Source organism: Bacillus sp. CCNWLW194 (genome assembly GCF_037120585.1).
Classification (GTDB): Bacteria; Bacillota; Bacilli; order Bacillales; family Bacillaceae_G; genus Bacillus_A; species Bacillus_A basilensis.
This window is the reverse complement of record NZ_JBBBBL010000001.1, coordinates 115,344-229,218: the sequence shown is the minus strand read 5'-3', so window position 1 is coordinate 229,218 and position 113,875 is coordinate 115,344. Positions and strand designations below refer to the sequence as shown.

At 35.8% G+C, this 113,875-nt stretch carries 135 protein-coding genes, 2 pseudogenes, 1 riboswitch and 1 other annotated feature (2 of these 139 only partly in view); of the genes and pseudogenes, 34 read left to right on the top strand and 103 right to left on the bottom strand.

Features of this window, described 5'->3' with window-relative positions; genetic code table 11:
* Nucleotides 1-1,165: the 3' portion of a bifunctional metallophosphatase/5'-nucleotidase gene (locus V7S50_RS01320; protein ID WP_242252131.1), read on the top strand. 425 nt of this gene lie to the left of the window's left edge; 1,165 of the gene's 1,590 nt are visible here — the last part of the coding sequence; its start codon lies off the left edge, out of view; the stop codon is at nt 1,163-1,165.
* Nucleotides 1,166-1,292: 127 nt separating this feature from the next.
* Here the strand turns inward: V7S50_RS01320 and V7S50_RS01315 are convergent, their stop codons facing one another.
* Nucleotides 1,293-1,769, bottom strand: a complete 477-nt coding sequence (locus V7S50_RS01315; protein WP_242252132.1) for a ribbon-helix-helix domain-containing protein — start codon at nt 1,767-1,769, stop codon at nt 1,293-1,295.
* A 121-nt stretch (nt 1,770-1,890) separates the two neighbouring features.
* On the opposite strand from V7S50_RS01315, the gene V7S50_RS01310 reads away from it, so the two are divergent.
* Together V7S50_RS01310 and V7S50_RS01305 are read left to right on the top strand one after the other, a co-directional pair.
* Nucleotides 1,891-2,889: an alpha/beta fold hydrolase gene (locus tag V7S50_RS01310; RefSeq protein WP_242252133.1), complete on the top strand. Its 999-nt coding sequence runs from the start codon at nt 1,891-1,893 to the stop codon at nt 2,887-2,889.
* Nucleotides 2,890-3,021: 132 nt separating this feature from the next.
* Nucleotides 3,022-4,341, top strand: coding sequence for a Na+/H+ antiporter family protein (locus V7S50_RS01305; RefSeq protein WP_242252134.1), 1,320 nt, complete (start codon nt 3,022-3,024; stop codon nt 4,339-4,341).
* Between the two features lie 23 nt (nt 4,342-4,364).
* Here the strand turns inward: V7S50_RS01305 and V7S50_RS01300 are convergent, their stop codons facing one another.
* Both V7S50_RS01300 and V7S50_RS01295 read right to left on the bottom strand, forming a co-directional pair.
* Nucleotides 4,365-5,228 carry a LacI family DNA-binding transcriptional regulator gene (locus V7S50_RS01300; protein ID WP_242252135.1) on the bottom strand — a complete coding sequence of 288 codons (864 nt, stop codon included), beginning with the start codon at nt 5,226-5,228 and terminating at the stop codon, nt 4,365-4,367.
* 99 nt (nt 5,229-5,327) lie between these two features.
* Nucleotides 5,328-5,810 (bottom strand): GNAT family N-acetyltransferase, encoded by a 483-nt coding sequence (locus V7S50_RS01295; RefSeq protein ID WP_242252136.1) that lies wholly within the window; start codon nt 5,808-5,810, stop codon nt 5,328-5,330.
* An 81-nt stretch (nt 5,811-5,891) separates the two neighbouring features.
* Between V7S50_RS01295 and V7S50_RS01290 the strand changes: the two genes are divergently transcribed.
* Entirely contained in the window at nt 5,892-6,815 is a 924-nt protein-coding gene (locus V7S50_RS01290; RefSeq protein ID WP_063223056.1) for an alpha/beta hydrolase, read from the top strand.
* A gap of 10 nt (nt 6,816-6,825) precedes the next feature.
* Here the strand turns inward: V7S50_RS01290 and V7S50_RS01285 are convergent, their stop codons facing one another.
* Nucleotides 6,826-7,071, bottom strand: a complete 246-nt coding sequence (locus V7S50_RS01285) for a DUF2552 family protein (protein ID WP_060632177.1) — start codon at nt 7,069-7,071, stop codon at nt 6,826-6,828.
* Nucleotides 7,072-7,359: 288 nt separating this feature from the next.
* Here V7S50_RS01285 and V7S50_RS01280 point away from each other — a divergent pair, with 288 nt between their 5' ends.
* The 5 genes from V7S50_RS01280 (at nt 7,360) to ribH (ending at nt 11,631) form a co-directional block, all read left to right on the top strand.
* Nucleotides 7,360-7,566, top strand: coding sequence for a CDGSH iron-sulfur domain-containing protein (locus V7S50_RS01280; RefSeq protein ID WP_001151582.1), 207 nt, complete (start codon nt 7,360-7,362; stop codon nt 7,564-7,566).
* Nucleotides 7,567-7,756: 190 nt separating this feature from the next.
* A riboswitch (FMN riboswitch) is annotated at nt 7,757-7,900 on the top strand.
* 306 nt (nt 7,901-8,206) lie between these two features.
* A complete protein-coding gene (gene ribD, locus V7S50_RS01275) occupies nt 8,207-9,319 on the top strand; it encodes a bifunctional diaminohydroxyphosphoribosylaminopyrimidine deaminase/5-amino-6-(5-phosphoribosylamino)uracil reductase RibD (protein ID WP_242252137.1) in 1,113 nt (370 codons plus the stop codon).
* Nucleotides 9,301-9,945: a riboflavin synthase subunit alpha gene (gene ribE, locus V7S50_RS01270; RefSeq protein WP_242252138.1), complete on the top strand. Its 645-nt coding sequence runs from the start codon at nt 9,301-9,303 to the stop codon at nt 9,943-9,945. Before ribD ends, ribE begins: the two co-directional genes overlap by 19 nt.
* A 12-nt stretch (nt 9,946-9,957) precedes the next feature.
* The gene (gene ribBA / locus V7S50_RS01265) at nt 9,958-11,151 is read left to right on the top strand and encodes a bifunctional 3,4-dihydroxy-2-butanone 4-phosphate synthase/GTP cyclohydrolase II (protein ID WP_098556057.1); all 1,194 of its coding nucleotides are present in this window, start codon (nt 9,958-9,960) and stop codon (nt 11,149-11,151) included.
* Nucleotides 11,152-11,169: 18 nt separating this feature from the next.
* Nucleotides 11,170-11,631 (top strand): 6,7-dimethyl-8-ribityllumazine synthase, encoded by a 462-nt coding sequence (ribH, locus tag V7S50_RS01260; RefSeq protein WP_000230892.1) that lies wholly within the window; start codon nt 11,170-11,172, stop codon nt 11,629-11,631.
* A gap of 27 nt (nt 11,632-11,658) precedes the next feature.
* Here the strand turns inward: ribH and V7S50_RS01255 are convergent, their stop codons facing one another.
* The 8 genes from V7S50_RS01255 to V7S50_RS01220 form a co-directional block, all read right to left on the bottom strand.
* Nucleotides 11,659-11,979 (bottom strand): hypothetical protein, encoded by a 321-nt coding sequence (locus V7S50_RS01255; RefSeq protein ID WP_097950637.1) that lies wholly within the window; start codon nt 11,977-11,979, stop codon nt 11,659-11,661.
* A 182-nt stretch (nt 11,980-12,161) separates the two neighbouring features.
* Nucleotides 12,162-13,160: a biotin synthase gene (gene bioB, locus V7S50_RS01250; RefSeq protein WP_242252139.1), complete on the bottom strand. Its 999-nt coding sequence runs from the start codon at nt 13,158-13,160 to the stop codon at nt 12,162-12,164.
* Between the two features lies 1 nt (nt 13,161).
* Complete coding sequence (gene bioC, locus V7S50_RS01245; protein ID WP_242252141.1) at nt 13,162-13,971, bottom strand: malonyl-ACP O-methyltransferase BioC; 810 nt, start codon at nt 13,969-13,971, stop codon at nt 13,162-13,164.
* Nucleotides 13,961-14,677: an alpha/beta fold hydrolase gene (locus V7S50_RS01240; RefSeq protein WP_242252143.1), complete on the bottom strand. Its 717-nt coding sequence runs from the start codon at nt 14,675-14,677 to the stop codon at nt 13,961-13,963. The genes bioC and V7S50_RS01240 overlap by 11 nt, the downstream gene beginning before the upstream one ends.
* Nucleotides 14,674-15,861, bottom strand: coding sequence for an 8-amino-7-oxononanoate synthase (gene bioF / locus V7S50_RS01235; protein WP_242252145.1), 1,188 nt, complete (start codon nt 15,859-15,861; stop codon nt 14,674-14,676). Before bioF ends, V7S50_RS01240 begins: the two co-directional genes overlap by 4 nt.
* Nucleotides 15,827-16,555, bottom strand: a complete 729-nt coding sequence (gene bioD, locus V7S50_RS01230; RefSeq protein ID WP_242252147.1) for a dethiobiotin synthase — start codon at nt 16,553-16,555, stop codon at nt 15,827-15,829. Before bioD ends, bioF begins: the two co-directional genes overlap by 35 nt.
* Nucleotides 16,555-17,988: an adenosylmethionine--8-amino-7-oxononanoate transaminase gene (bioA, locus tag V7S50_RS01225; RefSeq protein ID WP_242252149.1), complete on the bottom strand. Its 1,434-nt coding sequence runs from the start codon at nt 17,986-17,988 to the stop codon at nt 16,555-16,557. Before bioA ends, bioD begins: the two co-directional genes overlap by 1 nt.
* 77 nt (nt 17,989-18,065) lie before the next feature.
* Nucleotides 18,066-18,422: a hypothetical protein gene (locus V7S50_RS01220; RefSeq protein WP_242252151.1), complete on the bottom strand. Its 357-nt coding sequence runs from the start codon at nt 18,420-18,422 to the stop codon at nt 18,066-18,068.
* 142 nt (nt 18,423-18,564) lie between these two features.
* Nucleotides 18,565-18,785: a binding site (T-box leader), on the top strand.
* Nucleotides 18,786-19,063: 278 nt separating this feature from the next.
* Here V7S50_RS01220 and nhaC point away from each other — a divergent pair.
* Entirely contained in the window at nt 19,064-20,437 is a 1,374-nt protein-coding gene (gene nhaC / locus V7S50_RS01215; RefSeq protein ID WP_063223045.1) for a Na+/H+ antiporter NhaC, read from the top strand.
* Nucleotides 20,438-20,486: 49 nt separating this feature from the next.
* Here nhaC and cpdB read toward each other — a convergent pair whose 3' ends face one another.
* Entirely contained in the window at nt 20,487-22,826 is a 2,340-nt protein-coding gene (gene cpdB / locus V7S50_RS01210) for a bifunctional 2',3'-cyclic-nucleotide 2'-phosphodiesterase/3'-nucleotidase (RefSeq protein ID WP_313897229.1), read from the bottom strand.
* A 365-nt stretch (nt 22,827-23,191) separates the two neighbouring features.
* On the opposite strand from cpdB, the gene V7S50_RS01205 reads away from it, so the two are divergent.
* Both V7S50_RS01205 and V7S50_RS01200 read left to right on the top strand, forming a co-directional pair.
* Complete coding sequence (locus V7S50_RS01205) at nt 23,192-23,971, top strand: GDSL-type esterase/lipase family protein (RefSeq protein ID WP_016086392.1); 780 nt, start codon at nt 23,192-23,194, stop codon at nt 23,969-23,971.
* A 72-nt stretch (nt 23,972-24,043) separates the two neighbouring features.
* Nucleotides 24,044-24,490: a MarR family winged helix-turn-helix transcriptional regulator gene (locus V7S50_RS01200; RefSeq protein ID WP_060632191.1), complete on the top strand. Its 447-nt coding sequence runs from the start codon at nt 24,044-24,046 to the stop codon at nt 24,488-24,490.
* 24 nt (nt 24,491-24,514) lie between these two features.
* Here V7S50_RS01200 and V7S50_RS01195 read toward each other — a convergent pair whose 3' ends face one another.
* The 17 genes and pseudogenes from V7S50_RS01195 to argC all read right to left on the bottom strand — a co-directional run bounded on the left by V7S50_RS01195 (nt 24,515) and on the right by argC (nt 36,241).
* Complete coding sequence (locus V7S50_RS01195; RefSeq protein WP_060632192.1) at nt 24,515-24,721, bottom strand: hypothetical protein; 207 nt, start codon at nt 24,719-24,721, stop codon at nt 24,515-24,517.
* Nucleotides 24,722-24,779: 58 nt separating this feature from the next.
* A complete protein-coding gene (locus tag V7S50_RS01190) occupies nt 24,780-25,340 on the bottom strand; it encodes a DUF2062 domain-containing protein (RefSeq protein ID WP_242252153.1) in 561 nt (186 codons plus the stop codon).
* A gap of 212 nt (nt 25,341-25,552) precedes the next feature.
* Nucleotides 25,553-25,672: an immunity protein Imm33 domain-containing protein gene (locus V7S50_RS01185; RefSeq protein ID WP_080775885.1), complete on the bottom strand. Its 120-nt coding sequence runs from the start codon at nt 25,670-25,672 to the stop codon at nt 25,553-25,555.
* Nucleotides 25,673-25,735: 63 nt separating this feature from the next.
* Nucleotides 25,736-26,266, bottom strand: coding sequence for an ankyrin repeat domain-containing protein (locus V7S50_RS01180; RefSeq protein ID WP_242252155.1), 531 nt, complete (start codon nt 26,264-26,266; stop codon nt 25,736-25,738).
* A 1-nt stretch (nt 26,267) separates the two neighbouring features.
* On the bottom strand, nt 26,268-26,795 hold the full coding sequence (locus V7S50_RS01175) for an ankyrin repeat domain-containing protein (RefSeq protein WP_242252156.1): 528 nt from the start codon (nt 26,793-26,795) through the stop codon (nt 26,268-26,270).
* A gap of 655 nt (nt 26,796-27,450) precedes the next feature.
* Nucleotides 27,451-27,912 carry an Imm30 family immunity protein gene (locus V7S50_RS01170; protein ID WP_242252157.1) on the bottom strand — a complete coding sequence of 154 codons (462 nt, stop codon included), beginning with the start codon at nt 27,910-27,912 and terminating at the stop codon, nt 27,451-27,453.
* Nucleotides 27,913-28,184: 272 nt separating this feature from the next.
* Nucleotides 28,185-28,655: a hypothetical protein gene (locus V7S50_RS01165; RefSeq protein WP_242252158.1), complete on the bottom strand. Its 471-nt coding sequence runs from the start codon at nt 28,653-28,655 to the stop codon at nt 28,185-28,187.
* A 176-nt stretch (nt 28,656-28,831) separates the two neighbouring features.
* Nucleotides 28,832-29,245 carry a hypothetical protein gene (locus tag V7S50_RS01160; RefSeq protein WP_242252159.1) on the bottom strand — a complete coding sequence of 138 codons (414 nt, stop codon included), beginning with the start codon at nt 29,243-29,245 and terminating at the stop codon, nt 28,832-28,834.
* A gap of 61 nt (nt 29,246-29,306) precedes the next feature.
* Nucleotides 29,307-29,591 carry an EndoU domain-containing protein gene (locus V7S50_RS01155; protein WP_242252160.1) on the bottom strand — a complete coding sequence of 95 codons (285 nt, stop codon included), beginning with the start codon at nt 29,589-29,591 and terminating at the stop codon, nt 29,307-29,309.
* A gap of 542 nt (nt 29,592-30,133) precedes the next feature.
* A complete protein-coding gene (locus V7S50_RS01150; RefSeq protein ID WP_242252161.1) occupies nt 30,134-30,469 on the bottom strand; it encodes a tRNA-Val4 in 336 nt (111 codons plus the stop codon).
* Nucleotides 30,470-30,490: 21 nt separating this feature from the next.
* A complete protein-coding gene (locus V7S50_RS01145; RefSeq protein ID WP_235613029.1) occupies nt 30,491-30,640 on the bottom strand; it encodes an EndoU domain-containing protein in 150 nt (49 codons plus the stop codon).
* A gap of 2 nt (nt 30,641-30,642) precedes the next feature.
* Nucleotides 30,643-30,738, bottom strand: a pseudogene (locus V7S50_RS01140) (WXG100 family type VII secretion target); the annotation flags it as partial.
* A 332-nt stretch (nt 30,739-31,070) separates the two neighbouring features.
* The gene (argF, locus tag V7S50_RS01135) at nt 31,071-32,021 is read right to left on the bottom strand and encodes an ornithine carbamoyltransferase (RefSeq protein ID WP_242252162.1); all 951 of its coding nucleotides are present in this window, start codon (nt 32,019-32,021) and stop codon (nt 31,071-31,073) included.
* Nucleotides 32,022-32,033: 12 nt separating this feature from the next.
* Nucleotides 32,034-33,194, bottom strand: coding sequence for an acetylornithine transaminase (gene argD / locus V7S50_RS01130; protein WP_242252163.1), 1,161 nt, complete (start codon nt 33,192-33,194; stop codon nt 32,034-32,036).
* The gene (gene argB, locus V7S50_RS01125; RefSeq protein ID WP_063223034.1) at nt 33,191-33,958 is read right to left on the bottom strand and encodes an acetylglutamate kinase; all 768 of its coding nucleotides are present in this window, start codon (nt 33,956-33,958) and stop codon (nt 33,191-33,193) included. The genes argD and argB overlap by 4 nt, the downstream gene beginning before the upstream one ends.
* 11 nt (nt 33,959-33,969) lie before the next feature.
* The gene (argJ, locus tag V7S50_RS01120; RefSeq protein WP_242252164.1) at nt 33,970-35,193 is read right to left on the bottom strand and encodes a bifunctional glutamate N-acetyltransferase/amino-acid acetyltransferase ArgJ; all 1,224 of its coding nucleotides are present in this window, start codon (nt 35,191-35,193) and stop codon (nt 33,970-33,972) included.
* 10 nt (nt 35,194-35,203) lie between these two features.
* A complete protein-coding gene (argC, locus tag V7S50_RS01115; protein ID WP_242252165.1) occupies nt 35,204-36,241 on the bottom strand; it encodes an N-acetyl-gamma-glutamyl-phosphate reductase in 1,038 nt (345 codons plus the stop codon).
* Nucleotides 36,242-36,464: 223 nt separating this feature from the next.
* On the opposite strand from argC, the gene V7S50_RS01110 reads away from it, so the two are divergent.
* Nucleotides 36,465-36,650: a YqzH family protein gene (locus V7S50_RS01110; protein WP_063223031.1), complete on the top strand. Its 186-nt coding sequence runs from the start codon at nt 36,465-36,467 to the stop codon at nt 36,648-36,650.
* Between the two features lie 31 nt (nt 36,651-36,681).
* Here V7S50_RS01110 and V7S50_RS01105 read toward each other — a convergent pair whose 3' ends face one another.
* Entirely contained in the window at nt 36,682-37,476 is a 795-nt protein-coding gene (locus V7S50_RS01105) for an SDR family oxidoreductase (RefSeq protein ID WP_098555497.1), read from the bottom strand.
* Between the two features lie 9 nt (nt 37,477-37,485).
* A complete protein-coding gene (locus V7S50_RS01100; protein ID WP_242252167.1) occupies nt 37,486-38,439 on the bottom strand; it encodes an MBL fold metallo-hydrolase in 954 nt (317 codons plus the stop codon).
* Nucleotides 38,440-38,603: 164 nt separating this feature from the next.
* On the opposite strand from V7S50_RS01100, the gene proI reads away from it, so the two are divergent.
* Nucleotides 38,604-39,443 (top strand): pyrroline-5-carboxylate reductase ProI, encoded by an 840-nt coding sequence (proI, locus tag V7S50_RS01095; protein ID WP_242252169.1) that lies wholly within the window; start codon nt 38,604-38,606, stop codon nt 39,441-39,443.
* Nucleotides 39,444-39,495: 52 nt separating this feature from the next.
* Here proI and sdaAA read toward each other — a convergent pair whose 3' ends face one another.
* The 4 genes from sdaAA to rnz all read right to left on the bottom strand — a co-directional run bounded on the left by sdaAA (nt 39,496) and on the right by rnz (nt 42,719).
* Nucleotides 39,496-40,374, bottom strand: a complete 879-nt coding sequence (gene sdaAA, locus V7S50_RS01090) for an L-serine ammonia-lyase, iron-sulfur-dependent, subunit alpha (protein WP_063223027.1) — start codon at nt 40,372-40,374, stop codon at nt 39,496-39,498.
* A gap of 18 nt (nt 40,375-40,392) precedes the next feature.
* Complete coding sequence (gene sdaAB, locus V7S50_RS01085; protein WP_060632200.1) at nt 40,393-41,052, bottom strand: L-serine ammonia-lyase, iron-sulfur-dependent subunit beta; 660 nt, start codon at nt 41,050-41,052, stop codon at nt 40,393-40,395.
* A gap of 45 nt (nt 41,053-41,097) precedes the next feature.
* Nucleotides 41,098-41,235, bottom strand: a complete 138-nt coding sequence (locus V7S50_RS01080) for a hypothetical protein (RefSeq protein ID WP_161940519.1) — start codon at nt 41,233-41,235, stop codon at nt 41,098-41,100.
* Between the two features lie 560 nt (nt 41,236-41,795).
* Nucleotides 41,796-42,719: a ribonuclease Z gene (rnz, locus tag V7S50_RS01075; RefSeq protein ID WP_242252171.1), complete on the bottom strand. Its 924-nt coding sequence runs from the start codon at nt 42,717-42,719 to the stop codon at nt 41,796-41,798.
* A gap of 189 nt (nt 42,720-42,908) precedes the next feature.
* Here rnz and V7S50_RS01070 point away from each other — a divergent pair, with 189 nt between their 5' ends.
* Nucleotides 42,909-43,160, top strand: a complete 252-nt coding sequence (locus V7S50_RS01070) for a DUF3932 family protein (protein ID WP_063223025.1) — start codon at nt 42,909-42,911, stop codon at nt 43,158-43,160.
* 235 nt (nt 43,161-43,395) lie between these two features.
* On the opposite strand, the gene V7S50_RS01065 is transcribed toward V7S50_RS01070, so the two are convergent.
* A complete protein-coding gene (locus V7S50_RS01065) occupies nt 43,396-44,634 on the bottom strand; it encodes a DNA polymerase IV (RefSeq protein ID WP_242252172.1) in 1,239 nt (412 codons plus the stop codon).
* Nucleotides 44,635-44,788: 154 nt separating this feature from the next.
* Between V7S50_RS01065 and V7S50_RS01060 the strand changes: the two genes are divergently transcribed.
* The gene (locus V7S50_RS01060) at nt 44,789-44,974 is read left to right on the top strand and encodes a hypothetical protein (RefSeq protein WP_313897230.1); all 186 of its coding nucleotides are present in this window, start codon (nt 44,789-44,791) and stop codon (nt 44,972-44,974) included.
* A gap of 44 nt (nt 44,975-45,018) precedes the next feature.
* On the opposite strand, the gene V7S50_RS01055 is transcribed toward V7S50_RS01060, so the two are convergent.
* Both V7S50_RS01055 and V7S50_RS01050 read right to left on the bottom strand, forming a co-directional pair.
* On the bottom strand, nt 45,019-46,137 hold the full coding sequence (locus V7S50_RS01055; protein WP_063223022.1) for a tripeptidase T: 1,119 nt from the start codon (nt 46,135-46,137) through the stop codon (nt 45,019-45,021).
* Between the two features lie 127 nt (nt 46,138-46,264).
* A complete protein-coding gene (locus V7S50_RS01050; RefSeq protein WP_063223021.1) occupies nt 46,265-46,810 on the bottom strand; it encodes a GNAT family N-acetyltransferase in 546 nt (181 codons plus the stop codon).
* Between the two features lie 188 nt (nt 46,811-46,998).
* Between V7S50_RS01050 and prli42 the strand changes: the two genes are divergently transcribed.
* Complete coding sequence (gene prli42 / locus V7S50_RS01045) at nt 46,999-47,091, top strand: stressosome-associated protein Prli42 (RefSeq protein ID WP_000549038.1); 93 nt, start codon at nt 46,999-47,001, stop codon at nt 47,089-47,091.
* Between the two features lie 72 nt (nt 47,092-47,163).
* On the opposite strand, the gene V7S50_RS01040 is transcribed toward prli42, so the two are convergent.
* The 18 genes from V7S50_RS01040 to V7S50_RS00955 all read right to left on the bottom strand — a co-directional run bounded on the left by V7S50_RS01040 (nt 47,164) and on the right by V7S50_RS00955 (nt 65,134).
* A complete protein-coding gene (locus tag V7S50_RS01040) occupies nt 47,164-47,403 on the bottom strand; it encodes a DUF3894 domain-containing protein (protein ID WP_029439874.1) in 240 nt (79 codons plus the stop codon).
* A 130-nt stretch (nt 47,404-47,533) separates the two neighbouring features.
* Entirely contained in the window at nt 47,534-48,094 is a 561-nt protein-coding gene (locus V7S50_RS01035; RefSeq protein WP_063223020.1) for a L,D-transpeptidase, read from the bottom strand.
* A gap of 16 nt (nt 48,095-48,110) precedes the next feature.
* Entirely contained in the window at nt 48,111-49,079 is a 969-nt protein-coding gene (locus V7S50_RS01030) for an aromatic acid exporter family protein (RefSeq protein ID WP_063223019.1), read from the bottom strand.
* 100 nt (nt 49,080-49,179) lie between these two features.
* Complete coding sequence (locus tag V7S50_RS01025; protein ID WP_000590218.1) at nt 49,180-49,902, bottom strand: amino acid ABC transporter ATP-binding protein; 723 nt, start codon at nt 49,900-49,902, stop codon at nt 49,180-49,182.
* Nucleotides 49,895-50,554, bottom strand: a complete 660-nt coding sequence (locus V7S50_RS01020; RefSeq protein WP_001046917.1) for an amino acid ABC transporter permease — start codon at nt 50,552-50,554, stop codon at nt 49,895-49,897. The genes V7S50_RS01025 and V7S50_RS01020 overlap by 8 nt, the downstream gene beginning before the upstream one ends.
* 36 nt (nt 50,555-50,590) lie before the next feature.
* Nucleotides 50,591-51,370 carry a transporter substrate-binding domain-containing protein gene (locus tag V7S50_RS01015; RefSeq protein ID WP_242252173.1) on the bottom strand — a complete coding sequence of 260 codons (780 nt, stop codon included), beginning with the start codon at nt 51,368-51,370 and terminating at the stop codon, nt 50,591-50,593.
* A 249-nt stretch (nt 51,371-51,619) separates the two neighbouring features.
* The gene (locus tag V7S50_RS01010) at nt 51,620-52,033 is read right to left on the bottom strand and encodes a BrxA/BrxB family bacilliredoxin (RefSeq protein ID WP_001979317.1); all 414 of its coding nucleotides are present in this window, start codon (nt 52,031-52,033) and stop codon (nt 51,620-51,622) included.
* A 142-nt stretch (nt 52,034-52,175) separates the two neighbouring features.
* The gene (locus tag V7S50_RS01005; protein ID WP_242252174.1) at nt 52,176-52,583 is read right to left on the bottom strand and encodes a YjdF family protein; all 408 of its coding nucleotides are present in this window, start codon (nt 52,581-52,583) and stop codon (nt 52,176-52,178) included.
* A gap of 123 nt (nt 52,584-52,706) precedes the next feature.
* Nucleotides 52,707-53,171 (bottom strand): NUDIX hydrolase, encoded by a 465-nt coding sequence (locus tag V7S50_RS01000; protein ID WP_063223016.1) that lies wholly within the window; start codon nt 53,169-53,171, stop codon nt 52,707-52,709.
* Between the two features lie 166 nt (nt 53,172-53,337).
* Nucleotides 53,338-54,516, bottom strand: coding sequence for an FtsW/RodA/SpoVE family cell cycle protein (locus V7S50_RS00995; protein ID WP_063223015.1), 1,179 nt, complete (start codon nt 54,514-54,516; stop codon nt 53,338-53,340).
* 340 nt (nt 54,517-54,856) lie between these two features.
* Nucleotides 54,857-56,173 (bottom strand): dihydrolipoamide acetyltransferase family protein, encoded by a 1,317-nt coding sequence (locus tag V7S50_RS00990; protein ID WP_336375967.1) that lies wholly within the window; start codon nt 56,171-56,173, stop codon nt 54,857-54,859.
* Between the two features lie 15 nt (nt 56,174-56,188).
* Complete coding sequence (bfmBAB, locus tag V7S50_RS00985; RefSeq protein ID WP_000290070.1) at nt 56,189-57,172, bottom strand: 3-methyl-2-oxobutanoate dehydrogenase subunit beta; 984 nt, start codon at nt 57,170-57,172, stop codon at nt 56,189-56,191.
* Between the two features lie 13 nt (nt 57,173-57,185).
* Nucleotides 57,186-58,187 (bottom strand): 3-methyl-2-oxobutanoate dehydrogenase subunit alpha, encoded by a 1,002-nt coding sequence (gene bfmBAA / locus V7S50_RS00980; RefSeq protein WP_063223014.1) that lies wholly within the window; start codon nt 58,185-58,187, stop codon nt 57,186-57,188.
* Nucleotides 58,188-58,214: 27 nt separating this feature from the next.
* On the bottom strand, nt 58,215-59,636 hold the full coding sequence (lpdA, locus tag V7S50_RS00975; RefSeq protein ID WP_063223013.1) for a dihydrolipoyl dehydrogenase: 1,422 nt from the start codon (nt 59,634-59,636) through the stop codon (nt 58,215-58,217).
* A gap of 4 nt (nt 59,637-59,640) precedes the next feature.
* The gene (buk, locus tag V7S50_RS00970; RefSeq protein WP_060632217.1) at nt 59,641-60,744 is read right to left on the bottom strand and encodes a butyrate kinase; all 1,104 of its coding nucleotides are present in this window, start codon (nt 60,742-60,744) and stop codon (nt 59,641-59,643) included.
* Nucleotides 60,745-60,831: 87 nt separating this feature from the next.
* On the bottom strand, nt 60,832-61,932 hold the full coding sequence (locus tag V7S50_RS00965; protein ID WP_242252175.1) for a Leu/Phe/Val dehydrogenase: 1,101 nt from the start codon (nt 61,930-61,932) through the stop codon (nt 60,832-60,834).
* A 34-nt stretch (nt 61,933-61,966) separates the two neighbouring features.
* Nucleotides 61,967-62,866, bottom strand: a complete 900-nt coding sequence (yqiS, locus tag V7S50_RS00960) for a phosphate butyryltransferase (protein WP_242252176.1) — start codon at nt 62,864-62,866, stop codon at nt 61,967-61,969.
* Nucleotides 62,867-63,061: 195 nt separating this feature from the next.
* The gene (locus tag V7S50_RS00955; protein WP_242252177.1) at nt 63,062-65,134 is read right to left on the bottom strand and encodes a sigma-54 interaction domain-containing protein; all 2,073 of its coding nucleotides are present in this window, start codon (nt 65,132-65,134) and stop codon (nt 63,062-63,064) included.
* Between the two features lie 136 nt (nt 65,135-65,270).
* Here V7S50_RS00955 and V7S50_RS00950 point away from each other — a divergent pair, with 136 nt between their 5' ends.
* Complete coding sequence (locus V7S50_RS00950) at nt 65,271-65,504, top strand: DUF2627 domain-containing protein (RefSeq protein WP_001190187.1); 234 nt, start codon at nt 65,271-65,273, stop codon at nt 65,502-65,504.
* Nucleotides 65,505-65,553: 49 nt separating this feature from the next.
* Here V7S50_RS00950 and V7S50_RS00945 read toward each other — a convergent pair whose 3' ends face one another.
* The gene (locus V7S50_RS00945; protein WP_242252178.1) at nt 65,554-66,282 is read right to left on the bottom strand and encodes a glycerophosphodiester phosphodiesterase; all 729 of its coding nucleotides are present in this window, start codon (nt 66,280-66,282) and stop codon (nt 65,554-65,556) included.
* A gap of 50 nt (nt 66,283-66,332) precedes the next feature.
* Between V7S50_RS00945 and V7S50_RS00940 the strand changes: the two genes are divergently transcribed.
* Complete coding sequence (locus V7S50_RS00940; RefSeq protein ID WP_001247671.1) at nt 66,333-66,479, top strand: YycC family protein; 147 nt, start codon at nt 66,333-66,335, stop codon at nt 66,477-66,479.
* 239 nt (nt 66,480-66,718) lie between these two features.
* Here V7S50_RS00940 and V7S50_RS00935 read toward each other — a convergent pair.
* The 15 genes and pseudogenes from V7S50_RS00935 to accB form a co-directional block, all read right to left on the bottom strand.
* Nucleotides 66,719-67,279, bottom strand: a pseudogene (locus tag V7S50_RS00935) (PRK06770 family protein).
* Nucleotides 67,280-67,634: 355 nt separating this feature from the next.
* Entirely contained in the window at nt 67,635-68,429 is a 795-nt protein-coding gene (gene spo0A, locus V7S50_RS00930) for a sporulation transcription factor Spo0A (protein WP_033686380.1), read from the bottom strand.
* Between the two features lie 287 nt (nt 68,430-68,716).
* Entirely contained in the window at nt 68,717-70,015 is a 1,299-nt protein-coding gene (gene spoIVB / locus V7S50_RS00925; protein WP_242252179.1) for a SpoIVB peptidase, read from the bottom strand.
* A gap of 118 nt (nt 70,016-70,133) precedes the next feature.
* A complete protein-coding gene (gene recN / locus V7S50_RS00920) occupies nt 70,134-71,873 on the bottom strand; it encodes a DNA repair protein RecN (protein WP_242252181.1) in 1,740 nt (579 codons plus the stop codon).
* A gap of 267 nt (nt 71,874-72,140) precedes the next feature.
* Nucleotides 72,141-72,590, bottom strand: coding sequence for an arginine repressor ArgR (argR, locus tag V7S50_RS00915; protein ID WP_001032581.1), 450 nt, complete (start codon nt 72,588-72,590; stop codon nt 72,141-72,143).
* A gap of 142 nt (nt 72,591-72,732) precedes the next feature.
* Nucleotides 72,733-73,572 carry a TlyA family RNA methyltransferase gene (locus tag V7S50_RS00910; RefSeq protein ID WP_336375968.1) on the bottom strand — a complete coding sequence of 280 codons (840 nt, stop codon included), beginning with the start codon at nt 73,570-73,572 and terminating at the stop codon, nt 72,733-72,735.
* Nucleotides 73,573-73,575: 3 nt separating this feature from the next.
* A complete protein-coding gene (gene dxs, locus V7S50_RS00905) occupies nt 73,576-75,468 on the bottom strand; it encodes a 1-deoxy-D-xylulose-5-phosphate synthase (protein ID WP_063223002.1) in 1,893 nt (630 codons plus the stop codon).
* Nucleotides 75,469-75,770: 302 nt separating this feature from the next.
* Nucleotides 75,771-76,661, bottom strand: a complete 891-nt coding sequence (ispA, locus tag V7S50_RS00900; RefSeq protein WP_242252183.1) for a (2E,6E)-farnesyl diphosphate synthase — start codon at nt 76,659-76,661, stop codon at nt 75,771-75,773.
* Nucleotides 76,661-76,891 carry an exodeoxyribonuclease VII small subunit gene (gene xseB / locus V7S50_RS00895; protein ID WP_242252187.1) on the bottom strand — a complete coding sequence of 77 codons (231 nt, stop codon included), beginning with the start codon at nt 76,889-76,891 and terminating at the stop codon, nt 76,661-76,663. Before xseB ends, ispA begins: the two co-directional genes overlap by 1 nt.
* Nucleotides 76,881-78,239, bottom strand: a complete 1,359-nt coding sequence (xseA, locus tag V7S50_RS00890; RefSeq protein WP_242252189.1) for an exodeoxyribonuclease VII large subunit — start codon at nt 78,237-78,239, stop codon at nt 76,881-76,883. The genes xseB and xseA overlap by 11 nt, the downstream gene beginning before the upstream one ends.
* Nucleotides 78,240-78,265: 26 nt before the next feature.
* Entirely contained in the window at nt 78,266-79,126 is an 861-nt protein-coding gene (folD, locus tag V7S50_RS00885; RefSeq protein ID WP_063222998.1) for a bifunctional methylenetetrahydrofolate dehydrogenase/methenyltetrahydrofolate cyclohydrolase FolD, read from the bottom strand.
* 23 nt (nt 79,127-79,149) lie between these two features.
* Nucleotides 79,150-79,542: a N utilization substance protein NusB gene (gene nusB / locus V7S50_RS00880; RefSeq protein WP_063222997.1), complete on the bottom strand. Its 393-nt coding sequence runs from the start codon at nt 79,540-79,542 to the stop codon at nt 79,150-79,152.
* A gap of 347 nt (nt 79,543-79,889) precedes the next feature.
* Entirely contained in the window at nt 79,890-80,282 is a 393-nt protein-coding gene (locus tag V7S50_RS00875) for an Asp23/Gls24 family envelope stress response protein (protein ID WP_000807630.1), read from the bottom strand.
* Nucleotides 80,283-80,305: 23 nt separating this feature from the next.
* Complete coding sequence (accC, locus tag V7S50_RS00870) at nt 80,306-81,658, bottom strand: acetyl-CoA carboxylase biotin carboxylase subunit (protein ID WP_063222996.1); 1,353 nt, start codon at nt 81,656-81,658, stop codon at nt 80,306-80,308.
* 16 nt (nt 81,659-81,674) lie between these two features.
* Nucleotides 81,675-82,163 (bottom strand): acetyl-CoA carboxylase biotin carboxyl carrier protein, encoded by a 489-nt coding sequence (accB, locus tag V7S50_RS00865; RefSeq protein WP_063222995.1) that lies wholly within the window; start codon nt 82,161-82,163, stop codon nt 81,675-81,677.
* A gap of 469 nt (nt 82,164-82,632) precedes the next feature.
* On the opposite strand from accB, the gene V7S50_RS00860 reads away from it, so the two are divergent.
* Complete coding sequence (locus V7S50_RS00860; RefSeq protein ID WP_080468491.1) at nt 82,633-82,827, top strand: DNA recombination protein RecO; 195 nt, start codon at nt 82,633-82,635, stop codon at nt 82,825-82,827.
* A 99-nt stretch (nt 82,828-82,926) separates the two neighbouring features.
* Here the strand turns inward: V7S50_RS00860 and V7S50_RS00855 are convergent, their stop codons facing one another.
* From V7S50_RS00855 to V7S50_RS00815, 9 genes are read right to left on the bottom strand one after another with little or no spacing between them, the layout of a single operon-like run.
* Nucleotides 82,927-83,583, bottom strand: coding sequence for a SpoIIIAH-like family protein (locus V7S50_RS00855; protein WP_063222994.1), 657 nt, complete (start codon nt 83,581-83,583; stop codon nt 82,927-82,929).
* Nucleotides 83,584-83,598: 15 nt separating this feature from the next.
* Nucleotides 83,599-84,261 carry a stage III sporulation protein AG gene (gene spoIIIAG, locus V7S50_RS00850; protein ID WP_242252191.1) on the bottom strand — a complete coding sequence of 221 codons (663 nt, stop codon included), beginning with the start codon at nt 84,259-84,261 and terminating at the stop codon, nt 83,599-83,601.
* A 4-nt stretch (nt 84,262-84,265) separates the two neighbouring features.
* Entirely contained in the window at nt 84,266-84,883 is a 618-nt protein-coding gene (gene spoIIIAF, locus V7S50_RS00845) for a stage III sporulation protein AF (RefSeq protein WP_242252192.1), read from the bottom strand.
* 12 nt (nt 84,884-84,895) lie between these two features.
* Nucleotides 84,896-86,068 carry a stage III sporulation protein AE gene (gene spoIIIAE / locus V7S50_RS00840; RefSeq protein ID WP_242252194.1) on the bottom strand — a complete coding sequence of 391 codons (1,173 nt, stop codon included), beginning with the start codon at nt 86,066-86,068 and terminating at the stop codon, nt 84,896-84,898.
* Nucleotides 86,069-86,078: 10 nt separating this feature from the next.
* The gene (spoIIIAD, locus tag V7S50_RS00835; protein ID WP_077317075.1) at nt 86,079-86,462 is read right to left on the bottom strand and encodes a stage III sporulation protein AD; all 384 of its coding nucleotides are present in this window, start codon (nt 86,460-86,462) and stop codon (nt 86,079-86,081) included.
* 23 nt (nt 86,463-86,485) lie between these two features.
* Nucleotides 86,486-86,689: a stage III sporulation protein AC gene (gene spoIIIAC, locus V7S50_RS00830; RefSeq protein ID WP_000020914.1), complete on the bottom strand. Its 204-nt coding sequence runs from the start codon at nt 86,687-86,689 to the stop codon at nt 86,486-86,488.
* A 14-nt stretch (nt 86,690-86,703) separates the two neighbouring features.
* The gene (gene spoIIIAB, locus V7S50_RS00825; protein ID WP_016086319.1) at nt 86,704-87,219 is read right to left on the bottom strand and encodes a stage III sporulation protein SpoIIIAB; all 516 of its coding nucleotides are present in this window, start codon (nt 87,217-87,219) and stop codon (nt 86,704-86,706) included.
* On the bottom strand, nt 87,213-88,139 hold the full coding sequence (spoIIIAA, locus tag V7S50_RS00820; RefSeq protein ID WP_242252197.1) for a stage III sporulation protein AA: 927 nt from the start codon (nt 88,137-88,139) through the stop codon (nt 87,213-87,215). Before spoIIIAA ends, spoIIIAB begins: the two co-directional genes overlap by 7 nt.
* A 27-nt stretch (nt 88,140-88,166) precedes the next feature.
* The gene (locus tag V7S50_RS00815; protein WP_000816054.1) at nt 88,167-88,448 is read right to left on the bottom strand and encodes a YqhV family protein; all 282 of its coding nucleotides are present in this window, start codon (nt 88,446-88,448) and stop codon (nt 88,167-88,169) included.
* Between the two features lie 190 nt (nt 88,449-88,638).
* Here V7S50_RS00815 and V7S50_RS00810 point away from each other — a divergent pair, with 190 nt between their 5' ends.
* On the top strand, nt 88,639-88,959 hold the full coding sequence (locus tag V7S50_RS00810) for a hypothetical protein (protein ID WP_063222990.1): 321 nt from the start codon (nt 88,639-88,641) through the stop codon (nt 88,957-88,959).
* A gap of 36 nt (nt 88,960-88,995) precedes the next feature.
* Here V7S50_RS00810 and efp read toward each other — a convergent pair whose 3' ends face one another.
* The 4 genes from efp to V7S50_RS00790 are packed head-to-tail and all read right to left on the bottom strand — an operon-like array spanning nt 88,996 to nt 91,622.
* A complete protein-coding gene (efp, locus tag V7S50_RS00805; RefSeq protein ID WP_063222989.1) occupies nt 88,996-89,553 on the bottom strand; it encodes an elongation factor P in 558 nt (185 codons plus the stop codon).
* Nucleotides 89,554-89,574: 21 nt separating this feature from the next.
* Nucleotides 89,575-90,636 carry a Xaa-Pro dipeptidase gene (gene pepQ / locus V7S50_RS00800; RefSeq protein WP_242252199.1) on the bottom strand — a complete coding sequence of 354 codons (1,062 nt, stop codon included), beginning with the start codon at nt 90,634-90,636 and terminating at the stop codon, nt 89,575-89,577.
* A 4-nt stretch (nt 90,637-90,640) separates the two neighbouring features.
* A complete protein-coding gene (gene aroQ / locus V7S50_RS00795) occupies nt 90,641-91,081 on the bottom strand; it encodes a type II 3-dehydroquinate dehydratase (RefSeq protein ID WP_063222987.1) in 441 nt (146 codons plus the stop codon).
* Between the two features lie 52 nt (nt 91,082-91,133).
* Entirely contained in the window at nt 91,134-91,622 is a 489-nt protein-coding gene (locus V7S50_RS00790) for a YqhR family membrane protein (RefSeq protein WP_242252200.1), read from the bottom strand.
* Nucleotides 91,623-91,866: 244 nt separating this feature from the next.
* Here V7S50_RS00790 and V7S50_RS00785 point away from each other — a divergent pair, with 244 nt between their 5' ends.
* The gene (locus tag V7S50_RS00785) at nt 91,867-92,787 is read left to right on the top strand and encodes a DUF1385 domain-containing protein (protein WP_242252201.1); all 921 of its coding nucleotides are present in this window, start codon (nt 91,867-91,869) and stop codon (nt 92,785-92,787) included.
* Between the two features lie 79 nt (nt 92,788-92,866).
* On the top strand, nt 92,867-93,268 hold the full coding sequence (locus V7S50_RS00780; RefSeq protein ID WP_063222984.1) for an SA1362 family protein: 402 nt from the start codon (nt 92,867-92,869) through the stop codon (nt 93,266-93,268).
* Here V7S50_RS00780 and V7S50_RS00775 read toward each other — a convergent pair.
* The 3 genes from V7S50_RS00775 to splB form a co-directional block, all read right to left on the bottom strand.
* Nucleotides 93,265-93,927: an HAD-IA family hydrolase gene (locus tag V7S50_RS00775; RefSeq protein WP_242252202.1), complete on the bottom strand. Its 663-nt coding sequence runs from the start codon at nt 93,925-93,927 to the stop codon at nt 93,265-93,267. The two genes, V7S50_RS00780 and V7S50_RS00775, sit on opposite strands and share 4 nt — an antisense overlap.
* A 53-nt stretch (nt 93,928-93,980) precedes the next feature.
* A complete protein-coding gene (gene mntR / locus V7S50_RS00770) occupies nt 93,981-94,409 on the bottom strand; it encodes a transcriptional regulator MntR (RefSeq protein ID WP_001143080.1) in 429 nt (142 codons plus the stop codon).
* A gap of 144 nt (nt 94,410-94,553) precedes the next feature.
* Complete coding sequence (gene splB, locus V7S50_RS00765) at nt 94,554-95,579, bottom strand: spore photoproduct lyase (protein WP_063222982.1); 1,026 nt, start codon at nt 95,577-95,579, stop codon at nt 94,554-94,556.
* A gap of 156 nt (nt 95,580-95,735) precedes the next feature.
* Here splB and V7S50_RS00760 point away from each other — a divergent pair, with 156 nt between their 5' ends.
* The 4 genes from V7S50_RS00760 to V7S50_RS00745 all read left to right on the top strand — a co-directional run bounded on the left by V7S50_RS00760 (nt 95,736) and on the right by V7S50_RS00745 (nt 98,431).
* Nucleotides 95,736-96,053, top strand: a complete 318-nt coding sequence (locus V7S50_RS00760; RefSeq protein ID WP_000556083.1) for a PadR family transcriptional regulator — start codon at nt 95,736-95,738, stop codon at nt 96,051-96,053.
* Nucleotides 96,054-96,058: 5 nt separating this feature from the next.
* Nucleotides 96,059-96,745, top strand: coding sequence for a DUF1129 family protein (locus V7S50_RS00755; RefSeq protein WP_063222981.1), 687 nt, complete (start codon nt 96,059-96,061; stop codon nt 96,743-96,745).
* 7 nt (nt 96,746-96,752) lie between these two features.
* On the top strand, nt 96,753-97,421 hold the full coding sequence (locus V7S50_RS00750) for a DUF1048 domain-containing protein (protein ID WP_242252203.1): 669 nt from the start codon (nt 96,753-96,755) through the stop codon (nt 97,419-97,421).
* Nucleotides 97,422-97,621: 200 nt separating this feature from the next.
* Nucleotides 97,622-98,431, top strand: coding sequence for a hypothetical protein (locus V7S50_RS00745; protein WP_242252204.1), 810 nt, complete (start codon nt 97,622-97,624; stop codon nt 98,429-98,431).
* Between the two features lie 28 nt (nt 98,432-98,459).
* Here the strand turns inward: V7S50_RS00745 and V7S50_RS00740 are convergent, their stop codons facing one another.
* On the bottom strand, nt 98,460-99,296 hold the full coding sequence (locus V7S50_RS00740; protein ID WP_242252205.1) for a lipoate--protein ligase family protein: 837 nt from the start codon (nt 99,294-99,296) through the stop codon (nt 98,460-98,462).
* Between the two features lie 171 nt (nt 99,297-99,467).
* Between V7S50_RS00740 and V7S50_RS00735 the strand changes: the two genes are divergently transcribed.
* Nucleotides 99,468-99,851, top strand: coding sequence for a rhodanese-like domain-containing protein (locus V7S50_RS00735; RefSeq protein WP_060632246.1), 384 nt, complete (start codon nt 99,468-99,470; stop codon nt 99,849-99,851).
* A gap of 39 nt (nt 99,852-99,890) precedes the next feature.
* On the opposite strand, the gene V7S50_RS00730 is transcribed toward V7S50_RS00735, so the two are convergent.
* Entirely contained in the window at nt 99,891-100,427 is a 537-nt protein-coding gene (locus V7S50_RS00730; protein ID WP_242252206.1) for a DNA polymerase III subunit delta, read from the bottom strand.
* A gap of 378 nt (nt 100,428-100,805) precedes the next feature.
* Between V7S50_RS00730 and V7S50_RS00725 the strand changes: the two genes are divergently transcribed.
* From V7S50_RS00725 to V7S50_RS00705, 5 genes are all read left to right on the top strand, one after another.
* Nucleotides 100,806-101,783, top strand: coding sequence for a LacI family DNA-binding transcriptional regulator (locus V7S50_RS00725; protein WP_242252207.1), 978 nt, complete (start codon nt 100,806-100,808; stop codon nt 101,781-101,783).
* A 96-nt stretch (nt 101,784-101,879) separates the two neighbouring features.
* Nucleotides 101,880-102,461, top strand: a complete 582-nt coding sequence (locus V7S50_RS00720; RefSeq protein ID WP_003267456.1) for a TetR/AcrR family transcriptional regulator — start codon at nt 101,880-101,882, stop codon at nt 102,459-102,461.
* A gap of 71 nt (nt 102,462-102,532) precedes the next feature.
* Nucleotides 102,533-102,865: a DMT family transporter gene (locus V7S50_RS00715; RefSeq protein WP_000312339.1), complete on the top strand. Its 333-nt coding sequence runs from the start codon at nt 102,533-102,535 to the stop codon at nt 102,863-102,865.
* Between the two features lies 1 nt (nt 102,866).
* Nucleotides 102,867-103,181: a DMT family transporter gene (locus V7S50_RS00710; RefSeq protein ID WP_242252208.1), complete on the top strand. Its 315-nt coding sequence runs from the start codon at nt 102,867-102,869 to the stop codon at nt 103,179-103,181.
* Between the two features lie 15 nt (nt 103,182-103,196).
* Nucleotides 103,197-103,454 carry a DUF3975 family protein gene (locus V7S50_RS00705; protein ID WP_242252209.1) on the top strand — a complete coding sequence of 86 codons (258 nt, stop codon included), beginning with the start codon at nt 103,197-103,199 and terminating at the stop codon, nt 103,452-103,454.
* Nucleotides 103,455-103,471: 17 nt separating this feature from the next.
* On the opposite strand, the gene V7S50_RS00700 is transcribed toward V7S50_RS00705, so the two are convergent.
* From V7S50_RS00700 to gcvT, 12 genes are all read right to left on the bottom strand, one after another.
* Complete coding sequence (locus V7S50_RS00700) at nt 103,472-103,657, bottom strand: hypothetical protein (protein WP_242252210.1); 186 nt, start codon at nt 103,655-103,657, stop codon at nt 103,472-103,474.
* Between the two features lie 251 nt (nt 103,658-103,908).
* On the bottom strand, nt 103,909-104,502 hold the full coding sequence (locus V7S50_RS00695; protein WP_242252211.1) for an ABC-2 transporter permease: 594 nt from the start codon (nt 104,500-104,502) through the stop codon (nt 103,909-103,911).
* A gap of 14 nt (nt 104,503-104,516) precedes the next feature.
* Nucleotides 104,517-105,140, bottom strand: a complete 624-nt coding sequence (locus V7S50_RS00690; RefSeq protein ID WP_242252213.1) for an ABC-2 transporter permease — start codon at nt 105,138-105,140, stop codon at nt 104,517-104,519.
* A gap of 32 nt (nt 105,141-105,172) precedes the next feature.
* A complete protein-coding gene (locus V7S50_RS00685; protein ID WP_242252215.1) occupies nt 105,173-105,805 on the bottom strand; it encodes an ABC-2 transporter permease in 633 nt (210 codons plus the stop codon).
* Nucleotides 105,806-105,819: 14 nt separating this feature from the next.
* Nucleotides 105,820-106,488 carry an ABC-2 transporter permease gene (locus V7S50_RS00680; RefSeq protein WP_242252219.1) on the bottom strand — a complete coding sequence of 223 codons (669 nt, stop codon included), beginning with the start codon at nt 106,486-106,488 and terminating at the stop codon, nt 105,820-105,822.
* Nucleotides 106,469-107,341 carry an ABC transporter ATP-binding protein gene (locus V7S50_RS00675; protein ID WP_242252221.1) on the bottom strand — a complete coding sequence of 291 codons (873 nt, stop codon included), beginning with the start codon at nt 107,339-107,341 and terminating at the stop codon, nt 106,469-106,471. Before V7S50_RS00675 ends, V7S50_RS00680 begins: the two co-directional genes overlap by 20 nt.
* A 3-nt stretch (nt 107,342-107,344) precedes the next feature.
* A complete protein-coding gene (locus V7S50_RS00670; protein WP_097950576.1) occupies nt 107,345-107,719 on the bottom strand; it encodes a GntR family transcriptional regulator in 375 nt (124 codons plus the stop codon).
* 118 nt (nt 107,720-107,837) lie between these two features.
* Nucleotides 107,838-108,029, bottom strand: a complete 192-nt coding sequence (locus V7S50_RS00665; RefSeq protein WP_000535935.1) for a hypothetical protein — start codon at nt 108,027-108,029, stop codon at nt 107,838-107,840.
* A 70-nt stretch (nt 108,030-108,099) separates the two neighbouring features.
* Nucleotides 108,100-108,303: a DUF3929 family protein gene (locus V7S50_RS00660; RefSeq protein ID WP_000639160.1), complete on the bottom strand. Its 204-nt coding sequence runs from the start codon at nt 108,301-108,303 to the stop codon at nt 108,100-108,102.
* A 368-nt stretch (nt 108,304-108,671) separates the two neighbouring features.
* A complete protein-coding gene (gcvPB, locus tag V7S50_RS00655; RefSeq protein WP_016086298.1) occupies nt 108,672-110,147 on the bottom strand; it encodes an aminomethyl-transferring glycine dehydrogenase subunit 2 in 1,476 nt (491 codons plus the stop codon).
* The gene (gcvPA, locus tag V7S50_RS00650) at nt 110,144-111,487 is read right to left on the bottom strand and encodes an aminomethyl-transferring glycine dehydrogenase subunit 1 (RefSeq protein WP_063222969.1); all 1,344 of its coding nucleotides are present in this window, start codon (nt 111,485-111,487) and stop codon (nt 110,144-110,146) included. Before gcvPA ends, gcvPB begins: the two co-directional genes overlap by 4 nt.
* Before the next feature lie 20 nt (nt 111,488-111,507).
* Complete coding sequence (gcvT, locus tag V7S50_RS00645; protein ID WP_063222968.1) at nt 111,508-112,608, bottom strand: glycine cleavage system aminomethyltransferase GcvT; 1,101 nt, start codon at nt 112,606-112,608, stop codon at nt 111,508-111,510.
* A 391-nt stretch (nt 112,609-112,999) separates the two neighbouring features.
* Here gcvT and V7S50_RS00640 point away from each other — a divergent pair, with 391 nt between their 5' ends.
* Nucleotides 113,000-113,875, top strand: partial view of a DEAD/DEAH box helicase gene (locus tag V7S50_RS00640; RefSeq protein ID WP_063222967.1) — the 5' portion only. 807 nt of this gene lie beyond the right edge of the window; 876 of the gene's 1,683 nt are visible here — the first part of the coding sequence; it begins with the start codon at nt 113,000-113,002; the stop codon falls past the right edge of the window.

Genomic DNA, 113,875 nt, shown 5'->3' with positions numbered 1-113,875 from the left:
AACAGGAAATTTCAAAGGCGCTAACTTCCCTTATGTCGCTGCAAACTTCTATAACAAATCAACTGGTCGACTATTTTTACCCCCATTTACTGTAAAAATGGTAAACGGTGTACCTGTAGGATTCATTGGCGTTGTTACAACTGATACACCAAATGTCGTTATGCCAACTATGCTTCAAAATGTAGAAATCACTGACGAAGTAGAAGCAATTAATAAATCAGCGCAACAATTAAAGCGTCTCGGTGTTAAATCTATTGTCGTCCTTGCTCATGTCGGTGGAACAACAGATGAATCTGGTATAACAAATGGAGACCTTACTCGAATTGCAAATGAAACAGACCCGGAAGTTGATATTATTTTCGGTGGACATAGTCATACGTATGTAAATGGTACAGTAAATAATAAACTAATTGTCCAAGCGAACTCTTACGGAATGGCTTTCTCTGATGTGGATGTAACGATTGATAGAAAAACAAAAGATATTGTGAAGAAAAAAGCTGAAGTTGTTACAACATACCATGAAGGTGTAGAACCTGATAAACAAGTAAAGAAAAAACTAGATCAATATAAAGAAAAAATCGCACCACTTGTAAATGAAGTTGTCGGAAAATCTACAGCACCTATCGACCGTAAACAAAATGCTGCCGGTGAGTCCACTCTTGGAAATTTAGTTGCCGATGCCCAGCGCCAAACGATGCAAACTCAAATCGCACTTATGAATCCGGGCGGCATTCGTAATGACTTAGATGCTGGCGATATTACATGGGGCGAATTATATGGTATTCAGCCTTTTGGAAACCAATTGATTAAAGTAGATTTAACAGGTCAAGACATTCGCGACATTTTAAATCAGCAATGGCAAAAAGGTACGACAAGAATGCTTCAAATTTCAGGTATTCAATATACGTGGGATGCAAACAAACCAAACGGTGAAAAAGTTACAAATATACGTTTAACAAACGGAGAAGAATTATCTCCATCTAAAACGTATAGCGTAGTAGCGAATGCTTTCTTAGCTTCTGGTGGTGATGGATTTGTATCATTTAAAAATGGGAAGAATTCAGAAACTGGTCCAAACGACTTTGAAGCACTAGTCGATTACGTAAAACAATTAAAAGAACCAATTCAGCCAGTTATTGATGGAAGAATTCAAAAAGTAAATTAAGTATTTTCCTAATAAACAATCCAATTTTTTCAATGCAAAGGATATGCACTTATCCTGTATATTATCCGTAATATACAGGAAACAAAGAAAAGGATACTCGTTCTTACAATGAACATAGTATCCTTTTTTAGTTATCAAAATGTGATGTTTTGTTAAAATCATATTGTTGTAAAAATTGTTGTAACGCCTCTTCTACAAGTTTAGATTTTTGAATTCCTTTCGATTCTGATATGGCGTCTAATTTTGCTAATATTTCTTTATTAATAGAAAAGGTACGCTTCTTTTTTTCTGTACTTATATTCATAATGGGTGCACTTACTTCTTCTCTCTTTCTTAGTAATTCATAAATACTTTGTAATTGCTCATAAATTAATAATTGATAATCCGTTTTCGCATATTGAAGGGCTGTCGCTTCTTGGAGTTGTAAGTGACGCGGTTCTTCTCCATCTCCTACAAAAATACGTTTCTTCTGTTCTCCATCATATTCGTATCCAATCAATCTTAATTTCTTTGATAATGTATACGGGCTCATTTCAAGACGTTTTGCTATAATAGCGATGGATTCACGTCTATTTAAACAATCTATAATTTCTCCAATCGTCACAATTTCCCACCTCCCGTGTTGAAATGACACTAGTATGGTATGTTACAATGATTTTCTAACAGTATATGCAAAACGAATAGCCTGTGCGATTCATACGATTTCAGAAAAGGAGGTTTTCAATATGCTTTTTCGTAGCTACACTCCGCAGTTCTATAATGAAAATAAACAACTCATTCCTAATAGTATCGCTACGATGGAAAGCGTTATGATTAACAATCGAAAACAAACCCTCCTTATGCGCGGGCAAAACATAGAGCAGCCTATTTTATTGTGCTGTCATGGTGGACCTGGCATGGCACAAATCGGATTTATTCGCCATTTTCAAAAAGAATTGGAGAAACACTTTATCGTTATTAATTGGGACCAACGCGGGGCAGGCAAATCCTTTTCAATGAAAGATTTCGGAGCAAATTTTACAATCAAACAATTCGTTTCCGATGCAAAAGAAGTGATTCAATATGTACTGAAAAAGTTTAACAAACAAAAACTCTTTCTCGCTGGTCATTCTTGGGGAAGCATTATTGGGCTTAACATAGCACATCAATATCCACAGTATATCGAGGCCTACATCGGTATTGGGCAAATTGTACATATGAAACAAAACGAAGAATTACTATATCAACATTTAATTCGTTCTGCCAAAAAGCATGATCATAAAAAAGCATTAGCTTCTCTTTTAAAATTAGGTAAACCACCATTTTTAGATACGAGACGTCTCATTATTCAAAGAAAGTGGCTTGGCACATTCGGAGGAGCAATCCAAAACGGATCTTCCTTTTCTTTCATACGAAAAGGTTTCTTTTCTCCTGAATATACGCTATTAGATTGGTTCAAGTTTCTCATAGGAAACTTAAAATCTGGTGTTTTATGGGAAGAAATGCTGACAATTGATTTCTTTTCGTCCATTTCAAGTTTATCTATTCCTGTTTACTTTTGTTCTGGCCGCTATGATTATCAAACTCCTTATGCACTCGTTCAGGAATATTGTGATGTTATGGAAGCACCTATAAAAAAGATGATTTGGTTTCCAAATTCAGCACATTCTCCTGATTTAGAAGAACCGGAATTATTTGCCAATTCTTTACAATCAATTAAAAAAGAGCTAACTTTTCAGCATTAGTAACAAAGGGCTCTTTTACATTTCATAAAAAACATTTTATAATAATATGTCGCAACTATGTATAAATCTAGCAAAGTGCTTCATATTTACTTGCCTTAACAGAATAAAAAATTTAGGGAGATTACATTTATTATGAATGCTGTACTCGTCGCAGTAGCAGTTATGCTATTGCTTAGTTTGTTACGTGTCCAGGTCATTGTCGCCATCATTGTTGGAGCTTTAACAGGCGGAATTATCGGCGGACTCGGTATTTCAGAAACTATTAACACTTTTACCACTGGTCTTGGAAACAGTGCTCCAATCGCTTTAAGTTATGCAATGCTTGGCGGTTTCGCTATTTCCCTTTCCAAAACAGGACTTCCAGATGCCATGATTCAAACGGCATTAAAATGGATTGGCAATGAACAAGACACAAAAAAACAAGTTTATTCAAAAATACTTATTTTATTTATCATTTTAACGATGGCTTGTTTCTCACAAAATGTTATTCCTGTTCATATCGCTTTCATCCCCATCTTAATTCCAGCACTTTTAAAAGTATTAAACGAGCTGAAAGTAGATAGAAGGCTTGTTACATGTATTATTACATTCGGATTAATTACTCCTTATATGTGGATTCCTGCAGGATTCGGAAAAATTTATCATGACGTATTGCAAACAAATGCCGCGCAAAGTGGTCTTACATTTGACGTTACACTTATTCCAAAAGCGATGACTATTCCAGCAATCGGTATGATTATCGGATTATGTGTCGCGGTATTTATTACGTACCGAAAACCTCGTACGTATGAAACTGAACAAGTTCATACTACCGAAAATGAAATCGTTCCCTATACAAAACGAAGCATTACTTTCGGGTTAGTATCTATCTTAGCTACATTGACTGTTCAATTAGCAACAGAATCAATGATTTTCGGTGCTCTAGCGGGGATTATCGTTTTATCAGTTAGTGGTAGTCTACCTCTTAAAGAAGCAGATGCAATTTTAACAAGCGGAATGCGTATGATGTCCTTTATCGGATTTGTTATGATTTCTGCCGCTGGGTTCGGTGCTGTCCTTCGAAAAACAGGACATGTTGAATCCCTTGTACAAACGAGTGCACATATGATTGGGAATAACAAACCACTCGCTGCATTTCTTATGCTCGTTATTGGACTTCTCGTTACGATGGGAATTGGTTCATCCTTTTCAACCATCCCTATTTTAACAACAATTTTTGTACCTCTTTGCATTCAACTTGGATTTAGTCCAATGGCTACAATTGCAATTATCGGTACAGCCGGAGCGCTAGGCGATGCAGGATCTCCAGCATCAGATAGTACACTTGGACCAACATCCGGTTTAAATGCTGATGGTCAACACCATCATATATGGGATACATGTGTACCAACTTTTCTGCATTATAATATACCGTTACTTATATTTGGCTTTATTGCCGCAATTACATTATAAAAGGTGCGTTTTATACGCACCTTTTACTTTTTTATTTTTCCTTTTAATTGTTGCAAAGCTATTTTCCCATTTTCCTCGACACAACTTTCAATTTTCATGAGTGATGGGCCTATCCATTCACTGTCTATGCTCCCGTTCAGTCCAATAATTTTCAATTTATTCGGTATACAGATATTTAAATTTTTCGCTGCTCGAATTAACTCAAAAGTAATCTTATCACTTGAAGTTACAATTCCATCTATATACGGATTGTTTTGCAATAATGTAATAAACTGTTTATTCGTATACCCTTGTACACATTCTTCTCGATAAGAGACTCCTTCTTCCCAAACAGCATCTAAAAATCCTGATATGTGCTCTTCCATTTCTTCACTATCTTCTCCCTCACCGAAATAAGCAAGGAAGTGACAGCCTTTCTCTTTTAATAAAGAAACCGCTCTTTGTCCACTTTCATAATAATTTGTATGTGATTTTTTTTTATCAACCACAACAAACGGAAGTGGAATTTCTCCTATACTTTTAAAAACGGCTCTTGTCAAAATAACACCTGCAACGTTATTTTCCTTCAACATATGTATGTACCTATCTTTATTCTCTATATTACAAACAATGATTTGATATCCTTCGTTATATGCTATTTCCTCAATACAATGTAGCAAAGTGATGTTTGATGGGTCATATAAATTATCTACAAGTAATGCAATTATCGTTGAATCTTGTTTAAACAATGGCTTCGCTGTAACATTTGGCCTATAACGTAATTCTTCAATTGCTTCCTTTACTTGTTTTACTGTGTCCTCATGAACGTATCCTTTTTCATTCATAACTCGTGAAACGGTTGCGACTGAAACACCTGCTAATTTTGCCACATCACGTATAGTTGCCACATCGTCACCCCTTAATATGGTAATAGATTACAATTTTACGGTAACCTATATTCTACTATTCGTCAAGGTTAATAACTTATATTTCTGAAAATTGTTACATCATTTCATTAAATGATACTCTAATTGAATTTCATGCAAAATTGAGATACCGTCATATCCAATACGTGGAATTTCTTTCTTTATCTTTCGTGCTTCTTCCACTGCGTTCACATATAAATGAGTCATCACAAAATTACGTTTTTGGTAAAAACGTAACGCATTCATATTATCATTTGTTGTAATAAGCCAAACCTGCCTGCACCGTTCTTCTTCTGCAACTTGTAATACACAATCTACAAGCTTCGTCCCTATTCCTTTTCTTTCTTCTAAGCTATCTAACGATACAATTTCACACATATTTCCGTTCACTTCATATGTTATAATTCCGATTATTCTGTCATCTGAGAGCGCAACAAATCCTGACAACTCTTCTAACCGATGCCCCTTACCACGCGAAACCATCAATGAACTTCCCCAGTTCGCACACATGAACATTCGGATTGTTTCTTTCATCGCTGGTGTAATTTTTTGTATATGCAGCATTTCCTATTTCTCCCCTTTTCTATCATTGTGATACAATATAAGTGTATCACATGTAACGGTATTTGGAGGATGAGGTAAAGTATGAAACGTTTTTTTGCAGCATTGTTTACTATACTAGGTGCGATAACTGCCCTTGGGATTTTCTTTACAAATAAAGTGATGTACTTAAAGAAAAAAACAGAGGAAGAAGTACTCGAAAGAGAAACGAAAAAACATTTTCGTATAGAGGATTTTGATGCTCTTCATAAAGAAGAAATTCATATCCCTTCGCAATTCGGATATGATCTTCACGGGTATTACATTCCTGCTGGTCATTCCAATAAGTTTATGGTTTTTTGTCACGGCGTAACTGTAAATAAAATGAACTCTGTAAAATATGCAAACTTATTTTTAAACAGAGGATATAATGTCGTTATTTATGATCATCGTCGTCATGGTAGAACTGGTGGAAAAACAACAAGCTATGGATATTATGAAAAACATGATTTAAAATCTGTAGTTGACTGGCTAAAAAGTCGTTTTGGCACAAATATAACCCTTGGTATTCATGGTGAATCGATGGGAGCTGCAACACTTCTTCAATACGCAGGGCTTGTAGAAGATGGGGCTGATTTTTATATTGCGGATTGTCCTTTCTCTGATTTTTACGGGCAATTGCAGCACCGTTTAAAAGTGGAATTCCATTTACCAAAATGGCCTTTATTACCTTTAGCAAACGCATTTTTAAAAGTTCGCGACGGTTATACAATTCGTGAAGTGTCACCAATCGACTGTATAAAAAACATTAACAATCCCGTTCTCTTTATTCATAGTAAAGATGACGATTATATTTTAGCTGATATGACAAAAGCGTTATATGAAGCAAAAGAGAATAAGAAACAACTTTATATTGCAGAACACGGTGCACATGCTTGCTCTTATAACGAAAATAAAGAAGAGTATGAAGCAGCCGTCGATCAATTTTTAAACACATATGTGAAAGAAACAAAAAACAGGCTTGCATAAGCCTGTTTTTTTATTGCGCTAAAACGTCTGTAACTTGTTCCATATTTTCAGAAATCCATTGCATTGCATCATCTAACGTTGGAAATTCTGTCGTTTGAAAGGTTACTTCATCTTGAAGTAACCAAACATCCTTCGATTCTTGTCCTACACCTGCAATGGACCAATGTAACAAACTATATGGATGATTATCATTCAAAAATGATGCCCACGTGCGCTCATCTGCAATATTTCGTAATGTACGTAATTGTTTATCCATCTTTCGTCACCTTACTCTAGTCAGTTATAAAAAACATTATAACACTCTCTTCTCTTTCGAACAAAGTGCTCTTTTTGCCCCGCTATTTGCGGGCAGTAAAAATCCTACCTCAAAATTCAGCTGAAACAAAGACGTTAGGTGTGAGATTAACTGCCCCTAAAAGCCCGATTGGTTCAACTAATAATCAGTGGGGGATGCCTCCCCCACTGATTAAAGTTTCACTTTATATTGTCAAGTACTTCTCTTGATTATATGATGGAATTAAGCGTTTGGGAAGGAGGGATAGTGTTGGCAAAAGTACAAATTAAAGTAAATGACAATGGCTCTTTTCGCGTTACAGGGGACGTGGAATTAGTCGACTCACAGGGGAATGTATTCCCAGCAAAACCGGCATTTTCTTTATGCCGTTGTGGTTTATCAAAAAATATGCCTTATTGCGATGCTTCGCATAAAGGTAAATTTGAGTCTGTTGTTAGAGCACCAGAGGCAGAATAATTTTACATGTGACATGCACATTTTTTTGTGCATGTTTTTTCTTTTTATCAACTCCGCTATATCCCTTCTCCTTACAACATTTCTAATACTTTTGTCTTCATTCCAGCCTACATATATTTTCACACAATTCTTCACATTCGAATACTTTTTACTAGCCTTTTATTTTTTTTGTGCTATAATTTGACCAAACAGCATCCTTCGGGGTCGGGTGAAATTCCCAACCGGCGGTGATGAAGCGAAAGCTTCTAAGTCCGTGACCCGTTTTCAACTCGAAAACGGTGGATCTAGTGAAACTCTAGGGCCGACAGTATAGTCTGGATGGGAGAAGGATATGTTTCTAGTTTTTTATATAGTGAATACACTTTTATTTCAGTATGCATATTTTTAAAGATTCATTTTGATTCTTTATATATGTTTAGTTTTCTATACTCATTTTTTATACTGAAATAAAAAGAGACAACTAGCGTTTAAAAAATCCGATATTTTGCTAGGTTTTTTCCTTATGCAGAAATATCGATTATCGTTAGGTTTCTTCCCTATGCTTTCGTATTCGAACTATATTTCTAGAAATCACGTCTCCCAAACCCCAAGGATATTAAATCCTTGGGGTTTTTTGATTTTTTTAGGAGAGGTGAAGAAAATGACAGATCAAGAATATATGAGGATTGCCCTGCAGTTAGCAGAAGGAACATCAGGACAAACAAGTCCAAATCCTATGGTTGGTGCTGTTGTTATAAAAGATGGAAACATCGTCGGTATGGGGGCTCATTTACGTGCTGGTAAAGAACACGCAGAAGTTCATGCCCTTCAAATGGCTGGTCAGAACGCCAAAGGCGCTACCGTTTATGTAACACTGGAACCGTGTAGCCATTTTGGAAAAACACCACCTTGCTGTGAATTGCTCATCGAAAAGGGAGTTAAGCGCGTTGTAATTGCTACCCTTGATTGTAACCCGCTCGTTTCTGGTAATGGAAAAAGGAGATTAGAAGAAGCTGGAATCGAAGTAACTACCGGTGTCCTTGAAGCAGAAGCAGTTTTATTAAATCGCTACTTTTTTCACTACATGAAAACGAAACGCCCATTTGTAACAATAAAAACAGCGATGAGCTTAGATGGAAAAACAGCAACTGTAACTGGTGACAGTAAATGGATTACAGGTGAAGAAGCACGAGCTGATGTTCATCAATATCGCCATACACACGATGCAATTCTTGTTGGAGTGAATACAGTTATAGCTGATAATCCGCATTTAACAACAAGAATTCCTAATGGGGGTAAAAATCCAATACGCGTTATTTTAGATACTCATTTAAAAACGCCACCATCTTCTCATGTCATAACAGATTGTTTAACACCGACATGGATTATGGTTGGTAAGGATGTAAATAAAGAGAAAATAGCTTCTTATGAATCTGAAAATATATTTATATTCCAAATGAAAACGAAACAAATTGAAATTCAAGATGTTTTAGACCTACTCGGTGAAAAACAAATCCTATCTCTTTTCGTTGAGGGTGGTCAAACGGTTCATGCAAGTTTCTTACAAACAAATAATTTCAATGAAATTGTAACTTATATAAGTCCAAAATTAATTGGCGGGAAAGATGCCCCTACTTTATTTGGCGGAAATGGTTTTTCAAAATTACAAGATGCGCTTTCCTTAAAAATTCAAGAGATGAAACAAATTGGCGATGATATAAAAATCGTTGCGAATGCCCGAAACGAGGTGACGAAATGTTTACAGGAATTGTAGAAGAATTAGGAACGATAACAAATATGCAACAAAGCGGGGAAGCAATGAAGTTAACGATACATGCAAATGAAATTTTATCAGATGTTCATTTAGGCGATAGTATAGCGGTTAACGGTATTTGCTTAACTGTAACGAGCTTTACACCTACTTCATTTACAGTTGATGCAATGCCCGAAACGATGAAATCAACATCACTTTGCCTACTCAAATCACACTCTAAAGTAAATTTAGAGCGAGCAATGGCTGCAAATGGACGATTCGGTGGACATTTCGTTTCAGGACATATTGATGGCATCGGGACGATATTAAACAAAAAACAACACTATAATGCCATCTATTACAAAATAGCTATTTCGGATGAACTGCTACGCTATTGTTTGCATAAAGGATCCATTGCTGTTGATGGAACGAGTTTGACAATATTTGATATAGACGAATCTTCCATTACAATCTCACTCATCCCGCACACAGTAAGCGAATCTGTTATCGGAGAAAAGAATGCCGGTGACATCGTAAACATTGAGTGTGACATGATTGGTAAATATATCGAACGCTTTATTACTAAGCCTGTAAGACGAAAAGGTTCAATGACCGAAAACTTTTTACAAGAAAACGGATTTCTATAAGGGGGAAGCATTATGTTTCATCGTATTGAAGAAGCTCTAGAAGATTTAAAACAAGGAAAAGTCGTTATCGTATGTGATGATGAAAACCGTGAAAACGAAGGCGATTTTATCGCTTTAGCAGAGTATATTACGCCAGAAACGATTAATTTTATGATTACACATGGACGCGGTCTCGTTTGTGTACCGATTACGGAAGGGTACGCAGAACGCCTACAACTAGAACCAATGGTATCTCATAATACAGATTCGCATCATACTGCATTTACAGTGAGCATTGACCATGTTTCTACCACAACAGGGATTAGCGCTCACGAACGTGCAACTACGATACAAGAATTGTTAAACCCTGCATCAAAAGGCGCTGATTTTAATCGACCTGGACATATCTTTCCATTAATCGCGAAAGAAGGCGGTGTCCTGCGTCGTGCTGGTCATACAGAAGCTGCTGTCGATTTAGCACAGCTTTGCGGAGCAGAACCAGCTGGAGTCATTTGCGAGATTATCAATGAGGACGGTACGATGGCACGCGTCCCTGATTTACTACAGTGTGCAAAACAATTTGATATAAAAATGATTACAATAGAAGATTTAATCGCTTATCGCCGCCATCATGAAACACTCGTGACGAGAGAAGTGGAAATTACATTACCTACAGATTTCGGTACTTTTCAAGCAATTGGCTATTCTAACTCATTAGATACGAAAGAACATATCGCACTCGTAAAAGGTGATATTTCAACAGGTGAGCCTGTACTTGTACGCGTTCATTCAGAGTGCTTAACAGGAGATGTATTTGGCTCGTGCCGCTGTGATTGCGGACCACAACTCCATGCTGCACTTGCTCAAATTGAGCGTGAAGGAAAAGGCGTTCTTCTTTATATGAGACAAGAAGGACGAGGCATTGGCCTTCTTAATAAGCTTCGCGCTTATAAGTTACAAGAAGAAGGCTTCGATACTGTAGAAGCAAACGAAAAACTTGGGTTCCCCGCTGACCTTCGTGATTACGGTATCGGCGCTCAAATATTAAAAGATTTAGGTTTACAACATTTACGATTATTAACGAATAATCCAAGAAAAATTGCTGGCTTACAAGGTTATGATTTAAAAGTTACGGAGCGCGTACCGTTGCAAATGCCAACAAAAGAAGAGAATAAAACGTATTTACAAACGAAAGTAAACAAATTAGGACATTTATTAAACTTATAATCAAAGGAGAGATTTATTATGGTATTCGAAGGTCATTTAGTTGGTACAGGATTAAAAGTTGGGGTTGTTGTTGGACGTTTTAATGAATTTATTACAAGTAAGTTACTAGGCGGAGCTTTAGATGGATTAAAGCGTCACGGTGTAGAAGAAAACGATATTGATGTTGCTTGGGTTCCTGGCGCATTCGAAATTCCTTTAATCGCTAAAAAGATGGCGAATAGCGGAAAATATGATGCTGTTATTACGTTAGGCACTGTAATTCGTGGTGCTACAACACATTACGATTATGTTTGTAATGAAGTAGCAAAAGGTGTTGCATCTTTATCACTTCAAACAGACATTCCAGTTATTTTCGGTGTATTAACGACAGAAACGATTGAGCAAGCGATTGAACGCGCGGGCACGAAAGCTGGTAATAAAGGCTATGAATCTGCAGTTGCTGCCATTGAAATGGCTCACTTATCAAAACAATGGGCATAAAAAATAAAAAGAGGCTGCGGCCTCTTTTTATTTTTTTACTTTTTTCCGTACATCTTTTATTAATTCATTCATTGTTTTTCCTTCTGTTTGTATATGAAGCGTTTGTGCTGTTCTCCATACATTCTCTCTTTTCTTCGCTTCTTCTATAATAGTAATTTCTTTTCGTACTTCCTTTAAATCTTTCCCTTCTGTTTTCAATCCAAAATGTTCAGCTTTCGTTCGAAAATGTTGTTCAATTCGTTGTTGCATCTCTTTTTGTTCAGGATTTTCAGCGGCCTTAACTGGATCAGCACTTATTGCTTTTAGTAAAATTAGACAAGTCATAATCGCTAATATATATTTGTGCATGTAAAATCCTCCAACCCAATATAAATTACATATTTACTATGTACAATTAGGGCTTGGAAAATTCGTCCGCAAAAATTATATTTCTCACTCAAAACCCATTCATATCAAGCGTTAACACCTTTTTATTACATTTTATTTACAAAAAAAGCAAACTCTTTTACAAGTTTGCTTTTTCCTCTATCTTATAACGCACATTCTTCAATCTCAAATCCTAAATCTTCAATCATACCCCAGTCTGCAGTCGGTTCTTGTCCAGCTGTCGTTAAGTAATCCCCAACAAAAATAGAGTTTGCTGCAAATAAACCAATTGGCTGCACAGCACGTAAATTGATTTCACGTCCCCCTGAAATACGAATTTCTTTCGTCGGGTTTACAAAACGCATCATCGCCAGCACTTTTAAACATTCTATTGGTGTTAACTCTTTTTGTCCTTCAAGCGGCGTACCCTTTACAGCAACAAGGAAATTACATGGGATTGAATCTGCATCTATACGTTGTAATTCAAATGCAATTTCAGCACGCTCTTCTATTGTCTCCCCCATCCCAAAAATCGCCCCAGAGCATGGTGAAATACCCGCTTGTTTCGCTTTTTGAACTGTATCAACACGGTCGTCATACGTATGCGTTGAACAAATACTTTCGTAATTATTTGCATGTGTATTTAAGTTGTGGTTATAACGATGTACGCCAGCTTCCGCTAAACGTCCCGCTTGATCTTCATTTAAGAAACCTAAACAACAACAAATCTTCAAATCTGTCGTTTCACGAATCTCCTTAACTGCTCCAATTACATGATTCACCTCTTTATCCGTCGGACGACGACCAGATGCTACAATACAATATGTACCCGCTTTACGGCGAATCGCTTCATGTGCTCCTTCTACAATCTTTTCCTGCGTTAACCATGCATATTTATCAATCGGTGCCTCTGAAATAATAGACTGAGAACAATATCCACAATCTTCAGGACATAATCCAGACTTCGTATTAATAATCATATTCAATTTTACTTTCTTACCAAAGTGATGATGGCGAATGATGTAAGCTGCATTCATAATCTCTAAAATCTCTGTATCGTCAGCCTCCAATATCGCTATTGCATCTTCTTTCGTAATCATCTTCTCTTCTACTACGTCGTATGCAAGTTTGTTCCAATCTCTTTTTGTTTGTACTTGTTTCATTTCATCTCTTCCCCTCTTTTGTTATATGCACAAATAAAGCATGATACGTTGCCATTATCCCTTCATTTCCCGTGAAGTCTCTTTCGTATATGCGAAGCATCGCACGAAAGAGTGAGGGACTTTGACAATATGATTCTTCATTACTATTGGTCGCTCCTACTTTTCGAATAGAATGCAGAAACTCCTTAACTTCTGTAAAACTCTCTATGTAACATGTTTCAGAAACATGCACATCCCCTGTTTCTATTTCACATATATGGCGCAACTGATTTTCCGAATAAAAACGTTGTCCAATCGATGTTTCGTTTTGTATATTTTTTTCTTCTTTCGCCCGCTGGAACGAAGCATGCAACTCTTGAAATGTTTCATGTCCAAACGTTGAAAAAAGTAATATCCCATCTATAGACAAATGATGAAATAAATTTCTTATCACTTGTTTTAAATCATTTAGCCATTGAAATGTTGCATTTGAAATAATGACATCATATGTTTCTTCTAGTCGTAACCTTTCTATATCCTCACAGTAAAACGTTACATTTTTCACATTTTGTCTAGTTTTCGCAACTGAAATCATACTTTCAGCAAAATCAATGGCTGTAATATGTGCTTCCGGAAATAACTCTGATAGTCTTTCTGTGACATAACCTGTCCCGCATCCAAGTTCTAAAATACGTATCGATGAATTTGTACTATATCGCCGATTCAATTTAGAAAGTAATGAATGTGCCATCTTTTTTTGTACACTTGCATATTGATCGTAGGATACAGCTGCCACGTTAAACCGTTTTTGTAGTAACGTTTTATTGATCATGTCGTATCCCCTCTATAAATTGAATTATCTCATTCGCGCAATATTCAAAATTCGTTACGCATAATGCGTGTCCAGCCTCACTTACTACCTTGAGCATGGCAGTCTCATTCTCAGCCATACTACGCGCTGCAGACAATGGACATATTACATCCTTCTCCCCATGAATAAGTAGTATAGGTACTTTCACTTCTTTCAGTTCTTTTCTCATATCTGTTTCTATTAAATAATCCAAACCTAATTGTAAAGACTGGATAGAATCACCTTTAAAATGTTTTACGATGTCTTCAAAACTTTTATTCTCTTTCAGCTCATCTTTCGTAAACATATTTTCATAAAACCGCTTGAGCGTATCTTCTTTCTTTCTAGTCAAATTCTTTTTCAGCCGTTCCACATGCAAAGCATTCCATCCACTCGTATAGTCGCTCGTATTTGTAAATTTGGCAGTACCACCAATTAGTACAATACCTTTTGCCTTAATCTTTTTATGAGCTTGAACTGCCGCTAACGCTCCTAGTGACCATCCAACTAAAATTATATTTTCATCCTTTGCTACATCTATTATTCGCCCCGCAAATTCACTTTGTTCTTTCACGTTACGCCAATCAATGCATTGAACAGGATATTCTTTAAAATGCGGAAGTACTAAATCCCAAATATTTTCTTCCATTCCCCATCCAGGGATAAAAATAATCTTCAGCTCTTTCATACGAAAAGTTCCTCTTCTTTCGCAATGTGAATAATTCGGTCAATAGCCCATTGCAAATCAGCTATTGTATGTTGCGATGTAACTGCAAAGCGAATTCGAGAACTATTGACTGGTACAGTTGGCGGACGAATTGCAATAGCTGCAATACCTGCCTCTTGTAACTTTTTACTAAACTGTAAAGCTGTTTCATTTGAACCGACCACAATCGGTACAATATGAGTTGAGCTATTCCCAATATCAAAACCAGCTTCTCGTAAATGGTTTCTGAAATAAGCTCCATTCTCTATAAGTCTCTCTCTTCTTTCATTATCTTCTTTCACAATTTCAATTGCTTTTTGTACCGCTCCTAAAGTCCCTGGTGGTAAAGCAGTAGTAAAAATAAAGCTTCTCATCATATTTTGTAAATACTCTATATAAATTGCATCACCTGTCAAATACGCACCATAACACCCTAAAGCCTTGCTAAACGTCCCCATATGTATATCAATTTTTTGAGCAAGATCTTTTTCTATATGAGACAATCCAGCTCCGCCGATTCCATATATTCCACTCGCATGCGCTTCATCAACTATAATGATTGCCCCGTATTTCTCTTTTAGCTGCACTAACTCCCTCAAATACGCAGTATCACCATCCATGCTAAAAACAGTATCAGTTACAATTAATTTCCGCTTTTCAGGAGATGCTGTTTTCAACAGCTTCTCTAAATGCTCCAAATCATTATGCCGATACCTTTTATGTTCTGCCCCGCTTAATATAATTCCATCAACAATGCTTGCGTGATTTAATTTATCACTAAATACAATATCGTGACGACAGGCTAAAGAAGATATTGCCCCTACATTTGCTGTATACCCACTATTTACGATTAATGCTCTTTCAGTACCTTTCCAGTTGCATACACTTCTCTCCACCTCTTCATACAATGGATAATTTCCTACAACGAGACGAGAGGCAGTCGAACCAGTTCCATATTTTTTTGTACACACAATAGCAGCCTCTTTTAACCTCGCATCTCCAGCTAACCCTAAATAATTATTTGACGCTAAATTTAGCATCTTTTTCTCATCTCGAATAAGCCATGTCTCTTCTGCTTGTTCTGTTACGTACAAATTACGATACTGCCCTTGCTCATGTAATTGTTGTAATTTAGATTGAAGATGTGCGTGCCACGTTTGATTCATTTTGAATGAACTCCTCTAATTTTGAAATCATTATATATTCTTTAGCAGATTCCAATACTTCTTCTTTTGTAAAGTTACCTGCAAAGAATGGTAATAAACCTAAAACTGGTACCCCGCTCAGCTCTTCAATCATTTCTTTATTTTCTTGCACTCTTTCCATTTCACATTCTTTGCAACCAGATAAAATGACACCTGCTACCGTTAAGCCATGTGCCTTTGCATAAGCAATCGTTAAAACTGTATGATTTACTGTCCCTAATGTAGGACGTGCTACTATAATAAGAGGAAGCTGTAATTCTTTTGCGAAATCAATTACTAAAGCGTCTTCTGTATATGGAACAGCTAGTCCACCTGCTCCTTCTACAAATAGGCTATTAAACTCTTTCAATCGTTCATTATAGTGATTAATAATGTCTTTTAAACGTACTACTCTTCCGGCTCTTTTCATGGCAAGTCTCGGAGCAAGCGGTTCTTCAATAGAATAAGGACAAATTTCATTTTCTTTTGTCGGTACACCCGATAATGCTTTTAACCTTGCTGCATCTCCCTCTGGATTTGATGCAACATGTCCACTTTGCAACGGTTTATATACCCCTACGTTATATCCTAATTCTCTAAATACACCTGTTAATGCACCTGCAACTACAGTTTTCCCCACTTCAGTATCCGTTGCTGTTATGAAAAAACCGCCCATTACTCTCCCTCCGTAACATCCGAGATTGCTTTATATAAAATACGTAACATCTCATCAATCTCATCAATTGTAGAAGCAAGAGGAGGCATAAATACAATCGTGTTTCCGAGCGGCCGCAAAATCATGCCCAGCTCTCTTGAGCGTTTACATACTTGAACACCGACTCTCTCTGTCCATTCAAACGCTTCTTTCGTTTCCTTATTCTTCACAAGTTCAATTCCAACCATTAATCCGCACTGACGAATATCCCCTACATGTTTATATGTAAAGAGTGCTTCTAATTGCGTCGCCACATATTCTGTTTTACGTGCTACTTCTTCTATTAAATTTGTTTTCTCGTATAGTTCTAGATTCGCAATTGCTACCGCACACCCTAACGGGTTCCCTGTATAACTATGACCATGGAAAAATGTTTTTTGTTCTTCATAGTCTCCTAAAAAGGCATTATAAATTTCATCTGTCGTTACGGTGATTGCAATTGGTAAATATCCACCTGTTAAACCTTTTCCGGCGGTTAAAATGTCCGGCGTTACATTTTCATGTTCACATGCAAACATTTTCCCGGTACGCCCAAATCCAGTCGCTACCTCATCTGTAATAAATAAAACATTATATTTTGTACATAAATTACGTAGTCCTCTTAAGTATCCTTTTGGCATTGTAATCATACCGCCAGCACCTTGCATTAAAGGTTCTACAATAATTGCTGCAATTTCTTCATGTTTGTCTTTCAGCAGCTCTTCCATTTCTTCTAAATGTTTTTTTACAATTTCCTCCTTATTATTTCCATAAGGAGAACGATATGTATATGGATAAGGCATTTTAATTGCCTCAAATAAAAGTGAACTATACACTTGGTGAAACAAGTCTATCGCTCCTACTGAAACAGCTCCAATTGTATCACCGTGATACGCTTCTTTTAATGTAACAAATCTTTGTTTCTTCGGTTTTCCTTTATGCTGCCAATATTGAAATGCCATCTTAATTGCAATTTCAACAGCGCTAGAACCAGAGTCTGAATAGAATACTTTCTTCAAACCTTCTGGTACAACTTCAATTATTTTTTCTGCTAATAAAATAGATGGAACGTTAGCAAGTCCTAGCATAGTAGAATGAGCAATTTTATTTAATTGCTCACGAATAGCTTCATCTAGTTCCGGTACTTGATGTCCATGAACATTTAACCAAATAGACGAAACACCGTCCCAATATTCATTTCCATTTACATCGTATAGCTTTCTCCCCTCTCCGCGTTCAATAATGACAGGATCTTCTTCTAAAAAATCCTTCATTTGTGTAAATGGGTGCCATACATAGGCTTTATTTTTTTCCGATAACTCTTCATATGTATAAGACGATTTTTCATTCGTATTACTATTAACAGTCACAATTGTCACCCCTAATGTTAACTTGTTTATAAATATAGTTAACATTAAATCTAAATTGCTGTCAATTATTTTTAAATCAAAAAGTTCTTAAAAAAGAACAACTTATCATACGATAAGTTGCTCTATCTTCCGTGCTGTATCTTTCCAATTTCTAAAATAATCTCTTCATCTTTTTTTCCTTCTGTATCAATTCCAAGTTGTTTTGCATGTTCAATTAATAGATCGTGACGTTTTTCAAATCTTGCAGTATTTACTTCTTTCTTAACCTCTTCTTTTGTTTTCCCTTCAGTAGAAACTCCTAGTTTTTCAGCTGCTTTTTCCATCGATTTCTTCTCTTCTAGTTCTTTTACTTTCTTCACTTCTGACTGCTTTGTTCGACTTTGTTTTGACTGCTCTGATTCAGCTGCAAAAGCTGTGTAAATTCCAGCACTTCCGCCAATGACTAGTAAGGTGGTAAAAAGAATTATTTTTTTCTTCACTCTTTCCTCCCCTTTCAAATTCATTATAACGCACATTTTCACAGTATTAAAATCTTTCTCCTTTATTTTCCCAAAAAAATTATTGAACATTTTTATTGACATGTAAGACGAATATATGATAAAAATTTAACTAACATCATATGAATCGGCGTTGATAGGATTTAGTAGTATTTCGATTTCTGATTTCAGAGAGCTGGTGGTCGGTGCGAACCAGTACAGAGCGAATTATGAATTACCCCCTGGAGCTTCTTTTGCGAAACGTAAGGAGTAGTGAAAGACGGTTATAGACCGTTATGTCTAAAGAGTGGTGAAACGAAACTGTTTCACAATTTAGGGTGGTACCGCGAATTTTTCGTCCCTGCATATATTGCAGGGGCGTTTTTTATTTTATTAACGCATATCATACGACCCTTTATTTTGTGATACATTCATTTTACAAGCTAGGGTGGTACCGCGATTTCTTCGTCCCTGCATAATTATATGCAGGGACGTTTTTTTATCCAATTATTTCCGCATCATATTGAGATATGGACAATTACCATTAATTTGTCACAAAATTCTAAATTTTAGAAGGAAATAAACAATATTGGCGAATTTTATATAAAAAAGAGCTATTTTAGATTACTTAGGAGGGAAAAACAATGGTTTCAAAAATTGAATCTGTTCTTTTAACAATTTTTATCTTTTTCTGCATTGGCTTTAGTGTTATCAAATTAGAAGTTTCACCACACATCCCGATTTTATTCGGTATCGTTCTTTTATTAGCATTTGGATTTATGAAAAAAATCTCTTGGTCTACTATGGAAAAAGGAATGATCAGTAGTATTTCAGCTGGTATTCCATCTATTTTTATTTTCTTACTTGTAGGCGTATTAATTAGTGTTTGGATCGCTGCTGGAACAATTCCAACTTTAATGGTATACGGCTTCCAGCTTGTATCTCCAAAAATTTTCATTCCAACTGTTTTTGTTGTTTGTGCAATTGTTGGAACAAGTATCGGTAGTGCCTTTACAACTGCCGCAACTGTAGGACTTGCCTTTATGGGCATGGGTAGTGCTCTCGGATACGATCCAGCTCTAATCGCTGGTGCAATTATTTCTGGTGCATTCTTTGGAGATAAAATGTCTCCTTTATCTGATACAACAAACTTAGCTCCTGCTGTAACGGGTGTAGATTTATTTGAGCATATTCGTAACATGCTTTGGACAACCGTCCCTGCTTTCATTATTGCCTTTATCGCATTTTTCATTTTAGGAAGCGGTACTGGTGGAAACGTTGACTTCACAAACTTTATTAGCACATTAGAGAAAAATGCAACGATTTCTATCGTTACACTTATTCCAATTTTATTACTGTTCCTATTCGCATTTAAAAAAGTTCCAGCAGTTCCAACATTACTCGCAGGAATTGTGGTAGGAATTATTATTCTCTTTATTTTTAAACCTAGCACCTCTTTAGCTGATTTAATGAAAATTATGCAAGACGGCTACGTTTCTAAAACTGGCATTAAAGACATTGATAGCTTACTATCTCGCGGTGGTCTACAAAGCATGATGATGTCGATTGCGCTTATTTTCCTAGCTCTTTGTATGGGAGGTTTATTACAAGGAATGGGTATTATAGCGCAGCTGATGAATATCATCTCTAGCTTCGTAAAAAATAGCACACGCTTAATTATTTCTACTGCTTCAACTGCAATTGGTGTAAACTTCTTACTTGGTGAGCAGTACTTATCTATCGTTTTAACAGGACAAGCATTTGCTAAGAAATACGATGAAGTCGGTTTAGAACGTCGTAATTTATCACGCGTATTAGAAGATGCAGGTACAGTTATTAACCCGCTTGTACCATGGGGAGTAAGTGGCGTATTCTTAACAAACGTCCTTAGCGTTCCAACATTTGATTACCTGCCATACGCTATCTTCTGTTTAGCTTGTCCAGTCTTAACGATTATCGTCGGCTTTACTGGATTTGGTCTTTCATGGAAGAAAGAAAAAGCAGTAACAATTTCATAATATAATAAAAAGGATTACCTTAATCGGTAATCCTTTTTATATTTCTCGACTATCTATTTGCTTTTTTTCTTCTAAATAACAGAAGTAATCCCGCTCCAACAAATGCCAAACCTGCTCCAATTGTAGAAACAACACTTGTACCTGTTTTCGGTAAATCACGTTCTTCTTTATTTTCACTCACAGTTGTTGTTTCTTTTGTGTTTTGATTGTCAGTTGTAGTTTGTCCAGATCCTGTATTTTTACCTTCATCTGTTGGTGGTGTCGTTGGATTTCCTCCATTATTTCCTTCACCTGTTGGCGGTGTCGTTGGATTTCCTCCATTATTTCCTTCACCTGTTGGCGGTGTTGTTGGATTCTCTCCATTGTTTCCTTCACCTGTTGGCGGTGTTGTTGGATTCTCTCCACCAGTTTCCTTATCATCATTCTTCTTCGTTATATCAATTGCATATTTAGCAAATTCATTTTCAGATGGTCCAACGTACGATATTTTCCCATCTTTCTTTATATACTTTTGTGCATTTGGTGAAGAATCAAATGTTGTATTTAATTTATCTGCAACAATTGGTTTAAACGCCCAATTTTTATCTGCTGCTGGATCAATAACTGGTGTTTCTTGCATATACTTCACAATGATTTGACGTGTTTCATCTTGTGATTGATATACAACTTCCCCTTTACTTACACCTGGGAACGTTTGGCTACTTCCACGATAGTTATTTGTAGCGACGATAAACTCTTGATTGTCAGCTACTGGTTTACCTTCATATGTCATATTTATAATACGATTCGTATTTGCATTTACAACTTTTCCATCCTTATCGTATTTCGCCGGTTGTGTTACATCAATTTCGTATTTTAAGCCATCTAAAATATCGAAGTTATATGTAGGATAGCCTATATTTACTAACGGCTGTTCTTCTGTTTTCTTTGGATCGATTTGATTAAACTGACCTGCAGACATTTCAAGCCATTCTTTCACTTGTGCCCCATTTACTTTTACAGCATATAACGTATTTGGATATACATATAAATCTGCAACGTTTTTAATTGCTAACGTCCCAGCTGGAATATCCGTATAATATGTAGCACCGTTTCGTCCACCTGCTTTAAATGGTGCACCTGCAGATAAAACTGGAATTCCTTTATATTTGCTATACTGTCCATTTTCAGCAAATAACTTTTCTACATACCATTTTTGTGCATTTGTCACAAGTTGTACAGAAGGATCATCTTGTACTAATGAGAAATAACTATTAATTGGCGCTGTCGTTTTTCCTACAGCTGTATTCACATAATCAATTGTCGCTTGATGATCATCTTTAATTTCATTAACTAATTTTTCATCGGATTTTACTAGTGGGTTTCCTTTACTATCAGCAATTGGACGAAGTTGTGGCTTCGATTGCTCTTTTTGTACTTCCCATTTTCCGTTTACCTTTTTCAATTGCATATCAATAATACCTAGGTTACTTCCAAAGACACCAGGCATTACAACTGGAACACCATTAAATACATCCTTCATTTCAGTATGTGAATGTCCCATTAATACTGCATCTACACCAGGAACTTCTGTTAAATAATACGACGCGTTTTCCATACCAACGTTGTATCCACTCTTATCAACACCGGAATGCGCTAGTGCAACGATAACATCTGCACCTTCTGCTTTCATTTTTGGCACCATTTTCTTCGCTGTTTCAACTATATCTTTCGCTTTAACTTTTCCTTCTAAATTTGCTTTATCCCAGTTCATAACTTGCGGTGGAACAAATCCCATTACACCAATTTTCACCTTTTGTTTTTGACCTGATTCATCTTCTACTTCTTTTTCAAAAACATGATATGGTTTAAAGTAATTTTGGTCGTTCTCTTCATTATTATCTTTATCATCTTTATAGACGTTCGAGTTAATAACCGGGAACTCTGTTTTACTAATTACTTTGTTTAAATAATCTAAACCGTAGTTAAATTCATGATTCCCAAGAGAGATGACGTCATACTTCATTAAATTCATTAAACGATATAATGGATGTGTATAACTAGGATCCACAGGATTTTTCGGATCGTTTATTTTATTCGCTACATAATCTCCAAGCGGTGTCCCTTGTAATGCATCCCCATCATCAAATAGGACAGAGTTCTTCGCTTCTTCACGTGCTTTATTAACAAGTGTTGCCGTTTGCACGAGACCTACTTTATTATCTGTTTTCGTTTGATAATAATCGTAATTCATTAAGTTAACGTGAATATCTGATGTTTCTAGAATTCGTAAGTTAACTGTACTCTCCCCAGCTTTCTCATCCGCATGAGCTGTTGTTGGCAATACTTGCGGCGCTATTACGCCAATAGCAAGAGTTGCTCCAGCTAGCATTTTTTTTGACTTTTTCACAAAAAATCCCCCTTATACAATTACCAAAGAATAATGAAATGAATTTCTATTAGTCTCTAACCACATACCTTTTTTCTTCTATTAGATACACGATTTTCATTTCATCCTGCGCTAACGAGTAGTCTCCTTAAACGATCAATTGATGGAGACTAGCAATTAACGGGAGATAAAGCTCCCACTATGTAGAATTTTACCTTATCTGACATTATCATATATAATGTCCTTTCATATCGTCAATATTTTTTGACATACTTCTACAAATTTTCTGTAAAGTTATTGTAAACTTTTCATAAACATATAATATGCCCTTACATTGCTAATACTGCTGAATATGATACAATTACCAATTACAAGGAGGATGAATTATGAAAAAAGTCATCTTAACAATTGTTTGTCTCCTCCTTCTAATCATTTCTTATTCTTATTTTGAAAAGAACGATGAGACAAAACAAAATGAACCCGAAGAAAAAACAGAAAAAACATCTACTCCAAGTTGGATTGATAAGCAAACAAACGATTCCTTTTATCATCTCGTACTAGGTGATTCGCTTGCCAAAGGATATGGATCGACACAAGGGGGATTTGCTGAATTAGCCTCTAGACAAATAGAAGCACAAATTCATAAACCAATTACTGTAGAAAACCTTGGGATAAACGGTCTTACAACAGATCGTCTCGCTAAAAAGGTTCAATCAGAAGATGTAAAGCAAAAAATTAGAGCAGCAAATATAATTACGATTAATATTGGGGGAAATAATTTATTTCGCTTAAATCGTGATGTCGGTGTTATAGATGGTATTAAAATGTTAAATAAAGAAAAAGCTCATTTTGAAGCTGATGTAAAAAATATTGTAAAGACAGTTCGAGATCAAAATCCGGATGCTTTACTCATTCTTTCCGAACTCTATAACCCGTTACAACTCGATGACTCCATCGCAAGTTATGCAGATATGTTTTTAGATGGCTGGAATGAATCCGTTTATTCCATTTCAAAAGCAAATCAACCATCTATCGTTTTACCAATTCGTAAATTAATATCGAATGATAAAAAAGAATTACTCTTTGACCAAGTACACCCAAATGATAAAGGCTATACGATTATTGCCGATTCATTTACAAAAAAAGTGTTAGCCTACAAATATTAAAGTTTCCATGAAACAATTCTATTTTTATAACATGTCTTTTTTGTTACAATGAGAGTGGAAGGGGGCCTTTATATGGAATCACGCGAGTGGGAACGTATTGTTGATCATCTTCTTTCGCTAGTGCCTCTTTTTTATCGCAAATTTATGCTTCCTGGAGAATTTTCTTCTCAAAGACATATGCCGCCATCACATACACAAGTATTACTGCTTCTGCATGAAAATGGCACATTAGCAGTTTCCGAAATCGGCAAGCGGCTAGCGATTTCAAGGCCTAACATGACACCTCTATTAAACAAACTGATTCAAGAAGAACTAATAGAGCGTCATTATAGCGAAAAAGATCGACGGGTCATTTTAATTTCCCTAACAAGTGAAGGGAAATTGTTAGTAAATCAGTATCAACAATTCATTTTAGACAAATTAAAAGAAAATTTCCAAACATTATCTGAGGAAGAGCGTGAGAAGCTCATCCATTCTCTTCAAACCATTCAAAATTTAATTTTGAAAACAAACGCATAAAGCTGCTTCTAAATAGAAGCAGCTTTATGATTCGTAATAATTACCATAGTATACATTTGAATACGGCCATGTCGTTAAATATGGTTTTTGATCTTGCGTAGGTTGTTGTGATGGTATTTGTGGTAATTGCTGTAATTGTTGTTGTCGATATAATTCGTATTGTCTATTCATATCATAAACCGGATGATAATTTACATATGGATATACTTGCGGTACGTAATAATAATACATTCATTCTCTCCCCCTTTTTCTTAAACATATTCAAAGGAGAAAATGAATGTGACACTCTTTATATTTGCATGAGTGGTTCTCTCACTCGTTTCTTTCTATTCTTCAGGCGTAACTTACGGTTCTTTTCATATAAATAATGCACAACGAAATATGAAACTACACCAAATACAACTCCTAAAATGGTCATTCCAATTAATACATACACTTCACTCTGTAATAACCCCTTCAATATCATAAAAATATGACTCGAAAACAAATCAGATATTGTAAATGGTTCATGATGTATTTTCTGTACATGAAATGGATAAATCATTTTCCCTAATGCATAAGCAAGTGGGAATAAAAACACTGGAAGAAACGAAATCTTCCCAAGAATATTGCCAATAACCGCAGCAGGAAAAGATCCTCTTGCTAATCGAACAATCGGATAAAATATTACATATACGAGCGATGCCGTATAAATGACTAACATTTCTAAACCAAATCCTATAGCAAAACCTAGCGATACTTTCTTTGCTCCTTCTGGCGATCGAAGTAACTTATAATATTGAAACTTTAATATTCTCCACATCCGCTGAAAAAACGAATATGTTTTCTTAGTTGTTTTCACTCTCATCATCTCTTTAACTATATTTTTATACCTAGTATGCCCTTACACACTCCGAAAAACAAATTTCAGTTTCTCTTTTATTATAGATGATATCAAAATGGTTAACTAAATATACATATGACATTTCAATATAAAAAAGTGCACCTCAAATTGTTATTTGTGTCTAACAATTTGAGGTGCACTTTAGTTGGGCGGCTTTTTTCTTATTCACTAATAGTTCCTCAATCACAAATTGACATATTTAATGCATCAGCAAAATATTCATCTGTATCTATTTCTGGCAAAAAGCTCCATCCATTATCAATAGCATTAACTGGTTGATCTTTAATACACCATTTCACATTCCCTTTATATATGTAAAATATTCTTAGATATAATACTACTACCTAAGCCACTACTCTTTTTCAACTCATCACCTCCAGAGCTTTTTTCATATCTTCTGTTCCACGTTCTTCAATTAAATACCTTAATGAATATCCAGATTTATTTTCATCATTAATATTCGGTTGTTTTCCCAAACATTTTACAATTAAATCATTTCCTTCCTTTGTTCTTTTTTTTAATACTTCTTGACATAAAGACCATATTGCAGAATTACCATTTTTTTTATCTTTTAAATTCAAATCTATCCCCATATCAACCAGCCTACAAGCTACTTCAACCGCACCTGGACAATTAATATTTGCTGCTAAATAGTGCAATTCATTACATTCATCAATAGAAATTATATTAACCTTTGCACCACTGTCCAATAGAAAGTTTGCTATATCAAACTTTCTACTAATTAATGATTTTTCAAGTAAACTAATACCATTTTTATCAATTGAATTTACACTCTCTTCAATACAGTTCCCCTCAATTTTTAGCTTCTCTAAAAATAATTCAAGATTCCCGAATTTTATAATAGTCCCGTAATCAGAATTATTTACTTTCATATTAACACTCCTCAATAATAGTTAATAAATCATTTCTCCAAGAGTACTCTTTAGCATAATCCACACATGATTTTCCAAATTGATCTTTCAAATTATAGTTTGAACCCTTTTTAATAAGTAGTTTATACATGTCTTTATTGTCTTCTGTAGGCAATTTATTTATTGTAATAGCATACTTCAAAGGAATAGCATTATATTTATCCAAAGCATTTATATTAATTTTATTATCAATAAGTAGTCTTGTTATCTCTAATTCATATTCTATTGTTGGGCGTAAAACACAAAAATAAAACATATGCAATGCATTCCTTTTATCTTTAGCTGTAGTGTAATTAATATCAATACCCTCTTCTAGTAAAAATTTTATAATTTTAAGTTTTTCACTAGAATTTTTATTATTAGTCATAGCCATGCACAATAAATTAATATCTAAATCACTATCAATTTGATTAATATCACCATCATAATTTTTTTTAAAGTCTTCAAAATCCCCTTCTCTAACTGCATCAAAAACATTTAATATTCTCATTCCATCATCTTCCTAAATATTCATATTTATGACTTCTATATACTTATGTTACTTCAAATCCCACAATATTTATCAGTCTTATCGTTTATTTTTGAAATATGTAGAGTGACCTTTTCCATTAGATACATTTAGGCTATTCTCCCCCTCAATTTACTATTTAAAGAAATTACACCATCATTATCAACTCAAATTAGCTCTTTACTATCGCTACCTTGAACATTTCCATAAATTACAGTCTATAAAATGTAACACTTCATACACTTATAAAATTATACGTGTATCAACTTATTTCTACACTAAAACCAAAAAAGCACTCGTTGCCTTTAGTCTACAACCCAGCGCTTTAAGTTCATCTATTTTTAAGTTTTGTAGTAACAGTTTGACAGCCTTTATATGTCGTGACAACTACTACGTTAAAACTTACGAGTTCGTAAATTTAATATACATTCCATGGTTTATATTCATCGCCACGTAAAATATCATTTCGCCTAAACCCGTACTTCTTTTTCTATTCTATCATTGCACATTGTACTCCATGATGGTACAACCATCATGAGGTATGTATTTTTTAGTAGCTTATTCTTTCCACTCCAATAATAAATTCTTTTCTGTTAGCTTGGCCTTATGTACTTATATGTCCTTTCAACTTTAAACATTAGATGCTCTTAATTACCTCATTAACAGATTCACTAAACATATCAGGGTCTTCATTTTTTATATCAATCAATAATTCTTTAATACTAATCGTAATTGATGGATCAAATCCCAAAAGAACTTTTCCATACGCTAATCTTACTTGAGGGTGATTAAGAATTCTATAATGTAAAATTTCTACCCATTCTTTAGCTGCGTTAATCATCTTCGGAAAAGCTTTAGCAATATATACAAGTCCTTCTTCTATATTATTTTTATACAAGCTCTCTATTCCATGAATCAAATCAAACATAACCTCAAATTGCTCAGTCTCATCATCCAGAACTAAACATAAATCTGTAATAATAGAGACGTCGTTATACGCTATTACTTCCATTAATGACTCATTAAAATCTCGTATCTCATTCTCACTTTCTAATAAACGATTATCGTATAACCTTTTTAAATGACTCTTTATATCCAAAGATAATCGTCCTTTCCATGTTTTATTTATCAAATAAATGTGGATACAGCTCTTTGTTTCTTTTTATAACTCCTTGTAAGCCTTCTCTTATCTCTCCAGTATATAAACCATCTTTTATATAAATTCTTTGAGCATCCAAACTATTATGGGCTAAAGTTTAAATACTCCTTTGATTTTCTCTTGATAGACCATATACATTTCACGATGTCTCCCACCAGTTTCTTCATTTTAAAATGTTTCTTTTAGCGTAGTTCATTTATTTTCTGCATAACTTAATCCTCTCGAACTAAATGGTTTTTATTCTTATCTTCCCAGTATCTATACTTATAGAGTACTTGTTCATCAAATCGCTGGAAATAACCTTCCCAGTTATTCGGAATATATTCTTCAAAAGATATTGATTCCGGATAATTGGAATAAAAAATTAAACGATCAAAATCTATGAAAAAACATGGATTATAATCATAATAGGCTTCTTCTCTATTAGTTCTTAGTTTCCTTAAAAATTCTAATCTAATATCTTCTGTAAACCTTTCATATTCTTCTATTCTTTCTAAAAAAACAGCTATTGTAGTCTCATTTAAAATACGAATGCCTTTTCTTTCTTCTGGATATTCACTAGGAGCGTACCCAGCTTGATCATAATCTAAATACCATAAATCCGGTTCAGTTATATACCAATTGAACTTATTTTTATATTTTACACCCACTATAATATTTTCTGCATATAAAGGCTTAATCATTTAATTCGTTATCCTCTCTTACTTAATAAGTTTGGAATTTTGGCCATACTCTACCAACCACCGACTAATGGAGGCAGTTGATTCTTACTAGTCAATCCTCTATTATTTGACGCCAATCGAATAATAGAGTTCCTTTATATTTATTTTAAACAATTCTGTTTCTAAAGATATACATACTAGGACTGTGTATTTTGTTGTAAAAATGCTTCTAAAATTCTCTTAACTGGCAGACTCGATCTTTTCAGTAGACTCTCTGCTTTATCCATTATTCGCTTGTTGGAAGCGATTATTTTTTTATATTCTTCATTGTTAAAAGAACGCAAAGAGTCTATTACATATTCAGCTATTTCATCATTCACATTTAGTAAATCTAGTAATAAATTGAATCCATTCATCCCAGTATCTTCATCTATACAATATACTAATCTAATTTTATATTTGTCATCTCTATCCTTTAAATTTTGAAGCAATTTATCCCAATCATTTTCAGTAAATTCACTTATCAATTTTTGTGCATACATAAATTCATCATCATAGAAGTAGTTATCTGAGCTATTTCCAGATAATACTGCATCTACTTTTTCATACATTTATGTCCCTCCTCTATTTGATAACTCCACCTGATAATAGTGCATTAATTTGACCTGTTGGCTATCCACTAACCACATTGTCACCTATTTTTATGACATCAATTTCTAGGCCGTCAATACTTTCCCTATGAAAAGTTGCTCCATCTCTTCCTCTAATACTTAACGGGGAAGAGTTACCTATATCAGTTATACTACCTAAAAACTTTGTATCACTCCAACTATCAGGAAATATTGTACTATTTTTTATTTTAGCCAATTTCCCATCAGGCAATTGAGTCGTATAGTTGATACCTTTCGTACCATTTAATGCTATTAACCGTGATAAAAGAACGAAAGAAAAGAGCATGTTTTGAAAAAAGATTAATCAAAACATGCTTTTATAGTATTTAATCGAATTATTCTTTTATAAAAAGATTGATTTCTTTGTAATCCTTTTTTAAATAAAAACCTATTTTTCTCGTATCTTTAACTATACTACTTTTCTAATTTTATTAGGTTTTTCTTCTGATTTGATAAACTTATTGTAAAACTATTTACTTTAATTACGATATTCCACCTGTTCTCAAACATAAATCTTCATAAAAAAACTACATACTTTCTACACATCTAGATAAAAAAAGAGCATTTTCCTTTTGGAATTGCCCCTCTCACCTAAGCCCGTACCTTGTTTTCTATTCTATCATTGCACACAGTACTTCATGATGGTACAACCATCATGGAGTATATATTTTCAAACAGCTTATTATTTTTTCTATCCACTTTACATATGCTTTTTAATTACCTGTGCATGTGCTTATTTGTGTATAAAATAAGTAATAGCCAAAACTGTAAGCATCTCAGTAACAACTAACTACTTAATAACGCATGTACAACTATGTTACTCCCTATTCAACCTTTGAATATTTCTGGAATCTTCTCCCTCCATATTAACAACAGCTCTATAAACTCCTCCGTTTCAATTTTATTTTCAGAAGGTTCATCAATCCGATAATGATGTTCAGCTATTGTCACATCCTTCTTGATTTTTACACTCGTAGTATTCAATGTAATTTCAAAGTCTTCATATCCCCCTTCTAAAACTTTCTTAATGTATCTTATGTACTCATCCACTTCTTCTTCTGTTGAAATATCTTGAATAAAATCCGAGAAAATACTTATTTCTTCTGGCAAAACTATCCCTAAATCACCAAATGGGTCTTCCTTAAATTCATATGAATATCTCATATACCTTAATCACCTTCTATATTATTTTTTATATAATGGATATGCCGTAGCTATTGAACCATCTGTATTCAAGTACATTTCTATTTTAATTCCTGATGATGTTACGCCTTTATACTTGTATGAACCTACCTGTATTTTATTTTGATAGGCTTCATCAATACCTTTTAACACATCAACGCGATTCGGGTATTACTTGCACGATTCGCAACTTCTTCTAGCATTTCAGGTGTTACTTTAATTTGAACCATTTTTTCCCTCCCTCTCCCAATTAAAATTATGAGATAAAAAGAAAAAATGTAAATACAGAATTTTTATAACATCTAAAAATCTTTATATAACATAAATCTACTTAACAGCAAATGAAGCCTATGTGTATGTGAAGTAAAGAGCCTGCCTGGTAAACTACGCACAAAAGGTTATACAAAAAATTTAGTAGCTGTTTCTCTAATAGATATCCCCCCTCTATCCATATAATTAAGTACATTCAGTATATGCTCAAAGTAATATCTTTTTATCCTATTTACTTTCTCTTCTAAAAAGAATTTAACCATAAAAAACACCCCAGTTGTTATTCGTATCTAACAACTGGGGTGTACATACTTTAGGAAAGCTCTTCTACATTTTTAAATAAACTTACTAATAATGCTTTCTGCGCATGCAATCGATTACCAGCTTGCTCAAAGACAATAGACTCTGGTCCATCTATAATCTCGCCTGTGACTTCTTCTTCACGATGGGCAGGTAAGCAGTGTAAGAAACGATATGTTTGCTTCGCATGCTTAACAAGTTTGTTATTGATTTGATATGGTTGAAATAAAGTATATTTCTCTTCTTCGCCCTCTTGCCCCATGCTCATCCAAACGTCAGTATAAATGAAATCTGCTTTATTCACCGCTAATTCAGGGTTATGCAAAATTTCAATTTCAGCTCCTGTTTCCTTGGCAATCGCTAACGCTTTTTTTACAATCTCTTCATTCGGTTCATACCCTACAGGCGTTGCAACAGTCATATGCATTCCGACTTTTGCACTCGCTAGCAACAATGAATGACATACATTATTTCCGTCACCTATGTAAGCCAATTTTATTCCTTTAAATGTATTTGTTTCTTCATATATTGTCATTAGGTCTGCCAATGCTTGACAAGGATGATGATCATCCGTTAAACCGTTAATTACAGGTATGCTCGATTCTTTTGCAAGCTCTTCTACATCCGCATGTGAGAATGTACGTATCATGATCCCGTCAATATAATGCGATAATACTTTCGCAGTATCTGAAACGGTTTCTCCTCTTCCCATTTGCATCTCTTTCCCACTTAAAAACATACCATGTCCCCCGAGCTGTACCATTCCCGCTTCAAAAGATACACGAGTACGAGTTGAATGTTTATCAAAGATAAGCCCTAATATTTTGCCTTGTAATAAAGGCTCCTGCTTATTCTTTTTTAAATATATAGCGAACTCAATTAAAGAAATAATTTCTTCTTGCGTTAATTCTTCTAGTGTTAAAAGATCTTTCGTATTTAATTTCGGTACTTGTACAGTTGACATGAAATTTCCCCCTTATATGATCGATACGTTTTTTGTACAAACTACTTTTTTTATCATATATACTGCCTGTTCTAACTCTTCATTCGTTACAATAAGTGGCGGTAATAGCCTTATAACATTAGGCCCTGCTTGTAATACGAGAAGTCCCTCTTTTTCTAGTTGTTCTATAAAACTTGCAACTTCATGCGTACATTCAATTCCAATCATAAGCCCCTTACCACGTATATTTTGAATACATTCGACATGTTGTAATTCCTCTTGCAACTTCTGTAATACATACTCGCCCTTTTCTTGTACTTCTTTTAAAAACGATGGTCTTTTGCTTACTTGCAATACTTCTTTCGCTGCAGCCATCGCAATATAATTTCCACCAAACGTTGAACCGTGTGAGCCTGCAGTAAACGATGTTCCAAGTTCTTTCCGGCCAATCATCGCTCCGACAGGAATCCCGTTTCCAAGTGCCTTTGCGACGGTAACGATATCAGGTTTTATTCCCATTTGTTCATAAGCAAATAATGTACCTGTTCTTCCGATCCCTGTTTGTACTTCATCTATAATAAATAAGGAACCGAACTTATTACATAATGCTTCAATCGCTTGCAAAAAAGATAGATCAGCAGGTATGACTCCTCCCTCTCCTTGAACAACTTCTACCATTACCGCCGCAATTTCTTCATTCATTACTTCCTCTAATGCTTTTATATCGTTAAAGGGGATATGTAAAAAAGACGGAAGGAGTGGACCAAATCCTTCTTTCACTTTATTTTGCCCCGTCGCACTCATCGTTCCGAATGTTCTACCGTGAAAAGATTGCAGACATGTTACGACGAGAGATTTTCCAGTATGCTTACGAGCTAGCTTCAAAGCTGCTTCATTCGCCTCTGCTCCGCTATTACAGAAAAACACATAATCTAATGCTATATTTTCTGTTAATAATGACGCGACTTCTTCTTGTAAACTGTTTGTAAATAGGTTAGATATATGCCATATATCATCAAGTTGTTCTTGTACAGCTTTCATAACTGTAGGGTGACTATGTCCCAAATTACATACGCCAATTCCTGACGTAAAATCTAAGTATTGTTTACTGTTATTATCAATAACTTTCGTTCCCTTTCCCTTTACAAACTCAACAGTTCTTCTCCCATATGTTTGAAAAAGATGAGTTGTCATACGATACTCACTCCTCTCGTTACCGTCGTTCCGATACATTCTCCTGTATCTTTAGTAAAATCTTTTGTACCATTTACGATACTTATCTTGTGCACTCCCATTTTTAATGAAGCTAGTGCCGCCTGTACTTTCGGAATCATTCCGCCTGTAATAACTCCTTTTTCTATAAGAGTTGCAATTTCAGACTCATCTGTTTTCTTTACCAATTTCCCTTCATGTAATATCCCATCTACATCCGTAATAAAAATGAGTTCTTTTGCGGATAGTGCGGCCGCAATCCCAGCTGCAGCGGTATCCGCATTTATGTTATAAATCTCATTATCATGGATCCCGATTGGAGCGATAACAGGAATATAATTCATATTTATTAATCCTTTTAGTAAGGCTGTTTCTACATAGCTTACTTCTCCCACATATCCTATCTCCTCGCTGACAGGTTGAACTTGAAGTAATTTGCCGTCACACCCTGAACAACCTACCGCAAGTAAATTATGCCTTTGCAAATTCATTACAAACTTTTTATTCGTACTCCCGCATAGCACCATTTGAACAATATCCATAACTTCTTTTGGTGTCACTCGTAATCCATCTCTTTTTTCTACTTTGATATTACAATTTTTTAAGTTGGTATCAATTTCTGGACCACCACCATGGACAATCACTACCTTATACTTCTGCTGTAATTTCTTTATACAATCAAAAAACACATCATTTAATTGCTCCAACATACTACCGCCGCATTTCACTACAATATAATCGCTCATCTTCCCTCTCCTTATGTACGATAACAAGCGTTTATTTTCACATATTCATAGCTTAAGTCACAGCCCCAAGCTGATCCTGCTTCTTCTCCTAAATGTAAATACACATCAATCATAATTTCATGTTCTTGTAATCTCTTTTTCATTTCCTCTTCAGAAAACATTTGAGGTTCACTATTTTTTAGCACAACGATAGATTGAAGAGTAATATCAATTGTATTTGGATTAATCACTACTTCACTTTGTCCAATGCCGCTAATAATTCGCCCCCAATTTGGATCTTCACCGTGTATTGCTGTTTTCACAAGACTTGAACCGACTATTTGCTTTGCAATTTTCTTTGCCTCTTCACTCGCTTTCGCTCCTAGCACATTTACTTCTATTAACTTCGTAGCACCTTCACCATCTTGTGCAATTTTTTTGGCTAAATCTTCACATACCTTCTGTAAAGCAAATACGAAAGTTTCCCAATCCGGATGTTCCATATGAATTGGTTTCGTTTCTGATAATCCACTTGCCATAACGATGACCATATCATTCGTAGAAGTATCTCCATCCACCGTAATTTGATTAAATGTATGATTCGTTATTTGCGATAATGCTGTTTGCAATACGTCATGCTCTATATGAGCGTCTGTCGTAATAAAGCTCAGCATCGTTGCCATATTCGGATGAATCATCCCTGAGCCCTTAGCAACACCAGCAATCGTCACTTTTTTCCCATCAATAATCATTTCATAGCAAGTTTCTTTCGTTATAAGATCCGTCGTTAAAATCGCTTCAGAAAAAGAACGCGCTTCACTTTCTTCCTTCGTCGGTATAAGAGTTGCAACTCCCTTTCGAATTATATCCATCGGTAAAGGAACACCAATTACACCTGTCGAAGCTACTGCAACATAATTTTCTTTCAATCCAAAATGTTCCGCTCCTAATACTCGCATCTCGTAAGCATCTTGTAATCCTTTCATTCCTGTACAAGCATTTGCATTTCCACTATTGACGATAATAGCTTGTAATTTCTCCTCAGCCGCTATACTATCTTTTGTTACTTGCAAGGGGGCTGCTTGTATTTGATTTGTTGTATAAACAGCAGCACATGATGCCGGTACATCACAAACGATTGCCCCTAAATCCTTTTTCTCCTTTTTCAGACCAATTGCAGTACCAATGGCCGAGAAACCTTTCGGAGTTACAATCGAACCATTTTCTACTTTTGTAATAGACGCTACTTTAATCATCATGTCCCCCTTATAGATAAAGCGGCATATATTGTAAACCTGTAGTTTCTTCTAGTCCCGCTACTATATTTGCATTTTGAATCGCTTGCCCAGCCGCACCTTTCATCATATTGTCTATAACAGAAACGACTGTCACTCTTCCTGTTCTTTCATCGTAAGCTATCCCCATTTCACAATAATTTGAGCCCCTCACTTCTTTCGGACTCGGAAACTCTCCTTGCGTGCGAATTCGAATAAAAGCCGATTGTTCATACGTTTCTTCATATAACTTTTGAAGTTGTTCTATTTCCATTTCTCGTTTTACTTTCGCATACAGTGTAACCATAATCCCTCGTGATATCGGTATTAAATGTGTACTAAACGTGATTGGCTTCGTTTCCCTATCCCACTCTGCAAGCATTTGCTCAATCTCAGGGACGTGTTGATGCTCATTTACTTTATAAATACGCAAGTTATCGTATAACTCAGGAAAGTGAGTCATCGTTGTTGGTGTTTTGCCTGCTCCAGATACCCCTGATTTTGCATCAATAATAATTGAATCTTCTTCAATCATGCCGCTACGTACTAACGGCAATATCGCTAATAATGTAGCTGTAGCAAAACATCCTGGGTTTGCAATTAAATTTGCATTTTGAATCTCGGACCTTTTCCATTCACTTAACCCATATACAGCTTCACTAAGAACTTCTTCTTTTGCAGCTGCCCTTTTATACCACTGTTCGTATATCAAAGGATCTTTCATACGAAAGTCTCCAGATAGGTCAATTACTTTTAAACCTACTGCTAATAATTTTGGAGTTAACTCTGCCGATACTCCTGCTGGGGTTGCTAAAAATACAATTTCTGCTTCCTTCTCTATTTCCTCCGCCTCAATTTCTTGTAACGTATGAACAAGAATATTTCGAAGATGCGGATATACATTTGTTATGCACTCGCCAACTTGTGAAAAAGAATGGAGAGATGCTATCGAAAAATATGGATGTTGCTCTAATAACCGAATTAATTCAATACCTCCATACCCAGTTGCTCCAATAATCGCGACTTTCATACGCTCCTCCTCATATCGATTCTTTAAATTAAGTATGATTATAATATTGTATATTTATAGAGTCAATTAAATATTTATAAATTTTTTAAACTTAAAAAACTTAATTTTACTAGAAAAATAATATACACACCCGAATTTTTATACACAAATAATGTATAGTAGTTTTTTCATTCCACTTCAAGTACAATAAAACAATACATACGTACATACAGGCGGGGAAAACATGAATGAAAAATTAATTGAGAAAATGATTATAAAAAGTTTTCAACAATACCAATGTAATCCTATGTCAAATGAGGATCAGGAGATGCTAATTAAACAGATTCAAACGATAATTCATTCAAATACTGAAATTGATGTATACGAAGCAGTTGAGGATATTGTTTACGATTATGTGACTGGAAAATAAAAAAAATAGGAGATTTCCATATGGAAATCTCCTATTTTTTGCTTAATGATTTGCCTGCAACACGCTCAAATAAACCTGGGAATAGAGCATAAAGTTTCGGCCCCATGCCCATCCACTTCGGTAAGTTTACTTCACGCTTTTTCGTTTTCATTGATTTTACAATTTGTTCTGCTACATAAGTTGGCTTTAACATGTATCGTCCCATATTTTTCACATATGTACCGGATTGATCAGCTATTTCAAAAAAGTTCGTATCTATCGGACCTGGATTAATCGCTGTTACAAAAACGTTCGTACTAGACAACTCCATGCGTAAACTATTCGTAAACCCTAATACGGCATGTTTCGTCGCTGCATATGCGCTTGATTTTGGAGTCGCAATTTTCCCAGCAAGTGAAGCAATATTAATAATATGTCCTTCGTTTCTGTTTACCATATAAGGTAGTACCGCTTTCGTACAAGCTACTAATCCAAATACATTTACTTGGAACATATCTTTCACTTCATCCATTGACGCATCTTCAAACGTTTTAAAAATACCAAATCCCGCATTGTTTACTAATATATCAATACGTCCCACTTCTTGTAATACCTTTGAAAAAACAGATTGTACCTCCGTCTCTTCACTTACATCTAATACATAATAATGGCAAGGCGTATTATAAGTTTCTTTAATTTTTTCTGCTAACACTTTTAATTTCTCTTCTGTTCTAGCCATTAATACTGGAGTCGCCCCTTGCTCTGCAACTTGCATTGCAACTTGCTCTCCAATTCCACTAGAAGCACCTGTAATGACGATTACTTTATTTTGTAAACGTCCCGTCATTGCTGTCACCTACTTTGCATAATAAATCAATTGTTGCGAAGATTCATCAATCATCACTTGTTGATTATATGCTAAAAAGTCTAATTGTCCAACCGTTTCTGAAATAGTAAGTGGTAATTGCTCTTTATATAATACCGGAAATAGTTTTACACATACTTCAAATGCTGTCATTGGTTTTTCCTTTAATAACTCAAGCACTTTAAACGCACGTGTTTCTTGCTTTTGTAATCTCGTTTCAATAAGTTGTTTCACATTTAGGACATCTTCTCCATGTCCTGATAAAATGCGTGAAATATTCATTTCACTTAAACGCTTTAACGTTTGATTATATTGTAATAACGGGCGTGCCCTTTCTGTTTGTCCTTCATATGGTGGTTCTAATATTGGATTCGAAGAAATATGACTAATGAGAGCATCACCGCCAATTAATATCCCATCAGATTCTCTATATAATGAAATATGAGTGGAAGCATGACCTGGTGTTTCGATTACTGTAAACCCAGGTAAGGAATCAATACGATTTCCCTCTCTCACAGTATGCGTTAACGATCTATTACAAGAATATTTAAGTGTTCTTGTCGTTAATAACGCCTCGTCTTTCAAAAATGCTGCTGGAACACCAAATTGCAAAGCTGTCTCTCTAAAAAACTCATGATACCGCTTTAAAAATTCTGGATTTTGCGTAATCCAAGGCTCATTCCAAGGGTGTCCAATAATGTTTGTTTTCTCAGAAAATATATTTAAAAGCCCACAATGATCCGCATGATGATGCGTAATGACTACTGTTTCAATATCTTCTATCGTATATCCTAATGCACCTAACTGACTTTCTAACGCATTTCTTGCCTCTTCTGTATTCGTCCCTGTATCAATTAATGTTAATGTCTCCCCCTCAACTAAAAACACATTCACAGTTTCAACTGCAAATGGCACAGGAATCTCCATTCGGTGAATTGCCGTCATGCTTAGCCCCCCTGTCTCTTTCCGGTTCAAAAATGAATACTTCTTCAGTTTACAACTTCTATATATATTTGTCATTATTTTCAGATAAAAAGAGGTGTTTCCTATTTAAAAACGAATGTATGTACATTTATAAGAATTTCTACCAAATTTAAAGGAGGAACATCATGTCTATTCAAAACATTTCCTTTCTCGGTGCAGGCTCTATTGCTGAAGCTATTATTGGTGGCTTGTTACATGCAAATGTTGTGAAAGCCGAACAAATTACCGTAAGTAATCGTTCTAACGAGACAAGGTTACAGGAGCTACATAAAAAATACGGTGTCAAAGGTACACATAATAAAAAAGAACTACTTACTGATACAAATATTCTTTTCCTAGCGATGAAACCAAAGGATGTTGCAGAAGCGCTTATCCCTTTTAAAGAATATATACATAATAACCTGCTTATTATTTCGTTATTAGCAGGTGTTTCTACTCACTCGATTAGAAACCTACTTCAAAAAGATGTTCCGATTATTCGCGCCATGCCAAATACATCTGCTGCTATTTTAAAATCAGCTACTGCTATCTCGCCTTCAAAACATGCAAAAGCGGAACATATTCAGACTGCAACAGCCTTATTTGAAACGATTGGTCTCGTCTCTGTTGTAGAGGAAGAAGATATGCATGCTGTCACTGCATTATCCGGAAGTGGCCCTGCTTATATTTATTACGTAGTAGAGGCGATGGAAGAAGCCGCAAAAAAAATCGGTTTAAAAGAAGATGTTGCAAAGTCACTTATTCTTCAGACGATGATTGGTGCTGCTGAAATGCTAAAAGCAAGTGAAAAACACCCTTCTATTTTGCGAAAGGAAATTACTTCTCCTGGTGGAACGACCGAAGCTGGCATTGAAGTATTACAAGAACATCAATTTCAACAAGCCCTTATTTCTTGTATTACACAGGCTACACAACGATCACATAATCTCGGGGAAACATTAGAACAACTAACAAAAGAAAAATAAGAAATGGAGCTCAATCTTACTTGAGCTCCATTTTTTTATAAACATATATTTTTTAGTTATTAGTCTTTCCAAAAATCTCTTCTTGCAGACGGCGACCAGTCGGTGTTGCTGCAAGTCCACCTTCAGCTGTTTCACGAAGTGCTACTGGCATCGTTTGTCCGATTCTAAACATTGCCTCAATTACTTCATCACATGGAATTGTACTCGTTACACCAGCTAATGCTAAATCAGCTGAAATCATCGCATTTGCAGCTCCTGCTGCATTACGTTTTACACAAGGTACTTCTACAAGTCCTGCAACAGGATCGCATACTAAACCAAGCATGTTCTTTAATGAAATTGCCATCGCTGTAGCTGCTTGATCTTGTGTTCCACCAGCCATCTCAACTGCAGCTGCAGCTGCCATTCCACTTGCTGAACCAACTTCAGCTTGGCATCCTCCTGCCGCACCAGAAATACAAGCGTTATTCGCAACAACCATACCAAAAGCTCCTGCTGTAAATAAAAATTCAATCATTTCTTCACGTGTAGGCTGCAATTTTTCTCTTAGTGCAAATAGTACACCTGGTACTGTCCCAGCAGACCCTGCCGTTGGTGTTGCACAAATAATTCCCATCGCTGCGTTTACTTCATTTGTTGCAACAGCTTTACTCACTGCATCCAAAATCGTATCTCCAGATAAGCCTTTTCCGCTCTCCATATACGCCTGAACTTTTACAGCATCTCCGCCAGTTAAACCAGTTGGTGATTTCACACCGCGAATACCACGTTCTACTGCTTGCTCCATCACGACTAAATTCTTTTCCATACCCGCAATTACTTCTTCACGTGAAATACTTCTTGTTTCCATTTCACATTGAATCATAATTTCTGCGATTTTTACATTTTGTTCTTTAGCTTGCGCCACTAGTTCCGCTGCGTTCCGAAACATGGTGTGTCCCCCCTGCAATTATTCCATAATAGTTACTTGACAAATATTTTGTTGCGCTTTTATTTCTTCAATCACTTCATTTGCTAATAATTCATCTGTTTCGATAACCATCAGCGCTCTTCTTCCTTTTTCTTTACGAGAAACACTCATTGTACTAATGTTGATCTCATGTTTCGCAAGGATTGAAGCTACTGCTGCAATAGCACCGAAGCGATCGTTATTTACAATAAGTAGTGCTGGACTCGTGCCTGATAATTGAAGATCGAATCCGTTTAATTCTACAACTTCAATTTTACCGCCACCAATTGAGCAAGCTACAACTTCAATTTCTTCTTCACCTTTATACAAACGAATTCTCGCTGTATTTGGGTGAGGTGCATTTGCATCCTCTTCAATGAATTCCACTTCAATTTCGCGCTCTTTTGCTATATCTAGCGCTTCTGGAATACGTAAGTCATCTGTTTCAAATCCTAATATTCCACCAATTAACGCTACATCCGTACCATGCCCTCGATACGTCTTTGCAAATGATCCATATAATGAAATGCTTACTCTTTCTGGTTCATGACGAAACAGCTGGCGAGCAACTTGCCCCATTCTTGCTGCCCCTGCTGTATGTGAACTTGATGGACCAATCATAACTGGACCAATAATATCAAATACTGAGCGATACTTCATCATAACTCCCCCTAAACCTCTATGAAAAAAATTTTCACTATTCTATTAAGCTACCAAATCGGTTGCTTTTCCAGTTGTATTACGAATTTGTTCCGCTGTACGAATTGGATTGTTTTTGAATAACAGTGAAGCAATATATCCTGAAATAATACCAGTTATAATATTAAATAAGAAACTTAGCATTACCTTCATTTAAAAATAATATAAGATAATCTACGGTAAAGTCTTGTAGCAATCCAAAGTTTAACACAGAACCCCTTACAAGCATAGCACAAACAAGTGAAACACCCATTGCTTTCATACCTTTTGATGCCTTAAAGCTAAAAAGTGAAAAAGACTTAATACAAATAATAGTAATATCCTTCCTATTATAATTTCCATGTTGCTCTCTCACGATTTATTCAACTTCACTTGTTATGATAAATGAATCAAACACATGTAGCCTACAGTAAATTATAATCTGTCCTCATTATAGCCTGTTTTTAATAAAACGCTTACTTTTATTGAATTTTAAAAGTTCTGAATAAAAATCCGTTTTTGCTATTTGTATCACTCGTATGTCGTCTGACTTATATAACAGTTTTTCTAAATAATCAATACTATGTAGTTTCATCCTATATCTTCACATCATTAAAACTTTCTGTTTCATCCAATATAAGCATAAAATGATAACAGCTTTATTTTAAATTTTTTTTAGAAATAAAAAAATGGCAACCTTTCGTCACCATTTTTTCATAACATTATTATCTCTCTACTGGAAATAATTTCAAATCTGTAGCTATTTCTGTATTAGAAAATAGCTCTCTTGCCTCTTTCAATAATTCCTTATATGTATCTCCTTGATAACGAGAACTAATATGAGTCAATATTAATCGTTTTGCATTTGCCTGAAGTGCAATACTTGCAGCCTGCTTAGATGTAGAATGAAAATAATCATACGCTTGTTGTTCATCTTCTGCCGCAAAAGTTGCTTCATGAACAAGTACGTCAGCGTCTTGTGCCAGCTCTCTACTCGCTTCACAATATCTCGTATCACCTAAAATGGTAATAATTCTTCCCTTTTGAGGCGGACCGATAAAGTCTTTTCCATTTAGCATCGTACCATTTTCTAATTCAACTACTTCCCCATCTTTTAAACGTTTAAAGAGTGGACCTGGTTTCACGCCCATCTCCAGCAATTTATCGACTAAAAGAGCACCTTGTATATCTTTCTCTATAATACGATACCCAAAACATTCAATACCATGTGACAACCTTTTCGTTTCCACGTGAAATTCATTATCTTCAAACACAGTACCTTCTTCTGTTATCTCAACAATTTCAAGTGGGTATTTTACATGTGTCGTACTTACTGATAATGCCACTTCAATAAATTGTTTAATTCCTTTTGGTCCATACACTGTTAAAGGTGTAGTCCCTCCTTGAAACGAACGGCTTCCTAATAAACCAGGCAATCCAAAAATATGATCACCATGTAAATGCGTAATAAATATTTTTTCAATGCGGCGTGGACGTACTGACGTATGTAGTATTTGATGTTGCGTCGCCTCGCCACAATCAAATAACCAAGTCTGTCCTCGTTCTTCTAACAATTGCAAAGCAATTGCTGAAACGTTCCTTCCTTTCGAAGGAACACCTGCACCAGTTCCTAAAAATACAAATTCCACTTTCTTTCCTCCAGCTCTTTATATAATCTACCTTCCATCTTACGGAATGTTATTTCAAATGGCAAATCGATTTTACATAACCAATCATCTAGACAACTATATATCACGAACGTTATACTCGAAAAACTTAGCAATCGTTCGTGTTTTATGCTAAAATGATTATACTACATTTTAAGGGAGCGTTTTATTATGAAAGAAGCATTTCGTTTACAAACTGATTTTTCATCTTCATTTGATCGCTGGGTAAGTTCTTTCGTGTCTGATCACCCAGCACAATTAGAATGGACGACTTTGAAAGAGTTAATCCATGAATATACAACAACACATACAAATGATTCGTTACCAACATATATTTCTTCAGCTTTCACATATTATGCACAACGTGTTTCAACAACAAACAGTTCAGAAATTGTTATTTTTGAAAATCATACAATCTCTTAATCTATCATAAAAAGCACTGGTTACAGTGCTTTTTTATTTATATTTATATTTATATAGCAAATCGGCATATTCCGTCCAAAATTTGTATACATACTTTGATGAAACTCATCTAAAATTATCTTTTCACTTGAGTTATTAAATAATTCTTTTGCTTGTAGTGCAAAAGAGACAATTGGTTTTCTATAAAAACTTTATAATAAAAAGGGTCATGATATATACTGCTTCATGACACCTTCTACATAAACTTATTTTCTAATTTTTGCTGAAAAGACTTTTCTTGCTTACGTAGTAGTTGACTACCTCGTTGTAAAATTGGCATTCCATACTTATCATTAATTTGATCAATGACAGCAAGTAATGGTTCTTCTTTCGCATCTTCTTCAAATGAAAACAAATCTAATTGTTTCACCGATTCTGTCTTCCACTCTATTTCAGTAGCTGTAACACCTAGCAAACGAACGGAATCACCATCCCAATGTTGCTTCCATAAACGAGAAGCTGCTTGAAAAATATCTCGTTCTTCCCAAATGGCATTTTTCAATTGCTTACTCCGCGTTACTGTTCGCCTATCATGATACTTAATCATAATTTGAATATTATAGCTGACAAGAGTTCGCTTTTGTAACCTTTTACTCACTGATTTTGATAGCCGTTCTAACATATCAAGTAATTCTTTCTCTTCATCCATATCCTTTGAAAAAGTCATCGAGTTACCAACGCTTTTATGTTGTCCCATTTGACTCGGATCAACTTCCCTATCATCCATACCTTTTGCCCGCTTTTGTAAATCAACACCGTGCTTTCCAATTTTAGCGCGAATGATATGTTCGTTTCCCTTTGCTAACTGCTCAATGGTTTGTATATGAATAGCATTTAATTTTTCAGCTGTTTTTTCTCCAATTCCATGCATCACTCCAACTGGAAGTGGCCAAATCATTTCTGGAATATCTCGTTTTCGAAGCACCGTAATACCGAGAGGCTTTTTCATATCAGAAGCTGTTTTTGCAAGGAAAAGGTTTGGAGCAATTCCGATGCTACACGGCAGCTGTAACTCTGTTAATAACGCTTGCTGAATCATCTTTGCTATTTCAAGAGGTGAACCAAGTGCGTAGCAATCTGTAATATCTAAATACCCTTCATCTATTGAGACTGGTTGTATTTTTTCTGTAAAACGGGAAAGAATTTGAAACATTTGAAATGAAGCTTCGCGATATAATGTAAAATTAGGACGTCTTATAACTAATTGTGGGCATAACCGTTTCGCTTCCCAAAGAGGCATCGTTGTACGTATTCCATATTCTCTCGCCTCATAACTACATGTTATGATAATTCCTTTTCTTTCTTTTTCATTTCCAGCAACCGCTAACGGCTTCCCTTGTAATGATGAGTCATGAGCAATTTCAACAGATGCGAAAAAACAATTCATATCTACATGTAAAATAACACGACCCTTTTTCGGATACATTTCTCGCATAGTACTCACTCCCTAATCAGAACGTTCGTTCTTTTATTATATCAAATTTTGCACAATAATTATAATAATTACTTGTTCTTTTCTATCATGTTTATTGCTATAATTTAAATAAAATGGATATATTTGTAATTAGGAGTGATTACTATGAAATCTACTGATAAACTCAACTATACTCGTAATTATACTAATCGTCGCAATCAATTATTTACTTCTTCCTATTTTTGATATGAACATAGCTGGTTTCCTTCCTCGCCTAATCCATGTAATAACAACTTACATACTGCCATGGATTTTCTTGTATTGGCTTATCCGCCTTGTAAAAGCAATCGAATCAAAATAAAAAGCGTGTAAATCACAATTGATTTACACGCTTTTTCTATTACATTACTTCGCTACTTCTTCAATAATTGCAACAACTAATTCTGCTGTTTTCGCTAATTCTTCAACAGGAATCTTTTCGTTTGTTGTATGAATTTCTTCATAACCAACCGCTAAGTTAACTGTTGGAATACCGTGTCCTGCAATTACATTTGCATCACTTCCGCCACCACTTTGGTGAAGAGAAGGTGTACGACCAATTGTTTCAGCTGCACGTTTTGCAACCTCTACAACGTGATCTCCATCAGCAAATTTAAATCCTGGATACATAACGTTTACTTCAACGTCTGCTTGACCGCCCATTTCTTTTGCAGTTGTTTCAAATGCTTCTTTCATTTTCGCAACTTGTACTTCCATTTTTTCATTGATTAAAGAACGCGCTTCTGCAAAGATTTGTACATGATCGCAAACGATATTCGTTTGTGTACCACCTTCAAAACGTCCAATATTTGCAGTTGTTTCAGAATCAATACGACCAAGTGGCATCTTCGCAATTGCTTTCGCTGCGATAGTAATTGCAGATACACCTTTTTCTGGTGCTACACCAGCGTGAGCTGTTTTTCCGCGAATAATTGCATTCACTTTCGCTTGTGTTGGAGCTGCAACAACGATTTCACCAACTTTTCCATCGCTATCTAATGCATAACCGTATTTCGCTGTAATGCGCTCACGATCTAATGCTTTTGCACCAACAAGACCAGATTCTTCTCCAACTGTAATAATAAATTCAATTGTACCATGAGGGATATTTTTTTCTTTTAAAACACGGATTGCTTCGAACATTGATGCTAATCCGGCTTTATCATCCGCACCTAAAATCGTAGTACCATCTGATACGATATATCCATCTTTAATAGAAGGCTTAATTCCATTACCAGGAACTACTGTATCCATATGAGAAGTAAAGTAAATTGTATCAACACCATCTTTTGTTGCTGGTAATGTACAAATTAAGTTACCTGCACCATGCCCAGTAACAGCCATTGTGTCATCTTCAAATACTTCTACACCTAAATCTGTAAATTTCTTTGTTAATACTTTGCAAATTTCTGCTTCAAATTTCGTTTCAGAATCTACTTGTACTAATTCCATGAATTCATTTACTAAACGTTCTTGATTAATCATAAGACTGCGCCTCCTGCACTACCATTATGTATGTAACACCATTAATTATAACAGAATTTCGCAAAAGTTTCGAAATACAAGACAAAAAACAGACGGTTTATATGTCTAGATAACCATCTGCTTTCTATTACTCATTTAACAATACCCAGCGCATATGATCTTCCCACACTCCATTAACCATTAACATCTTTCTAGACACGCCCTCATATTGAAAGCCTATCTTCGTCACTACTTGTATAGATGCTAAGTTTCGCGGCATAATAGGTGCTTCTATACGATGTAATTGAAATTCTTCAAAAGCAACTTGAATAGCTTTTCTAAGCGCTTCTGTCGTATAACCTTTGTTTAACTCTGCTTTATCTAATTTATAACTGAGTACACAAGATTGATAAATTCCACGAACAATTAAATTAAATGAAATACACCCAATTATTTTCGTATCATCACCCTTTTTAAAAATCCAAAGCCTAATGATTTTACCTTCTGCGAACTCTCTTCTATCCTTTTGTAACTTTTTCTTTTGATAATCTAACGTAAAAAAATCATCCGGTCTATACTCTTCCCAAGCTTTTAAAAATTCACGATTTCTGTCGTAATATTGAAGAACTTTTTCAGCATACGACTCATCAATTTCTCTTAAATGCAAACGATTTGTTTCGTATATTTTCATCATTGTATCTCCATTCTTCAGCTTGCATAACAAAAAACTTATACTCCATCATTTTATATATTCTCTACCTACATACAAATTTCCTGTTATACTTTACACGCACTTCTCGAATTTTGTCATTTCTCTCCCCTTGTCCACAATATCATTTCTCGTTACAATGATATTGTACTGATTTGCAAGGAGGTATAACGATGCATAAAAAAGCTCAAAAAGTTATGATTTATGTAATGCTAATTTCTATGCTTGTAACAACATTACTTGCTGGCGCAAGTATGTTTTGGTAAAAAGGACGATGTGTTCGTCCTTTTTTTACTTTTACACACAATAAAAATAAACCATCTCGAAATCGAGATGGTTTATTTTGTATAAAGCACAATCGCTACAATACTAAAGGAAAATGACATTACAAGCGCTATTACAAAACTTGTATATTGTTTCTGCTGAAATGCCCCAATAACAAAAGTAAGATTGAGTAATGCCATACATACAATCGCTACAAGATAAGAACATATATTAAAAGTTGCCAATATGAATGTAATAACAAATAGAAATCCCATAAAAAACTGCATATACGAAAGTTTTGGATTCAAGTACATATGAGCAACCCCTTTATCTAATTTTACTCCGATTGGTTTGGGCTAATAATGAGCGGGTAATAACCTCCCACTGATTAAAGTTTCACTTTACCTTTCTATACTCTCATTAACGCATGGTTATGTACACATGTCAAGACAACTTATTACAATAGAAAAAGCCAACCTTTTCGTTGGCTTTTTCATATGCAATGGCTCCTTTTTCTTTTGCCAATTGCTGAAATGATTTTTTCGATTTTACAATCCATACTTTCGTTCCAATTGGAATGCGATCAAATAAATATTCCACATCGTTTTTCTTCATTCTTATACACCCTTGTGAAATATACTTTCCAATTGAACTAGGTTGGTTTGTACCATGTATTCCATATTTACTCCCATCAGTTCCTCTGGCATTAAATCCCATCCACCTAGATCCAAGTGGATTTTTTGGTGATCCACCTGGAATATTTTTCGCAATATAATATGGGTCCTTCGCTTTCATTACAATATCAAAAGTTCCCTCTGGAGTTAATTCGTTTGTTTTCCCTGTCGCTACTGGAAAAACCTTCTGAATTTTCCCATCGTCAATATAAGCTAATTTATTCGTCGCTTTATTCACAATAATGAAAGGATCTCCGGCACGTGGATTATCACCAAGAGGCCAAATAGGCGATAAAGAAAGGCATAATATGAAAGAGAGAAGATACGGCATAAACAATTCCTACCTTCTATATAAGTTCTTTTATATTATCCTTTCCCTTAAAGCGGCTTTTAATGAGTAAATATTGCTCCATTTCATACACAAGTTGAACAAGTTTCGCACGTATCTCAAATTCTTCACGTGTAACTGGTAATGGCATGTCTCTAAATAACTCTCGCATTTCTTGAAGCTGTCTTAAGGAAATAACCCCAGTACTCTCCGGGCTAATGGCATTTCCAATGTTTTCAACCACATCCGCAATCATGTCAGCTTGTTCATATGTCCATGATAAAGAAGCAGCTAATGGTATCATTCGCTCTAAAATTTCGAATTGTTGCATACGCATATTAAAATAGCGGTAGTAATAACTATCTTCTCGCATAAATGCATTCTCAAGTTTCTTAAACGATAAATCCCTTGCTTCATTTAACATATTTTCAGTTTCAATAAGTTCTGCCCCGCTCCAGCTACTTTCCCTGTTTCGTAAATACACAACCATTTCAAACAAAATTGTTTTAAAATTACTTTCTATTTTATCCTGATACTCTTTTAGTTTATTTTCACTACTTGGCATATACATATTCACTAATAAAGCCACGCTAATCCCTATCGTTAATATCGCAATTTCGTTCCCAACAATAAGCCATGTAATTTGTTTCAATGAATACAGGTGCATAACAATAACTGAACTCGTGACAATACCTTCTTGAATTTTAAGCATAACTGCAGTCGGAATAAATGTAAGTAATAATACACTAATTGCAAGTGGTGTATAACCAATTGTTTCAAATATACAAAACGCGAATACCATTGATAGTACACAAGCTAAAAAACGATGTAACGACACTTGAAGTGATTTACGTTTCGTATTTTGTACACATAATATAACTAAAATACCCGCTGAACTATAAAATTCTAACCCTAATAACTGAGCAATAAAAACTGCTGCGCCTGTCCCTATTGCTGTTTTTACTGTACGGTATCCAATTTTGAACATAGCATTGCTCCTATATGTATAAACTTATTTACAGTTAGTATAAAAAAAGGATGACACAATGTCATCCTTTTCTACTTATTATTCACGTAACCTTTACATATTACAATATTTTTTGTAAAAATTGTTGCGCACGCTCGCTTTTCGGTGCTGCAAAGAATTCTGCTGGCGCACTATCTTCTACAAGTTTTCCACCATCTAAAAAGAGAACACGATCTGCTACTTCTTTTGCAAATCCCATTTCATGTGTAACAATCGCCATTGTCATTCCTGTCGTAACTAATGATTTCATAACTTCTAACACTTCTTTTACCATTTCTGGATCTAGTGCTGATGTCGGTTCATCAAATAACATTACTTCTGGTTCCATCGCTAACGCTCTCGCAATTGCTACACGTTGCTTTTGTCCTCCCGAAAGACGATTCGGATACGTATCTTTTTTATCTAATAAACCGACCTTTTCTAAAAGTTTTTCGGCTTTCTTTTCTGCTTCTTGTTTCGTTACTCCTTTTACATTGATAGGAGCATACGTAATATTTTCTAATACAGTCATATGAGGAAATAGGTGGAAATGTTGAAATACCATTCCGACATTTTCACGAACGTGCATAATATTCGTTTTCGGATTCGTTACTTCTTCCGTTCCAATCCAAATGTGACCATTTGTCGGTGCTTCTAACACATTCATACAACGTAAAAATGTTGATTTCCCTGATCCAGACGGTCCAATAATTGCTACAACTTCCCCTTTTTCAATCGTTGTTGTAATTCCTTTTAATACTTCGTTTTTTCCAAATGATTTATGAAGGTTTTCAATTTTAATCACTTTTCTTCATTCTCCCTTCAATTGCCTTCCCGACTAATGTAAGAATAATGACTAGCATATAATAAATGAGTCCAACAAAAAGTAATGGTTCCAGATATTTAAACGTCTCACCGCCTACAATGTAAGCACGGCGCATTAAATCCGTTGCTCCTATTACTGTTACTACAGCCGATTCTTTCGTAAGTGTCGCAAACTCGTTCACAAGCGCTGGTAATATATTTTTTAATGCTTGAGGAAAAATGATATTTCGCATCATTTTCCCGTAAGGAATCCCTAAAGCCATTGCTGCTTCTGTTTGTCCTTTATCAACTGCTTGAATGCCGGCACGGATTACTTCTGACATGTATGCACCTGAATTCAAACTAAATGCTAGTACAGCCGCTAAAAAGGCCGGTATTTCATAACCAATTATTTGCGGTACACCGAAATAAATAATCATTAATTGCAATACAAGTGGTGTACCACGGAAAATTGATGTATAAAGATCTGCCGCTATATTTAATGCTCGTATTCTAGCAATTTTACAAAGCGCTAATAACGTTCCTAAAATAAATCCTGCTAAAGCTGACACTGCTACAATTTTCAAAGTAACTTCTAGACCTTTTAATATATACGGTATCGAAGGCGTAATCGCCGAAAAATCTAAGTTCATTCTTTTCATTCCCCTCACAGAAAAGTGAAAAGCAGCTTATTTTTCGCTGCCAAACCATTTCTTCACTAATTTATCCATTTCTCCATTTTCTTGCATTTTTTTAATTACTTTATTAAATTCAGCTGTTTTATCACTATTTTTCGGAAGGGCAATTGCTGCTCCTACTTCTTCTGGCGCTTCTTTAATTTCAATTCCTTGTAAATCTTTCATTTTCTCTAAATAATTTTTAGCAACTGTGTCTTCTATAATTGCAGCATCAAAACGACCTGCTTTAATTTCTTGTACGATTTCTGGTATACGGTCACGTCCCTCAACTTTGAAATCTACTTGTTTTTTAAATTCTGCTGCTTTCTCTTCTTGAATAGATCCTGTTTGTACCCCTACTTTTTTCCCTTTTAAATCCTCTACAGATTTAATGTTAGAATCCTTTTTAGAAACGACCATGTTTTTTGCAACAAAATAAATATCTGTGAAATCAACATTATTTTTACGCTCTGCAGTTGGTGTCATTCCTGCCATTACGAAATCAACTTTTCCTGAGCTAAGAGATGCTAATAAACCACCAAAATCCATATCTTTCACTTTCACTTCATAACCAAGTTCTTTTCCGATATATTTAGCAACATCAACATCAAAGCCGATAATTTCATCACTTTTTGAAGCTTCCACGTATTCATATGGTTTATAATCTGCTGAAGTCCCCATAACCAGTACTTTTTTATTTTTTCCCGTAGCCTTTTCTTCCCCATTACTACAAGCACTGAACATACTTACAATTAAAATAAGTGCAAACGATATTGATACTAACTTCTTCATCTTTCTTCCCCCTAATAATGTATATTTAAAAGTTTAATAGAATATTTATTCGATGTTTGTATTGTATCAGCACTTTAATTTTTATGCAATATATAAAATAAAAATAAATAAAAAATCATTTAAACCAATGTTTATTATGCATAAAACAATGCATAAATTAACCAACTAATATATATCCTATCGTTTTGAATAATAAATAAAAAAGGCGCTACCCCCACTTAATTGTGAGCATAGCGCCTTTTCAATTATTTATAGTTCTTCGCAATTCTCTTCGAAATAAGATTGTAGTTTTGCAATGACTTGCATTGGTTCATGACCTTCAATTTCATGACGCTCTACCATCGTTACAATTTTTCCATCTTTTAATAACGCAAATGATGGAGAAGAAGGTGGATACCCTTCGAAATATTCACGAGCTCTTGCTGTTGCTTCTTTATCTTGACCTGCAAACACCGTTACAAGATGGTTAGGACGTTTATCATAATGTACGGAATGCGCAGCAGCAGGACGAGCGATGCCACCTGCACAACCACATACAGAGTTTACCATTACAAGTGTTGTTCCATTTCTTTTAAACGCTTCTTCTACTGCTTCCGGCGTCGTTAATTCTGTATATCCAGCAGAGACAATCTCTTCACGCGCTTGGCGGACAACATCATTCATAAAAAAGTTAAAATTAATCAATCTTTTCCCTCCTCTAAAACTATCTATTTGTATCTTACCAGTTAATGTTTATGAAATACAAGTAAGTTTACTTGTATTTAGGTATAGAAAAGGTGTCAGAGCAGGACTCTAACACCTTTTTTTAATGACCACGATGTTTTTGCTTTGCTTTTTGTACTTTGATTAAACGCATTCTTTGTTTTTCAGCTTCTCGCTCCTCTTTAGATTGCACTTTCTTTTCTTGTTTATGCAGTTCATAAGATAAGCTAATTGCCTCTTGCGCCTTAGTAAAACGGTTTACATTTACTTCTTTTGCTGCTTGTCGTATGATCCGCTTTATATTTTTGGGACGCTGTTTTTCTTTCACTTCCACACCACATTTTGCAAAGTGCTGAAAATACGCTAACATTGAACCGTTCACAAATATAAGCACTTCTTCGTCTGAAGGTTCCGTTCCAAAAATATACCTCGCTCCATACAATTTCCCTTTTTCTTTACATGTAATAATTCCTACAAAAAATTGTCCATCGTGATATACTGTCAAATCCATTGACAGCCCCTCCTTTAAAAAAATTAGAAATACGGGACATCCCGGAGGGGGAAGGTTACTGACATGAAATCATGCGTCTGGACTACCAACCAGAACTGTGTTTTTGTATTTCTTTCACTATTATTATATCTTTTTTTCCATAATCTTCATATATTCACCAATCATTTTTTTATGAGATCCTACAATATATTCAGGTAGTTCTGTTACTTGGAAAAATTTAAGCTGAACTGCTTCTTCTTTATTCATAACAAAATCCCCTTCGTATTCATCCGTATAATAAGCAGTCGTTACAGATTGAAATTCATCACCGTTTGCTAATTTTGTAAAATAGTTCGCTCCAGAAAATACATTGATTAATCGTAGGTTCTTTACTTCTATTCCTGTCTCTTCATATACTTCGCGGTAAGCTGTTTCTTCTGGTGATTCACCAAGCTCCATGAGCCCGCCAGGCAGCCCCCATTTTCCGTACGGCTCTGTCCGTTGCTGTAATAAAACATATCCACTTTCATTTATAACGAGTACAACAGCACCAACTAAAATTAAAGGGCGATGACCAACTATTTTTCGTAATTCTTCTACATATCCCATCGTATCGCCTCCTTGTTCGTTGTCCACACTATTGTATCATATGTATGAAACGACAAAATGCGTATATTTTTCATTTTTTTAACAAAATATTTATTTTATGTGCTTCATCTACTGTAGCTAACATATATGTAAAAAAGCTGGTTCGTTTTTACACGAACCAGCTTTTTTACTTAACAGAAAACATATACTTTTTATACGTTTTTCGTACCGATAATATAAGACCCATCATAATCATATTTGAGAATAAGGAACTTCCCCCGTATGATAAGAAAGGTAATGCAATCCCTTTTACAGGCATTAGTCCAACAATCATACCGATGTTTTGGAATATTTGAACTGTCAATATACCGATAGATCCAGCACATAATAATGTACCAAATAAATTATCAGCAGAATAACCGATAATAATTGTTCGATATAGTAGTAATAGGAACAAGAAGACAACTAGCGCTGCTACGATAAATCCACCTTCTTCGGCAATAGTAGCGAAAATAAAGTCCGTATGCTTCTCTGGGATATAGACGCTTCCTTCACCAAACCCTTTACCTTCCATTCCTCCACTACCTACAGCTAAAATCGATTGCTGTGTTTGATAACCTTGATCTGTATGTTCAAATGGATCTAACCAACCTAAAATACGTGATTGTTGGTGAGGTTTTAGTAAAGTAACTAAATTGTTAAAGAAGAAATCCTCATATCTTACGTAAATGAATATTAACGCAGATAATATGGTCACCGGAATAACTGTACATAACGCTATCAATTTTTTCTGAATACCTGACATAAATAAAATACATGCAATAGCAGCAGCATATAAGAACACCATACCTGTATCTGGTTGGCTATATACAACAGCCATAGGTGGAAGTGACACTAGCATAATTTTACCTACTAATTTCAAATCCGTTTGGAATGTCCTTGCCATATACTGTGCATTATGTTTCACTGCTATACTTGCTACTATGAGAAGCAATGAAATTTTGAAAAACTCAGACGGCTGAATTTGTCCAGCTACTGGAAAAACAAACCACCTTTTTGCACCTAATTTTTCAGGTGTGAAAGTGGAAACCGGTAATATTTTCAAAAGAATAAGTGAGCCAAATCCAGCAATATAAAGTGGCCAAGACAATTTTTGTAATTGATCTAAGTCTATGCTTGCAACAAGAAGTAACAATACAACCCCAATTATGTAGTTAACACCTTGTTTCATAGCAAAGTTTGCATCTCCATACTGTCCGGTTTGCTGACTGCTATATATAGCAGCTATACTCGTAACACATAGTGCAAACAAAATTAAAATTAATTTTACATCTAAACTTTTTAGAAACTCGGTACTTCTTTTCATGACATCCTCCTGAAACATTGTTACGGCAAAATAAAAAACCAGGAGTCAACATTCTTCATGTTTTGACGACTGATTACACATTATCTATAAAACACTTATATAGAATAACTCTCTTTTTCATACAATACAATATATTATACTACAGTTTCATCAGTAAGATTTGCCAAAAAAATTATTCTTTCCTTATTTTATATCTATATACCATATATCAGCAATGTATTTTCGTAAATTCCTAATACATTCTCGTTCATTGTAAGATTACCGGGAAAAGTGTTGTACATATAGTAGGATGCAAATGAAGAAATGAGATGATAAAAAGCTCGCATAAGCGAGCTTTTTATTAATATACAGATGTATTATTTTCTGACGTATTTTCTAAAATTTCTTTTACACGTCCTAAGAATTTACCACAAATTAAGCCATCTAATACACGGTGATCAAGTGATAAACATAAGTTAACCATATCGCGAGCACCGAACATACCATTATCCATAATTACTGGACGTTTTACAATTGATTCAACTTGTAAAATAGCCGCTTGTGGGTAATTAATAATACCCATAGATTGAACAGAACCGAATGATCCAGTGTTATTAATTGTAAATGTTCCGCCTTGCATTTCGTCTGCTTTTAACGATTTCGTACGTACTTTTCCTGCAAGTTCTGTAATTTCACGAGCGATACCTTTAATCGTCTTCTCGTCCGCGTGTTTAATTACTGGTACAAATAGTTCATCCTCTGTTGCAACAGCGATAGAAAGGTTAATATCTTTCTTCTGAACGATTTTATCGCCAGCCCACATTGAATTAATTTGAGGATATTCTTTTAACGCTTGTGCCACTGCTTTTACGAAGAAAGCAAAGAACGTTAAGTTAAAGCCTTCACGCTTCTTGAAATCACCTTTAATTGAATTACGGTATGACACAAGGTTTGTCACATCTACTTCAATCATCATCCAAGCATGTGGCGCTTCGTGTTTACTACGTAACATGTTCGCTGCAATTGCTTTACGCACACCTGTTACTGGAATTTCGATATCGCCAGGCATTGTCGGTACAGAAACTGGTTTTGCAGCTTCTACTTTTTGTGCTACCGGCGCTGCTTTTGGTGCTTCTGGACGCGCTTCTACTACTGCTGCTACCGCTTCCTCTTTCTTTGCACCTGCTTGCGGAATATTTCCAGATTCCACTAGCTTTAAAATATCTTTACGAGTGATACGGCCATTTGCTCCCGTACCTTCTACTAAATCTAAATCCACATTATGCTCACCCGCAAGTTTTAACACAGCTGGTGAAAAACGTGGTTTTCCATCAGTTGGTTGTTTTGCTTTCGGTGCTTTTTCAGACGTAGCTACTTCTGCCTTTGGTTCTTCTTTCGTTTTTTCCTCAACAGCTGTTGCTGCTACTTCATCTGCGCCTTCTACTTGAATCACACAAACTACTTCACCTACAGCTAACGTATCACCTTCACCAGCGATTAACTCTTTCACAATACCAGTGAAAGAAGATGGTACTTCAGCATTTACTTTATCAGTCATTACTTCTGCAAGCGGATCATACTTATTTACGTGATCGCCAACATTAACGAGCCATTTACTAATTGTACCCTCTGTAACGCTCTCCCCGAGCTGAGGCATTGTAATATTTTCTACAGCCATGTATAGTCCCCCCGATTAAAATTCCGCAAGTTCACGCATTGCTTTTTCAACTTTATCTGGATTTACCATAAAGAATTTTTCCATTGTTGGTGCATATGGCATTGCTGGAACGTCTGGACCTGCAAGACGTGCGATTGGCGCATCTAAATCAAACAGACAGTTTTCAGCAATAATTGCTGCCACTTCACTTATAATACTTCCTTCTTTATTGTCTTCTGTTACAAGAAGAACTTTACCTGTTTTAGAAGCAGCTTCAATGATTGCTTCTTTATCTAATGGATATACAGTACGTAAATCAAGAATGTGTGCAGAGATGCCGTCCTGTGCTAACTTTTCAGCTGCTTGAAGAGCAAAATGAACACATAATCCGTATGTGATAACAGTAATATCATCACCTTCGCGTTTTACATCTGCTTTTCCGATTGGTAATACGTAGTCATCTTCTGGTACTTCACCTTTAATTAAGCGATATGCACGTTTATGTTCAAAGAATAATACTGGATCTTCATCACGAATGGCAGCTTTTAGTAAGCCTTTTGCATCATATGGTGTAGAAGGGATAACAATTTTTAAACCTGGTTGGTTTGCAAACATCGCTTCTACAGATTGTGAATGATACAATGCACCGTGAACGCCTCCGCCAAATGGTGCACGAATTGTAACTGGACAAGTCCAATCGTTGTTAGAACGATAACGAATTTTTGCTGCCTCAGAAACAATTTGGTTTACTGCTGGCATGATAAAATCAGCAAACTGCATTTCAGCGATTGGACGCATACCATACATTGCAGCACCAATTGCTACTCCAGCGATTGCAGATTCTGCAAGCGGTGCATCAAGCGCACGATCTTCACCAAATTGATCATACAAACCGTGTGTCGCTTTAAACACGCCACCTTTTTTACCAACATCTTCTCCTAAAACGAATACTTTCTCATCGCGTTCCATTTCTTCGCGCATTGCTAATGTAATAGCATCAATATAAGACATTACAGCCATGAAACGTTCCCCCCTATTCTGCGTATACGTGCTTCAATGCATCTTCAGGTGCTGCATACGGAGCATTTTCTGCATATTCTGTTGCTTCATTTACGATATGCATAATTTCGTCTAACATTTGTTTTTCAGATTCCTCAGTTAACACACCAGCTTCTTTTAAATAAGCTGCAAATGTTATAATTGAATCTTTTTTCTTCGCTTCTTCTACTTCTTCTTTATCACGATAAACACGATCATCGTCGTCACTAGAATGTGCTGTTAAACGATATGATACTGTTTCAATTAAAGTCGGGCCTTCACCACGACGACCGCGATCTGCCGCTTCTTTTACAGCTTTATACACTGCAAGCGGATCGTTTCCGTCTATTGTATATCCAGGCATACCGTAACCAATTGCACGATCTGCTACGTTTTTACATGCTAATTGTTTTTCAACTGGAATAGAGATTGCATATTTATTATTTTCACACATGAAAATAACAGGAAGTTTGTGTACACCAGCAAAGTTTGCCCCTTCATGGAAGTCACCTTGGTTTGAAGAACCTTCTCCGAATGTAACAAACGTTACTAAATCTTTCTTCTCCATTTTTCCAGCTAGTGCAATACCAACTGCATGTGGTACTTGCGTTGTTACTGGAGATGAACCTGTAACAATACGATTTTTCTTTTGACCGAAGTGACCAGGCATTTGACGACCACCAGAGTTTGGATCTCCAGCTTTCGCGAAAGCAGACAACATAAGTTCTTTAGCTGTCATACCAAACGCTAGTACAACACCCATATCACGGTAGTATGGTAATGCATAATCTTTTTCTCTATCAAGAGCGAACGCTGCCCCAACTTGTGCAGCCTCTTGTCCTTGACAAGAAATTACGAATGGAATTTTACCAGCACGGTTTAATAACCACATACGTTCGTCAATTTTACGTGCAAGTAACATCGTACGGAACATTTCTAATACTTGCTCATCACTTAAGCCAAGCTCTTCATGGCGCTTTTCTTTTACTTCTGCCATTTTTCATAACCTCCTAAATCCACATTTTTATGCGTGTAACGCTTTTCCATCTACAGCTAATGCTGCTTCACCAATCGCCTCAGATAATGATGGATGCGGATGAATTGTATGTGCTACTTCCCAAGGTGTTGCATCAAGTACTCTTGCAAGACCAGCTTCAGAAATCATATCTGTTACATGTGGTCCAATCATATGAACACCAAGAATGTCATTTGTTTCTTCATCAACTACAAGTTTTACAAATCCATCAGATTCTCCGTATACAAGTGCTTTTCCGATTGCACGGAATGAGAACTTACCTACTTTTAACTTATAGCCTTTTTCTTTCGCTTCTTGTTCTGTTAAACCAACAGAAGCAACTTCTGGACTGCTATATACGCATTTTGATACCATAGAATAATCGATTGGTGTAACTTCTTTACCAGCAATATGTTCTACTGCAACAATTCCTTCATGAGAAGCAACGTGAGCAAGCTGTAAGCCACCGATTACATCTCCAATTGCGTAAATATGAGATTCTTTCGTTTGATAAAACTCATTTGTTTGAATGTATCCTTTTTCCACAACGATATCTGTATTCTCTAAACCAATGTTTTGCGTATTAGCTTGTCTTCCTACAGATACAAGCATTTTTTCTGCTTTAAATTCTTTATTCTCACCGTTATGTTCAGCTTGAATTGTTACTCCATTATCTTTTACCAATGTTTCTGGTAATACTTTTGCACCAGTTACCACTTTAATACCTTTTTTCTTGAATAGACGTTGCATTTCTTTTGAAACGTCCTGATCCTCTAGTGGTAATATCGTTTTCGCATACTCTAACACTGTAACTTCTACACCGAAGTCAGCAAGCATAGACGCCCACTCAATACCGATTACACCGCCACCAACGATAATAATCGAACTAGGAAGCGTTTCCATTTTTAGAGCGTGATCGGAAGACATTACGTACTCTCCGTCTAACTCTAAACCTGGTAATGAATTTGGACGAGAACCTGTTGCAACAAGTACATTTTTTGGAATTAACATTTCATTTTCTTCTCCACTTGCAAGTTCAACTGAAATTGTACCTGGCATTGGAGAGAAAATAGATGGGCCAAGAATACGGCCAATACCTTCAAACACATCAATTTTACCTTGTTTCATTAAATGCTGAACGCCTTTATGAAGCTGCGTTACAATCTTTTCTTTGCGCTCTTGTACTTTAGCAAAGTTTAGTTCTACATTACTTGCAATAACTCCGAACTCTTCTCCTTTTTTAGCAGTTGCGTATACTTCTGCACTACGTAAAAGAGCTTTACTAGGAATACATCCTTTGTGTAAACAAGTACCACCAAGATTTTCTTTTTCAACAAGTGCTGTTTTTAATCCTAGTTGTGATGCGCGAATAGCAGCAACATATCCACCTGTACCACCGCCAACGATGACTAAATCATATTCTCTTGCCATTATCTCAACCCCTAGCTACTGTTTGTTTTTCTCTTACAACATACTCTTTCGGCGCTTCTTCTTCACGTAATACACGAAGTGCCCCTTCTGCTAACGCTTCTAACTCATCTTCCCCTGGATGTACGATAACATCTGCAATCCAGTCCACTCGTTCTTTTATTTCATCAACAAGAATTTTACTGTACGCAAGTCCACCAGTTAATACGATTGCATCGATTTTCCCGTGAAGCACAGCACTTGCTCCGCCAATTTCTTTCGCAACTTGATATGCCATTGCTTTATAAATAAGAGTTGCTTCAGGATCACCTTTTTCAACCATTTGTTCTACTTTAATCGCATCATTTGTACCGATTAGACTTACAAGTCCACCTTGTCCGACAAGCTGTTTCACCATTTCGTCTCGGTAATACTCACCAGAGAAACACATTTCAACTAGCTGTCCTACTGGTACTGTACCAGCACGCTCTGGGCTAAATGGTCCTTCTCCGTTTAAGCCATTATTTACATCGATAACTTTTCCTTTTTTATGAGCACCAACCGTAATACCTCCGCCCATATGTGTAACTAATAAATTTAAATCCTCGTATTTGTGATTTAATTGATCAGCTACTTTACGAGCAACCGCTTTTTGATTTAATGCATGGAAGATACTTTTGCGTTCCATACCAGCAATACCGCTGATACGAGCAATTGGCTCCATCTCATCTACAACGACAGGGTCCACAATGAATGCAGGAATATTTAATCCAGAAGCAATTTCATAGGCTAAAATGCCTCCTAGGTTTGAAGCGTGATGACCACTAAACCCATTTTTTAAATCTTCTAACATCGCATCGTTTACTGTATACGTACCGCCTTCGATTGGACGAAGTAATCCACCACGCCCACAAACAGCGTTTAATTTTGAAATGTTAATACCATGAGAATGTAGAACTTCTAAAATCGTTTCTTTACGAAACTCATATTGGTCAATAATTCGCTTATATTTTCCAATCTGTTCTACGTCATGACGAATCGTTTCTTCTAGAACAGGTCTTTCATTATCAAAAACACCAATTTTTGTGGATGTACTACCTGGGTTAATAACAAGAATTCGATTTACAGACAATGTTGCTACCTCCACTAATAAATTTAAAAGGAAGTGGAAACCTCATAAGAGGTAACCACACCTTTTGTAAAAGTTATATATGAATGATTAGCGACGGCTAATAATGTCATGACCGTTGCGTAAGTATGTGCTACGAGAGTTTTTCAAGCTTGCAATGCGCTCTTCAGCTAGACGATCTGCTGCTACATAAGTTGGTATGCCATCACGTTTTGAAATTTCGATTACTTTTGCAATTGTGTCATAGATAGACTCAACACGTTTTAGTGCACGTTCTCTATTGTATCCATATAATTCATCTGCTACGTTAATTACGCCACCTGCATTAATTACATAGTCCGGTGCGTATACAATACCCATTTCATGAATGATGTCACCGTGACGATCTTCTTTTAATTGGTTATTTGCAGAACCTGCGATTACTTTTGCTTTAAGTTGTGGAATAGTTTCATCATTAACTGTTGCACCTAATGCACATGGTGCGTAAATATCACATTCAACACCGTAAATTTCATTTGGTTCAACTGCTGCCGCACCAAATTCTTCTACTGCACGTTGTACAGCTTCTTTATTAATATCTGTAACGATTAATTTTGCTCCTTCAGCGTGTAAATGTTTACATAGGTGGTATGCTACGTTACCAACACCTTGAACAGCAATTACTTTTCCTTCTAAATTATCAGTACCGAAAGCTTCTTTCGCAGCTGCTTTCATACCACGGTAAACACCGTATGCAGTTACTGGAGATGGGTTACCAGAAGAACCGAATGATGGTGAAATACCCGTTACAAAGTCAGTTTCTTCGTGGATAATATCCATATCATCTACTGTTGTACCAACATCTTCAGCTGTAATATAACGTCCGTTTAGCCCTTGAATATAGCGTCCTAATGCACGGAACATCGCTTCGCTCTTATCTTTACGTGGGTCACCGATAATTACTGTTTTCGCACCACCTAAGTTTAGACCAGCTGCTGCGTTTTTGTATGTCATCCCTTTTGCAAGACGCAATGCATCTTCAATCGCCGCTTCTTCAGAATCATATGTCCACATTCTTGTTCCACCAAGAGCTGGTCCAAGTGTTGTATCATGAATTGCAATAATTGCTTTTAAACCAGATTCTTTATCTTGACAAAATACTACTTGCTCATAATCATATTTTTCTAAGTATTCGAAGATTTCTAATGTCATTGTCGTTTCCCCCTAATGTTTTACCCTTTTTGGTTTATTTTGAAGCAGTCGCAACTGCCAATGCTAATGAATATACTTTTGTTTCTGCTGAATCAGCACGAGATGTTAAAACAATCGGTGCTTTTGCGCCAGCAATCATTGCTCCTACTTTTGCATCCGCAAAGTATACGAGTGATTTGTATAGCACATTTCCAGCTTCAATCGTTGGGACGAGTAAAATGTCTGCCTTACCTGCTACATCACTTACTATGCCTTTATGTTCTGCTGCAATTTGTGATACTGCATTATCTAAAGCAAGTGGTCCATCAACGACACAATTTTTAATTTGTCCGCGACGATTCATTTGAGTTAACATCGCTGCATCAATTGTTGCTTGCATCGCAGGATTCACAACCTCTACCGCTGCAATTGGCGCTACCTTTGGCAAATCCATTCCTATTACCCGGGCAACTTCTACAGTATTCTGTATAATAGCAGCTTTTTGTGTTACATCAGGTGCAATGTTCATCGCTGCATCTGTAACAAAAATCAGACGATTGTAATTTGGAACTTCAAATGCTGCAACGTGTGAAAGTACGCTACCTTTACGAAGTCCCCACTCTTTATTTAATACAGCTTTCAAAATATTTGCTGTTGGGATGTTCCCCTTCATAAGCACATCTGCTTCGCCATTTCTTACAGCTTTAACAGAAAGTTCTGCAGCCTCAGCACTTGATGCTGCTGCAATCACTTCAATATGTTCTGAAGTTTGTAAACCATGTTCTTGTAGCATCCCCATTATTTTTTCTTGATTTCCATATAGACGAAATTGAGCTAGCTGTAATGTAATTGCCTTCGCTACAGCTTCAATTACTTCATGATCTTCAGCTACTGCTACAGCCACCGTTTTTTTAGGCTGGCCTGCCGCTTGATCAATTAAGTGTTCTAACTTCATATTTTGTAATCAACCCTTTCCGTCGTCCCTCGTCTTTTTATAAAGCAAATACCGTGCCAACTTTTAAAAGTGGTCTTACCAATAATGAAAACGCATTCAAAATGCAGTAAAATCAATACTTTGGAAAATAACAAAAGATTCTGTCTTATTTTGTCACTTTTTGTATACCATGCAATAAATTGCACGGTACGCAATTTATTGCATGCTATTTTTTGCACACTCATACTTTTCCAGCTTGTAATATAAGTTTCGAACCGAAATTCCTAACGCTCTTGCAGTTTGCGTTTTATTTCCACCAAACCTCTCTAAATATTCATGAATGATATTCCCTTCAAATTCTGTTACTAAATGTTCTAGTGGCTTTTCTTCTAACTCAGGTAATAAATGTGTTTGCTTTGACTCCACCTGCTCTTCATTATGTAATGGCGGTAAATGGTGTACATCAATATAGGTCTCGTTATAATTCATAAAGATAATAGCTCTCCCCAAAATATTTTCAAGTTCCCTCACATTCCCTGGCCATTCATATGATTGTAAATATGAAATAGCCGAATCAGTGAGCCCCTCTATATTTCGGCCATAATCTTGGTTTATTTTTTGAATTAATCTTTCTGCGATTGCCGGTATATCTCCTTTACGCTGACGAAGAGATGGAATTTGAATTGGAATTTTATTTAACCGATAATATAAATCCTCTCTAAACTCTCCTTCTAAAATGGCCTTTTCTAAATTCACATGTGTCGCCGCAATTACCCTAACATTTATCGGGATTGCTTTCGTCCCACCAACTTTTACAATCTCTTTTTCTTGCAACACGCGAAGGAGTTTCGCTTGTGTGTTTGCAGACAATTCTCCTATTTCATCTAAAAAGATACTGCCGTTATTCGCTTCCTCAAAGAATCCACGCTTCCCGCCTCTTTTCGCTCCAGAAAATGCACCTTCCTCATAACCGAATAATTCACTTTCTAACAACGTCTCCGAAATAGCCGCACAGTTTACACGAACGAACTTATTATATTTTCGATTACTTCCATTATGGATGGCATGCGCAAATAATTCTTTACCTGTCCCTGACTCTCCGCGTAGTAATACTGTTGCTGGTGTATTCGCCCCAAGTTTCGCCTGTTCAATAGCAGCCGTTGTTTCATCTGAATTTCCGACAATATCCTCAAATGAATATTTCGCTTCTAACGTTCGAATAATTTGCCTTGCTCTATTCAATTCATTTGTTAACTTTTGAATTTCTGATACGTCACGAATTACACCGACGCTTCCTTTCAATATTCCATCAACAATAACTGGCGCTACGTTTACAATTACATCTCGCTTTTTCTGCCCAATCTTCATATGTATGCCGCGTACCGCCCTACGTGTTCGAAGTACTTTCATATGCATACTTTCACCTTCTACAATATCGGTTGTAGCTGGTTTCCCAATAATGTCTTCTTCTGTTAAACCTGTTAATTTCGTATACGCAGGATTAATTACTAACCCTCTTCCTTTTTCATCCACGACCGAAATTGCTTCCTCAGAGGAGTTGATAATCGCCTCAAGTAACGTTTGAATCTCTTTTAAATCCGTAACTTCTTCTGCAAGGTCTACCACTTCTGTTATATCTTTAAAAATCGCAAATGCCCCTTGCACCTCGCCTCCCTCTTTTAATATCGGAATGCGGGTTGTAATAATTTTCTTTTCATTTTCCAACGTCAGTTCATAATTCACTTCTATTTGTTTCGTACGTATAATACGAAGCAACTTACTAGTCGGAATAACTTCTAAAATATATTTCCCCACCGCATCTTCCTTTTTATACCCGATAATACGCTCTGCACTTTTATTAAATAGGCGAACTTGTCCCTCTCGGTCGATCACAATCATACCGTCATGCGTAGAATTTAAAATTAAATCCCCTTGCTGCGTCTGTTCTTCTAACTTTCCAATTAAATCTTCCTTCTCATGTGCTAATCTCGTAACAATTTTCGCAATATCACCTGGTATAAGAAGAGTATCTTTATGCTTTTTCTTTAATAACTCTTTATGTAATTCATCATCACCTGTCATATCAAACATTACATCAATGCGCATAGAAAGAAACGGCGTTACACTCTCTCCAATTGTAACCCCGTATTCCTTAGCCATTTGCAATCCTTTTGCTATCGGATTTATATCAATAATCCCTATAATTTGAAATATATTCGAACTTTGCAACAGATTCAGCAGTGTACTGCCACCTTCACCTGCACCAACAATTAAAACTTTTTGTTTCATATATTACACTTCCTCTCGAAGTATCTCTGCAAAATTTTTCACACCCTTATCTTACTCGTTCAGCCCCCTCTTGACAAACCCCCTTTTCATATAACATCATTAAAATAAACAAAATAATCTGAAAAGGAGCGTTTATATGCAGCGTTACCTTGCTCTATTATTAGCACTCATCCCTATTTCATTAGCTGTGTTTGGCATTAAGTTAATGAGAGATACTGTGTTCGGAATTCTATTTCCTCCACTCTCTATACTATGGTTACAATTTTTAATCGGCGCTCTCTGCTTCGCGCTCGGGTTTTATATTTTTGGTGGCTTCGTCTTACACCGAGATCGTAAACGAAATAAAGTACAAGCTCGCTTTAGAAGATAGGAAAGCCCTACTATTTACAAATAAAAAAATGAGACCGTTACACGCGGTCTCATTTTTTTATTTGCAATAACGTTCTTGCCGTTTCAGGATAATCCGTAATAATCGCCGATATATTTATCTCAAAATATTTCAGCATAAGTGTTTCTTCATTAATTGTATAGGGCCGAACCTCTACATCACTTTCCATCGTTAGTTCAGCAACGGCATCTTGAAGATAACGATAATTAGGGTGCACTGCTGTAGCCCCCATTTTTTTTGCATATGCCCACGGACTATGCAAACCTTCGCGATATAAAATCGCTGTTTGAATATCTGGTGCCATCATATGACACCTTTTCATACTGTAGTGATTAAATGAAGAAAATATAACACGATCTTCTAGATTAAATTTTCGTACAAGCGTTATGACTTCTTCCTCTAAACCTCTGTATGGAATTTTATTATTTTTAAGTTCAATATTAAGTAGTAACTGTGTTTTTTCAATCCATTCTAATACCTCTTCTAAAAGAGGTATTTTACAAAACCCTACTTTATCACCAAATTTATAACTCGCATCTAAGTTACATAAATCCTCATATAAATAATTTCGAACCGCACCTTTTCCATTTGTTGTCCGGTTCACCGTTTCATCATGAATGACGACAACTTTTCCGTCTTTCGTTAATTGAACATCAAGCTCAATTCCATCCGCTCTAAAAGACTCCGCCGCTTCAAATGAAATCATTGTATTTTCTGGGTATGTTCCTGCTGCACCACGATGTGCAAATATAAGAGTCATCCTCACTCCCCCAATCTTATGCTATACTATACGAAAAAGGAGGTACTTCTATGAGACCATTACAAATTTCTCCAGACACTGCAGTCCGCCTATCAAAAGCACTAGGTGTTCCACTTGAACAACTTATGCATATGCCGCAGCACATTTTAATTCAAAAGTTAGTTGAATTAGAAAAACAAAATAAAGACGAAGAATAATACAGTCCTGTTTTCCAGGACTTTTTATTATTTTCTATTATATCATGGATGACTTCCCTGCTAAAATCCTTTAACAGATGTGCTACGATTCGATTTAGCCGGTCCTGCATCATCTAATAATGAATTACATATTTCTTTTTTTGTTACAAATCATTGAGAAAGCAGAGTATTTATTTATAAGTCCCTATTCCCCCTAAAGTAAGATAATCAAAAAAACTAAAAGCACTTTATATTATTTTTTATTGAACATGCGGAGCATCCCCTGATTCGTATAATTCTTTCGCTTTTTCCTCCCCGAATGTAGTTAAAATATAATGTTGCTCTTCTACCGCATCCATCGCTCTAGCGGCTTTACAAACGTTATCTTCTTGAGCATCCGAGATAACATTGTGATCTTCTACAATTTTACTAAAGTCTTTTTTGCCCATCTATCAGCAATTACTAACAGCTCATTTTTCTTCGCAAAACTACTCTTATTTATGATTTTTTTATTTTTCAGCATTATTTTGAATCATTGGGATAGACCCCGATTTTCGTTCCACCACTACTTTTTGATGAGTCATGTGATGCATCGCTGTAATGACTTCGCTTTCAGTAGAATTTTCCGTAACATACACATCAACAAAGACTCCATCTACTTCTCTACCTATTATCGTTAGATCTTCTTTTTTATCTATTTGAGCACTCACTTCTTTATCTACTGGATTATCGGCAAGCTCTAACATTCCAAATGTAACCGCAACAACAAGAACTCCCATAGTTGCTACTATTCCTAGCCAAGTTGATATTTTATTTTTCATTCCTCTTCTCCCTATCTATACCTATTTAATTGTCTTATAAAAAACTCTCTTATATGTAATATTACTAAAAATAGGGTTTATTTTCCATGAAACTAAGTAACCTCTTTTCATTTACCCAAACAATTTTGATAAAGTGAAACTTTAATCAGGATTTTACGGGCAATTCGACTACAAATAGCGGGATAAAATCAATATTACTTCTCCTTCTTTTTCTCAACAAAATAAAAAAACCAACGAATTCTAAAATTCATTGGTCTTTAAATAAAAAGTTCTTTGGTTTTAAATTTGATATAGAGTATCAATTTCAAGAATTATTAAACTTTACTAAAACTTAAATCCTTTACTACTTTTACTCTCAGCTAGCCTTATGTTCAAGTCTCAACTTATCCGCAACCATTGCGATAAACTCAGAGTTCGTAGGTTTTGCTTTTGACATGGATACTGTATAACCGAATAAGGACGAAATAGAATCAATATTCCCACGACTCCATGCTACTTCAATTGCGTGACGGATTGCGCGCTCGACACGGCTTGCTGTTGTATTATATTTTTTCGCGATATCTGGATACAATACTTTCGTAATAGATCCAAGTAATTCTATATCGTTATACACCATAGAGATTGCTTCCCTTAAGTACATATATCCTTTAATATGAGCAGGCACACCAATTTCATGAATGATACTCGTAATGCTCGCATCTAAGTTTTTCGGCTTTCCATCTATTGTCGTTGCTGAACGGAAAGATGGAAGTGGACGTTTAATAGTAGCGTTTGCCTTACCGCTTACTTGACGAATATGACTCGTTAAATTCTCCATATCAAATGGTTTTAATATGAAATAGGAAGCACCTAAATCAACTGCTTTTTTCGTCACATCTTCTTGTCCAAATGCTGTCAACATAATTACGCTAGGCTGTCTTAACCTTTCGATATGTCGCATTTTCTCTAGTACAGCTAAACCATCTAAATGTGGCATAATAATATCTAAAACAAGTACATCCGGCTGCTTATCTTTTAATAAATTTAAACACTCTTGACCATTATAAGCAGTACCTATTACTTCCATATCATCTTGAGCAGCTACATAACTCTCTAACATTGATACTAATTCTTTATTATCATCCACAAGACATACTTTAATTTTCTCCACAGCTTTTCCTCCCTTACCGAATCGATTCTCCGACATGTGTATCCTTCTAGGCTACATGAATTGTTCGACAATTGTGTGAAAATTCCCTTTTAAAGTTTGTTACTTTCCGATAAAATCACAAAAAAATATGTTTATCGTTCATTTATTCCCTTTCGCAACACATTCCATCATAGAAATACAACGAAACGTTCAACCCTTTTCTTTTATTTTACAACAAAAAACACCTCTTGCGGAGCTTTTACAAAATTTCAACGAATTTTTCAATAGAAAAGCGAGCTAATTATTAATTAGCTCGCTTTTCTTTCTTGATCATAAATGTTAATTCCAGCCTCATGTAACATCCATTCAATATGAACACCATACCCGGATGTTGGATCATTTACAAATACATGTGTAACAGCACCAATTACTTTCCCGTTTTGTACAATTGGGCTTCCGCTCATCCCTTGTACGATACCACCCGTTTTTGCTAATAAACGTTTGTCTGTCACTTTTATTACCATGCCTTTTGTCGCCGGAAACTTTTGCGGCACTGTACTAACAACTTCAATATCAAACGCTTCCACTTTATCTTGAGCAATAACTGTTAATATTTTTGCAGGTCCCTCTTTTACTTGATGAGATAGTGCAATAGGCATTGCTTTATCCATTACGCCATTTGTCATATTTGTATTCAATTTGCCAAAAATACCAAATGGACTATTTATTGTAATATTACCAATCACTTCACGATCTGGTGAGAATCTCGCTAATTTCTCTCCTGGATTCCCATGACTACCTCTTTCAATTGATGTAACTGTCGAACGCATAATTTGTCCATTTTCGACTTGAATCGGCTTTTTCGTATCGTTATCAGAAATGACGTGACCAAGTGCCCCATACTTCATAGAATCTGGATGAACAAATGTCATTGTTCCGATTCCAGCTGCCGAATCACGAATATATAAACCAATACGATAAGACGATTCTCCACTGTCTTTTTGTGGTGTTAACTTAGTGCGGATATGTTTTCCATCTCTTAACAAAACAAGATTAAGTGGTTCACCTGTTTCACCACTATTATGAATAAATGGTGCTACATCACTCATTCTTTCAATTGTTTTACCATTAATTTCAGTAATCATATCTCCAATTTGTACACCAGCTGTTTCACCAGGAGATACTTTCCCTTTTTCAGTTTGAATTAAATGATGACCTACAACAAGTACCCCTTTTGTGTTTAACTTCACACCAATTGATTGTCCGCCTGGAATAACTTTGAAATCTTTTAATACTTTCACATTTACTTTTTTCACTGGAAAACCAGCAAGTTGAAACACCATATCTGCTTCACCATTTTGATGAGAATTTACCATAAGTCCTTGTTTTTGTTCATTTGAACTTACTGTAAACACATGACGATCTGTTGATGCAGCTTTAAATACTGGTAATGAAGCTATTTCTGATTGTTGTCCTTCAAAAACAACAAGTTGCTTTGGGGATGAAATAAACGTCCGAAGCGGTTTAAAACACCCTATAAAAACTAAAGAAACAAGGAGAAAAATACCTATTATTTTGCGAAATCTTTCTAATTTCAATTTGTTCACTCTCCTCGCTCCTACCCCACATTCAGCCTCTTGGCTTCACTTTTTAATCTCTCCTTGCAGTGCTTTATTTATAACCGGAAGAATTAAGAAATCATCATTTGAGAAAAAAAGCTATCCATTACTGGATAGCCTCTGCTGTCTGTTTAAAACGATGCGCTTGCGTAAGTAATTCTTTCGCATGTTCTGTCGTTAAATCTGTAATTTCCACACCCGAAATCATTCGAGCTATTTCTGTTACTTTATCCTCCATAGTTAAAACGGTAACTGACGTAATTGTTCGATCATTCGCTACTTGTTTTCGAATAAATAAATGCGAATCCGCCATTGAAGCTACTTGAGGTAAGTGCGTAATACAAAGTACTTGCGAGTTTACTGATACTCGATAAATTTTTTCTGCAATAGCCTGTGCGACCCGACCACTTACACCCGTATCCACTTCATCAAAAATAACAGATGCAACACCTTGATGCTTAGAAAAAATGCTTTTTAAAGCTAAAATAATACGAGATAGCTCTCCGCCAGAAGCGACTTTTGAAAGTGGTTTTAGCGGCTCACCTGGATTTGTTGAAATATAAAATTCCACATGATCGTAGCCATCCGCCGTAAGTCTTACCGGCGCTCCCTCCACAAGAGGCTCTTCAGCATTTCCTTCTCGCTTCATAATTCTCACTTCAAATTTTGTTTTTTCCATGTATAATTCTTTTAATTCCTGATGAATGGCATTTGTAAGATGCTCTGCAAGCTCATGACGCATATTACTTAACAACGTTGCTTCTTTCAGAATAACACTTTCTAATTCCTTTAACTGCTTCTTCGTCGTTTCAATATGAACGTCTTTATTTTCAATCGTAAAAATTTCTTGTTCAATTTTATCAGCATACGCTAAAATCTCTTCTACAGTATTTCCATATTTTCTCTTTAGCATACGAATTTCATTTAAACGCGTTTCAATTTCGTCTAAACGATTCGGATCATATTCCATCATATCGAGCTTTTCTCTCAGTTGATACGCAACTTCTTCTAATAAGTAATAGCTATTTGCAATGGAATCATGATTTTCTTGATACATTTCATCTAAATGTGTAATACTCTCCATTTGTCCCATTGCGCTTCGCACATTGTCTAATCCTTGTCCATCAGCGCTTAACGAACGATATGCATCGCCTAATGCTTTGTAAATTTTTTCGAAATTAGAAATTTGCAATCGTTCTTCAGTTAAGTCATTTTCTTCATCCATCTTTAAATCCGCCTTACGGATTTCTTCATGCTGAAATTGAATTAAATCTAAGCGATGTGCCATTTGTTGTTCATTTTCACTTAATGATTTTAACTGTTTTTTCAACTTCTCATAATCAGCGTATACGTTTCGATATATATCCAATTGTTTAACGATACGTTCTCCATCAAAATGATCGAGCATAAATAGATGACGCTCTTCATTCATTAAATCTTGCGTTTCATGCTGCCCATGAATATCAACAAGTGTTTTTCCAATTTCTTTTAATACACTAAGAGTAACCAGTTTCCCATTTACACGACATACACTCTTTCCGTTTGCAGCGATATCACGCTTCAAAATAATCATGCCGTCTTCAATTTCTATATCCAACTCTTCTGCCTTTTCAATACATGGATGCTTATCATCTTCTACATAAAATAGCCCCTCTATCTCAGCTTTTTCTGTTCCATATCGAACAAATTCCGCCGAACCACGGCCACCTACAAGTAAACTAATCGCATCGATAATAATCGATTTCCCGGCTCCTGTTTCACCACTTAAAACCGTTAATCCTTTTTGAAAAGAAATATTTAATGCCTCAATAATAGCAAAGTTTCTAATCGATAATTCCGATAACAATGCCCCATTCACCTCGTTATAAACTAATCCCCTATTAAGGGCTTTTCTCAGTTATTTATTCAAATAGTCATACTATATGTTTGTATGTATAAATTACTTTTCTAACCGCTCCATTGTACCAAACATTTGTTTTACGGGTCAATCCACCTATTTTCTAATTTTATTCAAAGAAAATATTATATTACAATTAAGAATTCACGTTTTTAACCCATAAAAATATCCTGTTCACTTTCCACTTTACAGAGGAAAGCAAACAAGATTTTTTTGTTACAGCATATTTAAGAAACGATCAGAGACAACACCTGTATCTTCAGGTGTACGGCAAATAATTAAGCAAGTATCATCACCACAGATGGTTCCGATGATCTCATCCCACTCTAAATGATCAATAAGTGCCCCAAGTGAATGAGCGTTACCAGGCAATGTTTTTAGCACAAGCATATGTCCTGCCGTGTCTAATTTTACAAATGAATCCACTAGATTGCGTTTTAATTTTTGTAACGGGTTAAATCGTTGATCTGCTGGCAAGCTATATTTATAGCGACCATCATGTAATGGCACTTTCACTAAGTGCAGTTCTTTAATATCGCGAGATACTGTTGCTTGCGTTACATTAAATCCCTCATTACGTAAAATATCAACTAATTCATCTTGTGTTTCAATTTCTTTGTTCGCAATAATTTCCCTGATTTTAATATGGCGCTGACCTTTATTCATACATTTGCACCTCACACTATCTCTTACCATAGTTTAAACATTGGTATACTTCACTTATTCATGTTAACTTATAATTCGTTACTTGTACACAATTGTTTTTACAATCATTATACAATTACAACAAAAAGAGGAACAACATATGTTATTCCCCTTTCCCTTTTTGTTTTAGGACATCATGCGCCTCTGTAACTACTTGCTCAACAGAAACTGGAGAATGATTTTCGCCATTCTCACGTTCACCATGCCATTTCAGATGGATTAAAAATTCAATATTACCATCCCCACCCGTAATTGGTGAGAATGTTAAACCTTCTACGTCGTATCCTTCTTTTAAAGCAAAGTCGACAATCATTTCCACGACAGCCTCATGTACTTTTCGATCCCGAACGATACCTTTTTTCCCAACTTGCTCTCTTCCAGCTTCAAACTGTGGTTTAATTAACGCTGCTACATCCCCATTCTGCATAAGCATTGTTTTTAAAACTGGCAATATAAGCTTTAACGATATAAATGAAACATCGATACTAGCAAATTGCGGTAAACCACGTTCTAAGTCTGCTGGTGTTACGTAACGGAAGTTTGTTCGTTCCATTACGACAACACGCTCATCTTGACGCAATTTCCACGCAAGTTGATTATATCCTACATCTAATGCATAAGATAATTTCGCTCCATTTTGAAGCGCACAATCTGTAAAGCCACCAGTTGATGAACCAATATCTATCATAACTTTATCTTGTAAATCCAGATGAAATGTCTCTAATGCCTTTTCAAGTTTATAACCACCACGGCTTACATACGGCATAACTTGTCCCTTCACCGTAATCTCTGTATCTTGTGGGATTTTCTCTCCTGGTTTATCCAGTCTCATCTCATTCGCATATACAAGTCCGGCCATAATAGCGCGTTTTGCTTTCTCACGTGTTTCTATAAGTCCTCGCTCTACTAATAGTACGTCTACTCTTTCTTTTTTTGCACTCATTTGTTACGCCCTTTTTTGTTTTGATGGAATCATTGTATGAATACGGTCTACAACAGCATCTGTCGTTAAACCAATTTCTTCTAATAATTTTGTTACACTACCGTGCTCTATGAAACGGTCTGGAATACCCATTCGTTCAATTAACGCCCTATGGTACCCGTTCTCAGACGCAAATTCAACTACTCCCGTTCCAAAACCACCGATTAAGCACGCTTCTTCAATCGTTAAAATCGGTATATTTTTTCCTAAGAGATCATGTAAATATGCTTCATCCATCGGTTTAATAAAGCGAGCATTCACTACTTTCACTGAAACTCCAGCCTTTTCAAGACGCTCAGCTGCTTCCATTGCCATTGGTATTGTCGTACCAAATGTTAAAATAGCCGCTTGTGTACCTTCTTTTAACGTTTCCCATGAACCGATTGGAATCGCCTTTAATTCTTCATCCATATGAACACCAAGTCCATTACCACGCGCATAACGTAATGCGATTGGCCCATCTTCATATTGCATCGCCGTATATACTAAATGTTGCCCTTCATTTTCATCTTTTGGCATCATAAGTACCATATTCGGCAAGTGGCGTAAGAATGAGATGTCAAATACGCCTTGATGCGTTTCACCATCTGCTCCTACTAAACCAGAACGATCGATTCCGATGAAAACATTTAAATTTTGGCGGCATATATCATGAACAACTTGGTCATATGCTCTTTGTAAAAATGTTGAATAAATCGCTAAGAATGGCTTCATACCTTGCGTTGCCATACCCGCTGCCATTGTTGTAGCATGCTGTTCTGCAATACCTACATCAATCATACGATCTGGGAATTCTTTTTGGAATTTCTCAAGTTTTGATCCAACAGGCATTGCAGGTGTAATCGCAACGATACGCTCGTCCGTTCTCGCTAGCTTAAGTACTGTTTCACTAACAACAGCACTCCATGCTGGTGCAACTTCTTTCGGTTTAACGAAGTCACCTGATTCAATTTTATAAGGTCCAGTTCCATGCCAAGTTCCAATAACATCACTCTCAGCTGGTTTATAACCTTTTCCTTTTTTCGTAATAACATGAACAAGCACTGGGCCTTTTGTTTTCTTTGCATATTGCAACGTTTCGAATAGCTTTTCATAATCGTGCCCATCGACTGGGCCTAAATATGTAAAGCCTAATTCTTCGAAAAAGACACCGGATACTAGTAAATATTTAAGACTGTCTTTTATTTTCTCTGCTGTCGCAGCAACTTTCCCACCGACTGCTGGGATTTTCTTCAATATATACTCTAGTTCGTCTTTTACCCAATGGTATTTTCCTGCGGTACGTAGACGTCCAAGCACATTGTGAAGCGCACCAACGTTTGGTGCAATTGACATTTCATTGTCATTCAAAATAACAGTCATGTCTGTTTTCTCATGTCCAATATGGTTCAATGCCTCTAAAGCCATTCCGCCCGTTAAAGCACCATCTCCAATAATTGGTATAACATATTCTTTCGTTTTCTTTAAATCACGTGCTAGAGCCATTCCCATTGCAGCAGATAATGATGTCGAGCTATGACCAGTTTCCCATACATCGTGCTCACTCTCGCAACGTTTTGGGAAACCACATAGACCTTGATATTGCCTTAATGTGCCGAATTCTTTTGCACGTCCTGTTAAAATTTTATGTACATAGGATTGATGTCCTACGTCCCATAAAAATTTATCTTTCGGACTATCAAATAATTTATGCAGAGCAATTGTGAGTTCTACTACACCTAAATTAGGTGCAATATGTCCACCTGTTTGAGAGAGCTCTTCAATTAAAAACTTACGAATATCCTCACTCAATCCCTCTAGTTCACTGATAGACATATCTTTCAAAAAACTAGGGTTTTGAATTTGCGTTAGATCCACATGGATCACTCACTTTCATTTCATAATCTGTCAACATGTCAAATATTATAAAAAACATTTACACAAAACAAGAAATTCTCTTTTTTTATGTTTCACCTTGTCCTGCTATTAACCAGTCTATTGCGCACTAATCCTATTATAAACCATATTTCTTGAGGCGATGAAAAAAATAGCCGCTAACACGAAGTGATAACGGCAATGTAATCTACATATATTTTTGCCAATAACAAGAAAAGAAAAACCTTTTCCTACATTTATATCATAAAATGATGAATGACTCAACAAATGGAAACGCTGTTATATTAGTTATTACGTTTTGCAATCAAATCGCAAATAGATAGTAAATATTCATCTTGTAATTGCAAGGAACCAATAGCATCTTTTGCTTTTGCAATTGTTTCTTCTAAAATGTCCTTTGCTCTATCTACAGTAAATAACGTCGTATATGTGCTCTTTTCGTTGGAAACATCACTACCAATCGGTTTTCCAATCTCTTCTTCGGTTCCTTCCACATCTAAAATATCATCTCGAATTTGGAAAGCTAGGCCGATATATTTTGCAAACGTAAGTAACTTTTCTTCCTGTTCTTCTGTGGCATCAGAAAGTATCGATCCTGCAAGTACAGCGAATTCAAGTAGTTTCCCGGTCTTATGTTTATGAATATACTCCAACTCATCAAGCGTAAGCTGTTTCCCTTCAGCTTCCATATCTGCCACTTGTCCGCCAACCATTCCTTCTGGCCCTGCGGCTTTTGCAAGCTCAAGTACAAGTCTTACTTTTTTCTCAGCAGAGATTTCCTTTTGTTCATATGCCATAATAACTTGAAACGCATACGTCAATAAACCATCACCTGCTAAAACTGCCATCGCTTCACCAAATACTTTATGATTTGTGGGCTTCCCTCTTCTTAAATCATCATCATCCATACAAGGTAAATCATCATGAACTAACGAGTATGTATGTATCATTTCAAGAGCACAAGCTGCACCTACTCCAAGATTTCTTTCTTTCCCAAACGCTTGTAATGTTGCAAATACAAGTAACGGGCGGAGACGCTTCCCACCCGCTTCCAAAGAATATGCCATCGCTTCACGAAGTACATTTGGACATTGTAATTCATTTGCATAGCTTACAAGCTTCTCTTCTACGAAAGTTTTACTTTCTTTCAAAAAAGTATCGAAAGCAATTGTCACTATGCTTCATCTCCTAAAGCAGTAAACGGTTCAAGCTGTCCATCTTCCCCAAGAATAACTGCCATTTGTTCTTGTACGTTCTTCAACTTCTCATCACAAAGCTTAGATAATTCCATACCCTCTTTAAAATAAGAAATTGCTTCTTCTAGAGGTACGTCACCTTGCTCTAGCTTAGAAACGAGATGCTCAAGTTGCGAAATTGCCTCTTCAAAGCTTAATTTATTTCCCATTATTCAATTCACGCTCCTCTATGCCTGATACGCTACAATCTAGTATTCCATCTTGTAATTGAACTGAAACAGCATCTCCAAGGCTGACATCTTTCACACTTTTTAACACTTGCTTCTCTTCATCATATACAAGCCCGTACCCTCTCATCATTACTTTAAGCGGACTTAACGCTTCAAGTTTTTGAGCAGCTCTTACAAAGGCAAATTCTTTCGTTTGAAGTAATGTCTGCATTTCACGTTGCAATTGCTTTTGCAACGTTTCAACCGCTACCTTCGTTTGCATAATTTTTTGAGATGGGTGGTGCTTCTCTAAATAAAATGAAAGCTGTTTTAACTGATTTACCTTTTTATCAATATAGCGCTCTTTCGCTAAAACAAGCTGTTCTAACGCTCTATCCAATTGCTCTTCTTTTTGCTCATATACTTGTCTTGGATAACGGAACGCATAAGATTTTTGCAATACTTGTAGTTTTTCTTCTTTTTTATGTACTAACTCTCTCATTGCTCTTTGCAATCTTAAAGTTCTTTGTAATACCTTTTCTTGTAACTCTATAATGTTAGGCGCTGCCAGCTCAGCGGCTGCAGTCGGTGTTGGCGCTCGTAAATCGGCAACAAAATCCGCAATTGTAAAGTCTGTTTCATGGCCTACTGCTGAAATAATAGGGATTTGACTCTTGAAAATGGCTCTTGCAACCGTTTCTTCATTAAACGCCCATAATTCCTCAATAGAGCCTCCACCGCGCCCGACGATTAGCACATCTATCTCTCCCATTTCATTCGCTGTACGAATCGCTTGTACAATTGAGGGAGCTGCTGACTCCCCCTGTACAAGTACTGGAAATACAATAACGTTTCCGATTGGATAACGGCGTTTAATCGTTGTTATAATGTCACGAATCGCTGCCCCTGTTGGTGACGTAATCACACCTATTGTTTTAGCATAAGGAGGAATTGTTTTTTTATAAACTTGAGAAAACAAACCTTCTTCCTCTAAACGAACCTTTAATTGTTCGTAAGCTAAATGCAAGTTTCCGATTCCGTCAGGCTGCATGTCTTGAATATAAATTTGATAAGAACCACTCGCCTCGTAAACAGAGATTTTCCCTTTCACGAGTACCTTCATCCCATTTTCAGGTCTGAATTTAATATTACGATTATGACCCGCAAACATAACCGCTGCGATTCTTGCATTTTCATCTTTCAATGTAAAATACATGTGACCACGGCTATGATTTTTAAAGTTGGAAATTTCACCTTTTAACCAAACAGACTGCAAATGCGGGTCATATTCTATTTTTGTTTTTATATAGCGCGTTAACGCTGTAACGGTTAAATATTGTTTCTCCATTTCTCTCTCCTCATAGCCGAATCAAATTATTTACAAACAACACCTGCACGTTTAGCAGATTCAACAGTATTATGAAGAAGCATTGTGATCGTCATTGGACCAACACCCTTTGGCACAGGTGTAATGTAACCTGCAACATCTAACACGTTGTCAAAGTCAACATCACCACAAAGTTTACCTGTTTCTAAACGGTTTACACCAACGTCGATTACAACCGCTCCTTCTTTAATATAATCAGCTGTTACCATTTTAGGTCGTCCTACTGCTACGATTAAAATATCAGCTAGCTTCGTTAACTCTTTCATATTTTGCGTCTTAGAATGACAGTATGTGACAGTTGCATTTTCATTTAAGAACAATTGTCCCACTGGCTTGCCGACAATATTACTTCTTCCAATTACTACAACATGTTTTCCCGAGATATCAAGATTAGTTTCTTTTACCAATTCTACAATACCGTGCGGTGTACATGGAAGGAATGTATCTTGTCCCGTCATCATACGTCCCACGCTAATTGGGTGAAATCCATCTACATCTTTTTCTGGTGAAATTCTTTCAATGATAGCTTTTTCTTCAATATGTTTTGGTAAAGGTAATTGCACTAATATGCCATTAATACGGTCATCGCCATTTAAGCGATCGATTTCAGCAAGTAAACGCTCCTCCGTAATTGTTTCAGGAAATTCAATTAGCTCTGAATAGATTCCTACTTGTTCACAGCCCTTTTCTTTTCCTTTTACATAAGAACGAGATGCTGGATCTTCTCCAACTAGAATAACTGCTAATCCTGGTACAATCCCTTGCTCTTTCAACTTCACAACTTCTTCTGTTAATTGTGTTCGTTTTTTCTCCGCAACTTCATTTCCTTTGATGATTACTGCTACCATTTTAAGATTCCCCCTTAAAGAAATTACAGTGTATCTTTTATATTAGATAAAACGCCGTTAATAAAACGACGAGATTCCTCATCCCCAAATGTTTTAGCAATTTCAATTGCCTCGTTAATTGTTACGTTGTGTGGAACTTCTTCCATGTATTTCATTTCATACACAGCTAGACGTAAAATACTGCGATCAACAATACTAATACGCTCAAGTTTCCATTTTTTTAAGTTTTGACGAATCGCTTCATCAATTACTTCTTTATTTTCTACAAAACCTACTACAAGTGATTCTAAAAACTCATTTGTTTCTTCACCTTCATCTAGCGTGTTTTCCACCGCTATTTTCGGTTCTAATTCACCTGTAATATCCATTTGATATAATGCTTGCATAGCTCTTTCTCTAGCCGTCCTACGTTTCATTGTAACTCTCCTTTATACTTCAAGTCTTTCCTTATGCTTTGTTATATTATTATAATTTATAAGCCGTCAATTCACTTACCCTTACAGTTTTCATTGATTTTCCAACCTTATAATACAATGATAATAACACAATTTATCGTTTCATACACGGGTTACAAGGCTGAAAAATAATAAAAAGATTAACTTCAAGTTCCATATCTTATCACAATGTACGTTTTTTGGAAAAATGAAACATTTTCTTTTAAATTTCTTTTTTTTTGAAATAGTATAATAATTAGAGGGTTTTAATTTGTGAAGAAATGAAACGATAAAAAAGATGCCTATGTTACTAGGCACCTTTTCCATTCTTACACTGGTTCAATTTCTGTTTTTTGTGTTTCGAATGTTACGCCAACGATGTGAACATTCACTTCTTTTGGCTCAAGCCCTGTCATTGTAAAGAGTGCTTGGCGAATGTTGTCTTGAATCTTTTGTGCAACAACTGGAATTGCTACGCCAAAATACATCACAACATAAAGGTCAACGATAATATCTTCGTTTGCTAATTCAACCTTTACACCTTTACCATGATTCTTCTTACCTAACTTCTCAACAACATCTGTAGCAAAATTACCACGCATTGCCGCTACACCTTCTACCTCAGCAGCTGCAATACCTGCGATTACTTCAATTACTTCTGGTGCAATTTCTACTTTACCAAGAGTTGTATCTTGACCCATATCTAACATATGTTCAGCCATGAAAAAAAACCTCCTTTAATGTATCACTGCGTCACAAGTTCATGCTCTTCCAAAAATTTCGTATTAAACTCACCTTTTACAAAATCAGGATGATCTAGCAATTGCAAATGGAACGGGATTGTTGTATGTACGCCTTCAATGACAAACTCACTGAGTGCACGCTTCATTTTTGCAATTGCCTCTTCACGTGTTTTCCCGTGAACAATTAATTTAGCAATCATCGAATCATAGAAAGGTGGGATTGAATATCCCGGATATACAGCTGAATCGACGCGAATACCAAATCCGCCTGGTGGCAAGTACATTTCTACTTTCCCCGGAGATGGCATAAATTTTTTGGCAGGGTTTTCCGCATTAATTCGGCATTCAATTGCCCAACCATTAAATTGTACTTCTTCTTGCTGTAACGATAACTTTTCTCCAGAAGCAACACGAATTTGTTCTTTAATTAAATCCATCCCTGTTACCATTTCAGTAACCGGATGCTCAACTTGAATTCTCGTATTCATCTCCATGAAATAAAAGGTTTTCGTTTTATATTCATAAATAAACTCAACCGTACCAGCACCTGTATAATCAACCGCTACCGCCGCTTTTACTGCCGCCTCACCCATCTGCTTGCGCACATTTTCATCAAGTGCAGGTGATGGACTTTCTTCTAGTAGTTTTTGCAAGCGGCGCTGAATTGTACAATCACGCTCTCCTAAATGAATGGCATTTCCGTGTGTATCTGCCATTATTTGAATCTCAACATGGCGGAAATCTTCAACGTACTTTTCTAAGTATACACCAGGGTTCCCAAAAGCGGTACTAGCTTCTTGCTGTGTAATTTGAATTCCTTTTACAAGCTCTTCTTCATGGCGTGCAACACGAATACCTTTTCCACCGCCACCTGCAGTCGCTTTAATAATAACTGGATATCCAATTTGATTAGCAAGTTCGATCGCTTCTTCGGTATTTTTAATAATCCCTTGTGAACCTGGTACAATCGGAACCCCTGCTTCTTTCATTGTATCACGAGCAACGTCTTTTGTGCCCATCTTTGAAATAGCTTCTGGACTTGGGCCGATAAAAATTAAGTTACATTCACGGCATAACTCTGCGAAATCTGCATTCTCTGCTAAAAATCCGTATCCCGGATGAATAGCATCGCAACCTGTTAACTTCGCAACACTAATAATGTTCGTTAAATTTAAATAGCTTTCTTTCGAAACGGTTGGCCCTACACAATACGCCTCATCTGCAATTTGTACGTGAAGTGACTCTTTATCTGCTTCTGAATAAATTGCGACTGTTTCAATATCCATTTCTTTACAAGCACGAATAATTCGTACAGCAATTTCCCCACGATTAGCTATTAATACTTTTTTTATCATCACAAAGACTCCCTTATTACGCTTTCACAAGAAATAGCGGTTGTCCATACTCAACAAGCTGTCCGTTATTAACAAGAATCTCAACAATTTCACCTTCTACATCAGCATCAATTTCGTTAAATAACTTCATAGCCTCAACAATACATACGATAGAATCTTTTGATACTCTATCTCCAACACTTATATATGGAGGTGTATCAGGCGAAGAAGAAGAATAGAATGTACCTACCATCGGCGATGTAATTTTATGTAGGTTTTCATTTTGAACAGCTTTTTTCTCTTCTTGTTTTGGCACTTCCACTTGCGCTGCCGCTACTGCTGTTTCAACTTCAACAGGTGCCACTGGTTGAACGGCTTGTTTTGCTACAGGTGCTTGCACCGCAACAACTTCATTACCACGCTTTTTCATTTTGATTGTCGTACCATCTTTTTTGTATTCAAATTCATCAATATTAGAGCTATCAATTAATTTAATTAATTCACGAACTTCTTGAATTTTAAACATGTAAAATCCACTCCCATACTCTTGTTTGTCCCGTTTTTACAGATTCTCGTCATTCAAACTAGATTGACTGTAAAAATACGATGTACTCTATTAGAAAATGCATTTCATTCACTAATAGAAATAGTTACTATTTCCATCTTACGATAAATTTTTTAAACATTCCAATTTATATTTCTTTATAATAAATCGAAACTCCTGTAAAAATATTATTCCAATAAAAATTTATTACCTAGTAATAATACCAAGTTTCACACAAAATTGGCAAGACCACTTACTAAAAAACATTCCTTACTTTTTCAAAATGCTACAGAGTAAACATATAATTACCGTTTCACTCTTCACCTCATACATAGTCAATAACATATTTTTACCAAATATTATTTTTTTGTTTACACGTCGTTCATCATTCCTTCATATAAGAATAGTATGTTCAAGGTATAGAAAATATATCGTATCGAGGTGTGGACATATGATATGGCTCATTCTCTTCTTACCTGCCGTAATAGTCTGGGCATTCGTTCTCTTCATCCACGTCAAATCCGGAAAAAGTAATCATCGCTACCATGAACCGCTAATCTTTTACTCACAACGCATTTCTCCGTTCCGAGTTGAGCATAGTAAAAACAACTACAAAGACGAAACAGAAAAAAGCTATCGAAAATGATAGCTTTTTTCTATTATTATTTTTATCTAACTATTTTCAAACAATCCGATTCGTAAAAACTAATAATCCGCGGAGGATTTCCCCGCGGATTATTAGTTTTTATTTTGTTGGTGGATCAAATTTCACACCTACATCTTTTGATCCGCCTTCACTTCTTACAAGTTGTATAATTTTATTGGCTTCTTTTTGTGAATGTTTTGCTGCTTTTACAGTTACTCTAATGTCAGTCCCATCAGCTCTTACAAGGGCATCTTTATATCCTCCTTGAGACTTAATTACTGTCTCAAGTAATTCTTGTTTCGTTTCCATTGTAGTGATTGCATCAAAATTATCTTTTGCTTTACTCTTTTCTGTTGCTGAAGATTTTGCTGAATTCATCACTTCTTGTAATTTTGCTTTTTGTTCACTTCGCTGATCTTCCATTTGCATACGTAATGCTGTGAAATTTTCATCACTTGATTGAACTGTTACGTTAGCATCTTTCTTACTTGTTTCTTTTGTAGCGCTCTCTTTTTTGTCTGTTTCTTTATTTGTTTCTTTATTTGATGTTTCCTTGCTTGTAGTTTCTTTTTTTGGCGTTTCTTTAGGTGCTTCGTTTGTTACTGCTTTATCAGTACCTTGTTTTTCTTGTCCAATCTTTTCACCTGTCGCCGGCGATGCTGTATTCATTTTGTCAGGAGTTGTTACGTAATACACAGATAGTACAACAACTAAACTTAACATCGTTAATAGCCAAACTGTTTGTTTTTTTAACACTTTATTTCCTCCCTATCAATTTTTCGGTGATACTGAAACGCGATGAGCTGGTACATCTAGCAGCCGTATTACAGCTTCTTTTACCATCGCTTTAACTTGTATATTATCCACTCCCTTTGCTACGACAAGAACACCTCGCACTTTCGGTTTTTCTGTTCGTAAAACAACGGGAGTTTCTTTATCCCCTTCACGTATAATGACTGTCTTTTCATCAAGAGACTCGTCTTCTACTTTCCTCTGACCGCCTGTTTTATCTGTTTCACCTGTTGTTTGTGAACGTTTCACTGTATTTTTTTCTAATATTTTTTCTTCTGATGAATCTAAATTCACTTTAATCGTTACATCTTTTACTCCTGCCATTTCTTCTAAGGCTGCTTTTAATTCTTGTTCATACGCTTTTTCATATTTTTCTACATTCGACATATTATTATTATTTTTTTGTCCAAAAGTTGGTACGTCTTTTTCTTGGTTTTGAGTTTTTTGTTCTTTAAATACAGGTACTTCTTCTTTTTTACCTGAAAAGAGACTACTAGAAAACATAAGCAAAATTCCAAGTATGAGTAGGACAAGTAAAAACTTAGGTGTTACCTTTTTCCCCTTCTCATTGCTTTCTTTTTCATCCCCATTCAATAAGTTTCGAAAAAATGAGAACTTAGAATTTTTATCTTTATTGTCCATTTACTCAACCTGTCCTCCCTTCCATTTGAACTTGGATTTGTTTATTCTCTAGTTGCCACCTGCTTGAAAAGAAATCTTTCATTTCTACATTCGTTTCTTCTACTTTTTTCGGAGGTTCTTTCGTATTAATTTCAACCGGCTTTACTGTTTCGATTGCATCATTTTTACTAGGTTCTTTTTCTTTCAACGTCACAACAACAGATTGAATATCTTTCGCTGACTTTACTTCCGCTGTACTTTCCGCTGCGACTATTTGTATTTCAGAGACTGTCATACCATACTTTTTCTCGAACTCTTTTCCTACTTCTTTTTTCATTTTGGTAGCCATCTCTTCTAAACTATATGCACGTGTTAGAGCTTGTATTTCTTTTTTCTTCGAATCTATTGAATTTTTTACAGATCCTTCTGCTACATACTTCTCTTCATTAAAATTCGCGATTACTTCATTTACATCTGTTTGCAATAGTTTAAAAAGAGGAGTTAAAATTAATACAACTAATAATAGACTTACAACAAATTTAACGTACTTTTGCAAATTAGAATTCGGAAGAATAAGATGAAGCATTGTCGCTAAGAGTAAAAATACGATAATATTTCTAATCCACTCTGTAACAAATTGCATACCCTCCACCTCCTACCGCATCATAAGTGTAATGTTCCCCGCAGCAATAATAATTGTGATACTTAAAAAGAACATAAACGATACGATAGCTAAGCAAGCAAATACATAAATGATGCTCCGTCCAATGATATCTAAACATTGAATAATTGCTCCGCCACCAACTGGCTGTAATACTGCTGCTGCGAACTTATAAATAAACGCGATACAAAAAATTTGAATCGCTGGAAAAGCAACAATTAAACATAAAATAACGAGCCCGATAATTCCGACTGTATTTTTTAATAATCCCGACGCACTAATAACAGTATCCGCCGCCTCTGTAAACATTCTTCCTACTACTGGAATAAAGTTCCCTGTTACAAATTTAGCAGTTTTCACAGCGATCCCATCAGCAACAGCTGTCGCTGTTCCTTGTACAGATAATACCCCTAAAAAAATTGTTAAAAAGATACCGATAATCCCAACGCTAACGTTTTGCAGAAGCTTGGACAATTTCGTAACTTTATATTGATCACTCATCGTACTTACAATACTTAATATCGTTGCAAGTAATAAAAGTGGTAGAACAATATAATTCATTAGAAGCCCACTTGTATTCATTAAGAAGATGATAATCGGATGAAAAAACGCTACAGATACAACACCGCCTCCAGTTGCTATGAGTGCAAGCAAGATTGGCAATAGCGCTAATATGAAATCTACCATTGTTTGTATCGTTTCTCTTGCATATGTCATGACGACATAAAAACTATTTAAAGCGAAAATAATAAGTACCATATATACAACCGCATCAGCAATTTTACTTACGCTACTCTTTGAAAATGCCGATTGCAGTGATTGCAACAATGCACTAAAAATTGTGAGCATAATGAGCGTTCCAAGTAGCTTCCCATTTGCAACAAGCTCGTGAAATAAATACTTTAATAAACCAAGCATCCACTCTTTTATAGAAATCTCTTTTTCTCCCTTTACAAACTCCATAAAGCTACCTTTTTGACTCTCTGGTAAGTAACCCCCATATTTTGTAACAAGCCCGTCCCAAAATTGCTTCACATCTTCAATTCCGAGCTTATCCAATTGTTGATCAACGACGCTTGTTTCTACAGGAGAAGCTTGTACAACAACCGGTAAAGAAAAGAAAAGGAAGCAAGCAAATAGCAGCTTAGCTCCAAAGCCCCTCAACATTCACTCCCCCTTATCCCGTCGGTAAAAATCCGAGAATAGTTTCAATTACAACCGTCAATATAGGAATCGCCATAACAAGAATTAAAATCTTTCCAGCTAATTCAATTTTCGAAGCGATTGCACCTTGACCAGCATCCTTTGTAATTTGCGCTCCAAACTCAGCGATATAAGCAATCCCAATAATTTTTAGCAACGTTTCTACATATACGTTGCTAACTTTTGCTTCACTCGCTACTCTTTCAATCATTTGTAAAATAGCGTGAATTTGATCGATCAAAAGAAGGAACATCACGCTACCTACGAACACAATGAATAATGACGTAATGCTAGATTTATGCTGATTCAATACAGCTGCTAAAAACGTAGCAACGAGGCCTAATCCGACAATTTGTATAATTTCGATTCGAACCGCCTCCTTTACTGGAAGAGAAAGACACTTTTAATCTTGTCGAATAACGTATTAATTAAAAATGCGACATGAAATAAAATAACGACAAAACCGACGAGGATAACCCAATTTGCAATATCCTCACGCTTTAATTCTTTTAGTACGGTATGAATAAAAGCTAAAACAATGCCGATTCCGGCGATTTGAAATATTAATCCAACATCAATGGACATCGCCTTTCTCCCTCCTATAGCAGTAAAATTACGATAAGTAGCCCCGCTAGTACCCCTAAGCTCTTAATCATCTTTTCATATTGCAGTTGTAATGCTTTCGCTTCTTCTTCTTCTCTCTCTAAATGTGTAATACATAAGCGAATATGTTTTTGTTGTGATTCACGATCATGTTGTCCAAGCGTTTCACCAAACTGTTGCAAAATCTCGTACTCAGTTTGTTGAAATGCCGTTAACTTCCAATTTTCTTTCAAACTATCTATCCAAGCTTCTCTAACTGTTTGTTCTCCGCTTTCTAGCCTTCTAGCGAAACTTTGAAATATCCAATTTAACGGCTTCGGCATTTGTTTCACTAATCGCTCGGCAGCTTCTGATAAAGGTGTATGCCCGTACATAATTTCTGCTTCTAGTGATTGAAGTGCCGCTTTTAATAATCTAAGTTGCCTCGGCCTCTCACTGTACCTTTTAGCGTATGAAAACCCGAAAAAGGTGCTGACCGCAACGATTAACACTGCACCAAATATTTTCACCATACACCTTGCACCTTTCTATGAGGCAATACCGATTTTCCATCTTTATCTTTCACTTGCATTACTGTTCCTGGCCCTCTTGCTTTTGACAATTCCACAAACCTATCAAATACACCAAGTTCCAGCACTGCCTTTAATGAAGGACGTTTCACAACATCATCATAAGAAAATCCATGTGCGCTTATAAAAAGCTGAACCCCTGCATGTACCGCCTCCATAATTGCTTCACTATCTTCTTTACGACCAATTTCATCCACAATTAATATATCTGGGCTCATAGAACGAATCATCATCATCATTCCTTCAGCTTTTGGACATGCGTCTAACACATCTACTCGTGTGCCAAAGTCATATTGCGGGATACCTTTCACGCAGCCAGCAATTTCTGAGCGCTCATCAACAATCCCCACTTTACAAGAAGGAATTTTCGAAGCACTTACACCTTGACTCATGCAGCGTGCTACATCTCTTAAAAGTGTTGTTTTCCCCGTTTGCGGCGGACCTATTACCATCGTGTTTAACCATCGTGTTTCATACAAATATGGCAAAAGTGGTTCAGCAATTCCTATTTTTTGACGAGCAATACGAATATTAAAGGAAGAGACATCTCGAATCATTTTCACTGCGCTTTTTTCTGTAATGACTTTTCCAGCTAAGCCGATTCTATGTCCTCCTCGAAGTGTCACATACCCACGTTTTAATTCCTCTTCCATCGTATAAATTGAGAAGTGACTTAATTTATTCAATAAGTAAATAGCATCCTCTGCTGTAACGATATAGTCATAAAAAAACACTTCACCATGAGCAATACACTCTAGCGGTCTTCCAATTCGAACACGGATTTCCTCTAGAGCATCGCACCACTTACAACTTTCCACTAACTGCTTCATCGTTTTCGGTAAAACTTCTAATACTTCTTTCATCAGCTTCTCCCCACTATACTCGACTTACTATTTCAACAACGCGATAAAAATGCAGCCAATTCCAAGCGCTAGAAAAAAGAGTTTCAAAAAGGAAATCTCACTTGCCACACTTGCTATACCTATTGTCATTGTTAAAATTAATACGGTCGGTCCAACAAACGCCAACATACCATTTATAAACAATGCTTTCTTCGCATCATTCACATAGAGCATAAGCAAAGCGGCGAATATTTCCGCGCTACCTGAAAACAACCGAAGTAACCCCATCACAAGCACGGATGTTTCCATTGCCGCTAGCCACTGTTTCATTCTCCCACCTTCTCCCATAACGGTTACTAGTGCTGCACTCCAAAAAAGAATTTATTTGTACAACCATATGCAGAGGTTGTCTATTTCAGAAGTAAAAACATATTTTTTCTCTACCATGTACAATTAATTTGAATATTCTTATTTTTATTGGTATTTTATGGTATATTTATTAAAAAGGCCGGGGGAAAATATGAAGGTATTAAAAATTAGTTTAACTATTGTAGTAGAATTAGCTCTTATTTATCTTTTTTCATTATTGGTCGGTTGGTCATTTATGGAGTCCTTTTTTCTTGGTAGTTTAGCGATATTTGCAATTACGTGGTTCATTATTATGAGTAATCATAGAAACAACATTACGGATCACGCAATAAATAAAACATTAACTGGCGTTGAGACTGGCGAGATAAAACCATTTCAAATTGTTTTGACTCCATATATTATGGGCACCCTTTCACTTGTCTTAGTTAGTTTTGTTATAACAGCGATTTATTATTTGCCCTATTTTCTATAAAAAAAAGCACGCGTGATAATCACGAGTGCTTTTCTACTATGCACGAGAAACGTATTTACCTTCACCAGTGTTGATGATAAGCATTTCGCCTTCGTTAATGAAGATTGGTACTTGTACAACAAGACCTGTTTCTAATGTAGCTGGTTTTGTTACGTTAGAAGCTGTATCTCCTTTAATACCTGGCTCTGTTTCTGTAACTTGTAATTCAACTGTGTTTGGAAGTTCAACACCAAGTACTTCGCCTTGGTAAGTCATGATAGATACTTCCATGTTTTCTTTTAGGAATTTAAGCTCGCGCTCGATTTGTTTTTCGCCAAGTTCGATTTGCTCATAAGTTCCATTATCCATAAATACGTGAGCCTCACCGCTCGCGTATAAGTATTGCATACGACGGTTTTCAATGTGTGCTTTTTCTACTTTCTCACCAGCACGGAATGTTTTCTCTTGAACAGAACCTGTGCGAAGGTTACGTAGTTTAGAACGAACGAATGCAGCACCTTTACCTGGCTTTACGTGTTGGAAATCAAGTACTTGCCAAAGGGCGTTGTCCACTGAAATTGTTAAACCTGTACGAAAATCGTTTACTGAAATCATGTAAAAAAATCCTCCTGTGTATTACAAAATAATAAGTTCTTTTGGTGATTTCGTAATTACTTCATTACCTTCACTTGTTACAATGATATCATCTTCAATACGTACGCCGCCAATACCTGGAATATAAATACCTGGTTCTACTGTTACAGCCATACCTGGTTCAAGTACTGTATCAGAACGGAACGCTAAACCTGGTGCTTCATGGATTTCAAGGCCGATTCCATGACCAGTAGAGTGTCCGAAGTATTCACCGTATCCTTTTTCCGTTATGTAATCACGTGTTAACGCATCCGCCTCGCGGCCAGTTAAACCAGCTTTAATACCGTTCACACCACGTAGTTGTGCTTCTAAAACGATATTATAAATTTCTTTCAATTTATCAGATGGTTCACCAACTGCAATCGTACGAGTAATATCAGAGCAATATCCTTTGTAATAAGCGCCGAAGTCTAATGTAACGAAATCTCCTGTTTCTATCACTTTTTCAGATGCCACGCCGTGCGGTAATGCCGAACGAAGACCTGAAGCAACGATAATATCAAACGAAGAAGATGTTGCTCCTTGTTTTCTCATGAAAAATTCAAGTTCATTTGACACTTCAATTTCAGATACTCCCGGGCGAATGAATGATAGAATATGTTCAAAGGCAGCATCTGCAATCTGTGCAGCTTCCTTTAATATCTTAATCTCTGAATCAGTCTTTATCAAGCGTAACTTTTCTACAAGCCCAGAAGTTGGGATAAATTCAGCATCGATCACTTCTTTATGAGCTGAATAAGAACTATATGTAAGAGTATCTTGCTCAAAGCCAAGCTTTTGAATTCCTAGTTCCTTCACTTGCTTTGCAACTTCATCGATAATTAATCCTGCATGCTGTACAATCTCATATCCAACAGCTTGTTTACTAGCCTGCTCTACGTAACGGAAATCTGTAATAAATTGAGCACGTTTTTTCGAAATCAGTACAACACCAGCTGTTCCTGTGAAGTTAGCCATATATCTACGACTATGTTCATTTGTTAACAATATACCGTCAATACCAGCCTCATCAAATGCACTTCTTAATCTTTCTATTTTCTCCATTACTTTATGCCTCCCTAAATTTCTCCATTAATGCAAATAACGCTAACTTATAGCCATAAAAACCAAATCCAACAATTTGTCCCGCACAAACAGCTGCCGTCACAGATTCGTGACGAAACGACTCACGCTGGTGAATGTTAGAAATATGTACTTCAATAACAGGAATCGAAATGCTCGCAATTGCATCTCGAATCGCATAGCTATAATGCGTAAATGCTCCAGGATTTAAAATGATTCCTTCATATATATCTTCCGCCTCATGAAGACGATCGATAATCGCACCTTCATGATTCGATTGGAAACATTCTAACTCCACTCCCATTGTTTCTGCTTCTTGCTTCATATCTGCTTCAAGTGTCGCTAGCGTGCCCTTTCCATATACATTTACCTCACGAACACCGAGGCGATTTAGGTTAGGACCGTTTACGAGGAGTACCTTTTTCATATGCTTAAAACTCCTTAATATTAAATATCTATACAACATTTTAACATAGGAGTTACTTATTTGAATAGTTTGTCTTCTCCTCCGCTTCTCGCTCAGCTTTATTCGTATTTACTGCATAGGAAACAGAATACGCTATAAACACACCATACAATATAAAAATGCATATCGTCGTCACAATTGTTTCTTTTGGTAAATGGAGTGCACTTTTAATAGTAGGCGCTAGTAACCCTATTCCTAAAAATAGTAACGCCCACCAAAATAGACCATAAATCATCCCTGGAAGAATCCCTTCAAACTTTGCCAAAAATGCTTTATACAAAAAAGCAATTAAAATCGAAATTAGCCCCATACAAACAATTCCTGACACATTACCCCATACCCCTTCTTTCCAGCTTCCAAAGGCAAATGGTAATAGGAAATAATTCGGTCCCGCTTCCGTAAATGAAAATATATGAAGGAAATACCATATTCCCCCCCAAAAGATTCCACCAAATAAACCAATTTGTACAAAATTCCTTGTTCCTAATTGTTCTTGACTCACATCGACACCTCCGCTCACTAGTATGCCCGAAACTATTTTGTACCATGTTTAAATACTGCGAAATTTGTCTATAAAAAGAATAGGAAATGTCCGACTCTCGTAATATTTTCCCTTGTCATCTACTTGTATTTGTCGATAAAATAAAAGAAACTCGGTGATTGTCTTATTTCAAAATGACAGAACCCAGTATGACAATTGCCTCTTTTTCTACATAAGAGAGAAACAAATACAGGTTGGTGTTAACATGGCAGAAGAGTCAAAACAAATATATGGCGGGCAAGCAGTCATAGAAGGAGTTATGTTTGGCGGTAGAGAATATACTGTTACAGCGGTTCGTCGTAAAGATAAATCGATTGAATTTTATCGATTACCACGCGTTCGTAATAAAGCATTATCTATCCTAAAAAAAATTCCATTTTTACGAGGGATTGCCGCTATTGTGGACGCAAGTGCAAACGGAGCAAAACATTTAAACTTTGCTTCAGAACGATTTGATGTCCACCCAGAAGACGACGAACAAATTGCAAATAAAAAAGAAGAACACTCGAAATTAACGATGGTATTAGGAGTTGCAGCAGTCGGCGTTTTATCTTTCATATTCGGTAAAGTCATTTTCACAGCAGTTCCTGCACTACTAGCTGAATTAACGAGACCGATTTTCCCATCTCATACAGGCCAAATCATTGTCGAAAGTGTCATTAAGCTCATGCTATTATTGAGCTATATATACTTTATTTCTTTAACCCCACTTATTAAGCGGGTATTTCAGTACCACGGTGCGGAGCATAAAGTAATCAATGCTTATGAGAATAATCTTTCACTGACTGTAGAAAATGTTCAAAAACAAACGCGCCTTCATTATCGCTGTGGCAGTAGCTTTATTATATTTACAGTCATTATTGGTATGTTTGTTTATTTTCTTGTCCCTACAGATCCACTTTGGGCCAGAGTGGTAAACCGAATTTTATTAATTCCAGTCGTTCTCGGCATTTCTTTTGAAGTGTTACAATTTACAAATCGATTACGCGATATTCCAGTATTACGCATACTTGGATATCCCGGATTATGGCTGCAACTATTAACAACGAAAGAACCAACAGATGATCAAGTGGAAGTAGCCATTGCATCGTTTGAAGAATTATTACGTTTAGAAAACAAACAATAATTATTTAAAAATGGTGTTCAACTCCTTTCCTCATCGTTAATATACTAATTTTAATATATGTTTTTAGGAGGTGTCCCTTATGAACGGTCGTTCGTTTACATTCGCTATATTTGTGCTTATTATCGGATTAGCAATATTCGGCCTTGTTTCATCTGTTATTACAGATCCAATGGGAGTGTTAAGAAATATTGGTATCATGTTGGCTGTCGTTGGTATCTTTTATTTACTCTACAAAATGTTTACAAACTCTAGTGGTTCTGCAAATTCGCAAAGCTCATATAAGCGTGCTGCAAAACAATCGAACCGCAAACACGGGAAACAAAATGTAGCACCCCTAAGCAATTCTTTCTTGAAACGAAACGCTTCTGATGACAAGGGAAAAAAGGGTAATTCTCCATCGTTGAAACGAAAAAGAAAACAATCTCATTTAACTGTCATTGAAGGCAAAAAAAACAAAAAGAAAGACCGTGCTTCCTTTTAGGAAATACGGTCTTTTTTTATACTTTGAAGCACTTCTTTCAAACTTTTATCTCTCATACTTTCAATTCGAAGGTGATGATTTTCGAACTGTAAATTCCTTGTCACATCATTAGGCACAACGACGCATGTTAACCCTGCTGCAATCGCGGCTTTCAATCCGTTTAACGAGTCTTCAAATACAACAGCTTCAGACGGATCAATCCCTAAATCGTCTATCGCTACCCGGTAAAGTGCTGGATCCGGTTTTACCTTCACAACATCTTCTCTCGTTTTAATGACTTCAAAATAATCTCGAATTTGTAGCTCTTCCAAAAAAGGAATAATCCATTCTCTAGATGAACTGGAAGCTAATGCAATTTTCAATCCCATCTCTTTCGCTTCCGCTAAATATTCTTTTACCCCGTCACGAGCTTCTGGTATTTTCATTTTCTCTTTATGTAAAGTTTTAACTTTCTCTTGTAATGCATGCTTGTTAAACTTCTCTTTTAATTGCTCATTCAAATATGTATACAGTACATCGTCTGTCGTTCCAATACATTTTGCAAATTCCTCTAAAGGTAACTCTCCGCCGTACTCACGAACAGCCTCTCTGAAAGAGTGAAACCATATTGTTTCTGTGTCCACAATTAATCCATCAAAATCAAAAATAATTGCTTTCATGATTCTCCCATCCTTTTCGATTGAAATAAAAAAGGAAACGCCATACGTTCCCCTTAATTACTTTTCTCTTCATTTGCTTTTTGAACACCGCGAAGTGTTTCCACTCTAACTTCATCTTGTTCAAAGTATTGCACTAAATCACCGATACGGTCAATTGATTCCCAACTTAAATGATGTTCAATTCCTTCTACATCATTATAAATTTTACTTTCATCCACACCAATAATGCGCATAAACTGCTCTAACAATTCATGACGATATACGAGACGTTCTCCGATTTTTTTACCTTTTGATGTTAATACAAGCCCTCTATATTTTTCATAAATTAGATATTCGTCTTTGTCTAATTTTTGTACCATTTTCGTTACAGAGGATGGATGTACACTAAGCGCTTCAGCAATATCAGATACACGGGCATAACCCTTTTCATCAATCAACAAATAAATTTGTTCAATATAATCTTCCATACTAGGGGTAGGCATCGGTTTCCTCCATCCAATTTCATTTTGCTCATTCCGTACGAAGCAATCAATAAAATGATACACCAGAAAGAATAACGTGACAAGGTAGAAACGAGCCTAAATCTGCAAAAGAGAAAAGAACTTGCTTTCAAATACAAGTTCCTTTTACGTAAAATATTGAATTTCTGCGTTCGGAAAAAAGTGCTGAATATATCCTCTAATCGTTTCTTCCAATACTTCTGCGTCATCTTTTTTATATACGTATTTTCCAATGCCATATCGTCCCCATTTATATTTTCGCTTCTCTTCATCCATTTCAAGCTTCGTATTCGGATAACGCTCTTGAATAACCTTTTTTGCTGGTTTTGTAAAGCGATGCTGAATTAATTCAAACGATAAATTTGGTATCGTCATATCCTTCAATGCATTGTACAATCTTTCAAATAACTCACGGTATCCGTCTTCCCATCCCTCATGCATATAAATTGGCGCTACTATAAACCCGAGCGGATAGTTAGCCCCCGCTACTTTACGAGCAGCCTCAATTCGATCTTCAAACGGTGATGTCCCTGGCTCAAAATTTTTAATCACATAACGAGAATTAATACTAAACCGGAAACGAGTTTTCCCATTATGTTTTGCATCTAATAAATGATCAACGTGCGAATATTTCGTAACGAAACGTAAACGCCCATGCTCACTTTCTCCAATGAATTCAATTGCCTGCTTTAATGCATGTGTTAAATGATCAATTCCAACGATATCTGATGTACAAGCCGCTTCAAACCTTGTTATTTCAGGTGCTCTTTCATCCATATATTGCTTTGCCTTCTCAAATATTTCATCAAGATTCACATACACGCGAACGTAAGGCTTACTCCCAAGTGTCGTTTGCAAATAGCAATAATGACAATGTCCCATACACCCTGTTGCGAGCGGAATGGCATATTCAGCTGACGGTTTTGACGTATCAAACTTTAATGTCTTCCTCACTCCAACAACAAGTGTCGCCTTTGCATTACGATACTTTTGCAGATCATTTTCACCTGGCAAATTTCTAATTTGATTATGGGATGTCGTTTCACGAATTTCTAATCCCATCTTCGTAAACTTCTCATACAGCTCTTTTCCAAGTGGATATTCGAGTGCCTTCGGTTCAAAGTAAACGAGTTTTGGCATAAATGGTTTCATAGGCTTCCCTCCTCTCGTTAGTATGGGAAACATTGAAAAATTAACACGCATTAAAGTTTTCCACTTCAGTAACTTGCGTTGCAAGTTACTGGATGTTATAATTTGGATAACAGCTAACTTGCAACGCAAGTTAGCTGAGTAAAAGGTGGTGAAATCATGCACAGCCAAATGTTAAAAGGTGTACTCGAAGGTTGCATCCTATACATCATTTCACAAGAAGAAGTGTACGGATATGAACTGAGCACAAAATTAAATAAGCACGGATTTACATTCGTAAGCGAAGGAAGCATATATCCGTTATTGTTACGTATGCAAAAAGAAAAATTGATTGAAGGAACATTAAAAGCATCCTCACTCGGTCCAAAGCGAAAATATTATCACGTAACCGATAAAGGATTAGAGCAGCTTGAAGAATTTAAACAAAGCTGGGGAATGGTTTCAACGACCGTGAACAATTTATTACAAGGGGAGTGATAGGAATGAAAGCGAAAGATTTAATCGAACTAAATAACCAAAAGCGTAAATTATTAACTACAGAAAATGAAACCGCCTATAGTGACATGTTAATATACATCCGCTTGGCTAAAGTGCCAGAATACCATGCGGAAGAACTGCTAATTGAAATTCTAGATCACCTTATTGAAGCGCAGCAAGAAGAAAAAACTGCTTATGATATTTTCGGCGATGACTTACAGGCATACTGTGACGAACTAATTGCTGCCCTACCGAAGCCAAGTTTATGGGAACAATTATCAATCCCTTTATTTATAACTAGTTATTTGTTAGCAATATACTTTGCTATTTCTTCCGTAACTGCATTGGTATTCCCCTTATTTTCAAATGAAACACGTTTTAAATTTGTACACATTGATTTCATTTATCTACTTGCATTTATACTGTCCATACATCTCATCATACGTTTTATTTTCGACTTTATTAACACTGATTTATTTAAAAATAAAACAACTATTTGGAGGCAACTAGGAAGTTTTTTAATACACCATAGCCTATGGATACTATTAATCGGTATTTCCTTTTTCTTTATTAAACAGCCCTATACTACATTACAAATCTCACCTTGGATCGGCACTTTACTGGCCATCTCTTGTTATGCACTATATAAACTCTTCTACAAAAAAGAATATTTAGACTTCAAAAAGGAGTAACGATATGATGACTGAAAAAGAAATGGTTAAGTTAAACAATGAAAAGAGAAAGTTATTAACAGCCGAAAACGAAGCTGCTTATGGTGATATGCTTATATATTTACGCCTTACTAACGTTCCACAAAAGCAAATGGAAGAATTACTTTTAGAAATATTGGATCATCTTTTAGAAGCACAAGAATACGGTAAAAATGCACATGATATTTTCGGAGAGGATTTAAAAGCTTACTGCGATGAATTAATTAACTCTTCAAAGCATCAAAATTCTTTCCAACAAGCTGCTGTTATTGGGTTTGCAGTTAGTTTATTATTAGCTATTCAGATTGGATTCGATACACTCACTACTCTTATACAAAAACTATTTTCAGATACAAACACTTCAAGAATTCCATTTAGTATTCCTGGAACAATAGTATCTGCTACCGTTTTAACAATTGGTGCTTTCATAACTTTTTCTTTATTTAGACGTTTCTCTTTTACAATCTTAGTTTCCTGGAAACAAAAAGCACTCCTCTTATTATCAGTATTTATACCTTTTGTCTTATCAGTTTTTGCAAACGTATTTTTCAAAACACGACCATACTTATTTTATAATTTGTCTATTTGGCAAGGTGCTCTTATTACAATTTCTTTTTATATTCTGTACAAATTTTTATATAAAACATCTAAATTTTAACAGCCCTTCAAAAGGCTGTTTTTCTTCTGTCTAATTTTACAAATTGAAAAATTTCATAAAGAAAATAAGAAAAATGCAAAATAATTAAAGTTAATTGTTGACGTGATGCTTTTATTATCGGTATCATAAATCTTCGTGAGCAATTATTTTTCGTTATACGATTTTTTTATTATTACTGAATTTTTGAGAGGAGAAATTAGATGTCAGTTAAGAAGAAAACGCAAGTACGCACCGGCAAAATGGTACGTGAACTAATGTTAGCAGACGAAGATGTAAATGCTTCGCTAATTATGGTATATAGTGAAAACGGTGTAAACGCAGAAATTAAAATCGAGGGCTTAACGCCGAAATGTAACGAAGAATTATTTTTGAGCGGAAACGTGGATTGGAACAAGAGTGTTATTTATAAAATTGTCGATTTCACTGGAAACGCTGAAGTTGGTAAAGTTACATTAACAGCGATGAACAAAAATAATGTTTCTCTAGAGATAGAACGCGTTATGTGGAGTAAAGAAAATAAAGAGGCTACTGAACAAGAAGAAACAGTTGTAGAAGCTACTCCGAAAAAAGAAGTAGTTGTAGAAGCTCCAAAAGCAGCTGCACCTGTTCTTACACCTAAGCCTACTCCGGTATCGACACCGAAGCCAGTAAGTGTAGAAGCAGCTGTGGAATTATCTACTCCAGCACCTGTAAAAAAAGCAGTACCAACTCCAGTTACAAAGCAAGAGACAGCACCGGTCGCTCCTGCAAAACCGAAGCAACCTGCTTTAACTGAAACAAATTCAAAACTACAAGAAAATTATGTGAAACTCGTGAAAAAGACAATTGAAGTTTGTCAAGATTACGAGCTTGGCATCGACATAGATGATTCTATTGAAGGATTAAAAAAAGAGCTACAAAGCCAAGGTATTAGCGTTACATTTGACAAAGAAATTATGGACGTTGTCAATCGCCTTCGTTCTTTACAAGATAAAGGAATCAAAGTAGAAAAAGTACTTAATTTACTATAAAAAAATAAAAGGTGGCAATTGCCACCTTTTATTTTTTATAATTCCATTCCTTACTTTCATACTTCTCTTTTGCTAATGTTTGCACTTCATGTAACTGTTCTTCTGTTAATTCATACGGAACAAGCTCTACACCTAATCCTTTTTCAAAACCAACCTCAAACGCTTTAATTAACTGCTCGATTGTAAACGTGCGGTCTGTTAATTCATTAATCGCTACTGCTTTAGAAGAAAACATACTCTTCATACGCTCTTTTACACGTTCATTCGGGAATAAAAACAAATCGTATAATTCATCTAAATCTATTTCTAATGGAATCGATCCGTGCTGTAAAATAACACCTTTTTGACGTGTTTGCGCACTACCTGCGATTTTTCTTCCTTCTACTACAATTTCATACCAAGACGGTGCATCAAAGCATACGCCTGAACGTGGATTTTTTAAATTTTCACGATCTGCTTCTGTTTTTGGAACTGCATAATACGCTTCTAACCCTAATGCTTTAAAACCATCTAGTAAACCTTGCGAAATAACACGATACGCTTCTGTAACTGTTTTTGGCATATTTGGATAATCTTCAGACACAATAACACTGTACGTTAATTCTTTATCATGTAATACACCCCTGCCGCCCGTTTGACGACGAACGAATCCATATTTTTTTTCGTTAACTACGTCCATATTAATATCTTTTTCAACACGCTGGAAATACCCGACTGTTAATGTTGGTACTTCCCATTCATAAAAGCGAATGGTTGGCGGCATTTTCTTTTCACTTTGCCAATTTAATAAACATTCATCTAACGCCATATTAAATGCCGGTGAACATTGACCAGAGTTAATATAACACCATTTTTCTTTTCCCATCCTGCACCTCATATAACCAATTATTTTTCACATTCTCTAGTCTACCAAATTCGACAAAATTTGTGAAAGAATACGAAATTTCTTCTTATTATGCAAATGAATCTGTTGCATAAATACATATGGGCATTATAATATTGAAAGTAGGATAAGAAAAAAGGGAGCGATAGAATCGTGTCAACAACTTGGATTATTTTATTAGCCGTAATCGTAGCGTTCATCGGCTACACTGTATGGATGTATTTCTATCAGAAAAAATTAATTAAAACTCTTACAGAAGAAGAATTTCGCGCTGGCTACCGTAAAGCTCAGCTTATCGATATTCGCGAAGCAGACGAATATAACGCAGGGCATATTTTAGGCGCACGTAACATTCCATTATCACAAATTCGCCTTCGCCATAAAGAACTTCGTCAAGATCAACCTGTTTACTTATACTGCCAAAGCGGATTCCGTACAGGTCGTGCAGCTCAATACTTAAAGAAACAAGGCTACAAAGATTTCTACCAATTACAAGGTGGATTCAAAACGTGGACTGGAAAAATTAAAAAGAAATAATAACATACAAAAACTAGCTGAATCATTCAGCTAGTTTTTTCATTTCATATTGTTGGCAATGTATAATAAATTTTGCTTAATGACATCCTCATCATTCTCTTGTACATTACGATACAACAGTTGATATTCAATCCCCTTTTCCTTCCAAATAAGCGTAGCAAATTCTTCTCCTCGCTCGAAGTCATCCTTATTTTTAAAATAAGCCAATGCTCCATTATTCAATTTCATTTGTTCTTGAAATCGCTTCTCTTCCACGATATTCGGAAAACTATAAGGAAAGTTCGCAACATTTAACTCAATATACTCATTTCTACCTGGCTCCTGCTGTTTATATTTAATCGTTAAGACAGCATTCTTTTTCCCAATCGTTCTTACTTCACCCTTTACATCACTCGTAATGTCATACGGTAAAAACGCCGGAACTTTAAACTTCACTGGAAAATATTTTGGAAGCTCCTTCAGCGGAATTGGATCCGTAACACGATCCATAACTCCCCCTGTTGTTCCCACAAAGTTTTTTTCTTCTTGCATCGTTTGCTGAAACGAACACGAACTTAGCACTAGACTAGAAAACACGAAACAAATGATTCTTTTTTTCAATTTGTTTCCGTCCTTTCTTCATACCGCTCTCTTTATGAACGAGGCGTTAATGCCCGATTGGTGGGGGCTAATAATCTGCGGGGATGCCCCACTGATTAAAGTTTCACTTTGTATGCTATTCATATTCGCTCCATTAACAAACTCCTCCTTTGAAAACTTTCCACGTTATTCTCACACATTCTGACAAAACTTTTTTGTAAATAAAAAAGGCCCTATCATTCTCACGCCCAAATAAAAAGGTTACGCGAATAAAAGGAAGCCTTATTTATAACATAGTTTGTGAAAAGCTTTTCAGGTCAAGATTTTTTCATTCTTATTATTTTCCCTTTATAATAAGGGTAAGAGGTGATACATATGGCCAATATAAAACAAATTGCAAAAACCGCTGGTGTATCCATATCAACTGTTTCCCGCGTCCTTAATAATCACCCTTACGTAAAAGAAGAAAAACGTAAGCGTGTTCTAGATGCTGTTGAAGAATTGAACTATGCAAAAAATATAAATGCTATTCATTTAATAAAGGGAAAAACATATACAATCGGTGTTATGCTCCCTTTCATTAACCTTCCATACTTCAGTACCATTATTGAAGGAATTGGAAACGAAGCATTAGCAGCTGGATATCACATTAATTTATGTCAAACAAATTACGATAGCATTGAAGAAATTCGCGTTCTTGAAATGATGAAAATGAAACAATTCGACGGAATGATTATTTGTTCTCGAACGAGTTCGTGGGAACAAATTGAAGCTTTCGCAAAATTTGCCCCCATTATTTCATGTGAAAAAATGAAGCATCCCCTCATTTCATCCGTCTACGTAGATCACTATGAAGGCTTCCGTCTCGGCACTACATATTTACTAAGTAAGGGCCATGAAAAAATCGGAATCTGTTTAGCAAGAAAAACGAGCGCAAATTCTATGGAGCGCGAAAAGGCATTTGCTGATACACTTCGTAACGAAGGGAAAACGTTACATCCCGAATGGATTTTTCATCAATGCTATACAATGCAGGACGGAGCACAAATACTTCATCGCATTTTAAATATGAAAAATCGTCCAACCGCTATTTTCACGGCAAATGATCAAGTTGCAGCTGGTTTATTAACTGAGGCAAAAAAACAAGGCATTCGAGTACCAGAAGACCTTGCTATCCTTGGATTTGATAATCATGAAATTTCAAAGGCGTTAGAAATTTCAACAATTGAACATCCTGGTCTCGCAATGGGCTCACATGCGTTTTCTTTATTCCATAAACAAACCCAAAGTGAGCAAATTATCGGGAACGCAAAAGAACTTTCATTCCATTTAATTGAGCGAGATACTGTCTAAAAAGAGCGTTACCTATAGCGCTCTTTTTCAGCTCTTCACCTATTGACTTTATATTTTTACTCGCATATAATTAACCTAACGAACGGTAGGTAGGGGATGAAAATGACAGCAAACCGCATTAAAGCTGTAGCACTTTCTCATTTCGCACGCTACGGCTACGAAGGAACTTCATTAGCAAATATTGCTCAAGAAGTTGGGATTAAAAAACCATCAATTTACGCACACTTTAAAGGAAAAGAAGAGCTATATTTTATATGCTTAGAATCCGCTCTTCAAAAAGATTTGCAAAGCTTCACGGGCGATATCGAAAAATTTTCAAATTCGTCTACTGAAGAATTGCTCTTACAATTACTAAAGGGCTATGCAAAACGATTTGGTGAAAGTGAAGAATCAATGTTTTGGTTACGAACTTCTTATTTTCCGCCCGATGCATTTCGCGAACAAATTATTAATAAAGCAAATGTCCACATTGAAAACGTCGGAAAACTATTATTCCCTGTATTTAAAAGAGCAAGCGAACAAGATGAGCTGCATAATATTGAAGTAAAAGACGCCTTGGAGGCTTTTCTATGCTTACTGGACGGTCTTATGGTTGAACTACTATACGCAGGTTTAAATCGTTTTGAGACTCGTTTAGACGCTTCTTGGAAAGTATTTTGGCGCGGACTTTCAAACTGACGGATTGCTCCTTTGCAATGCGTCGTTTTTAAGCCCTTTACCTAACGACTGGTAGGAAGGAGAAATGACATATGGCTTGGATTTATGTAATCATAGCTGGTATTATTGAAATCTTTTGGGTGATTGGACTAAAAAAAGCGGAGGCACCACTTGAATGGGCTGGTGTTGCGCTATTAATTACAATTAGTTTCGTCTTATTATTTAGAGCTTATAAAGATTTACCTGTCGGTACTGTATACGCAGTCTTTACAGGAATTGGAGCTGGTGGAATCGTTCTTACAGAGATTTTCATCTTCGGAGAACCTTTCTCTATTGTAAAAGTATTATTAATTGGTTTAATCTTCTTTGGCGTAATTGGTCTAAAACGAGTAACAGAAGAAAAAGAAGCGAAGGAGGCCGCATAAAATGGCTTGGGTATTTTTAATTCTAGCTGGTATTTGTGAAATTATTGGTGTACTCTTTATGAAAGTAGCCACTGAAAAGAAAGGCTGGGCACCAAAACTTATTTTAATCGCTAACTTCGGCGTAAGCTTCTTCTTCTTATCTCTTGCGATGAACACATTACCGATGGGAACTGCTTACGCGATTTGGACTGGAATCGGAACTGCCGGTAGTGCACTTCTAGGCATTCTAATTTTCCGCGAATCAGCGGATTGGCGTCGTCTTGCCTTCTTAAGCTGTATTCTATGCGGTGCTGTTGGCTTAAAACTATTAAGCTAACGTGAGGTGAATGTCATGTGGAAAGAAAAAGGAAAACAAATGTTAGCATGGATTACACTTGGTATCGTCATTCTATTACAAATAAGTTTTCATATAATAGAATGGTTGTTTCATAAAATAGTATTCATTCTCACATTCCTTCCTAACATGACAATTGAAATGATATCAATCGTTTGGTCCATTATTGCCTCCATTGCAATCGTCATTATATGGAGTATCGCCAAGCTTTGGAATAAGTTATTTAAAAAGGACAGTTCTTCTGAAAAAGAGTAACTGTCCTTTTTTTATATTCATTCAGACTTTCTGTAAAAATTTGATGAGATAAGACAAAGAAGACCAACGATGACAATACTTATACCAATTCCCTTATGCAAATTAGGAAATGGCGATGGTATATCTGAATAAAAATTTGCTAATATGAGACCGATTGAAAATAAAAGTACCCCTATACTATATAACCATTTTCTTTTATTCATCATTCTCCCCTCCTAAAATTTTTCATACACTCCTTTCTTTTGGACATACTACCTAAAAAAGGAGTGGATAATATGCAAAATTCTATACATAAGCAAATCCTATTTTTATTTTTCCTCTTTCTTATTCTCGTTATCGTTTTCAGCTTTATATTACATACTCCAAAAGATGTTGTACCGAATAGCCTCTCTGTTTATAAACTCTTACTTTCCTATTGTTGTTATTGAAGAAGGTGCCTTTTATAGGGCACCTTTTAAAATTCTCTTTTTTCATAAAGCTTTACCGAAGCAAGTACAGATAAAAGCAACATACAAATTGAACAAATTAACAATACTCCATTATGTAAATGAATTTGTTCTATGTTAATTTGGAAGAACATTTCTACAATAACAATCGGCGCCATTAGTATAAAAAGCGTAATAAAAATAGATTTTTTATCTCCTAGCCAAAACGATATCGGTAAGACAAGACTTAAATATATAAAAACAAAGGCAGTAATCGTAACTAAAGCTGTCGTAATAAATTCAAATCCCCCGCCTGCAAACCGAATAATCCCTAAAGGGCTAGACACTATCATACTTATAATAAAAATAATAAGTGCCATTATGTATTTAGCTACTACAATTTCTTTTTTTGCTAGCGGTAAACTATTTAACATTACTTCACCATCATATTTTTTATCATCATTAAATGTTTTTAAAATTGCCATAACTGGAATTATAGCAGACATAATTACGTAAAAGCTTTTAATATCTGTTAATGTCATATACAAGAAAAGAGGATATATTAAGTACCATATTAAATGCTTCCATTGCATAATAAAATCTTTTATTATGAGTTGTCTCACGATTACTCCTCCCCTCATAGATCACGCTCATTATATAAGCTAATTGAAAGCAACATGGACATAACATACAAAAGGATGAGTCCTGCTATAAAACAAATATTTACGACTAGACTCGTGCTCCAAGCATTTTCTACATCTAACCAGACGTTACTTACAATCAGTCCACTTAAATACCCCAACGCTAGTCCGGCGAACGGAGCAATTTGTTTTGCACTGCTATATCCTACTGAGAATTCAATCGGAAGTACAATTATGCTACAAACAAACCCACCTGTTATACCTCCGAGCATTTCTCCCCACAGCTTAAATCCAGTCATCTGTTCATTTTGTAACTGTATTAAACCAACTACTAGTGAGAAACATCCACCTAGAGCAACTAAAATACTTACAAATATGTATTTCCCTATTACAATATCTCTACGCTCAAACGGTAAACTATTTACTATCGTTTCACTTTTATTTTTCCCCTCATAACTCATTGACAGTACCGTTCCAAGAAAAGGTATAGATACGCTAATCGTCATAAGGAAGCTATCACTACGAAAATCAACAATAGCAAGGAAAACCAAACATATAAGATAAACAAACCCTAATTTTCTTTGCAAGATCATATCTTTTAAGACGAGTTGCTTGATCATGTATTACACCTCCTAATATGAAAATGTCCCTTCTATAACTCTACCTCCTGAAACATCTTCATTGAGAGAATCATTGATATGAATATGCTTACTAACACTCCGGTTCCAAGAACACCCATTGCTAGTGTAGCATCTTCAGATTGAAGTACTTTTAACATAATTGTTTTATCACCAAAAACATTGCACATAAGACCGATCATACTTGTTAAAGGCAAAACCATAATAACATTCAAAACAGAAGTAGCTTTATATCCTCCAATGTAATTAGCAGGTATCGTTACAATACAATAGATCAAAGTTGCTACTATTGCTGAAAATATTGCATATCCAGGCATGACTATATCCCTGCCCAATAAAATATTCCCTAATATTACGACTATAAAAGTTACACTCAAACCAACCATAATAAATAATGTGCTTGAAATATATTTAGCTATAACTATCTCTTTTCTCGTTATAGGCAAACTCACTAATACTTTTTCTGCTTTACTTTTCTCTTCATAATAAAAAGAAATATATATAATCGTACTACATGTTATAAATAATCCTATTGCAATCCCCATTGGTTCGACGGAATCCTTAAAAATAGATAAAATAGGGATTAAAAAATAGAAAGGAAACATCTTCTTCTGTAAAAAAAACTCCTTCAAAATCAACTGTTGCATATGAATTCTCCTCTCTATAAATCACGCGTTTCATAAATTTTAATTGTCAGTAGCATAGAAACGATATAGACACTAGCTAGTGTGATTAATCCAACTATAAATATGCCAAAATGTAATGGATTCATAATCCAATTTATAAATGGTGGTGTAGCTTGGTTCAGATCATCACTAATAAACATCCAAAGAAGTACACCAATCCCCATTGCTGCCGCTGATACTATACTTCTCATGCCCTTTGATTTTGTACCATAATAACTAGGAAAAAATGTCGCCACAAATACTAAAGAATAAATCACTCCACTTACCACTACATACCATGGAATTTCAATATAAAAATTAGGATGATATACACCAATATCATCAATAACAGCGATACCTCTTAAAAGGAATACAATTATCATAGTTGAAACCATGGCACCGACAATAAATATTGCACAGGAAATATATCTAGCAATAATGATATCCTTCCGACTTACTGGTAAACTATTTATAATAATGTCACTTTTATTTCTTTCATCCATAAAGGTTAACGTCATAACGGAGGAAAGGGTTATAAATAGACAACTCATTGGAAATAAAAATTCACCACTTGGCTCTAACATAAAAAACAAAAGGGGCATAACAAAATTCACTAACCACATGACCCGAAAAAAGAACAAATCTTTATATACGAGCTGACGCATAGGCACTTCTCCCTTTCGCGGTGTAAACGATAATATCATCTAATGTAGGCTTTTCTAGTACAACCTCATTCCCAAACCAATCTATAATTGCTTGTTTATCTTTCGCTAAACCTTCGAAACTAAATTTATTTTTTCGTAATCCAACAAATAGTTCTTTTCCTTCTCGGTCTAATAAATCATTACTTCCTTTTACGATTACGTAGTTCTCCATTAAGTCTTCTTTTTCACCAGTAAATATAATTTCTCCATCATTGATGAACGTAATATAATCTGCGATGCGCTCTAAGTCTGTTGTAATGTGCGTTGAGAATAATACAGATACTTCATCTTCCATTACAATTTCTTGCAACATATCAAGCAATTCGCTTCGAACAACTGGATCTAATCCTGCTGTCGGTTCATCCATAATGATAAACTCTGCGTGATGCGAAAGCGCGATGGCAATCGCAAATTTCATTTTCATCCCTTTTGATAGTTCTTTAATTTTTTTATACTTCGGAACTTGCAATCTATGCATATACGATTGATACTGCTCTTCGTCCCACTTTTTATATAACGGTGCAATAATACGCTTCATTTGTTCACACGTTAAATCTTCGTAATAATGATTTTCATCATAAACAAAGCCGATATTTTGTTTTATTTCCTTTTCGGCTTTCTTATTGTCCTTGCCAAAAATTTTTATATTGCCACTCTCTTTTCTAATTAAATTCATAATCATTTTGATTGTCGTACTTTTCCCGGCCCCATTCGGTCCGACAAATCCCATAATATATCCTCGTGGTAATGTAAAACTTATATTTTTCACTGCAAAATCTTGATAGCTTTTACAAACGTTTTTTAGCTCTAACATTCCTTATTCCCCCTCATATAAACACGCAATCATCTGCTGTAAATCTTCAAGTGACAGCTGCAACGCTTTACTTTCATTCACAATCTCTTCCACTTTACTTTCCAATAGACGTAGTCGCTGTTCTTTTAGTAGTTCATTATTTTTACGTGAAACATAAGTCCCCTTCCCAGCAACAGTTTCTATATATCCTTCTTTTTCAAGCTCCTCGTACGCACGCTTCGTTGTAATTACACTAATTTGTAATTCCTTCGCTAAGCTACGAATAGACGGTAATTGATCTCCACCCTTTAAACCACCATTTAAAATAAGCTGGCTTAATTGTTTTCTTATTTGCACATAAATAGGGTCTTGGGAAGAATTCGAAATAATAATATTCATGTTTTCCTCCAGTGTGTGTATATACTGTGTATACCTTATATATACAGTATATACACAACATCCTATTTTTGGCAAGAAAAAAAGACCAACATTTTCCTGTTGGTCTTTCGTATATGTATCACTTTTCAAAGCGATCTAACATCTCATCTCTCATTCCGAAACTCACTACCGCAATTCCTACATACATAAATAGAAGGAACGCCGGATGAACTGTGTTGTACCAAGTGCTATCAACAATTAAATAAATCGTTAATGCCACAACAAGAACAAACGCTAAGATAAACATATAAAAGTGTCTTGTACTACCCATGATAAACTCCTCTCTTCTCACTTCACCATTCAACAGTATATTTTATCGAATAATTCGATATGACTCAAGGTTAACTTTCTGTTATGTAATCAAGTTCCACCTTTACAATGTCCTCACACGCTATTGAAATGATCGTTCCTTGCTTATCAATTGCCGTCACTTCTCTATTATCCATTACACGATGCGCTACTCTTTCTAGCACTTTTCCTTGATCTCGGTAACAAAATTCTTTTACATCTTTAATCGTTTTTCCGTTTTCTAAATGGTATATCATTCTATAACACCGATATCCCACATTTTCACCCCCAGCTTGCTCGTTTTTTCACATATACATAAAAATGAGTAATTTTTCCTCATCACATCTTCTTAATTTCAATAAAATTCTAACAAAAATAAATACTTTTATCAAACCGACTTTTTCAACAAAATCACCTATAAAACCGCTTCTTTACAACATTATGAAACAAAAAATATAAAATTTTAACATTTTCTTCACTACTTCTGCATAAAGTGAAACTTTAATCAGTGGGGGTTTTTGTTCATCCCCACTGATTATTAGTTGAACCAATCGGACATTAACGGGCAGTTTCTCCATACAAAAAAAGAACTCGCACATAGCGAGTTCTTCCCTTGTTATTCTAATCAAACTTGTACAGGAGCTAGCTTTTCATAACGTAAAACTGGTTTACGAGCAGCCAATGTTTCATCCAAACGTTTAATTACCGTTGTATGCGGCGCTTCTTGTACAACTTCTGGATTTTCTTCTACTTCTTTAGCAATTTGAATCATCTTATCAATGAAACCATCTAATGTTTCTTTTGATTCTGTTTCTGTCGGCTCAATCATAATACATTCTTCCACATTTAATGGGAAGTAAATTGTTGGTGGATGGTAACCGAAATCAAGCAGGCGTTTTGCGATATCTAATGTACGTACACCAAGTTTCTTTTGACGACGACCTGATAATACAAACTCATGCTTACAATGTCTATCGAATGGAAGATCATAGAATGGCGCTAATCTTCTCATCATATAGTTCGCATTTAATACCGCATACTCCGTTACTGCACGTAGTCCATCTGGACCCATAGAACGAATGTATGTGTATGCACGAACGTTAATTCCGAAGTTACCATAGAATGGTTTTACGCGCCCAATTGCTTCTGGACGATCATAGTTAAAGTGATAGCCATTTTCCGTTTTCTCTAAAATTGGTTTTGGTAAGTACGGAATTAAATCAGCTTTCACACCTACTGGACCAGAACCTGGGCCACCGCCGCCGTGAGGACCTGTAAATGTTTTATGAAGGTTTAAATGCACAACGTCAAATCCCATATCTCCTGGGCGTGCTTGGCTTAATACTGCATTTAAGTTTGCACCATCATAGTATAATTTACCACCTGCGTTATGGACGATTTCTGCCATTTCTAAAATGTTTTCTTCGAATAAACCTAATGTATTAGGATTTGTTAACATAAGTGCTGCTGTTTCTTCGTTTACAACACGTTTTAAATCTTCTAAGTCAACAAGACCATTTTCATTTGATTTTACTGTAATTGTTTCAAAACCAGCTACAGTTGCAGATGCTGGATTCGTTCCGTGAGCAGAGTCAGGCACAATTACTTTCGTACGGTTAAAGTCACCATTTGCTTCATGGTATGCACGAATTAACATTAAGCCTGTCCATTCTCCGTGTGCACCAGCTGCTGGTTGTAAAGTAACAGTATCCATACCTGTAATTTCGATTAAATGCTCTTGTAAGTCATACATTAATTCCATTGCACCTTGTACTGTCTTTTCATCTTGAAGTGGATGAATATTTGCAAATCCTGCGAAACGAGCTACACTCTCATTGATTTTCGGATTATATTTCATCGTACAAGATCCAAGTGGATAGAATCCAGAATCAACGCCGTGATTACGGTTTGAAAGTGCTGTATAGTGGCGCATAATATCAAGTTCAGATACTTCCGGTAGCTCTGCATCTTCTACTCGAATATAATCGCTCTCAAATACATCTTCTAGTTTCACTTCTTCTACATCTAATTTGGGTAAGCTATATCCTACGCGTCCTTCTTTAGTCACTTCAAAAATAAGTGCTTGGTCTTGGTTCTTCATTGGATAGCCCCCATTTCATTTACAAGTGTGTCAATTTCCTCTTTTGTACGAAGCTCAGTTACTGCTACAAGCATATGGTTCTCTTGCTCTTTATAATCACGGCCTAGATCGTAACCGCCGATAATATTCTTTTGTAATAATACATCGTTTACTTCTTTCACTGGACGTTTGCAATCTACAACGAACTCATTGAAGAATGGTCCAGCAAATGTTACTGTGAAGCCTTTCGCCTCGAATTGACGTTTTGCGTATTGTGCTTTAGAAATGTTTTGACGTGCCATTTCTTTCACACCTTGTTTTCCAAGTGCTGTCATTGCAACAGAAGCTGCTAATGCATTTAACGCTTGGTTTGAACAAATATTAGATGTCGCTTTATCACGACGAATATGCTGTTCACGTGCTTGTAACGTTAATACAAACCCACGTTTACCATCTGAATCTACAGTTTGTCCAACAAGACGTCCTGGAATTTTACGCATAAATGCTTTCGTTGTTGCAAAGTAACCACAGTGTGGTCCACCGAACTGCGTTGGGATACCAAATGGTTGTGCATCACCGATTACAACATCAGCACCAAATTTTCCTGGTGGTGTTAATGCGCCTAATGATAATGGATTTGAAGAAACGATAAATAATGATTTTTGTTGATGAACGATTTTTTCAATATCAGCTAATTTTTCAACTTGTCCGAAGAAGTTTGGATATTGAACGATTACACAAGCAACTGTATCATCTACTTCACTTTGTAATACGTCTAAATCTGTTACACCATCTTTATGATTAATTTCAACAACTTCAAGATGTTGACCTTTTGCATACGTTTCAAGTACTGCTCTTGATTCCGGATGCACTGCACTAGATACAAGAATTTTCTTTTTGCGAGTATGGCCAGCCGCTAGCATTGCCGCTTCAGCTAAAGCTGTACCACCGTCGTACATAGAAGAGTTTGCTACATCCATTCCTGTTAACTCACAAATCATTGTTTGGAATTCAAAGATTGCTTGTAATTCCCCTTGTGAAATTTCTGGTTGGTATGGCGTGTAAGCTGTATAAAATTCTGAGCGAGAGATAACATGATCTACAATTACTGGAGCGTAATGATCGTATACGCCTGCTCCTAAGAAAGAAGCGTATTCTTTTAAGTTAGCATTTTTACTAGCCATTTGAGATAGCTCTTTTAAAAGCTCTGGCTCTGATTTTGCCTCTTTAATTTTTAAATCCCCTTTAAAACGAACACTCTCTGGAATATCAGAGAATAACTCATCAATCGTTTGAACGCCGATCGTTTGTAACATTTCTTTTTTGTCTTCTTCTGTCATTGGAAGATAACGATGCAACATGAAATCTACCCCTCTCCCCGTTACTTTGAACGTTTATAAAATGGTGTTGGAACAACTACTGCTTTGACGCGTTTATTACGAATTTCAATTTCTACTTCTGTATCAACTGCTGCGTATTTTACATCAATTAGTGCTAAACCAATGCTTTTCTTTAACGTTGGAGATTGTGTACCACTCGTTACTTCCCCGATTTTTTCTTCTCCAATAAATACAGGGTAATGTGTACGAGGAATTCCACGTTCAATTACTTCGATGCCGACTAACTTACGAGGCGCACCGTTTTCTTTTTGCTCTTTTAAAGTCGCTTTTCCAAAGAAGTCTGCTTCTTTATTTGGTTTTACCGCAAAGCCAATTCCAGCTTCAATAGGTGTAATATCTTTTGATAATTCTTGACCATAAAGTGGTAATGTTGCTTCGAAGCGAAGTGTATCACGAGCACCTAAACCACATGCTTTTAAACCTTCTTCGGCTCCAACTTCAAGAAGCTTCTCCCAAAGCTTTGCAGCATCTTCACTCTTACAGTAAATTTCGAATCCATCTTCACCTGTGTAACCTGTACGAGATACAAGTGCTGGAATTCCATCTACAAGAATATCATTTTTAAATTTAAAGAACTTAATTTCTTTCAAATCTTCTGACACAACTTTTTGTAAAATGCCTTCTGCTTTTGGTCCTTGAATTGCAAGCTGTGCAACTTCACTAGAAACATTGACTACTGTCGTATCGCCAATTACATGGCTAGCTAACCATTCGTAATCTTTCTCGATATTTGATGCGTTGATAACTAATAAATAGTCTTCTTCACCACGTTTGTAGATTAATAAATCATCTACTGTACCACCATTTTCGTAGCACATAGCTGTATATTGTGCGCCTCCTACCTTTAAGGTAGATACGTCATTTGTAACAACACGTTGTAAAAATGCTAAACTATCTACACCTTTTACCTCAACTTCTCCCATATGAGACACATCGAACAAACCTGCCGCTGTACGTACAGCTTCATGTTCTTCTTTAATGCTTGAAAATTGAACTGGTAACTCCCAACCACCGAAGTCGATTGTTTTCCCACCATACTTCGCGTATACATCAAATAACGGTGTACGTTGTAATGTAATCATGCTCTCTCCCCCTTATGCTCTGACAAATCAATAAAAGTTGTTTCCCTTATCTAAACATTTTCACTCTGAAAAGATAGGATATACGGAATCTCATTACATTTTTTTATGAAAGCGTAAATAAAAAATCACTTTCTTGGATAAAATACGAAAGATTCCATACATTTCACACCATTATCCTAACATTATTCGCTATATTTCATCAATATTCTAGCATAAAAAATAATTTAGAATTTTTCATTCTTAATCTTATTAAATACAACTTTCAAAATTTAGCCCTTTATCTTTGCCTATTCTTTAACTTTTAGTATGTGTAATAGCGCCTTGTTACAAGGCTTATATAATAAAGATTTTTTCATAATTACTTTAGTTTATAAAAGGTGGGAGAGTCATAATGAATGTCGATATTTCCGTAGATCGGACGTGGCAAAACAATTTTTTAAATAGAATTGACGAAGATGGCCCTTGGACAAACTGGGATTTATATCATTTAGCTTATGAAACAGAAAAATCGTTACTTGTTCCTACTTTCGATGGACTACAAGCACCGAAACATTTATCCCATTTCACACCGCTTCCTCATCAATTAGAAGTCGCTCAAAATGTCATTGAACAAATGAATGGCAAAGCGATTCTAGCAGATGAAGTAGGGCTTGGAAAAACGATTGAAGCTGGACTCATTTTAAAAGAATATATGGTCCGCGGCCTTGTGAAAAAAGTACTTATACTCGTCCCAGCCTCTCTTGTATCACAATGGGCATACGAACTAAATACAAAGTTTTTCATACCAGCTGTAGCCCAAAAGAAAAGCTACTCGTGGGAACAAGCCGATGTGATTGTATCATCAATTGATACTGCAAAACGTTCACCACATCGTGATATCGTTTTGAACTTAGAATATGATCTTATTATTATCGATGAAGCGCATAAACTTAAAAATAATAAAACAAAAAACTATGAATTTGCACAACGATTAAAAAAGAAATTTTGTTTATTATTAACCGCTACTCCTGTTCAAAATAAGATTGATGAAATTTTCAACCTCGTTTCTTTATTAAAACCAGGACATTTAGGCAATCAGTCCAACTTTGAAGAATATTACGCTTCAAAAAATCGTTCAGCCGAATCAGATGAAGATTTAAAAGCTCTTATTAATAAAGTGATGGTCCGAAATCGACGTCATAATACTGGAATTGATTGGCCAAAGAGACATGTACGTACAATTTTTATTGAGTTTAATGAAGAAGAGCAAGCTTTGTATAATGATATT

Excerpts from the sequence above, each read along its gene's own strand:
- V7S50_RS01310 (WP_242252133.1), top strand. The coding sequence starts at position 1,891 with ATGCTTTTTCGTAGCTACACTCCGCAGTTCTATAATGAAAATAAACAA.
- V7S50_RS01305 (WP_242252134.1), top strand. The coding sequence starts at position 3,022 with ATGAATGCTGTACTCGTCGCAGTAGCAGTTATGCTATTGCTTAGTTTG.
- V7S50_RS01295 (WP_242252136.1), bottom strand. The coding sequence starts at position 5,810 with ATGCTGCATATACAAAAAATTACACCAGCGATGAAAGAAACAATCCGA.
- V7S50_RS01290 (WP_063223056.1), top strand. The coding sequence starts at position 5,892 with ATGAAACGTTTTTTTGCAGCATTGTTTACTATACTAGGTGCGATAACT.
- V7S50_RS01285 (WP_060632177.1), bottom strand. The coding sequence starts at position 7,071 with ATGGATAAACAATTACGTACATTACGAAATATTGCAGATGAGCGCACG.
- ribD (WP_242252137.1), top strand. The coding sequence starts at position 8,207 with ATGACAGATCAAGAATATATGAGGATTGCCCTGCAGTTAGCAGAAGGA.
- ribE (WP_242252138.1), top strand. The coding sequence starts at position 9,301 with ATGTTTACAGGAATTGTAGAAGAATTAGGAACGATAACAAATATGCAA.
- ribBA (WP_098556057.1), top strand. The coding sequence starts at position 9,958 with ATGTTTCATCGTATTGAAGAAGCTCTAGAAGATTTAAAACAAGGAAAA.
- ribH (WP_000230892.1), top strand. The coding sequence starts at position 11,170 with ATGGTATTCGAAGGTCATTTAGTTGGTACAGGATTAAAAGTTGGGGTT.
- V7S50_RS01255 (WP_097950637.1), bottom strand. The coding sequence starts at position 11,979 with ATGCACAAATATATATTAGCGATTATGACTTGTCTAATTTTACTAAAA.
- bioB (WP_242252139.1), bottom strand. The coding sequence starts at position 13,160 with ATGAAACAAGTACAAACAAAAAGAGATTGGAACAAACTTGCATACGAC.
- bioC (WP_242252141.1), bottom strand. The coding sequence starts at position 13,971 with ATGATCAATAAAACGTTACTACAAAAACGGTTTAACGTGGCAGCTGTA.
- V7S50_RS01240 (WP_242252143.1), bottom strand. The coding sequence starts at position 14,677 with ATGAAAGAGCTGAAGATTATTTTTATCCCTGGATGGGGAATGGAAGAA.
- bioF (WP_242252145.1), bottom strand. The coding sequence starts at position 15,861 with ATGAATCAAACGTGGCACGCACATCTTCAATCTAAATTACAACAATTA.
- bioD (WP_242252147.1), bottom strand. The coding sequence starts at position 16,555 with ATGGGCGGTTTTTTCATAACAGCAACGGATACTGAAGTGGGGAAAACT.
- bioA (WP_242252149.1), bottom strand. The coding sequence starts at position 17,988 with ATGTTAACTATATTTATAAACAAGTTAACATTAGGGGTGACAATTGTG.
- nhaC (WP_063223045.1), top strand. The coding sequence starts at position 19,064 with ATGGTTTCAAAAATTGAATCTGTTCTTTTAACAATTTTTATCTTTTTC.
- V7S50_RS01205 (WP_016086392.1), top strand. The coding sequence starts at position 23,192 with ATGAAAAAAGTCATCTTAACAATTGTTTGTCTCCTCCTTCTAATCATT.
- V7S50_RS01200 (WP_060632191.1), top strand. The coding sequence starts at position 24,044 with ATGGAATCACGCGAGTGGGAACGTATTGTTGATCATCTTCTTTCGCTA.
- V7S50_RS01195 (WP_060632192.1), bottom strand. The coding sequence starts at position 24,721 with ATGTATTATTATTACGTACCGCAAGTATATCCATATGTAAATTATCAT.
- V7S50_RS01190 (WP_242252153.1), bottom strand. The coding sequence starts at position 25,340 with ATGATGAGAGTGAAAACAACTAAGAAAACATATTCGTTTTTTCAGCGG.
- V7S50_RS01180 (WP_242252155.1), bottom strand. The coding sequence starts at position 26,266 with ATGAAAGTAAATAATTCTGATTACGGGACTATTATAAAATTCGGGAAT.
- V7S50_RS01175 (WP_242252156.1), bottom strand. The coding sequence starts at position 26,795 with ATGAGAATATTAAATGTTTTTGATGCAGTTAGAGAAGGGGATTTTGAA.
- V7S50_RS01165 (WP_242252158.1), bottom strand. The coding sequence starts at position 28,655 with ATGATTAAGCCTTTATATGCAGAAAATATTATAGTGGGTGTAAAATAT.
- V7S50_RS01160 (WP_242252159.1), bottom strand. The coding sequence starts at position 29,245 with ATGTATGAAAAAGTAGATGCAGTATTATCTGGAAATAGCTCAGATAAC.
- V7S50_RS01155 (WP_242252160.1), bottom strand. The coding sequence starts at position 29,591 with ATGCTCTTTTCTTTCGTTCTTTTATCACGGTTAATAGCATTAAATGGT.
- V7S50_RS01150 (WP_242252161.1), bottom strand. The coding sequence starts at position 30,469 with ATGAGATATTCATATGAATTTAAGGAAGACCCATTTGGTGATTTAGGG.
- argF (WP_242252162.1), bottom strand. The coding sequence starts at position 32,021 with ATGTCAACTGTACAAGTACCGAAATTAAATACGAAAGATCTTTTAACA.
- argD (WP_242252163.1), bottom strand. The coding sequence starts at position 33,194 with ATGACAACTCATCTTTTTCAAACATATGGGAGAAGAACTGTTGAGTTT.
- argB (WP_063223034.1), bottom strand. The coding sequence starts at position 33,958 with ATGAGCGATTATATTGTAGTGAAATGCGGCGGTAGTATGTTGGAGCAA.
- argJ (WP_242252164.1), bottom strand. The coding sequence starts at position 35,193 with ATGATTAAAGTAGCGTCTATTACAAAAGTAGAAAATGGTTCGATTGTA.
- argC (WP_242252165.1), bottom strand. The coding sequence starts at position 36,241 with ATGAAAGTCGCGATTATTGGAGCAACTGGGTATGGAGGTATTGAATTA.
- V7S50_RS01110 (WP_063223031.1), top strand. The coding sequence starts at position 36,465 with ATGAATGAAAAATTAATTGAGAAAATGATTATAAAAAGTTTTCAACAA.
- V7S50_RS01105 (WP_098555497.1), bottom strand. The coding sequence starts at position 37,476 with ATGACGGGACGTTTACAAAATAAAGTAATCGTCATTACAGGTGCTTCT.
- V7S50_RS01100 (WP_242252167.1), bottom strand. The coding sequence starts at position 38,439 with ATGACGGCAATTCACCGAATGGAGATTCCTGTGCCATTTGCAGTTGAA.
- proI (WP_242252169.1), top strand. The coding sequence starts at position 38,604 with ATGTCTATTCAAAACATTTCCTTTCTCGGTGCAGGCTCTATTGCTGAA.
- sdaAA (WP_063223027.1), bottom strand. The coding sequence starts at position 40,374 with ATGTTTCGGAACGCAGCGGAACTAGTGGCGCAAGCTAAAGAACAAAAT.
- sdaAB (WP_060632200.1), bottom strand. The coding sequence starts at position 41,052 with ATGAAGTATCGCTCAGTATTTGATATTATTGGTCCAGTTATGATTGGT.
- V7S50_RS01080 (WP_161940519.1), bottom strand. The coding sequence starts at position 41,235 with ATGCTAAGTTTCTTATTTAATATTATAACTGGTATTATTTCAGGATAT.
- V7S50_RS01070 (WP_063223025.1), top strand. The coding sequence starts at position 42,909 with ATGAAAGAAGCATTTCGTTTACAAACTGATTTTTCATCTTCATTTGAT.
- V7S50_RS01065 (WP_242252172.1), bottom strand. The coding sequence starts at position 44,634 with ATGCGAGAAATGTATCCGAAAAAGGGTCGTGTTATTTTACATGTAGAT.
- V7S50_RS01055 (WP_063223022.1), bottom strand. The coding sequence starts at position 46,137 with ATGATTAATCAAGAACGTTTAGTAAATGAATTCATGGAATTAGTACAA.
- V7S50_RS01050 (WP_063223021.1), bottom strand. The coding sequence starts at position 46,810 with ATGATGAAAATATACGAAACAAATCGTTTGCATTTAAGAGAAATTGAT.
- prli42 (WP_000549038.1), top strand. The coding sequence starts at position 46,999 with ATGCATAAAAAAGCTCAAAAAGTTATGATTTATGTAATGCTAATTTCT.
- V7S50_RS01040 (WP_029439874.1), bottom strand. The coding sequence starts at position 47,403 with ATGTACTTGAATCCAAAACTTTCGTATATGCAGTTTTTTATGGGATTT.
- V7S50_RS01035 (WP_063223020.1), bottom strand. The coding sequence starts at position 48,094 with ATGCCGTATCTTCTCTCTTTCATATTATGCCTTTCTTTATCGCCTATT.
- V7S50_RS01030 (WP_063223019.1), bottom strand. The coding sequence starts at position 49,079 with ATGTTCAAAATTGGATACCGTACAGTAAAAACAGCAATAGGGACAGGC.
- V7S50_RS01020 (WP_001046917.1), bottom strand. The coding sequence starts at position 50,554 with ATGAACTTAGATTTTTCGGCGATTACGCCTTCGATACCGTATATATTA.
- V7S50_RS01015 (WP_242252173.1), bottom strand. The coding sequence starts at position 51,370 with ATGAAGAAGTTAGTATCAATATCGTTTGCACTTATTTTAATTGTAAGT.
- V7S50_RS01010 (WP_001979317.1), bottom strand. The coding sequence starts at position 52,033 with ATGAATGATGTTGTCCGCCAAGCGCGTGAAGAGATTGTCTCTGCTGGA.
- V7S50_RS01005 (WP_242252174.1), bottom strand. The coding sequence starts at position 52,583 with ATGGATTTGACAGTATATCACGATGGACAATTTTTTGTAGGAATTATT.
- V7S50_RS01000 (WP_063223016.1), bottom strand. The coding sequence starts at position 53,171 with ATGGGATATGTAGAAGAATTACGAAAAATAGTTGGTCATCGCCCTTTA.
- V7S50_RS00995 (WP_063223015.1), bottom strand. The coding sequence starts at position 54,516 with ATGAAAAGAAGTACCGAGTTTCTAAAAAGTTTAGATGTAAAATTAATT.
- V7S50_RS00990 (WP_336375967.1), bottom strand. The coding sequence starts at position 56,173 with ATGGCTGTAGAAAATATTACAATGCCTCAGCTCGGGGAGAGCGTTACA.
- bfmBAB (WP_000290070.1), bottom strand. The coding sequence starts at position 57,172 with ATGGCTGTAATGTCTTATATTGATGCTATTACATTAGCAATGCGCGAA.
- bfmBAA (WP_063223014.1), bottom strand. The coding sequence starts at position 58,187 with ATGGCAGAAGTAAAAGAAAAGCGCCATGAAGAGCTTGGCTTAAGTGAT.
- lpdA (WP_063223013.1), bottom strand. The coding sequence starts at position 59,636 with ATGGCAAGAGAATATGATTTAGTCATCGTTGGCGGTGGTACAGGTGGA.
- V7S50_RS00965 (WP_242252175.1), bottom strand. The coding sequence starts at position 61,932 with ATGACATTAGAAATCTTCGAATACTTAGAAAAATATGATTATGAGCAA.
- yqiS (WP_242252176.1), bottom strand. The coding sequence starts at position 62,866 with ATGAAGTTAGAACACTTAATTGATCAAGCGGCAGGCCAGCCTAAAAAA.
- V7S50_RS00955 (WP_242252177.1), bottom strand. The coding sequence starts at position 65,134 with ATGAAACAAAAAGTTTTAATTGTTGGTGCAGGTGAAGGTGGCAGTACA.
- V7S50_RS00950 (WP_001190187.1), top strand. The coding sequence starts at position 65,271 with ATGCAGCGTTACCTTGCTCTATTATTAGCACTCATCCCTATTTCATTA.
- V7S50_RS00945 (WP_242252178.1), bottom strand. The coding sequence starts at position 66,282 with ATGACTCTTATATTTGCACATCGTGGTGCAGCAGGAACATACCCAGAA.
- V7S50_RS00940 (WP_001247671.1), top strand. The coding sequence starts at position 66,333 with ATGAGACCATTACAAATTTCTCCAGACACTGCAGTCCGCCTATCAAAA.
- argR (WP_001032581.1), bottom strand. The coding sequence starts at position 72,590 with ATGAATAAAGGTCAGCGCCATATTAAAATCAGGGAAATTATTGCGAAC.
- V7S50_RS00910 (WP_336375968.1), bottom strand. The coding sequence starts at position 73,572 with ATGAGTGCAAAAAAAGAAAGAGTAGACGTACTATTAGTAGAGCGAGGA.
- xseB (WP_242252187.1), bottom strand. The coding sequence starts at position 76,891 with ATGGGAAATAAATTAAGCTTTGAAGAGGCAATTTCGCAACTTGAGCAT.
- xseA (WP_242252189.1), bottom strand. The coding sequence starts at position 78,239 with ATGGAGAAACAATATTTAACCGTTACAGCGTTAACGCGCTATATAAAA.
- folD (WP_063222998.1), bottom strand. The coding sequence starts at position 79,126 with ATGGTAGCAGTAATCATCAAAGGAAATGAAGTTGCGGAGAAAAAACGA.
- nusB (WP_063222997.1), bottom strand. The coding sequence starts at position 79,542 with ATGAAACGTAGGACGGCTAGAGAAAGAGCTATGCAAGCATTATATCAA.
- V7S50_RS00875 (WP_000807630.1), bottom strand. The coding sequence starts at position 80,282 with ATGGCTGAACATATGTTAGATATGGGTCAAGATACAACTCTTGGTAAA.
- accC (WP_063222996.1), bottom strand. The coding sequence starts at position 81,658 with ATGATAAAAAAAGTATTAATAGCTAATCGTGGGGAAATTGCTGTACGA.
- accB (WP_063222995.1), bottom strand. The coding sequence starts at position 82,163 with ATGTTTAAAATTCAAGAAGTTCGTGAATTAATTAAATTAATTGATAGC.
- V7S50_RS00860 (WP_080468491.1), top strand. The coding sequence starts at position 82,633 with ATGATATGGCTCATTCTCTTCTTACCTGCCGTAATAGTCTGGGCATTC.
- spoIIIAG (WP_242252191.1), bottom strand. The coding sequence starts at position 84,261 with ATGGACAATAAAGATAAAAATTCTAAGTTCTCATTTTTTCGAAACTTA.
- spoIIIAF (WP_242252192.1), bottom strand. The coding sequence starts at position 84,883 with ATGCAATTTGTTACAGAGTGGATTAGAAATATTATCGTATTTTTACTC.
- spoIIIAE (WP_242252194.1), bottom strand. The coding sequence starts at position 86,068 with ATGTTGAGGGGCTTTGGAGCTAAGCTGCTATTTGCTTGCTTCCTTTTC.
- spoIIIAC (WP_000020914.1), bottom strand. The coding sequence starts at position 86,689 with ATGTCCATTGATGTTGGATTAATATTTCAAATCGCCGGAATCGGCATT.
- spoIIIAB (WP_016086319.1), bottom strand. The coding sequence starts at position 87,219 with ATGGTGAAAATATTTGGTGCAGTGTTAATCGTTGCGGTCAGCACCTTT.
- spoIIIAA (WP_242252197.1), bottom strand. The coding sequence starts at position 88,139 with ATGAAAGAAGTATTAGAAGTTTTACCGAAAACGATGAAGCAGTTAGTG.
- V7S50_RS00815 (WP_000816054.1), bottom strand. The coding sequence starts at position 88,448 with ATGAAACAGTGGCTAGCGGCAATGGAAACATCCGTGCTTGTGATGGGG.
- V7S50_RS00810 (WP_063222990.1), top strand. The coding sequence starts at position 88,639 with ATGAAGGTATTAAAAATTAGTTTAACTATTGTAGTAGAATTAGCTCTT.
- efp (WP_063222989.1), bottom strand. The coding sequence starts at position 89,553 with ATGATTTCAGTAAACGATTTTCGTACAGGTTTAACAATTTCAGTGGAC.
- pepQ (WP_242252199.1), bottom strand. The coding sequence starts at position 90,636 with ATGGAGAAAATAGAAAGATTAAGAAGTGCATTTGATGAGGCTGGTATT.
- aroQ (WP_063222987.1), bottom strand. The coding sequence starts at position 91,081 with ATGAAAAAGGTACTCCTCGTAAACGGTCCTAACCTAAATCGCCTCGGT.
- V7S50_RS00785 (WP_242252201.1), top strand. The coding sequence starts at position 91,867 with ATGGCAGAAGAGTCAAAACAAATATATGGCGGGCAAGCAGTCATAGAA.
- V7S50_RS00780 (WP_063222984.1), top strand. The coding sequence starts at position 92,867 with ATGAACGGTCGTTCGTTTACATTCGCTATATTTGTGCTTATTATCGGA.
- V7S50_RS00775 (WP_242252202.1), bottom strand. The coding sequence starts at position 93,927 with ATGAAAGCAATTATTTTTGATTTTGATGGATTAATTGTGGACACAGAA.
- mntR (WP_001143080.1), bottom strand. The coding sequence starts at position 94,409 with ATGCCTACCCCTAGTATGGAAGATTATATTGAACAAATTTATTTGTTG.
- splB (WP_063222982.1), bottom strand. The coding sequence starts at position 95,579 with ATGAAACCATTTATGCCAAAACTCGTTTACTTTGAACCGAAGGCACTC.
- V7S50_RS00760 (WP_000556083.1), top strand. The coding sequence starts at position 95,736 with ATGCACAGCCAAATGTTAAAAGGTGTACTCGAAGGTTGCATCCTATAC.
- V7S50_RS00755 (WP_063222981.1), top strand. The coding sequence starts at position 96,059 with ATGAAAGCGAAAGATTTAATCGAACTAAATAACCAAAAGCGTAAATTA.
- V7S50_RS00750 (WP_242252203.1), top strand. The coding sequence starts at position 96,753 with ATGACTGAAAAAGAAATGGTTAAGTTAAACAATGAAAAGAGAAAGTTA.
- V7S50_RS00745 (WP_242252204.1), top strand. The coding sequence starts at position 97,622 with ATGTCAGTTAAGAAGAAAACGCAAGTACGCACCGGCAAAATGGTACGT.
- V7S50_RS00740 (WP_242252205.1), bottom strand. The coding sequence starts at position 99,296 with ATGGGAAAAGAAAAATGGTGTTATATTAACTCTGGTCAATGTTCACCG.
- V7S50_RS00725 (WP_242252207.1), top strand. The coding sequence starts at position 100,806 with ATGGCCAATATAAAACAAATTGCAAAAACCGCTGGTGTATCCATATCA.
- V7S50_RS00720 (WP_003267456.1), top strand. The coding sequence starts at position 101,880 with ATGAAAATGACAGCAAACCGCATTAAAGCTGTAGCACTTTCTCATTTC.
- V7S50_RS00715 (WP_000312339.1), top strand. The coding sequence starts at position 102,533 with ATGGCTTGGATTTATGTAATCATAGCTGGTATTATTGAAATCTTTTGG.
- V7S50_RS00710 (WP_242252208.1), top strand. The coding sequence starts at position 102,867 with ATGGCTTGGGTATTTTTAATTCTAGCTGGTATTTGTGAAATTATTGGT.
- V7S50_RS00705 (WP_242252209.1), top strand. The coding sequence starts at position 103,197 with ATGTGGAAAGAAAAAGGAAAACAAATGTTAGCATGGATTACACTTGGT.
- V7S50_RS00700 (WP_242252210.1), bottom strand. The coding sequence starts at position 103,657 with ATGAATAAAAGAAAATGGTTATATAGTATAGGGGTACTTTTATTTTCA.
- V7S50_RS00690 (WP_242252213.1), bottom strand. The coding sequence starts at position 105,140 with ATGATCAAGCAACTCGTCTTAAAAGATATGATCTTGCAAAGAAAATTA.
- V7S50_RS00685 (WP_242252215.1), bottom strand. The coding sequence starts at position 105,805 with ATGCAACAGTTGATTTTGAAGGAGTTTTTTTTACAGAAGAAGATGTTT.
- V7S50_RS00680 (WP_242252219.1), bottom strand. The coding sequence starts at position 106,488 with ATGCGTCAGCTCGTATATAAAGATTTGTTCTTTTTTCGGGTCATGTGG.
- V7S50_RS00675 (WP_242252221.1), bottom strand. The coding sequence starts at position 107,341 with ATGTTAGAGCTAAAAAACGTTTGTAAAAGCTATCAAGATTTTGCAGTG.
- V7S50_RS00670 (WP_097950576.1), bottom strand. The coding sequence starts at position 107,719 with ATGAATATTATTATTTCGAATTCTTCCCAAGACCCTATTTATGTGCAA.
- V7S50_RS00665 (WP_000535935.1), bottom strand. The coding sequence starts at position 108,029 with ATGGGTAGTACAAGACACTTTTATATGTTTATCTTAGCGTTTGTTCTT.
- V7S50_RS00660 (WP_000639160.1), bottom strand. The coding sequence starts at position 108,303 with ATGATATACCATTTAGAAAACGGAAAAACGATTAAAGATGTAAAAGAA.
- gcvPB (WP_016086298.1), bottom strand. The coding sequence starts at position 110,147 with ATGAAGAACCAAGACCAAGCACTTATTTTTGAAGTGACTAAAGAAGGA.
- gcvPA (WP_063222969.1), bottom strand. The coding sequence starts at position 111,487 with ATGTTGCATCGTTATCTTCCAATGACAGAAGAAGACAAAAAAGAAATG.
- gcvT (WP_063222968.1), bottom strand. The coding sequence starts at position 112,608 with ATGATTACATTACAACGTACACCGTTATTTGATGTATACGCGAAGTAT.